Source organism: Actinoplanes teichomyceticus ATCC 31121, assembly GCF_003711105.1.
Lineage (GTDB): Bacteria > Actinomycetota > Actinomycetes > Mycobacteriales > Micromonosporaceae > Actinoplanes > Actinoplanes teichomyceticus.
Map to the genome: position 1 here is coordinate 285655 of NZ_CP023865.1, position 112572 is coordinate 398226.

General features: G+C 72.2%; 107 protein-coding genes, 1 tRNA gene and 3 pseudogenes (2 of these 111 cut by a window edge). 62 read left to right on the plus strand and 49 right to left on the minus strand.

The genetic code is table 11. From position 1 onward, the window contains the following. The 4 genes from ACTEI_RS01275 to acs all read right to left on the minus strand — a co-directional run. Window positions 1-53: the 5' end (the start) of an alpha/beta fold hydrolase gene (locus ACTEI_RS01275; protein WP_122975954.1), read on the minus strand. Its footprint begins 862 nt before the window's first position; only the first 53 of its 915 coding nucleotides appear in the window; its start codon is at window positions 51-53; the stop codon falls past the left edge of the window. Window positions 54-113: 60 nt separating this feature from the next. Further along, window positions 114-617 carry a hypothetical protein gene (locus ACTEI_RS01280; protein WP_239082529.1) on the minus strand — a complete coding sequence of 168 codons (504 nt, stop codon included), beginning with the start codon at window positions 615-617 and terminating at the stop codon, window positions 114-116. Window positions 618-749: 132 nt separating this feature from the next. Further along, window positions 750-3104, minus strand: coding sequence for an immune inhibitor A domain-containing protein (locus ACTEI_RS01285; protein WP_239082530.1), 2355 nt, complete (start codon window positions 3102-3104; stop codon window positions 750-752). A gap of 285 nt (window positions 3105-3389) precedes the next feature. Then, window positions 3390-5375, minus strand: coding sequence for an acetate--CoA ligase (acs, locus tag ACTEI_RS01290; protein ID WP_122975957.1), 1986 nt, complete (start codon window positions 5373-5375; stop codon window positions 3390-3392). A 211-nt stretch (window positions 5376-5586) separates the two neighbouring features. Here acs and ACTEI_RS01295 point away from each other — a divergent pair, with 211 nt between their 5' ends. Then, a complete protein-coding gene (locus ACTEI_RS01295; protein ID WP_239082531.1) occupies window positions 5587-6318 on the plus strand; it encodes a Fic family protein in 732 nt (243 codons plus the stop codon). Window positions 6319-6351: 33 nt separating this feature from the next. Continuing rightward, window positions 6352-6834 (plus strand): PH domain-containing protein, encoded by a 483-nt coding sequence (locus tag ACTEI_RS01300; RefSeq protein WP_122975959.1) that lies wholly within the window; start codon window positions 6352-6354, stop codon window positions 6832-6834. 616 nt (window positions 6835-7450) lie between these two features. On the opposite strand, the gene ACTEI_RS01305 is transcribed toward ACTEI_RS01300, so the two are convergent. Together ACTEI_RS01305 and ACTEI_RS01315 are read right to left on the minus strand one after the other, a co-directional pair. After that, window positions 7451-8251 (minus strand): HAD family hydrolase, encoded by an 801-nt coding sequence (locus ACTEI_RS01305; RefSeq protein WP_122975960.1) that lies wholly within the window; start codon window positions 8249-8251, stop codon window positions 7451-7453. A gap of 305 nt (window positions 8252-8556) precedes the next feature. Further along, window positions 8557-8919, minus strand: coding sequence for an STAS domain-containing protein (locus tag ACTEI_RS01315; protein WP_122975962.1), 363 nt, complete (start codon window positions 8917-8919; stop codon window positions 8557-8559). Window positions 8920-9149: 230 nt separating this feature from the next. On the opposite strand from ACTEI_RS01315, the gene ssd reads away from it, so the two are divergent. The 8 genes from ssd to ACTEI_RS01355 all read left to right on the plus strand — a co-directional run bounded on the left by ssd (window position 9150) and on the right by ACTEI_RS01355 (window position 14465). Further along, entirely contained in the window at window positions 9150-10220 is a 1071-nt protein-coding gene (gene ssd / locus ACTEI_RS01320) for a septum site-determining protein Ssd (protein ID WP_122975963.1), read from the plus strand. After that, window positions 10217-11377, plus strand: a complete 1161-nt coding sequence (locus ACTEI_RS01325) for a TadA family conjugal transfer-associated ATPase (RefSeq protein WP_122975964.1) — start codon at window positions 10217-10219, stop codon at window positions 11375-11377. Before ssd ends, ACTEI_RS01325 begins: the two co-directional genes overlap by 4 nt. Then, the gene (locus tag ACTEI_RS37965) at window positions 11374-12333 is read left to right on the plus strand and encodes a hypothetical protein (RefSeq protein ID WP_239082534.1); all 960 of its coding nucleotides are present in this window, start codon (window positions 11374-11376) and stop codon (window positions 12331-12333) included. The genes ACTEI_RS01325 and ACTEI_RS37965 overlap by 4 nt, the downstream gene beginning before the upstream one ends. Next, window positions 12333-12587: a hypothetical protein gene (locus tag ACTEI_RS01335; protein ID WP_145830792.1), complete on the plus strand. Its 255-nt coding sequence runs from the start codon at window positions 12333-12335 to the stop codon at window positions 12585-12587. The genes ACTEI_RS37965 and ACTEI_RS01335 overlap by 1 nt, the downstream gene beginning before the upstream one ends. Before the next feature lie 227 nt (window positions 12588-12814). Continuing rightward, window positions 12815-13489, plus strand: a complete 675-nt coding sequence (locus tag ACTEI_RS01340) for a type II secretion system F family protein (protein ID WP_239082535.1) — start codon at window positions 12815-12817, stop codon at window positions 13487-13489. A 77-nt stretch (window positions 13490-13566) separates the two neighbouring features. Beyond that, a complete protein-coding gene (locus tag ACTEI_RS01345) occupies window positions 13567-13722 on the plus strand; it encodes a DUF4244 domain-containing protein (protein ID WP_262384796.1) in 156 nt (51 codons plus the stop codon). 13 nt (window positions 13723-13735) lie between these two features. Then, entirely contained in the window at window positions 13736-14104 is a 369-nt protein-coding gene (locus tag ACTEI_RS01350; protein ID WP_122975967.1) for a TadE family type IV pilus minor pilin, read from the plus strand. A 10-nt stretch (window positions 14105-14114) separates the two neighbouring features. After that, window positions 14115-14465, plus strand: a complete 351-nt coding sequence (locus ACTEI_RS01355; protein ID WP_122975968.1) for an Rv3654c family TadE-like protein — start codon at window positions 14115-14117, stop codon at window positions 14463-14465. 146 nt (window positions 14466-14611) lie between these two features. On the opposite strand, the gene ACTEI_RS01365 is transcribed toward ACTEI_RS01355, so the two are convergent. Further along, a complete protein-coding gene (locus ACTEI_RS01365) occupies window positions 14612-17167 on the minus strand; it encodes a DEAD/DEAH box helicase (protein ID WP_170206125.1) in 2556 nt (851 codons plus the stop codon). Window positions 17168-17276: 109 nt separating this feature from the next. On the opposite strand from ACTEI_RS01365, the gene ACTEI_RS01370 reads away from it, so the two are divergent. The 6 genes from ACTEI_RS01370 (at window position 17277) to topA (ending at window position 25768) form a co-directional block, all read left to right on the plus strand. Continuing rightward, complete coding sequence (locus ACTEI_RS01370; protein ID WP_122975969.1) at window positions 17277-17633, plus strand: STAS domain-containing protein; 357 nt, start codon at window positions 17277-17279, stop codon at window positions 17631-17633. Then, window positions 17630-18070 (plus strand): ATP-binding protein, encoded by a 441-nt coding sequence (locus ACTEI_RS01375; protein ID WP_122975970.1) that lies wholly within the window; start codon window positions 17630-17632, stop codon window positions 18068-18070. The genes ACTEI_RS01370 and ACTEI_RS01375 overlap by 4 nt, the downstream gene beginning before the upstream one ends. Window positions 18071-18799: 729 nt before the next feature. Continuing rightward, window positions 18800-21229, plus strand: coding sequence for a sodium-translocating pyrophosphatase (locus ACTEI_RS01385; RefSeq protein WP_122975971.1), 2430 nt, complete (start codon window positions 18800-18802; stop codon window positions 21227-21229). Window positions 21230-21332: 103 nt separating this feature from the next. Further along, a complete protein-coding gene (locus ACTEI_RS01390) occupies window positions 21333-21863 on the plus strand; it encodes a hypothetical protein (protein ID WP_122975972.1) in 531 nt (176 codons plus the stop codon). Beyond that, window positions 21860-22732: a hypothetical protein gene (locus ACTEI_RS01395; protein WP_122975973.1), complete on the plus strand. Its 873-nt coding sequence runs from the start codon at window positions 21860-21862 to the stop codon at window positions 22730-22732. The genes ACTEI_RS01390 and ACTEI_RS01395 overlap by 4 nt, the downstream gene beginning before the upstream one ends. Window positions 22733-22936: 204 nt before the next feature. Next, entirely contained in the window at window positions 22937-25768 is a 2832-nt protein-coding gene (topA, locus tag ACTEI_RS01400; protein WP_122975974.1) for a type I DNA topoisomerase, read from the plus strand. A 54-nt stretch (window positions 25769-25822) separates the two neighbouring features. Here the strand turns inward: topA and ACTEI_RS01405 are convergent, their stop codons facing one another. After that, entirely contained in the window at window positions 25823-27118 is a 1296-nt protein-coding gene (locus ACTEI_RS01405) for a D-arabinono-1,4-lactone oxidase (RefSeq protein ID WP_122975975.1), read from the minus strand. 196 nt (window positions 27119-27314) lie between these two features. Here ACTEI_RS01405 and ACTEI_RS01410 point away from each other — a divergent pair, with 196 nt between their 5' ends. Then, complete coding sequence (locus tag ACTEI_RS01410) at window positions 27315-27944, plus strand: TetR/AcrR family transcriptional regulator (RefSeq protein WP_122975976.1); 630 nt, start codon at window positions 27315-27317, stop codon at window positions 27942-27944. Window positions 27945-27957: 13 nt separating this feature from the next. Here ACTEI_RS01410 and ACTEI_RS01415 read toward each other — a convergent pair whose 3' ends face one another. Further along, a complete protein-coding gene (locus tag ACTEI_RS01415; protein ID WP_122975977.1) occupies window positions 27958-29160 on the minus strand; it encodes an amino acid deaminase/aldolase in 1203 nt (400 codons plus the stop codon). 234 nt (window positions 29161-29394) lie between these two features. Between ACTEI_RS01415 and tmk the strand changes: the two are divergent. Then, window positions 29395-31518: pseudogene (gene tmk / locus ACTEI_RS01420) on the plus strand (dTMP kinase); the annotation flags it as partial. A gap of 181 nt (window positions 31519-31699) precedes the next feature. Here tmk and ACTEI_RS01425 read toward each other — a convergent pair. After that, window positions 31700-32965 (minus strand): SGNH/GDSL hydrolase family protein, encoded by a 1266-nt coding sequence (locus tag ACTEI_RS01425; RefSeq protein ID WP_122975978.1) that lies wholly within the window; start codon window positions 32963-32965, stop codon window positions 31700-31702. Window positions 32966-33162: 197 nt separating this feature from the next. On the opposite strand from ACTEI_RS01425, the gene ACTEI_RS01430 reads away from it, so the two are divergent. Further along, window positions 33163-34212 (plus strand): endo-1,4-beta-xylanase, encoded by a 1050-nt coding sequence (locus ACTEI_RS01430; RefSeq protein ID WP_122975979.1) that lies wholly within the window; start codon window positions 33163-33165, stop codon window positions 34210-34212. A 73-nt stretch (window positions 34213-34285) separates the two neighbouring features. Here ACTEI_RS01430 and ACTEI_RS01435 read toward each other — a convergent pair whose 3' ends face one another. Continuing rightward, window positions 34286-35428 carry a DNA polymerase III subunit delta' gene (locus ACTEI_RS01435; RefSeq protein ID WP_425321054.1) on the minus strand — a complete coding sequence of 381 codons (1143 nt, stop codon included), beginning with the start codon at window positions 35426-35428 and terminating at the stop codon, window positions 34286-34288. 636 nt (window positions 35429-36064) lie between these two features. Here ACTEI_RS01435 and ACTEI_RS01440 point away from each other — a divergent pair. From ACTEI_RS01440 to ACTEI_RS01450, 3 genes are read left to right on the plus strand one after another with little or no spacing between them, the layout of a single operon-like run. Beyond that, window positions 36065-36391 carry a YbaB/EbfC family DNA-binding protein gene (locus ACTEI_RS01440; protein WP_122975981.1) on the plus strand — a complete coding sequence of 109 codons (327 nt, stop codon included), beginning with the start codon at window positions 36065-36067 and terminating at the stop codon, window positions 36389-36391. A 1-nt stretch (window position 36392) separates the two neighbouring features. After that, window positions 36393-36689 (plus strand): hypothetical protein, encoded by a 297-nt coding sequence (locus tag ACTEI_RS01445; RefSeq protein ID WP_122975982.1) that lies wholly within the window; start codon window positions 36393-36395, stop codon window positions 36687-36689. Next, window positions 36689-37297, plus strand: coding sequence for a hypothetical protein (locus tag ACTEI_RS01450; RefSeq protein ID WP_122981854.1), 609 nt, complete (start codon window positions 36689-36691; stop codon window positions 37295-37297). The genes ACTEI_RS01445 and ACTEI_RS01450 overlap by 1 nt, the downstream gene beginning before the upstream one ends. Before the next feature lie 599 nt (window positions 37298-37896). On the opposite strand, the gene ACTEI_RS01460 is transcribed toward ACTEI_RS01450, so the two are convergent. Next, entirely contained in the window at window positions 37897-39774 is a 1878-nt protein-coding gene (locus tag ACTEI_RS01460) for a hypothetical protein (RefSeq protein WP_145830794.1), read from the minus strand. Window positions 39775-39930: 156 nt separating this feature from the next. Between ACTEI_RS01460 and ACTEI_RS01465 the strand changes: the two genes are divergently transcribed. Further along, complete coding sequence (locus ACTEI_RS01465) at window positions 39931-40773, plus strand: PSP1 domain-containing protein (protein WP_122975984.1); 843 nt, start codon at window positions 39931-39933, stop codon at window positions 40771-40773. 84 nt (window positions 40774-40857) lie between these two features. On the opposite strand, the gene ACTEI_RS01470 is transcribed toward ACTEI_RS01465, so the two are convergent. Next, window positions 40858-41403, minus strand: coding sequence for a TIGR03086 family metal-binding protein (locus ACTEI_RS01470; protein ID WP_122975985.1), 546 nt, complete (start codon window positions 41401-41403; stop codon window positions 40858-40860). A 38-nt stretch (window positions 41404-41441) separates the two neighbouring features. Here ACTEI_RS01470 and ACTEI_RS01475 point away from each other — a divergent pair, with 38 nt between their 5' ends. Then, a complete protein-coding gene (locus ACTEI_RS01475; RefSeq protein ID WP_122975986.1) occupies window positions 41442-42317 on the plus strand; it encodes a helix-turn-helix domain-containing protein in 876 nt (291 codons plus the stop codon). A 94-nt stretch (window positions 42318-42411) separates the two neighbouring features. Here the strand turns inward: ACTEI_RS01475 and ACTEI_RS01480 are convergent, their stop codons facing one another. Then, a complete protein-coding gene (locus ACTEI_RS01480; protein ID WP_203723740.1) occupies window positions 42412-44196 on the minus strand; it encodes a metallophosphoesterase in 1785 nt (594 codons plus the stop codon). Between the two features lie 114 nt (window positions 44197-44310). On the opposite strand from ACTEI_RS01480, the gene ACTEI_RS01485 reads away from it, so the two are divergent. Next, window positions 44311-44384 (plus strand) — tRNA-Thr (locus tag ACTEI_RS01485). Between the two features lie 17 nt (window positions 44385-44401). On the opposite strand, the gene ACTEI_RS01490 is transcribed toward ACTEI_RS01485, so the two are convergent. From ACTEI_RS01490 to ACTEI_RS01495, 4 genes and pseudogenes are all read right to left on the minus strand, one after another. Next, entirely contained in the window at window positions 44402-44896 is a 495-nt protein-coding gene (locus ACTEI_RS01490; RefSeq protein WP_239082538.1) for a site-specific integrase, read from the minus strand. An 11-nt stretch (window positions 44897-44907) separates the two neighbouring features. Further along, a pseudogene (locus ACTEI_RS37975) lies at window positions 44908-45190 on the minus strand (replication initiator); the annotation flags it as partial. A gap of 88 nt (window positions 45191-45278) precedes the next feature. Next, complete coding sequence (locus ACTEI_RS36655) at window positions 45279-46145, minus strand: DNA methylase (protein ID WP_145830795.1); 867 nt, start codon at window positions 46143-46145, stop codon at window positions 45279-45281. Further along, on the minus strand, window positions 46145-47428 hold the full coding sequence (locus ACTEI_RS01495) for a class I SAM-dependent methyltransferase (RefSeq protein WP_203723741.1): 1284 nt from the start codon (window positions 47426-47428) through the stop codon (window positions 46145-46147). The genes ACTEI_RS36655 and ACTEI_RS01495 overlap by 1 nt, the downstream gene beginning before the upstream one ends. Before the next feature lie 1066 nt (window positions 47429-48494). Between ACTEI_RS01495 and ACTEI_RS01500 the strand changes: the two genes are divergently transcribed. The 3 genes from ACTEI_RS01500 to ACTEI_RS01510 all read left to right on the plus strand — a co-directional run bounded on the left by ACTEI_RS01500 (window position 48495) and on the right by ACTEI_RS01510 (window position 52170). Continuing rightward, on the plus strand, window positions 48495-49250 hold the full coding sequence (locus ACTEI_RS01500; RefSeq protein WP_122975989.1) for a hypothetical protein: 756 nt from the start codon (window positions 48495-48497) through the stop codon (window positions 49248-49250). A gap of 569 nt (window positions 49251-49819) precedes the next feature. Beyond that, window positions 49820-51103, plus strand: coding sequence for a glycosyltransferase 87 family protein (locus tag ACTEI_RS01505; protein ID WP_122975990.1), 1284 nt, complete (start codon window positions 49820-49822; stop codon window positions 51101-51103). Between the two features lie 116 nt (window positions 51104-51219). Beyond that, window positions 51220-52170, plus strand: coding sequence for a phosphatase PAP2 family protein (locus ACTEI_RS01510; protein ID WP_239082544.1), 951 nt, complete (start codon window positions 51220-51222; stop codon window positions 52168-52170). Window positions 52171-52617: 447 nt separating this feature from the next. Here ACTEI_RS01510 and ACTEI_RS01515 read toward each other — a convergent pair whose 3' ends face one another. Then, complete coding sequence (locus tag ACTEI_RS01515) at window positions 52618-52851, minus strand: hypothetical protein (RefSeq protein ID WP_145830796.1); 234 nt, start codon at window positions 52849-52851, stop codon at window positions 52618-52620. A gap of 450 nt (window positions 52852-53301) precedes the next feature. Further along, window positions 53302-53499, minus strand: a complete 198-nt coding sequence (locus ACTEI_RS01520; protein WP_122975993.1) for a helix-turn-helix transcriptional regulator — start codon at window positions 53497-53499, stop codon at window positions 53302-53304. A 407-nt stretch (window positions 53500-53906) separates the two neighbouring features. On the opposite strand from ACTEI_RS01520, the gene ACTEI_RS01525 reads away from it, so the two are divergent. Both ACTEI_RS01525 and ACTEI_RS39260 read left to right on the plus strand, forming a co-directional pair. Continuing rightward, the gene (locus ACTEI_RS01525) at window positions 53907-54227 is read left to right on the plus strand and encodes a hypothetical protein (RefSeq protein WP_122975994.1); all 321 of its coding nucleotides are present in this window, start codon (window positions 53907-53909) and stop codon (window positions 54225-54227) included. After that, window positions 54224-54376, plus strand: a complete 153-nt coding sequence (locus ACTEI_RS39260) for a zinc finger domain-containing protein (RefSeq protein WP_425321050.1) — start codon at window positions 54224-54226, stop codon at window positions 54374-54376. Before ACTEI_RS01525 ends, ACTEI_RS39260 begins: the two co-directional genes overlap by 4 nt. A gap of 104 nt (window positions 54377-54480) precedes the next feature. Here the strand turns inward: ACTEI_RS39260 and ACTEI_RS01530 are convergent, their stop codons facing one another. After that, window positions 54481-54705 (minus strand): YcaO-like family protein, encoded by a 225-nt coding sequence (locus tag ACTEI_RS01530; protein ID WP_122975995.1) that lies wholly within the window; start codon window positions 54703-54705, stop codon window positions 54481-54483. Between the two features lie 77 nt (window positions 54706-54782). After that, window positions 54783-55421: a TetR/AcrR family transcriptional regulator gene (locus ACTEI_RS01535; RefSeq protein WP_164465808.1), complete on the minus strand. Its 639-nt coding sequence runs from the start codon at window positions 55419-55421 to the stop codon at window positions 54783-54785. 77 nt (window positions 55422-55498) lie between these two features. Here ACTEI_RS01535 and ACTEI_RS01540 point away from each other — a divergent pair, with 77 nt between their 5' ends. Together ACTEI_RS01540 and mca are read left to right on the plus strand one after the other, a co-directional pair. After that, on the plus strand, window positions 55499-56932 hold the full coding sequence (locus ACTEI_RS01540) for an MDR family MFS transporter (protein WP_122975996.1): 1434 nt from the start codon (window positions 55499-55501) through the stop codon (window positions 56930-56932). Further along, a complete protein-coding gene (gene mca / locus ACTEI_RS01545) occupies window positions 56929-57813 on the plus strand; it encodes a mycothiol conjugate amidase Mca (RefSeq protein WP_122975997.1) in 885 nt (294 codons plus the stop codon). The genes ACTEI_RS01540 and mca overlap by 4 nt, the downstream gene beginning before the upstream one ends. Before the next feature lie 419 nt (window positions 57814-58232). Here the strand turns inward: mca and ACTEI_RS01555 are convergent, their stop codons facing one another. Further along, the gene (locus ACTEI_RS01555; RefSeq protein WP_239082539.1) at window positions 58233-59423 is read right to left on the minus strand and encodes an MFS transporter; all 1191 of its coding nucleotides are present in this window, start codon (window positions 59421-59423) and stop codon (window positions 58233-58235) included. A 43-nt stretch (window positions 59424-59466) separates the two neighbouring features. Here ACTEI_RS01555 and ACTEI_RS01560 point away from each other — a divergent pair, with 43 nt between their 5' ends. Then, entirely contained in the window at window positions 59467-60663 is a 1197-nt protein-coding gene (locus tag ACTEI_RS01560; protein ID WP_122976000.1) for a geranylgeranyl reductase family protein, read from the plus strand. Here the strand turns inward: ACTEI_RS01560 and ACTEI_RS01565 are convergent. The 5 genes from ACTEI_RS01565 to ACTEI_RS01585 all read right to left on the minus strand — a co-directional run bounded on the left by ACTEI_RS01565 (window position 60660) and on the right by ACTEI_RS01585 (window position 63450). After that, window positions 60660-61178, minus strand: a complete 519-nt coding sequence (locus ACTEI_RS01565) for a DUF6226 family protein (protein ID WP_239082540.1) — start codon at window positions 61176-61178, stop codon at window positions 60660-60662. The genes ACTEI_RS01560 and ACTEI_RS01565 overlap by 4 nt on opposite strands. Before the next feature lie 56 nt (window positions 61179-61234). Further along, window positions 61235-61435 carry a DUF397 domain-containing protein gene (locus ACTEI_RS01570; RefSeq protein ID WP_122976002.1) on the minus strand — a complete coding sequence of 67 codons (201 nt, stop codon included), beginning with the start codon at window positions 61433-61435 and terminating at the stop codon, window positions 61235-61237. 200 nt (window positions 61436-61635) lie between these two features. Next, entirely contained in the window at window positions 61636-61830 is a 195-nt protein-coding gene (locus tag ACTEI_RS01575) for a DUF397 domain-containing protein (RefSeq protein ID WP_122976003.1), read from the minus strand. A gap of 66 nt (window positions 61831-61896) precedes the next feature. Then, window positions 61897-62808, minus strand: coding sequence for a helix-turn-helix domain-containing protein (locus ACTEI_RS01580; RefSeq protein ID WP_122976004.1), 912 nt, complete (start codon window positions 62806-62808; stop codon window positions 61897-61899). 195 nt (window positions 62809-63003) lie between these two features. Continuing rightward, entirely contained in the window at window positions 63004-63450 is a 447-nt protein-coding gene (locus ACTEI_RS01585; protein ID WP_122976005.1) for a DUF6232 family protein, read from the minus strand. Window positions 63451-63858: 408 nt separating this feature from the next. Here ACTEI_RS01585 and ACTEI_RS01590 point away from each other — a divergent pair, with 408 nt between their 5' ends. Continuing rightward, window positions 63859-64317 carry a DUF2231 domain-containing protein gene (locus ACTEI_RS01590; protein ID WP_122976006.1) on the plus strand — a complete coding sequence of 153 codons (459 nt, stop codon included), beginning with the start codon at window positions 63859-63861 and terminating at the stop codon, window positions 64315-64317. Here ACTEI_RS01590 and ACTEI_RS01595 read toward each other — a convergent pair. Continuing rightward, entirely contained in the window at window positions 64311-65195 is an 885-nt protein-coding gene (locus tag ACTEI_RS01595) for a helix-turn-helix domain-containing protein (protein WP_122976007.1), read from the minus strand. The genes ACTEI_RS01590 and ACTEI_RS01595 overlap by 7 nt on opposite strands. A 309-nt stretch (window positions 65196-65504) precedes the next feature. Next, window positions 65505-66428: a LysR family transcriptional regulator gene (locus ACTEI_RS01600; RefSeq protein WP_122976008.1), complete on the minus strand. Its 924-nt coding sequence runs from the start codon at window positions 66426-66428 to the stop codon at window positions 65505-65507. A 102-nt stretch (window positions 66429-66530) separates the two neighbouring features. Here ACTEI_RS01600 and ACTEI_RS01605 point away from each other — a divergent pair, with 102 nt between their 5' ends. Both ACTEI_RS01605 and ACTEI_RS01610 read left to right on the plus strand, forming a co-directional pair. After that, the gene (locus ACTEI_RS01605) at window positions 66531-67415 is read left to right on the plus strand and encodes an NAD(P)H-binding protein (protein WP_122976009.1); all 885 of its coding nucleotides are present in this window, start codon (window positions 66531-66533) and stop codon (window positions 67413-67415) included. Between the two features lie 235 nt (window positions 67416-67650). Continuing rightward, window positions 67651-68415: a hypothetical protein gene (locus tag ACTEI_RS01610; RefSeq protein ID WP_145830798.1), complete on the plus strand. Its 765-nt coding sequence runs from the start codon at window positions 67651-67653 to the stop codon at window positions 68413-68415. A gap of 49 nt (window positions 68416-68464) precedes the next feature. Here the strand turns inward: ACTEI_RS01610 and ACTEI_RS01615 are convergent, their stop codons facing one another. Genes ACTEI_RS01615 through ku form a run of 3 tightly spaced genes read right to left on the minus strand, consistent with a single transcriptional unit; the run spans window position 68465 to window position 71275 of the window. Beyond that, entirely contained in the window at window positions 68465-69763 is a 1299-nt protein-coding gene (locus ACTEI_RS01615; RefSeq protein WP_122976011.1) for an MFS transporter, read from the minus strand. 58 nt (window positions 69764-69821) lie between these two features. Further along, window positions 69822-70310 (minus strand): NUDIX domain-containing protein, encoded by a 489-nt coding sequence (locus ACTEI_RS01620; RefSeq protein WP_122976012.1) that lies wholly within the window; start codon window positions 70308-70310, stop codon window positions 69822-69824. Window positions 70311-70324: 14 nt separating this feature from the next. After that, window positions 70325-71275 (minus strand): non-homologous end joining protein Ku, encoded by a 951-nt coding sequence (gene ku, locus ACTEI_RS01625; protein ID WP_122976013.1) that lies wholly within the window; start codon window positions 71273-71275, stop codon window positions 70325-70327. 92 nt (window positions 71276-71367) lie between these two features. Between ku and ACTEI_RS01630 the strand changes: the two genes are divergently transcribed. Together ACTEI_RS01630 and ligD are read left to right on the plus strand one after the other, a co-directional pair. After that, a complete protein-coding gene (locus ACTEI_RS01630; RefSeq protein ID WP_164465809.1) occupies window positions 71368-72309 on the plus strand; it encodes an ATP-dependent DNA ligase in 942 nt (313 codons plus the stop codon). Then, complete coding sequence (gene ligD, locus ACTEI_RS01635; RefSeq protein ID WP_122981857.1) at window positions 72299-73207, plus strand: non-homologous end-joining DNA ligase; 909 nt, start codon at window positions 72299-72301, stop codon at window positions 73205-73207. The genes ACTEI_RS01630 and ligD overlap by 11 nt, the downstream gene beginning before the upstream one ends. 50 nt (window positions 73208-73257) lie before the next feature. Here the strand turns inward: ligD and ACTEI_RS01640 are convergent, their stop codons facing one another. After that, window positions 73258-73725 carry a YcxB family protein gene (locus tag ACTEI_RS01640; RefSeq protein WP_145830799.1) on the minus strand — a complete coding sequence of 156 codons (468 nt, stop codon included), beginning with the start codon at window positions 73723-73725 and terminating at the stop codon, window positions 73258-73260. A 123-nt stretch (window positions 73726-73848) separates the two neighbouring features. Here ACTEI_RS01640 and ACTEI_RS01645 point away from each other — a divergent pair, with 123 nt between their 5' ends. After that, window positions 73849-74193 carry a PadR family transcriptional regulator gene (locus ACTEI_RS01645; RefSeq protein WP_122976016.1) on the plus strand — a complete coding sequence of 115 codons (345 nt, stop codon included), beginning with the start codon at window positions 73849-73851 and terminating at the stop codon, window positions 74191-74193. Beyond that, window positions 74190-74612 (plus strand): HAAS signaling domain-containing protein, encoded by a 423-nt coding sequence (locus tag ACTEI_RS01650; RefSeq protein ID WP_122976017.1) that lies wholly within the window; start codon window positions 74190-74192, stop codon window positions 74610-74612. Before ACTEI_RS01645 ends, ACTEI_RS01650 begins: the two co-directional genes overlap by 4 nt. Here the strand turns inward: ACTEI_RS01650 and ACTEI_RS01655 are convergent. Then, complete coding sequence (locus ACTEI_RS01655; protein WP_122981858.1) at window positions 74609-76270, minus strand: DNA repair helicase XPB; 1662 nt, start codon at window positions 76268-76270, stop codon at window positions 74609-74611. The two genes, ACTEI_RS01650 and ACTEI_RS01655, sit on opposite strands and share 4 nt — an antisense overlap. Window positions 76271-76375: 105 nt before the next feature. Then, a complete protein-coding gene (locus ACTEI_RS01660; protein ID WP_122976018.1) occupies window positions 76376-78763 on the minus strand; it encodes a helicase-associated domain-containing protein in 2388 nt (795 codons plus the stop codon). Window positions 78764-78841: 78 nt separating this feature from the next. Between ACTEI_RS01660 and ACTEI_RS01665 the strand changes: the two genes are divergently transcribed. The 3 genes from ACTEI_RS01665 to ACTEI_RS01675 are packed head-to-tail and all read left to right on the plus strand — an operon-like array spanning window position 78842 to window position 80130. After that, complete coding sequence (locus ACTEI_RS01665) at window positions 78842-79042, plus strand: hypothetical protein (protein ID WP_122976019.1); 201 nt, start codon at window positions 78842-78844, stop codon at window positions 79040-79042. 28 nt (window positions 79043-79070) lie between these two features. Beyond that, on the plus strand, window positions 79071-79697 hold the full coding sequence (locus ACTEI_RS01670) for an HAD family hydrolase (RefSeq protein ID WP_122976020.1): 627 nt from the start codon (window positions 79071-79073) through the stop codon (window positions 79695-79697). A gap of 46 nt (window positions 79698-79743) precedes the next feature. Next, a complete protein-coding gene (locus tag ACTEI_RS01675; RefSeq protein WP_122976021.1) occupies window positions 79744-80130 on the plus strand; it encodes a cold-shock protein in 387 nt (128 codons plus the stop codon). A gap of 3 nt (window positions 80131-80133) precedes the next feature. Here ACTEI_RS01675 and ACTEI_RS01680 read toward each other — a convergent pair whose 3' ends face one another. Both ACTEI_RS01680 and ACTEI_RS37980 read right to left on the minus strand, forming a co-directional pair. Further along, window positions 80134-80958 carry a 1,4-dihydroxy-6-naphtoate synthase gene (locus ACTEI_RS01680; protein ID WP_122976022.1) on the minus strand — a complete coding sequence of 275 codons (825 nt, stop codon included), beginning with the start codon at window positions 80956-80958 and terminating at the stop codon, window positions 80134-80136. Window positions 80959-81281: 323 nt separating this feature from the next. After that, window positions 81282-81608 (minus strand): hypothetical protein, encoded by a 327-nt coding sequence (locus tag ACTEI_RS37980; protein ID WP_244940662.1) that lies wholly within the window; start codon window positions 81606-81608, stop codon window positions 81282-81284. Between the two features lie 290 nt (window positions 81609-81898). Between ACTEI_RS37980 and ACTEI_RS37985 the strand changes: the two genes are divergently transcribed. Genes ACTEI_RS37985 through ACTEI_RS01695 form a run of 3 tightly spaced genes read left to right on the plus strand, consistent with a single transcriptional unit; the run spans window position 81899 to window position 85729 of the window. Then, a complete protein-coding gene (locus ACTEI_RS37985; RefSeq protein WP_244940663.1) occupies window positions 81899-83158 on the plus strand; it encodes an amidohydrolase family protein in 1260 nt (419 codons plus the stop codon). Further along, the gene (locus ACTEI_RS01690; protein ID WP_239082542.1) at window positions 83155-84351 is read left to right on the plus strand and encodes an MFS transporter; all 1197 of its coding nucleotides are present in this window, start codon (window positions 83155-83157) and stop codon (window positions 84349-84351) included. Before ACTEI_RS37985 ends, ACTEI_RS01690 begins: the two co-directional genes overlap by 4 nt. A 10-nt stretch (window positions 84352-84361) precedes the next feature. Then, window positions 84362-85729, plus strand: coding sequence for a GH1 family beta-glucosidase (locus tag ACTEI_RS01695; protein ID WP_122976023.1), 1368 nt, complete (start codon window positions 84362-84364; stop codon window positions 85727-85729). A gap of 126 nt (window positions 85730-85855) precedes the next feature. Here the strand turns inward: ACTEI_RS01695 and ACTEI_RS01700 are convergent, their stop codons facing one another. The 4 genes and pseudogenes from ACTEI_RS01700 to ACTEI_RS01715 form a co-directional block, all read right to left on the minus strand. Next, window positions 85856-86467 carry a TetR/AcrR family transcriptional regulator gene (locus tag ACTEI_RS01700; protein WP_122976024.1) on the minus strand — a complete coding sequence of 204 codons (612 nt, stop codon included), beginning with the start codon at window positions 86465-86467 and terminating at the stop codon, window positions 85856-85858. A gap of 248 nt (window positions 86468-86715) precedes the next feature. Further along, the gene (locus ACTEI_RS01705; protein ID WP_239082543.1) at window positions 86716-87879 is read right to left on the minus strand and encodes an MFS transporter; all 1164 of its coding nucleotides are present in this window, start codon (window positions 87877-87879) and stop codon (window positions 86716-86718) included. Between the two features lie 296 nt (window positions 87880-88175). After that, entirely contained in the window at window positions 88176-88883 is a 708-nt protein-coding gene (locus ACTEI_RS01710; RefSeq protein ID WP_122976026.1) for a futalosine hydrolase, read from the minus strand. A gap of 842 nt (window positions 88884-89725) precedes the next feature. After that, window positions 89726-91198 (minus strand): annotated as a pseudogene (locus ACTEI_RS01715) (MFS transporter); the annotation flags it as partial. Between the two features lie 54 nt (window positions 91199-91252). Between ACTEI_RS01715 and ACTEI_RS01720 the strand changes: the two are divergent. Beyond that, window positions 91253-92122, plus strand: coding sequence for a DUF3027 domain-containing protein (locus ACTEI_RS01720; RefSeq protein ID WP_122976027.1), 870 nt, complete (start codon window positions 91253-91255; stop codon window positions 92120-92122). A 7-nt stretch (window positions 92123-92129) separates the two neighbouring features. Here ACTEI_RS01720 and ACTEI_RS01725 read toward each other — a convergent pair whose 3' ends face one another. Together ACTEI_RS01725 and ACTEI_RS37990 are read right to left on the minus strand one after the other, a co-directional pair. Further along, window positions 92130-92339: a DUF2530 domain-containing protein gene (locus ACTEI_RS01725; RefSeq protein ID WP_122981860.1), complete on the minus strand. Its 210-nt coding sequence runs from the start codon at window positions 92337-92339 to the stop codon at window positions 92130-92132. Window positions 92340-92495: 156 nt separating this feature from the next. Next, window positions 92496-92690 (minus strand): hypothetical protein, encoded by a 195-nt coding sequence (locus ACTEI_RS37990; protein ID WP_239082547.1) that lies wholly within the window; start codon window positions 92688-92690, stop codon window positions 92496-92498. Between ACTEI_RS37990 and ACTEI_RS01730 the strand changes: the two genes are divergently transcribed. From ACTEI_RS01730 to ACTEI_RS01755, 6 genes are all read left to right on the plus strand, one after another. Next, complete coding sequence (locus ACTEI_RS01730; protein WP_239082545.1) at window positions 92629-94017, plus strand: NCS2 family permease; 1389 nt, start codon at window positions 92629-92631, stop codon at window positions 94015-94017. The two genes, ACTEI_RS37990 and ACTEI_RS01730, sit on opposite strands and share 62 nt — an antisense overlap. Window positions 94018-94118: 101 nt before the next feature. Continuing rightward, the gene (locus ACTEI_RS01735) at window positions 94119-94565 is read left to right on the plus strand and encodes a MarR family winged helix-turn-helix transcriptional regulator (protein ID WP_187645969.1); all 447 of its coding nucleotides are present in this window, start codon (window positions 94119-94121) and stop codon (window positions 94563-94565) included. 67 nt (window positions 94566-94632) lie between these two features. Then, window positions 94633-96084: an MFS transporter gene (locus ACTEI_RS01740; RefSeq protein ID WP_122976029.1), complete on the plus strand. Its 1452-nt coding sequence runs from the start codon at window positions 94633-94635 to the stop codon at window positions 96082-96084. 172 nt (window positions 96085-96256) lie between these two features. After that, on the plus strand, window positions 96257-96808 hold the full coding sequence (locus ACTEI_RS01745) for a hypothetical protein (RefSeq protein ID WP_239082546.1): 552 nt from the start codon (window positions 96257-96259) through the stop codon (window positions 96806-96808). A gap of 107 nt (window positions 96809-96915) precedes the next feature. After that, window positions 96916-97935, plus strand: a complete 1020-nt coding sequence (locus tag ACTEI_RS01750) for an MDR family NADP-dependent oxidoreductase (RefSeq protein WP_122976031.1) — start codon at window positions 96916-96918, stop codon at window positions 97933-97935. Window positions 97936-97950: 15 nt separating this feature from the next. Further along, window positions 97951-98463, plus strand: a complete 513-nt coding sequence (locus ACTEI_RS01755) for a MerR family transcriptional regulator (RefSeq protein ID WP_122976032.1) — start codon at window positions 97951-97953, stop codon at window positions 98461-98463. Between the two features lie 268 nt (window positions 98464-98731). Here the strand turns inward: ACTEI_RS01755 and thpR are convergent, their stop codons facing one another. The 4 genes from thpR to ACTEI_RS01775 all read right to left on the minus strand — a co-directional run bounded on the left by thpR (window position 98732) and on the right by ACTEI_RS01775 (window position 102733). Beyond that, window positions 98732-99217 carry an RNA 2',3'-cyclic phosphodiesterase gene (gene thpR / locus ACTEI_RS01760; protein ID WP_164465810.1) on the minus strand — a complete coding sequence of 162 codons (486 nt, stop codon included), beginning with the start codon at window positions 99215-99217 and terminating at the stop codon, window positions 98732-98734. Between the two features lie 11 nt (window positions 99218-99228). Further along, a complete protein-coding gene (gene sepH / locus ACTEI_RS01765; RefSeq protein WP_122976034.1) occupies window positions 99229-100284 on the minus strand; it encodes a septation protein SepH in 1056 nt (351 codons plus the stop codon). Between the two features lie 221 nt (window positions 100285-100505). Next, window positions 100506-101624, minus strand: coding sequence for a phosphoserine transaminase (gene serC, locus ACTEI_RS01770; RefSeq protein WP_122981862.1), 1119 nt, complete (start codon window positions 101622-101624; stop codon window positions 100506-100508). 2 nt (window positions 101625-101626) lie between these two features. Then, window positions 101627-102733, minus strand: coding sequence for a citrate synthase 2 (locus ACTEI_RS01775; RefSeq protein ID WP_122976035.1), 1107 nt, complete (start codon window positions 102731-102733; stop codon window positions 101627-101629). Window positions 102734-102937: 204 nt separating this feature from the next. Between ACTEI_RS01775 and pdxH the strand changes: the two genes are divergently transcribed. The 6 genes from pdxH to ACTEI_RS01805 are packed head-to-tail and all read left to right on the plus strand — an operon-like array spanning window position 102938 to window position 107628. Further along, window positions 102938-103591, plus strand: a complete 654-nt coding sequence (gene pdxH / locus ACTEI_RS01780; protein ID WP_122976036.1) for a pyridoxamine 5'-phosphate oxidase — start codon at window positions 102938-102940, stop codon at window positions 103589-103591. 2 nt (window positions 103592-103593) lie between these two features. Then, window positions 103594-104886: an MFS transporter gene (locus tag ACTEI_RS01785; RefSeq protein ID WP_372443282.1), complete on the plus strand. Its 1293-nt coding sequence runs from the start codon at window positions 103594-103596 to the stop codon at window positions 104884-104886. Window positions 104887-104896: 10 nt separating this feature from the next. Further along, entirely contained in the window at window positions 104897-105814 is a 918-nt protein-coding gene (locus tag ACTEI_RS01790; protein ID WP_122976037.1) for an aldose 1-epimerase family protein, read from the plus strand. Then, on the plus strand, window positions 105814-106452 hold the full coding sequence (locus ACTEI_RS01795; protein ID WP_122981864.1) for a nitroreductase family protein: 639 nt from the start codon (window positions 105814-105816) through the stop codon (window positions 106450-106452). Before ACTEI_RS01790 ends, ACTEI_RS01795 begins: the two co-directional genes overlap by 1 nt. Before the next feature lie 59 nt (window positions 106453-106511). After that, window positions 106512-106808, plus strand: a complete 297-nt coding sequence (locus ACTEI_RS01800; protein ID WP_014687530.1) for a type II toxin-antitoxin system VapB family antitoxin — start codon at window positions 106512-106514, stop codon at window positions 106806-106808. Window positions 106809-106866: 58 nt separating this feature from the next. Continuing rightward, complete coding sequence (locus tag ACTEI_RS01805) at window positions 106867-107628, plus strand: DUF4230 domain-containing protein (RefSeq protein ID WP_122976038.1); 762 nt, start codon at window positions 106867-106869, stop codon at window positions 107626-107628. A 470-nt stretch (window positions 107629-108098) separates the two neighbouring features. On the opposite strand, the gene ACTEI_RS01810 is transcribed toward ACTEI_RS01805, so the two are convergent. Continuing rightward, window positions 108099-108302, minus strand: a complete 204-nt coding sequence (locus tag ACTEI_RS01810; protein WP_122976039.1) for a PspC domain-containing protein — start codon at window positions 108300-108302, stop codon at window positions 108099-108101. A gap of 206 nt (window positions 108303-108508) precedes the next feature. Here ACTEI_RS01810 and ACTEI_RS01815 point away from each other — a divergent pair, with 206 nt between their 5' ends. The 3 genes from ACTEI_RS01815 to ACTEI_RS01825 all read left to right on the plus strand — a co-directional run. Beyond that, complete coding sequence (locus tag ACTEI_RS01815) at window positions 108509-110356, plus strand: DUF5941 domain-containing protein (RefSeq protein ID WP_122976040.1); 1848 nt, start codon at window positions 108509-108511, stop codon at window positions 110354-110356. A gap of 515 nt (window positions 110357-110871) precedes the next feature. Further along, window positions 110872-112167, plus strand: coding sequence for an ABC transporter ATP-binding protein (locus tag ACTEI_RS01820; RefSeq protein WP_122976041.1), 1296 nt, complete (start codon window positions 110872-110874; stop codon window positions 112165-112167). A 100-nt stretch (window positions 112168-112267) separates the two neighbouring features. Further along, window positions 112268-112572: the 5' portion of an ATP-binding protein gene (locus ACTEI_RS01825; RefSeq protein ID WP_122976042.1), read on the plus strand. It continues 181 nt past the right edge of the window; 305 of the gene's 486 nt are visible here — the first part of the coding sequence; the start codon lies at window positions 112268-112270; its stop codon lies off the right edge, out of view.

The window sequence follows — 112572 nt, forward strand, 5'->3', positions numbered from 1 at the left end:
CCGACGAAACGGTGGGTCCACGGCCCCTCTTCCAACACCACCGACTCGTCCATGCGGCCAGCCTATGCTCCGGTGTCACGGACGGCGTCAGGCACTCGTGATCCCGGCCGGGATCATCCGATCGGTTGCGCCTCGGTCATCGCCATCAGCCGGCCCGGCCCGCAGTAGATCTTCAACAGGGTGGTCTCCACCTTCACCTTGACCCGGTCCCCGGCGGTCAGCTTGATGCCCTCGGTGGAGTAGAGGGCGTACCGGGTGCCGTCGTCGGCCGTGAGCCCGTAGCAGGGACCACTGCCACCGCGGGTGACCATGCCGGCCACCCAGCCGTTGTCGGGCAGGTTGTCGGTGGGCTCACGGGGTGGCTTGGCCGGATTCGTGAGGGTGGGCAGTGGCGCCGGGCTGGACGACTCGGGCCGCTGCGAGGCCGCGGTGGCGGCGGACGACGGGCCGGTGGCGGCGGACGACGGGCCGGTGGCGGCCGGCGAGCCGGTCGTGGAGGTCACCGGAGCCGGGGCCGAGGGGGCCGGGGACGGGGCGCCGGAGGAGGCTCCGCATCCGGCGGCGAGGGTGCCTGCGGCCATGGCGATGCCGACCCGGAACGTGTGGTGACTGCGCATCAGATCATCCTTCCCGCGCGGAGCGTCGACGGTGGGACGAATCGCGGCGCGTGACGGTTCCCGTTTCTCCGGGACGGAAAAGGGGCAGCGCCCGGGAGTAGGGTCCCGGGCGCTGCTGGTGGTGCTGGTGGATCAGTAGACCGCGACGGTCATCGAGGTGCCGAGCTGGCTCAGCACCGCGATCTTGACACCGACCGCCGGCAGCTTGACGCCGTGGTTGGGCAGCTCGTCGTAGTAGTACTTGTCCTTGTCGTTGAAGATCGGGTCACCGAGCTGCGGCTTGATGACCGACTCCGCGCCGTTGAGGTGCAGGGTCATGCCGTCGGTCGGGAACAGGCTGAACGGGGCGTCGTACACCTGGACCCGGGAACGCCACGGAACACCGGTGGGGTTGTTGACCGGCTTCGGGTGCGCGTCGATGTAGAGGTTGCGTCCCGTACCCGGGTGCTCGTTGGTGTTGTTGTCGACCTGCGAGGTGTCCCAGTACGAGATCAGCAGACCGGTCTGGTAGTTGTAGTGCTCCACCCAGTCCGGCTTGGTGTTCAGCCAGCCGAAGTTGTACGGGCCGGTCGCCAGGTACTTGTCGTACGAGGTGTAGCTGCGGTAACCGGCGATGTAGTAGTTCGGGTACTTGCTGGTGCTGGTGGCGCCGACGATCGAGAAACCGTCCGCGGTCCACGTCGAGGTGCCCTCGGCGCCCTCGGTGGAGAGGACCGCGCCGTCGGCGGTGACGGTCAGCTCGTCGCCGAAGAAACCACCCTCGGAGACGCCACCGTCGGTGACGTAGTGCAGGCGGAACTGGATGCTCTTGCCCGCGTACGCGTTCAGCGGCACCTCGATCGGCACCCAGGCGTTGCCGGTGGAGCCGGTCAGCGCCGGGCTGCCGCTGCCGTCCTTGCGGAAGGGCTCGCCGCCGACGGTGCCGTCCAGCTTGGTCCAGTTGGCCCCGCCGTCGGTGGACGCCTCGAAGTACAGGTAGTCGTAGTCCTCCTCGATCGCGTACCGGCCCTGGAGCGAGACGCTCGCGGCGCTCTTGCCGGTCAGGTCGATCGTCTTGGACAGCGAGTTGTTCAGGTCGTCCGCGTTGCCGGAGAAGAACTGCTTGCTACCGGCGAACGGGGCGCCCAGGTCGGTGGTGACCTCCTTGTCCGGGAGGTTCACCACCACGGCCTGCTTCTTGTCGGTGTTGTACTCCTCCGGGCCGAGCTTGACGACCTTCTTGTCGCCCGCCTTGACCGACGCGTAGTTGAGCCAGCCCAGCTGCAGCTTGTTCCACGCGCCGAGGTCGCCCGGGTGGGTGCCGATGCCCTGGTCGCCCTTGGCGCTGAGCCGGCTCTGCGCCATCAGGGTCCAGTGCTCGTTGCTGTTGTCGCCGAGACCGCTGGTGTCGTAGTCGTCCGGGAGGCCCAGGTCGTGGGCGTACTCGTGGACGAAGACGCTCAGGCCGCCGTTCTCCGGCTGGATGGTGTAGTCGCCGACCCAGATGCCGCTGTTGCCGATCTGGGCGCCGCCGAGCAGGTTGCCCGTCGGGCCGGTGCGGCCGGCGTCGGTCGAGTACGCGTACCAGCGGTGGCTCCAGACCGCGTCCTCACCCTGGGACGGGTCACCGTCGGCCTGGTCACCGCCGGCGTGGACGATCTGGAAGTGGTCGAGGTACCCGTCCGGCTCGTTGAAGTTGCCGTCGCCGTCGAAGTCGTACCGGTCGTACTGGTCGTACTGCTGCAGGTCCGCCTTGATCGCGGCGTCGGTCTTGCCGGCCGCCTTCTGGTCGGCGTACCACTGGGTGACCGCGTCGTTGACCAGCGCCCAGACGTTGGTGCAGTTGCTGCTGTTGCAGACCGCCGGGTCGTCACCGTTGGCGTCGGTCGGGTTGTCGTTGGACCGGCCGTACCGGGCCTCGTTGTACTTGACCTTGACCCAGTCGGACACCTCGCCGTCCACGCTGTAACGCCCGGACGACTGGGTCTCGAAGTAGGTCTTCACCGACTCGACGTCCTTGCCGGTGCCGAAGTACAGCTTCCGGAAGTACTCGGGGGAGTAGTCGGCCTGCCAGATCGTGGAGTTGTCGACCTTGCGGTCCGGCTCCGGGATCGCGTTGTGCAGCGGGCCCTCGAAGGTCGACGGTCCGGCGTACGCCTCGGTCGTGTCCTTGTCGGGGAAGCTCGGGTGCCGCTCGCTGCCGAACTCCGTGAGAATCACGAAGATCTTGTCGGTCCGCTCGCGGCCCAGCTCGACGTACTGGTTGCGGCCCGGGTGACCGAAGCCGCCGTTGCCGTATGTCCGGCCCAGGTTGACGACCTTGCTGCCGTTGCGGCTCTCCACCTTGGACTTGCCGCTGACCAGCTGGGAGACGGCTTCCTCGCGCAGCGCGCGACGCTTCTCCTCGAGGGGGTTCGGCAGATCGTCGATCGGGGCGTCGGGCGCCTCGTTCTGTGCCACCGGAGTCGGTTCTGCCGCCGGGGCCGCCGCGGCCAGGGTCGGAGTCATGGCTCCGACGCTGGTCACCATAGCGGCGCCGAGCAGTCCCGCGACTACCTTGCGCACTACGTTTACCTCCGTTTTTGCGGCCGGGCACGGTGTGCCGGACCCAGCGTCAAACGGCCCCGGGGTTCGGGACTAACGGTGAACGTATGCAAACAAGCCGATGTTCGGGGAACGGACAGGAGATTGATGACCAATGGTTACGTGATATGGCCAGGTCATATCACGGTAGTAGGCATAAAGGACAAAAAGGCTGGTGGCGCGAACGCCACCAGCCTTTATAGGTGATCGTCAGTCTTCTGACCGCGTCGACTGCATACCGGACGAGATGAGATCCATGACGGTCGAGTCCTGCAACGTCGTGACGTCACCCAGCGACCGGTTCTCCGCCACGTCCCGCAGCAACCGGCGCATGATCTTGCCGGACCTGGTCTTCGGCAGCTCGGCGACCAGCATGATCTGCCGCGGCTTGGCGATCGGGCCGAGCGTCCTGGCCACGTGGTTGCGCAGCTCCTTGATCAGTTCCTCGCCGGCGGTGCCGTCGGTCGCCACGTTGCCGCGCGGGATGGCGAACGCGACGATCGCCTGCCCGGTGGTCGGGTCGGTCGCGCCGACCACCGCCGCCTCGGCCACCGCCGGATGCGACACCAGCGCCGACTCCACCTCGGTGGTGGAGATGTTGTGGCCGGAGACCAGCATCACGTCGTCCACCCGGCCGAGCAGCCAGAGCGCGCCGTCGGAGTCCTTCTTCGCCCCGTCACCGGCGAAGTAGATCCACCGGTCCCCGTCGCCCGCGCCGGCGCCGAAGCGCGACCAGTACGTGTCGATGAACCGCTGGTCGTCGCCCCAGATCGTGCGCAGCATCGACGGCCACGGCTCGGTCAGCACCAGGAAGCCACCACCGCCGTTGGGCACCGGCTGCGCCTGGTCGTCGACGACGTCCGCGCCGACGCCGGGCAGCGGGGTCATCGCCGAACCGGGCTTGGCCGCGGTCACGCCCGGCAGCGGCGAGATCATCACAGCGCCGGTCTCGGTCTGCCACCAGGTGTCCACGACCGGGGTGCGCTCGTGGCCGACGTGCTGCCGGTACCACATCCACGCCTCGGGGTTGATCGGCTCACCGACGCTGCCGAGCACCCGCAGCGAGGACAGGTCGTACCGGGCGGGGATGTCGTCGCCCCACTTCATCATGGTGCGGATCAGCGTCGGCGCGGTGTAGAGGATCGACACCTTGTACCTGTCGACGATCTGCCAGAACCGGCCGCGGTCCGGGGTGTCCGGGGTGCCCTCGTACATCACCTGGGTGGCGCCGTTGGAGAGCGGGCCGTAGACGATGTAGGAGTGACCGGTCACCCAGCCGATGTCCGCCGTGCACCAGTAGACGTCGGTCTCCGGCTTCAAGTCGAAGACCGCGTTGTGGGTGTAGGAGGTCTGGGTCAGGTAGCCGCCGGTGGTGTGCAGGATGCCCTTCGGCTTACCGGTGGTGCCGGAGGTGTAGAGGATGAAGAGCGGGTGCTCGGCGTCGAACGCCGGCGCCTTGTGCTCCGGGCTGGCCTGCTCGACCGTCTCGTGCCACCACTTGTCCCGGTCGGTCCAGCCGACCTCCTGGCCGGTGCGGCGGACCACCAGCACGTGTTCGATGCTCGCGCACCGAGCCACCGCCTCGTCCACGGTCGGCTTCAGCGCGGACGGCTTGCCCCGGCGGTATCCGCCGTCGGCGGTGATCACCACCTTGGCGTCGGCGTCCTGGATCCGGGTGGACAGCGCGTCCACCGAGAAACCACCGAACACCACGCTGTGCGTGGCGCCGATCCGGGCGCAGGCGAGCATCGCCACCGCGGCCTCCGGGATCATCGGCAGGTAGATCGCGACCCGGTCGCCCGCGGCGACCCCGAGGTCGGTCAAGGTGTTGGCCGCCTGCGAGACGAGCTTGAGCAGTTCCGCGTACGTGATGGTGCGGGTGTCGCCGGGCTCGCCCTCCCAGTGGATGGCGACCCGGTCGCCGTTGCCGGCCTCGACGTGCCGGTCCACGCAGTTGTACGCGACGTTCAGCTCGCCGCCGACGAACCACTTGGCGAACGGCGGGTTGGACCAGTCCAGCACCTGATCCCACGGCTTGGCCCAGGTGAGCCGCTCGGCCTGGCGCGCCCAGTAGGCGAGCCGGTCGGCGGCGGCCTCCTCGTACGCGTCGGCCTTGACGTTGGCGGCGGCCGCAAGATCGGCGGGCGGCGGGAACTGCCGCGTCTCCGAGTACAGATTCTCCAGTGTCTCGCTCATGAGGGCGGCTCCTCTGCCATGACCGGGGTCTCTACGTTGCACACTAGTTCTGGCCGGGGGTCCGGCGAAGGCTTGCGCGGCGGGCGCGCGCCCGATGGCGTCGTGCGCGCGCCGAATGACGTCCGCGTGAGCGGTCCTGCGCGAATCTTGCCAGTTGCACTCGTGTTTGTGCACCCCGTGTTTCCACGGGTTTACCGGTTACCGTGTTCGAGTGGATCCACTAGCACCCCTGCTCGACCTCGCTGACGTCGCTGAAGCCCTGGCCGCGGCCCGGGACAGCGTCGACACCGCCATGCGGCACCGCGCCCTGCGCCGGCACGGCGGCCAGGTCGCCGCCGAGGCCAGCCTGCGCGCCGCGGTCGCCAGCGCCGCGCTCGAGGGCAACCGTCACGACCTGGACGACGTCCGGGCCGGCACCGTCACCGACCCGGTCCTGCAGGGCGCGCTGCGGGTCGCCGAGGGAGTCGGCGGCCTGGTCGACCTCTGGCCCCGCGCACCCCGCCAGGTCCTGGCCAAGCTGCACGTGCTGGCCGCGCGCGGCGTGGTGCCGACCGAGCACCTGGGCCGGCTCACCGGCGGCGCCGAGCGGATCGACGCGCTCGCCGCGCTGGTCGCCGGCAACGAGGAGACCCCGCCGCTGCTGCTGGCCGCGATCGTGCACGCCGAGCTCATCACGCTGCGCCCGTTCGCCGGCCCGGCCGGCGTGGTGGCCCGGGCCGCCGCCCGGCTCACCCTGATCGGCCGTGGATTCGACCCGCGCGGCCTGGTCACGGTCGAGGTGGGGCACCTCGCCCGCGAGCCGGAGTACGTCGGTTCGGCGGGCGCCTACGCGACCGGGACACCGGACGGCCTGCGCTCCTGGCTGCGTCACTACGCGGCGGCCGTCACGGCCGGCGCCGAGGAGATCACCACGATCGGCGACGGAGTGCTGGCCACCGTCTGACCCGTGATCGTCTCGCCGTCGCATAATCTCCGGGTGGCTGACAACTGGGTGCGTCCCTACGAGCCCGGCTCCGGACGGTGGCTCGTGATCGCCTGGGAGGCGTTCGCGCTGACCCTGCTGACCTGGGCATCCATCCGGCAGTTCGACCTGATGGGGCACGGCGTGCGAGTGGTCGCCGGCCTGCTCGCCGCGGTCTGGGTGGTCGGCGCGTGGCGCATCCTGCGGCTCGGCGTCTACGTCAGCGCGGAGGGTGTGCTGATCCGCGGGCTGCTGCGGTCCCGGGCGATGCGGTGGCGCGACATCGCCGGGGTGCGGCTGCACCGCGCCACCCACCGGCTCGGCCCGTGGCAGATCGAGAGCGGGAACACGGTGCTGCTGGAGCGCACGGACGGCGCGACCGTGCACACCGAGCTGTGGGAGAGGGGCATGGACTTCCACTCCCGCCCCACGGTGTTCCGCGCTGTCTACCAGGAGATCCGCAACCGGCACCGGAGCGCCGCGGCCGGGCCCCACTGAGCTGTCGCGCCCGACGGAAGAGCCGGCGTCCCGTGCGGGGGCGCCGGCTGCGCGCGTCCGGACCGGGTTATCAAGCGTGCACCTGGGTCGTTGTCGACAGTCCAGCAACCTGGTGGCGATGATCCCCGTGACGGCGGAAGCACCACCTGCGGCGCAGGTCCCGTCGCAACGTGCCTGCCGTGGCTGATCGCGCGTGGGTTCCCGGTGGCCGTGCACGGGGCTCGATCATCCGGTCAACGCCGGGTTTCTCGTTGGCCCCGCACCTCCTTTCTACGCCGCCGCGGGCATGATCACCAGCGATCAGCCGGGCAAATCCCGCGTTTCGCTATTACTCGGACCAATGCCATCCGCGCAGGTCGCTGTGTGGGCGGGTCGGGGCGGCGGACCGCCGGGCGGGGCGGCTGCCGCTTCGGGCCGCTGCCGGAAGCGGCGTCCCCTTTCCCGCCTGGCGCGCCGGTGGCGGAAGCGGCGTCCCCTTTCCCGCCTGGCGCGCCGGTGGCGGAAGCGGCGTCCCCTTCCCCGCTTCGCGCGCCGGTGGCGGAAGCGGAGACGGGGAGGCGCGCGGCGGGGCGCGTGGTCGCGGGCGGGCGGGGTGGGGCGTACCGGAAAGGAAACCTCAGGCGACCGCGGCCCGGGCGCGCCGGTGACGGCCGTAGAGGGCGACGCCGATGGCGACGCCGACGCCGACGCCGAGGGCGGCGGCGACCGGGACCGCCGGGCGGTCCCGCAGGCGTTTGCCGAGGGCGATGGGGTGCCGGAATTCCAGTACGGGCCAGGAGCGCTCGATCGCGACGCGGCGCAGCGCCCGGTCCGGGTTGACCACGCTGGGATGGCCGACCGCCTCCAGCATCGGCAGGTCGCTGCTGGAGTCGGAGTAGGCGAAGCACTGACTCAGGTCGTAACCCCGGGTGGCGGCCAACTCCCGGATGCCGATCACCTTGGCCGGACCGGCCGAGTAGAACTCCACCTCGCCGCTGTAGCGGCCGTCGACGATGGCCATCCGGGTGGCGATCACGTCGACGATGCCGAGCAGCGCACCGATCGGGCGGACCATCTCGTCACCGGACGCGGAGACCAGCACGACGTCCCGGCCGGCCGCCTGGTGCTCCGCGATCAGCGCGGCGGCCTCGGCGTAGACATACGGATTGATCAGCTCGTTGAGCGTCTCGGCGACGATCTGCTGCACCTGCTCGACCCGCCAGCCCTTGCACAGCGTGGCGAGGTAGTCGCGGGTGCGGGCCATGGCCTGCTCGTCGGTGCCGCCGCCGAGCCGGAACATCAGCTGGGCATAGGCGGATTTCACCACGTCGCGGCGGTTGATCAGGCCATCCCGATAGAACGGCCGTCCGAAGGCCAGTGCGCTGGACTTGGCGATGACGGTCTTGTCGAGGTCGAAAAAGGCGGCGCTGGGGCCCACGGGCCGAAAGTGTAGCCGCAAGGCGTGGGCGCGCGAGTACCCCTTTCATCGTGACGCCGAGTGAAATCGGGCAGAAAGGCAGGGACCTTGCATCAAGTTACATTTGGGTACTCGACTGCCGCCTCAGTCTGAGGCAGACTTGTGTTTGCGACCGGGAAGTGTGTTGTTACCGTCGCGTCCCGTAGACCCCTCCGATATGGCCCTCGGTGGCTGCGCCCCCCGCGGCCGCCGAGTTGATTCGGCTCGACCCCCCCGGAGCCGAATCCCAGGACGACCCCCGTCTCCCCCGACGGGGGTCGTTCCCGTCAGGCCCCGGTCGCGTGTGAGGGCATCTCCTCGTCCTCGCCCTGTGCACACTCCAGGCCGAAGAACTCGCTGAGCCCGGTGACCGTGAGGACGCGGCGGAACGTCGGGCTCGGGTTGCTCACCACGTAACGGATGTTGTTCTCGGTGGCGGCACGATAACCCTCGATGAGGGCGCCGAGACCGGTCGAGTCGATGAAGGACGCATTCCGCAGATCCACGTGGACGGCCGGGGGCGACCAGTCGGTGATGGCATCCCGGATGCCGTCGGCCACCTCGTCGGCGTTGGAGTAGTCGATCTCCCCGGTCACCGTGACCGTGACCGTGCCGTCGTCCGCGAGCGTGGTCCGGATCGAGTTGTCCATGCCCACTCCATCGGTGCCAGCTCCGTCGGTCCGTGTCGGCCCAACATACCCAACGCGGACCGGTCTATTCCCCTCCGGCCGCGACTGTCCGGATAGCAGACCGGGACGACGCGCGGGCGTTGTCCACAGGTCCGATGTCGTCCACAGCGCCGGGTCGTCGGCGATTGCCCGGGCCGGGGCGGGCCGGGAGGTTGGGCGGGCCCGAACGTTCCTGCCCCCTGGAGACCGCGATGCCCCTGCCGCCCCGCCCGCTCCTGGTCACCGCCGATGCCGATCTGCTCGACGACCTGCTGCGCCTGGCCGCCGCCGCGGGCACCGAGGTCGACGTGGCCGCCGACCCGGCCGCCGCCCGGCCGCGGCATCTGCCCGCCCCGGTCGTCCTGATCGGCGCCGACCAGGCGGTGCCCTGCCTGCGTGCCCGGCTGCCCCGCCGGCCCGGGATGATCGTGGTGGCCCGCGGCGCGCCCGGCGACGAGGTGTGGTCCGCGGCCGAGCCGCTCGGAGCGGAACACGTCGCGGTGCTGCCCGAGGCCGAACCCTGGCTGGTCGAGCAGCTCACCGGGCGACCACGCCCACCCGCGGTGTCCCGCACCCTGGCGGTGATCGGCGGCCGCGGCGGCGCCGGGGCCAGCATCCTCGCCGCCGGGCTCGCCGCGATGGCGGTCGACGCCGGCCACCGCACCCTGCTGATCGACGCCGACCCGCTGGGCGGCGGGCTCGACCTGGTCCTCGGCTGGGAGCGGGTGGGCGGCCTGCGCTGGCCCGGCCTGGCTGACGCCGGCGGCCGGGTGGACCCGCCCGCCCTGCTGGCGGCGCTGCCGCACCGCGGTGATCTGGTGCTGCTCTCGTTCGACCGCGACGAGCTGACCGGGGTGCCCGCCGAGGCGATGGCGGCCACCCTGGACGCCGCCCGGCGGGGCCGCGACGTGATCGTCGCCGACCTGCCGCGGCAGCTCGACGACGCCGCGGTGCTCGCCCTGCGGGCCGCCGACCGGACCCTGCTGGTGGTCCCGGCCGAGCTGCGAGCCACCGCGTCGGCCGCGCTCACCCTCGCCCGGATCCGCCCGCACTGCGACGAGATCGCGGTGGTGGTGCGTGGCCCGGCACCCGGCCGGCTGCGGCCCCGGGAGATCGCCCAGACGCTCGGGTTGCCGCTGGCCGGGAGCCTGCGGCCGGAGCCGTCGATGTGTCAGGCGCTGGAGCACGGCACCCCGCCCACCACGGGTGGCCGGGGCCCGCTCGCCGACCTCTGCCGCCGGCTGATCGACGAGCTGATGGGCACCCGGGCGGTGACGGCGTGAGCGTGGTGGACCGGGTCCGGCGGCGGTTCGCCTACGAGGGTGTGGAGGCGACCCCGGCCGCGGTGGTCAGCGCGGTCCGTCAGGAGAGCGCGGTGCTCGGTGACCGGGCGGTGCTGCGGCTCGCCGACCGGGTGCGTGACGAACTGATCGGCGCCGGGCCGCTGGCGCCGCTGCTGAGCGACGAATCGGTCACCGATGTGCTGGTCAACGGCACCCAGGTCTGGGTCGACCGGGGTGCGGGGCTGGAGCGGGCGGCGATCCGGCTGGGCGAGCCCGCGGACGTCCGGCGGTTGGCGCAGCGGCTGGTGGCGGCCTGTGGGCGGCGACTGGACGACGGCCAGCCCTACGCGGACGCCCGGCTGCCGGACGGCACCCGGCTGCACGCGGTGCTGGCGCCGGTCGCGACGCAGGGGCCGTACCTGTCGCTGCGGACCTTCCGGCAGCGGCCGTTCCGGCTGCCCGACCTGGTCTCGCACGGGACGGTGCCGGCGGCGGTGGCCCCGGTGCTGGAGGCGGTCGTGGCGGCGCGGCTGGCGTATCTGGTCACCGGCGGCACCGGCAGTGGCAAGACCACGTTGCTGGCCACGCTGCTCGGACTGGTGCCGCCGACCGAGCGGATCGTGCTGGTCGAGGACGCGGCGGAGTTGCGGCCGGTGCACCCGCACGTGGTGGCGCTGCAGGCGCGGACGGCCAATGTGGAGGGCGCCGGTGCGGTCGGGCTGACCGATCTGGTCCGGCAGGCGCTGCGGATGCGGCCGGACCGGCTGGTGATCGGGGAGTGCCGGGGCGCGGAGATCGTCGACCTGCTCGGAGCGCTGAACACCGGGCATGACGGCGGGGCGGGGACGCTGCACGCCAACGCGGCCGGCGACGTGCCGGCCCGGCTGGAGGCGCTCGGGCTGCTCGGCGGCCTGCCGCGGGCGGCGCTGCACGCGCAGGTGCTGGCGGCGCTGCAGGTGGTGGTGCAGGTCCGGCGGACCGGGCACGGCCGGGTGCTGGAGTCGATCAGCGTGCTGCTGCCGTCCGGCGCCGAGAGGCTACCCACCGTGGTGCCGGCCTGGGACCGCGCCGTGGGCGCCGGGCCGGCGGCCGGGGTGCTGGCCCGGATGCTGCGCGAGCGCGGGGCCGGAGTGCCGCCGGTGCTGGGAGCGTCATGATCGCGGTGCTGATCGCCTGCCTGGCGGGCTGCACGGTGGTGATCGCCTGGCCGGGGGCGCGGGTGCTGGCCCGGCTCTCCGCCCCGGGTGACCGGCCGGCGATCGACCTGCGCCGGATGTTCCGGGTGCCTACAAATCTCGTGGCCGCCCCCGGCCGGCGTGCGGTCGGCGCGGTGGCCGGGGTCGCCGCGCTCGCCGGGCTGCTGCTGGGTGGGCCGGTGGCGGCCCTGGTCGGGGCCGTCTACGCCGGACTGGCGACGGCCGAGTGGGCGCGCCGGGTGGCGCGGAAGCGGGTCGCGGCCGGGCGGGCGGCCTCCCTGGACGGGTTGGCCGCGCTGGTGGCGGACCTGCGGGCGGGGTTGCCGCCGGTGCTGGCCGCCTCGTCCGCGGCTCCGGCCGGATCGCTCCCGGCCGCCTCTTCGCCAAGCGCCTGGACCGACCGGGCGCTGACCGCCCTCAGCGGTCGGGAGCCGAGCGTCCGGGCCGGGTGGGAGCCGGGTGCCTGGGCCGGTCCGGAGCCGGGAGGCTGGGCCGGGCCGGAGCCGGGAGGCTGGGCCGGTCCGGAGCCGGCTGCCTCGGCCGGTTCCGCTCCGGCCGGCGCTGCCGTGGCCGGTCCCGGGGACGGGCGCATCGCCCGGTTGACCGAGGCGGTCTGGCGGCTGGCCGAGCACACCGGGGCGCCGGCGGCGGATCTGCTGGAGCGCATCGAGGCGGACGCCCGGGCCGCGGATCGCGCGGCGGCCTCGGCCGCCGCCCAGGCCGCCGGAGCGCAGGCGACAGCCTTGCTGCTGGCCGGATTGCCGGTGGGCGGAATCGGTCTGGGGTACGCGATCGGCGCCGATCCGCTGCAGATCCTGCTGCGTACGCCGGTGGGCGCGGCCTGCGCGGTCGCCGCGGTGCTGCTGCAGTGCGGTGGGCTGCGGTGGGCGCAGCGGCTCGTGGACGGACCGCGCTGATGGGGACGTCGTGCGGGGTGGCGGCGCTGTTGCGGCCGGGTGGGCCGGTGCGGGCGCCGCTGCGGGAGTGTTGCGCGGCCGCGCTGGTCGGCGCCCGCACCGAGGCCGGTGCCTGCCGGGCGGTCGACGCCGGTCCCGGCGCGGACGACGCGGGTCCGCCCGGGGCGGTGCGGGATCTCCGGCGGCCGATGGACCTCGCCGGGTTGCCGGCGCACCGGGCCGTTGCCGGGGGAGCGGCCGAGGCATGGCCGTGACCTTGGTGTTCCCGGCCGTGGCGGAGCCCTTGGCCGCCATCGGGACGCTGCTGCGGGGACTGCGGGCCGGGTGCGGTGGGGAGCGACTCGGTGCGGTGGGGTGGTTTTCGGGCGGGCGGGGGTTGGGGTGGCTCGGCATGGTGGGGTGGTTCTCGCGTGGGCGCGGGTTGCGGTGGCTCGGCATGGTGAGGTGGTTTTCGGGCGGGCGCGGGTTGGGGTGGCCCGGCATGGCGGGCCGGTCTTCGCCGGTGCGCCGGTTGGAGCGGCTCGATGTGGCGCCCGGCGACACGCCGCCGCAAGGCCGGGGCGAGCGGCGGAAACAGGTGCTGCTCGCCGTGCTGGCCGGGCTTGCGGTGGCCGGGCTGGCCGGGGCCTGGTGGGGCGTGCCGGTCGGGGTGGCCGCCGGGATCGGGACCGAGCGCTTCCTGCGCCGCCGCGAGCCCGCCGAGATCCGGCGGGAGCGCCGGGACGCGTTGACCGACCTGCCGCTCGGCGCGGATCTGCTGGCCGCCGCGCTGCGGGCGGGCGCTCCGGTGGACCGGGCGGCGGCTGCGGTGGCCGACGCGCTGGGTGGCCCGCTCGGCGCCCGGATGCAGCGGACCGCCCGGTCCTTACGGCTCGGCGCGGGACCGGCCGAGGCGTGGGCACATCTGGCCGACGTCACCGGGGCCGAGCGGCTGATCGCGGCGGCGGTGCGGTCGAGCGCGAGCGGTGGCGCGCTCGCGGGTGCGTTGGAGCGGCTCGCCGGGGACCTGCGGGCCGACCGCGCGGTGGCGGTCGAGGCCGCCGCGCAACGCGCCGGGGTGCTCATCGTGCTGCCGCTCGGCCTCTGCTTCCTGCCCGCCTTTCTGCTCGCCGGCCTGGTGCCGGTGCTGGTCGCCGTGCTCGGCGACGTGCTGTGAAACCCGTGGTGCGGCAGCGGGCCGCACCCGTGACCGAGGAGGACCACGTGCATCAACTCGTCGCAGCGTTCCGGCGCCTGCGTACCGAAGCGGCCGATGCCGGGATGAGCACCGCGGAGTACGCGGTGGGCACCCTGGCCGCGGTCGCCTTCGCCGGCGTCCTGCTCAAGATCGTGACAAGCCCGGCCGTGCAGAGCGCGCTGTCCGGCCTGATCACCAAGGCGCTCAAGTGAGCGAGGTCGTGGCGTGACGGGGCGCCGGCGGCCCGGCCGGGACCGGGGCTCCTTCACCGCCGAGCTCGCGGCCGGGCTGCCGGCGCTCATGGTGCTGCTCCTCGTCGGCATCACCGCGGTCTCGGCGGTGCTGGCCAAGACGCAGTGCCTGGACGCCGCCCGGGAAGCGGCGCTGGCCGAGGCCCGGGGCGAGTCTTCGTCGGTGGCAGCCCGGACGGCTCCGGCCGGCGCCGACATCCGCGTCGAGGGGGATCGGGAGAGCGTCACCGCGACGGTGTCCGTGCGGGTCGGGGTGCTCGGCGCGCACCTGCCGGGCATCACGGTCACCGCGGTCGCGGTCGCCGCCCGGGAGCCGCAGACACCGGTCCCGGGCACGGACTGAGGAGGGGGAGATGCCGAAGGGCGCTCAGCGGGAACGGGGCGCGGCGTCCGTCTTCGTGCTGGCGGTCGGGCTGGTGCTGGTGGCGGCGGGGCTGGCCGCGGCCACGGTCGGGTCGGCCCGGGCCGCCCGCCACACCGCGCGCAACGCCGCCGACCTGGCCGCGCTGGCCGCCGCCGGCCGGGCGGTCGAGGGCGCCGGTCCGGCCTGCGCGGCGGCCCGGCGGTATGCCGCCGCGAACGGCGCCCGGGTGACATCGTGCGAGGTGACCGGACTGGAGGTGGTGGTGCGGACGGAGGCGCCGGTCGGCTCACTGCCGACAGTGGCCACGGCTGCGGCCCGCGCCGGTCCGGCCCCTTTGTGAAGGCGCGCTCGCGTCGTCTCACGGAGACGCCGTTCCGTGGATCGGGCGGCTGTCCCGCAGGGGCCGATTTCCGTCAAGGAGGTGGGGTTACCCGCGCGGCGGTGGCTCTTCCGGCCGCGTCTGGTTGACGGCGGCGGTGGGTGGGGTCACCCGCGCGGCGGTGGCCCTTCCGGCCGCACCGGGTCGACGGCGACGGTGGAAGGGATTTCCCGCGCGGCGGTGGTTCCTTCCGCCGGGGCGGCGGTTTTCCCTGCGGTGGTTCCTTCCGCCGGGGCGGTGGCTTTGCCTGCGGTGGTTCCTTCCGCCGGGGCGGTGGCTTTGCCTGCGGTGGTTCCTTCCGCCGGGGCGGGTTTCTCCGCGGTGGCGGTCTCCTCCGGGGGGAGGGCGGCCAGGACGGTGTCCAGCACCCGTACGGCGCCCGGCTTGTCCAACGGGTTGTTGCCGTTGCCGCACTTCGGGGACTGGACGCAGGACGGGCAGCCCGCCTCGCAGGCGCACGCCGCGATCGCTTCCCGGGTGGCCCGCAGCCAGGCGGTGGCGGTGGCGAACGCCCGCTCGGCGAAACCCGCCCCACCGGGATGGCCGTCGTAGACGAAGACCGTCGGGGCACCGGTGTCCGGGTGACCGGCCGTGGACAGCCCACCGATGTCCCACCGGTCACAGGTGGCCATCAACGGGAGCAGGCCGATCCCGGCGTGTTCGGCGGCGTGCAGCGCGCCCGGCACGTCGGCCGGCTCCACCCCGGCGTCGTCCAGCGCCTGCGGCGACACGGTGAACCAGACCGCCACCGTACGCAGCTCGCGCACCGGCAGGTCCAGCGGCTTGGTGTCGATCACCTCACCGCTGCCCAGGCGTCGCCGCTGGTACGACACCACCTGGCTGGTCACGTCCACCTCGCCGAGGAACAGGCCGACCGGTCCGGCGTCCACGTACGACCGCACGTTCACCACCGAGACGTCCGTCACGTCGCGGGCGTGCGTCGTCCAGTCCGGCTCCTCCTGGCGCACCAGGGCGATGGCGTCGTCCAGGTCCAGCTCGTCCACCACGTACGTGACGCCCTGGTGCAGGTACACCGCGCCGTCGTGCAGCATCACGTGCGAGGACCCGTGATCGACCGTGCCCAGCAGCCGCCCGGTCGACGACTCCACCACCGAGACCGGCGCGCCGCCGGTACCGCGCAGGTCCACGTCCGGCCGCCCGCGATGCGTCCAGTACCAGCCGGACGGCCGCCGCCGCAGCACCCCCTGCTCGGCCAGCGCCCGCACCGTCGCCCGCGCCACGTCGCCGCCGAAGAGCGCGAGGTCGGCGTCGGTGAGCGGCGCCTCGGAGGCGGCACAGCACAGCTGGGGTCCCAGGACGTACGGGTTGGCCGGGTCCAGCACGGTCGCCTCCACCGGCCGTCCGAACAGCGCCTCCGGGTGGTGCACGAGATACGTGTCCAGCGGATCGTCCCGTGCGATCAGCACCGCGAGCGCCTCCCCACCGGCCCGTCCGGCCCGTCCCGCCTGCTGCCACAGCGACGCCCGCGTGCCCGGCCAGCCGCAGATCAGCACCGCGTCCAGCCCGGCCAGGTCGACGCCGAGCTCCAGCGCGTTCGTCGAGGCCAGTCCGAGCAGCTCCCCGGAGAGCAACGCCCGCTCGATCGCCCGCCGGTCCTCGCGCAGGTAACCGCCCCGGTACGCGGCCACCCGCTCACCCAGCCCCGGCACCGCCTCGTCCAGCGACCGCCGGGTCAGCGCGGCCACCACCTCGGCGCCCCGCCGGGAGCGGACGAACGCGAGCGTGCGGATGCCGGCCACCACCGCGTCGGTGAGCAGGTCCGCGGTCTCGCGCAACGCCGACCGCCGGACCGGTGGGGCCTCCGCCGGCTCGGCGCCGGGCTCGGGCGGCAGCAGCGGCGGTTCCCACAACGCGAAGGTGACCGCCCCGCGCGGCGACGCGTCCTCGGTCACCGCGGTCACCGGCAGCCCGGTCAGCCGGGACGCGCTGGCGGCCGGGTCGCCCGAGGTGGCCGAGGCCAGCACGAAGGTCGGGGTGGCGCCGTACCGGGCCGCCGTCCGGCGCAGCCGCCGCAGCACGTGCGCGACGTGCGAGCCGAACACGCCGCGGTACGCGTGACATTCGTCGATCACGACGTACGCGAGCCGGCGGAGCAGGGTGGCCCACCGCGCGTGCCCGGGCAGCACGCTGTGGTGCAGCATGTCCGGGTTGGTCAGCACGAACCTGGAGTGCTGCCGGATCCACTCGCGCTCCTCGCGCGGGGTGTCCCCGTCGAGCGTGGCCGGGCGTACCCCGTCGAGCCCGAGCCGGACCAGCGCGCGCAGCTGGTCGGCGGCGAGCGCCTTGGTCGGCGCGAGGTAGAGCACCGTGGCCCTGGGGTCGGTGGCCAGGGTGGTCAGCGCCGGCAGCTGATAGGCCAGGGACTTGCCGGACGCGGTGCCGGTGGCCAGCACCACGTGCGTCCCCTGCCGGGCCAGGGTGGCGGCGTCCGCCTGATGCTGCCACGGCGCGGTGATGCCCTGGCGCACGAGCGCGTCCCGTACGGCGGGGTCGGTCCACGCCGGCCAGGGCGCGGTCCGCCCGGGCCGGGCGGTGACCTGCTCGACGTGGGTGATCGGCGACTGTGCCGCGGCGCCGGTCCGGGTGCGCAGCCGGTGCAGCAGCTCAGCGGGACCGAAGGCGGTGGCAGTCACGCCCTGCACTTTGACATCGGTATGCGCCCGGCCCCAAACGGGTAGGACGGTGGGTGCCACGCGTCGCCCGATGTCGGTCGGTGGTTAGATTCGCGGGGGAGATCAGGGAGGAGGACCGATGGAGCTGTCGCTGGCGACCCGGACCGTCGCCGAGCACACGGTGCTCGAAGTCGGTGGCGAGGTCGACGTTTACACCGCTCCCCGGCTGCGTGAGCGGCTGATCGAGCTGGTCGACGCGGGTGCCCGGAACGTGGTGGTGGACCTGGAGCGGGTCGAGTTCCTCGATTCCACCGGCCTCGGGGTGCTGGTCGGCGCGCTGAAGCGGCTGCGCACGGCGCAGGGCACCTTCGGCCTGGTCTGCGCCAAGGAGCCCCTGCTCAAGATTTTCCGGATCACCGCGCTGGACCAGGTGTTCCCGATCTACCCGACGGTCGAGGCCGCCACCGAACGCGACGGCACCGGTCCCGCTTCGTGATGGCTACGGTTCGGCTGTCCTTCTCGCCGGCGCCGGTGCACGTGCGCACCGCGCGGCTGGTCGGTGTGGCGGTGGCCCGCCGGGCCGGGGTCGACGAGGCCCTGCTCGACGAGGTCCGCCTGGCGATCGGCGAGGCCTGCACCCGGGCGGTCGCCCTGCACCGCCAGTACGGCCTGACCGACCTGGTCACCGTGGAGATGTCCGACTCGGGGGCGTACACCGTCCGGGTCATCGACCACGCGCCGATCGAGGCCAGCATCGGCCTCACCAAGCTTCCCCCGGACGAGCTGGCCGCCGAGTCGCTCACCGAGGACGATCTCACCACCGGCGTGGGGTTCGCGCTGCTCGCCGGGTTCGTCGACGATCTGCAGGTGCGCCCGGTCGAGGACGGGCCGGGCACCGAGGTCCGCATGGTCTGGCCGGTCGCCCGCCGCTGACGGCGCCCCGCCCGCCGCTGACGGCGCCCCGCCCGCCGCTGACGGCGCCCCGCCCGCCGCTGACGGCGCCCCGCCCGCCGCTGACGGCGCCCCGCCCGCCGCTGACGGACCCGGCCACCCACCACTGACAGCCGTGACCGCACGGTCCGCCCCGATGACCCGCCGCGGACAGCCGCCACCGTACGGTCCGGCGGCGGTCGCCCGCCGCGGCCCGGTCCCGCCCGCCACTGTGCCCCGGCTGCCGGCGGTCACCACACCCCCCCGTACCGGAAAGGCTCGCCGCGGGCGCCCACCGACCCGCCGACGAAGATCGGACCGAGGCCCGCCGCAGGCGTCGGTCGCGTCGGGCGGCGGCCACCCTGCCGCGCCCGGGAAACGGCTCCGGCATCCCGGCGTGTACGTCAGACGATCTCCGCGCCTATCCCTATCCTCAATTCTGGCATGTCGGTCATATCCGATACCCTCTCGAGACAACTCCCTGGCCAGGCAAAAGATCAACCGTTGCCGATATATCAGCCCGGGGTGTGCTAACACAGCGGCGAACATCACCGCGACACGGCCGGGTCACCATGTGACGATCGCCACGCCGGGCCTATACAGTACGCGAGTTGTCAGCTACTGCTGGTCCCGCGTCCGCGGGTCCGGCCGGTCGTTCCCCGGCTCTGGCGGGGAATGCGTCCCGGCGGCTTCGTCCGCCGTCGGGCGCAGTCGGTGTGTAGGAGGACATTGATGTCCGGGACCTCGATAGACCTCGCCGCCGAGGGCGGTGGAGTGTCCCTGAGCGGGCAAAACGTCACATTCGTCATCGTCGCTCTGGCGTTCGCCCTGGTCGCTCTGGGCTTCGCCGCGATGTTCGTCCAGTCGGTGCTGCGCGCCGGCCGGGGTACCAAGAACATGCAGGAGATCGCCGGCGCCGTCCAGGAAGGCGCGTCGGCATACCTGTTCCGGCAGTTCAAGACGCTGGCCGTGTTCGTGGTGATCGCGGTCGTGCTGCTGTTCCTGTTGCCGGTGCACGACACCGACAACGAAACCTGGGTGAAGATCGGCCGGTCGCTCTTCTTCGTCGTCGGAGCGGTCTTCAGTTCGTTCATCGGCGGCGCCGGGATGGCCCTGGCGACCCGGGCCAACCTACGGGTCGCCGCGGCGGCCGGGCAGCCCGGCGGCCGGGAGACCGCGATGGGGATCGCCTTCCGCACCGGTGGCGTGGTGGGCTTCCTGACCGTGGGGCTGGGCCTGTTCGGCGGCGCCCTGGTGGTGCTGATCTTCAAGAACGACGCGCCGACCGTGCTGGAGGGCTTCGGCTTCGGCGCCGCGCTGCTCGCGATGTTCATGCGGGTCGGCGGCGGCATCTTCACCAAGGCCGCGGACGTCGGCGCGGACCTGGTCGGCAAGGTGGAGAAGCACATCCCGGAGGACGACCCACGCAACGCCGCGACCATCGCCGACAACGTGGGCGACAACGTCGGCGACTGTGCCGGCATGGCCGCCGACCTGTTCGAGTCGTACGCGGTCACCCTGGTCGCCGCGCTGATCCTGGGCCAGGCGGCGTTCGGCCAGGACGGGCTGATCTTCCCGCTGATCGTCTCCACGATCGGTGTGGTGATCGCCATCCTGGGTGTCTTCATCACCCGGCTGCGCCCGTCCGACCGCAACGGCCTGACCGCGATCAACCGGGCGTTCTACCTGTCCGCGCTGGTCTCGGCGGTCGCGGTCGCGGTGGTCACCTTCCTGTACCTGCCGGACAGCTTCGCCGGCTTCGCCGATGCGGGCATCGCCCGGGAGGTCGTCGACAGCGGCCGCAACCCGCAGCTGGTGGCGATCGGCGCGGTCGTGATCGGCATCGTGCTCGCCGCCGCCATCCAGGCGCTGACCGGCTACTTCACCGAGACCAACCGGCGTCCGGTGCAGGACATCGGCAAGTCGTCGCAGACCGGCCCGGCGACCGTGGTGCTGGCCGGCATCAGCGTCGGCCTGGAGTCCGCTGTGTACTCGGCGCTGCTGATCGGCGCCGGCGTCTACGGCGCCTTCCTGCTCGGCGGCTCGTCGATCACGCTGTCGCTGTTCGCCGTGGCGCTGGCCGGCACCGGCCTGCTCACCACGGTCGGCGTGATCGTCGCGATGGACACCTTCGGCCCGATCTCCGACAACGCGCAGGGCATCGCGGAGATGTCCGGGGACGTCGACGAGCGGGGCGCGCAGATCCTGACCGAGCTGGACGCGGTCGGCAACACCACCAAGGCGATCACCAAGGGCATCGCGATCGCCACCGCGGTGCTCGCCGCGACCGCGCTGTTCGGGTCGTACACCAACACCCTGGCCAGCTCGCTGGACGAGGCCGGGATCGCCGGCGACCAGGTACAGAACCAGATCCTGAACCTGCTCAACATCTCCAATCCGCGCAACCTGGTCGGGCTGCTGGTCGGCGCCGCGGTGGTGTTCCTCTTCTCCGGCCTGGCGATCAACGCGGTGTCCCGCTCGGCGGGTGCGGTGGTCATGGAGGTCCGCCGCCAGTTCCGGGACTTCCCCGGCATCATGGACCGCACCCAGCGGCCCGAGTACGGACGGGTGGTCGACATCTGCACCCGGGACGCGCAGCGCGAGCTGCTCACCCCCGGCCTGCTGGCGATCATGGCGCCGATCGCGGTGGGCTTCGGGCTGGGCGCGGGCGCGCTGGCGGCGTACCTGGCCGGCGCGATCGGCGCGGGCACGCTCATGGCGGTCTTCCTGGCCAACTCCGGTGGCGCCTGGGACAACGCCAAGAAACTGGTGGAGGACGGCGCGTTCGGCGGCAAGGGTTCCGAGGCGCACGCCGCCACGGTCATCGGGGACACCGTCGGCGACCCGTTCAAGGACACCGCGGGTCCGGCCATCAACCCGCTGATCAAGGTGATGAACCTGGTCTCGCTGCTGATCGCCCCGGCCGTGGTGGCCTGGAGCGTGGGCACCGACGCGAACACCCCGCTGCGGGTGAGCGTGTCCCTGGTCGCGCTGGCGATCGTGACCGCCGCGGTGGTCTGGAGCAAGCGCAAGCCGATCTCGATGGGCGACGACGCGGCGGCGGCCGGTCTGGCGGGGGCCGCGGACACCGCCAGGGCGGTGCAGGAGGCCCGGCACGACGACGCGGCCGCGCAGGCGCGGATCCGGGACAACGTGCGCTGATCGTGGAGCGTCCAGGACGGGCACCCGGCAGATGCCGGGTGCCCGCTCGGTTTGCCTCGATCGAGGCGTGTGGAGTGTCCGGCGGAGGCCGTACGCTGCTCCCATGCGCGCGGTCCGAACGATCTCCCTCGCTCTCGTCCTCGTGCTCGCGGTGTCTCTCGCCGGCTGCTCCTCGGCGCACGGCGCGCAGGCCTGGGTCGCCTCGGTGTGCACGGCGCTGACCCCGTGGCGCAGCGAGATCAGCACCCTGACCACCCGCACCCAGCAGCAGATGACCACCCGCACCACGCCCGGGCAGGCGAAGGAGAACCTGGCCCGGCTCTTCGACGGCGCCCGCGCCGCGAGCGAGAAGGCGCGGGCCGGGGTGGAGCGGGCCGGGGTCCCCGACGTCAGCAACGGCGAGGCCATCGCCGCCGCCTTCGTCGGCTCGCTGACCGGTATGCGGGATGCGTACGGGAGCGCCCACGACGGCATCGAGGCACTCCCCACCAGCCCGGCCGGCACCTTCTACACCGAGGTCGGCAAGGTCGTCGAGCGGCTCAACCAGGAGTACGAGAAGAGTGGGCTGGACGTCTCGAAGCTCGATTCCGTCGAGCTCAGAGAGGCCTTCGAGTCGCTGCCCGAGTGCCAATGACGGAGACCGGGTGGCCGCTGATCCCGCGTGAGGTGCTGCCTCCACCGACCCCGGTGGAGCGGCGGCCGCACCGGCGTGGCGAGCCCGGCCCGGCCGGTGGCCGGCAGCTGCCCATGTTCGGCGCGGAGACCGTCGAGCCGTCACCGGCCGATCTGGCCGGCCTGCTCGCCGGCCCGGGTCGGCTCGGCCGGATGGGGGGCACCGCCCGGGTGTCGGTGGTGGTCGACGACGCCTGGCGGGTGCACGTCCTGGTGGCCGAGCTGGTCGCCCGTGGCCTGACCGTCACATGGGCGCCGGTCGCGCAGACGCCCGGCACGCCGGCTCCGGACCGGCCCGCCGGCGAACCGCCCGCACCGGCCGTGGCGGACACGCCCGGCTCACCGGGCGGGAAGACGGCCGGGTCACCGGGCGCGGACATGCCCGGGTCACCGGGCGCGGACATGCCGGAGCCGGCCGCCGGGGAATCGCCCGGGCCGCCCGTCCCGGACGAGATCTCGGACACGCCCGAGGAGCCGTCACCTCCCCGCTTCGAGGTGCGTACCTCGTACTCCCGCCGGCTGAACACCCTGGCCCGGGCCTGGCCGGAGGCCGCCGCACAGCTCTTCCTCTCCGGGCCACGGCTGCGGCTCTGGGTGGCCGCCGCGGGCGTCGCGCGGCCCGGCGGTTACCGGCTCGGCCTGGACCCGGCCAAGGACCCGCGCGCGGTCGACGCGGCGCTGGTCCGGGCCGGTCTGGGCGGGCGCGTGTCGGATGACGGACGGGGGTACCTCATCGCCGGCCGGCGCCGGCTGGCCCGCCTCGCCGAGCTGGTCGGGGAGCGGCCGGAGGCGGCCCCGGCAGACGTCTGGCCAGGCGGCGCGGGTGCATGATCTTCCTGGATTGTGTCCGACATAACAGTGGCCCACCGGTGTACGGTGTCGCGGTCGGACGCGCGCGGTGGCCGGACCGTTACCATCCGACTGCGGGGTTCCCGGGGAATGAGGTCTCGTCCGGCGCGTTACGTTGAACGTCTGTGCTCTGCCGGGCGCGATGACGGGAACACCGAGGATCGCAACGAAACAACTGGGAGTGCCGTGCCGAGTGACGCCAGGACGACCCGTCTGGTCATCGTCGAGTCTCCGTCGAAGGCCAAGACGATCGCCGGTTATCTGGGGCCCGACTATCTGGTCGAGGCCTCCGTCGGCCATATCCGCGATCTACCGAAGAACGCCGACGAGGTCCCGGCCAAGTACAAGGGTGAGTCGTGGGCCCGGCTCGGCGTCGACGTCGACAACGGCTTCCACGCGCTCTACGTGGTGGCCGAGAACCGCAAGCAGCAGGTCGCCAAGCTGCAGAAACTTGCCAAAGAGGTGGACGAGATCTTCCTCGCCACCGATGAGGACCGCGAGGGCGAGGCCATCGCCTGGCACCTGATCGAGACGATCAAGCCCAAGGTGCCGGTCAAGCGGATGGTCTTCCACGAGATCACCAAGCCGGCCATCCAGGCGGCCGTCGCCAACCCGCGCGACATCGACCGCTCGCTGGTGGACGCCCAGGAGGCGCGCCGGATCCTGGACCGGCTGTACGGCTACGAGGTCAGCCCGGTGCTGTGGAAGAAGGTGATGCGCGGCCTGTCCGCGGGTCGCGTGCAGTCCGTGGCCACCCGGATCGTGGTCGAGCGCGAGCGCCAGCGGATGGCGTTCCGTTCCGCGGAGTACTGGGACATCCTGGCGCAGCTGGCCGTGCAGGGCCCGGTCGACGGCCCGCGTGCCTTCCAGGCCACCCTGATCGCGCTGGACGGCGACCGGATCGCCACCGGCAAGGACTTCGAGCCCACCACCGGGCAGCTCAAGCCGGGCGCGTCCGTGGTGCAGTTGGACGGCGACGGCGCCCGTGGGCTGGCCGCCCGCCTGGCGGGCCGCCCGTTCGCGGTCACCCGGGTCGAGGAGAAGCCGTACCGCCGCCGGCCGTACGCGCCGTTCATCACCTCGACGTTGCAGCAGGAAGCGTCCCGCAAGCTGCGGTACTCCTCGAAGCAGACGATGCGCACCGCGCAGAGCCTGTACGAGAAGGGCTACATCACCTACATGCGTACGGACTCGGTGAACCTCTCCGAGACCGCCATCGCCGCCGCCCGCCGGCAGATCGCCGAGCTGTACGGCGCGAACAACGTGCCGCCGCAGCCGCGCCGCTACACCACCAAGGCCAAGAACGCGCAGGAGGCGCACGAGGCGATCCGTCCGGCTGGGGACAACTTCCGTACCCCGGGCGAGGTCGCCAAGGAGCTGACCACCGACGAGTTCAAGCTCTACGAGCTGATCTGGCGCCGGACCATCGCCTCGCAGATGACCGACGCGGTGGGCAACTCGGTGAGCGTCCGGATCCGGGCGGTCTCCACGGCGAACGAGGAGGCCGACTTCGCCGCCTCCGGCAAGACGATCACCGACCCCGGGTTCCTCCGGGCGTACGTGGAGTCCTCCGACGACGAGAACGCCGGGGCCGAGGACGCCGAGCGGCGCCTGCCGACCCTGGTGAAGGACCAGCCGCTGACCGCCGACGAGCTGGCCGCGGTGGACCACCACACCTCGCCGCCGGCCCGCTACACCGAGGCCTCGCTGGTCAAGGCGCTGGAGGAGCTCGGCATCGGCCGCCCGTCGACGTACTCGTCGATCATGCAGACCATCCAGGACCGCGGTTACGTGGACAAGCGCGGCCAGGCGATGATCCCGTCGTTCCTGGCGTTCGCGGTGATCGGCCTGCTCGAAGGGCACTACCCGCGCCTGGTGGACTACAACTTCACCGCCGCGATGGAGGGCCAGCTCGACGACATCGCGGCCGGCGAGCACACCGCGCTGGACTTCCTCACCTCGTTCTACTTCGGCTCGCAGGCCAGCGGGGCGGACGAGGAGATCGCCAAGGCCGGTGGCCTGAAGAAGATGGTCACCGAGAACCTCAGCGCGATCGACGCCCGTGAGGTCAACTCGATCCCGCTGTTCACCGACGAGCAGAACCGGCAGGTCGTCGTCCGGGTCGGCAAGTTCGGGCCGTACCTGCAGCGCAAGGCGACCCAGGTGGCCGAGGGTGAGGAGCCGGTCGAGGACCGCGCGTCGATCCCGGAGGGCCTGGCCCCCGACGAGCTGACCCCGGAGAAGGTCGCGGAGCTGTTCCTCGCCGGCAACGGGGACCGGACGCTGGGCGACGACCCGGCGACCGGTGAGCCGGTCGTGGTCAAGTCCGGCCGCTACGGGGCGTACGTGCAGAGCGGTGAGCGCAGCTCGTCGCTGTTCGCCTCGCAGTCGCCGCAGACCCTCACCCTGGAGCAGGCGTTGCAGCTGTTGTCGCTGCCCCGGGTGGTCGGCAGGGACCCGGACGGCAACGAGATCATCGCGCGTAACGGGCGGTACGGCCCGTTCATCCAGCGGCTCAAGGACTCGCGTTCGCTGGACAGCGAGGAGCGGCTCTTCACGGTCACCCTGGAGGAGGCGCTGGCCCTGCTGGCGGCGCCGAAGACCCGGCAGCGGGGCACGCCCAAGCCGCCGCTGCGCGAGCTGGGCACCGACCCGGCGACGGAGAAGCCGCTGGTCGTCAAGGACGGGCGGTTCGGGCCGTACGTGACCGACGGGGAGACCAACGCGACGCTGCGGCGCGGTCAGACGCCGGAGGAGCTGACGCTCCAGGAGGCGATCGAGATGCTGGCCGAGAAACGCGCCAAGGGGCCGGTGAAGAAGACCACCCGCAAGGCGGCGGCCAAGAAGGCGCCGACCAAGGCGGCCGAGGGCGCCACCGTGGCGAAGAAGGCGACCAAGGCCACGAAGGCCACGGCGGCGAAGAAGGCGGCGCCCGCCAAGAAGGCCACGGCGGCGAAGAAGGCGGCGCCGGCCAAGAAGGCGGCCGCGGCGACGAAGGCCGCGGCCGAGCAGGCCTGAGCGGCGGTCCACCCGGTGCCCGGCGGCCTCCCGCCGGGCACCGGGCGGACCGGGTCACCCCAGGACGCGGTCCAGGTAGTCGTTGGTGAAGACGCGGGCCGGGTCGAGGCGGTCGCGTACCGCCAGGAAGTCGTCGAATCTCGGGTACGCCGGGCGCAGGTCCGCCGCGGTCCGGTAGTGCAGCTTGCCCCAGTGCGGCCGCCCGCCCAGCGGCTCGCAGAGCGCTTCCAGCGCGCGGAAGTACGGCTCGTACGGGCTGCCGTGGAACTGGTGCACGGCGATGTAGGCGGACTCCCGGCCGTACCCGTGCGACAGCCAGACGTCGTCCGGGCCGGTGAAGCGCACCTCGACCGGGAAGAGCACCCGGAACGGCAGGGCGTCGATCAACCGGGGCAGCGCGTCGATCACCTCGGGCAGGGCGGCGCGGGGGATCTCGTACTCCATCTCGGTGAAGCGGACCCGGCGCCGGGTGCAGAAGACCCGATCCGATCGGCCGGTGTAGCTGCGGGCGCTCAGCGCGCGGGCGGCGACCGCGTTCAGGGTCGGCACCACGCCCGCCCACCGTTGTCCGATTTCGCATACACCTTGAAAAACCGTGTTGGACAGGAACTCGTCGTCCATCCAGCCGCGCAGGCGCGGCAGCGGCCGGTCGTCCGCCGTCACCCGGTTGTTGATCTTCAGCTGGGCCCGGTCGGTGTACGGGTACCAGTAGAACTCCACGTGATCGTTGCCCGGGATCCAGTCGTCGAGGCCGGCCAGCACGTCGGCCAGCGCCATCGGCCGCTCGTCGGCGCGCAGCGTGAACGCCGGCACGCAGCGCAGGGTCACCTCGACGAGCACGCCGAGCGCGCCCAGCCCGGCCCGCACCGCCGGGAACTCGGGCGAGTCCGGGCCGTACGTCCGGATCTCGCCGGAGGCGGTGACCATGGTGACCGCCGCCACGCAGGAGGCCAGTGTGGAGTGCCCGATCCCGGTGCCGTGCGTGGCGGTGGAGATCGCGCCGGCCACCGTCTGCATGTCGATGTCGCCCAGGTTCGGCATGGCCAGCCCGTGCCGGGCGAGCACCGCGTTCAGAGTGGACAACGGCATCCCGGCCTGCACGGTGACCAGCGGAGCGTCGACCGAGACGAGCTGGTTCAACCGGTGCAGCACCATGCGCTGGTCGTCGGCGACCGCGATGGCGGTGAACGAGTGTCCGCTGCCGACCGTCTTGATCCGACGTCCGGCCCGGGCCGAGGCAGTGACCATGGCCGCCACCTCGTCGATGCCGCCCGGGGCGAGCACCTGGGCGACGGACTGCTGAGTGCGCGCCCAATTGGTCCACCGGCGGGCGATAACGGGTGTAGTCATTCCGGCTTTTGTCCTCCGTCCGAGCGGACACCAGCACCTGGCGTCCCGTCGATGCGCCTCGCTCGTTGATCCGAGTAACGTTCGATTTATCCCTGAGATCTGTCGCGACCTACCTGGAACCCGGCGGCTGCCGGTCCTGTGCAGGAGGTCTCCACCGTCGCGAACAGATCTCACTGTTGAGAGGGAGTGGCGACGCGTGTCGACACCAACCGTCACCACCGGCCCGCTGCGGCGGGTTCCGGTGCAGGGCAGAAGCGTTGCCCGGGTACAACGCATGCTCGACGCCTGTGCCGAGCTGGTGGACGAGGTCGGCTATGAGGGCCTGACCACCACCCTGCTGGCGGAGCGCGCCGAGGTTGCCATCGGCTCGGTCTACCAGTTCTTCCCGGACAAGCGGGCCATCGTCCAGGCCCTGGCACTGCGCAACATGGACGCCTATCTGCAGAGCCTCTCCGACCGGTTCGCGGCGGAGACGTTCACCCACTGGTGGGACGCGGTGGATGCGGCGATAGACGGTTACATCCACATGCACCGCAGCGTCCCCGGTTTCCGTACGCTGCACTTCGGCGACGTCGTCGACCTGCACCTGCTGGACTCCGACCGGGACAACAACGCGGTGATCGCCGAGCGGCTGGCCGAGTTGCTGATGCAGCAGTTCCAGCTGATGGACCGGGCCCGGCTGCGGTTCGCGCTGCAGATCTCGGTGGAGGCCGCCGACGCGCTGATCAAGCTGGCGTTCCGGCGCGACCCGAGCGGGGACGAGTCGGTGCTGACCGAGGTCAAGGCGCTGATCCGGGAGTACCTGCACCGGCACGTCTCGGCCTGAAGCGTGCCGGGGGTCAGCCCAGGAAGGCATGGCCCTCTCCCCGGTACGTCGGGGCCGGCGCCGCTGTCTCGCCGTCGATCAGCTGCAACTCGTTGACGTGCTCGCACAGCTCGCCGGCCTTGGCGTGACGGAACCACACCCGGTCGCCCGGGCGCAGCCGGTCGGCGGCCGCGCCCCGCAGCGGTGTCTGCACCTCACCGGGACCCTCGTCGCCCTTGAACGAGAGCCCCTCGGGCAGGTACGGCGTGGGCAGCCGGGACGCCTCCGCCGGCCCCGAGGCGATCCAGCCGCCGCCCAGCACGGTGGCGATCCGCGGCGCCGGGCGACGGACCACGGAGAGCGCGAAGAACGCCGCCGGGGTGGGCCGCCAGCTGCGGTACGCGTCGAACAGGGTCGGGCCGTACAGGCCGGAGCCGGCGGTGACCTCGGTGACCGACGGGTCGGCGCCGGTGGCGGCGACGCTGCCGGTCCCGCCGCCGTTGACGTACTCCAGCTCGGCGTGCTCGCGGACCGCCCGGACCGCCGCGGCGCGCCGCTCCAGCAGCTCCGCCCACGCGCGGCTCTGCATCAGCCGGATGGCGCGGGCGCGCAGGGCCCGGCCCGGCGGGGCGTCGCCCACGCCGGCGATGTGTGCCTCGTACGACATCATCGCGACCAGCCGGAACCCCGGCCGCGCGGCGATCCGGCGGGCCAGCGACCCGGCCTGGGCGGCGGAGTGCACCGGGGAGCGGCGGACCCCGACGTGCAGCGCTCCGGCGGGCCTCCACGACGCGTCGAGATCGAGACAGAGCCGGACGTCCGGCCGGGCGCCCGGCGCCGATCGGTCGACCAGATCCAGCTGGGACGGGTGGTCCACCATGATCGAGATGGCGGCGGCCAGCCGCTGGTCGCCGGTCAGCTCGCGCAGCGCGGCGCGGTCCGCGGTCGGGTACGCCACCAGCACGTCGTCGGTCACCCCGCGGCGCACCAGCCAGATCGCCTCGGCCAGGGTGTACGCCATCACGCCGCGCCATCCCGGCCGGGCCAGCACCCGCTCCAGCAGGGCCCGGCAGCGCACCGATTTGCTGGCCACCCGGATCGGTTTCCCGGCCGCCAGGGCGGTCAGCCGGTCCGCGTTGTCGTCGAACGCGGCCAGATCGACCACCGCGATCGGAGTCTCCAGGTGACCGGTGGCCTTCTCGAGTCGCCGGCGTAGCGCGTCGCGGTCGGTGAGCACACGCGCACGCTATCCCGAACCCGACCAACCCGAAAGACGCTCATCTCTGCTCCACCCGAAGGTGCGCACCCCCGATGACCTGGGGCGGCCGGATACAGTGCTGGCGAGCAGTGACCACGGGGAGGTAGGGCCATCAACACCGAAAGCCGCCAGGAGACCGCGCCGGTAGACCTATCGGGTGCGGCCGCGCTGCGCTCGGTCCTGCGCATCCGTCCGTTCCGCCGGCTCTGGCTGGTGCTCGGGCTCGCGTCCTTCGGCGACTGGATCGGCCTGCTGGCCACCGGTCTCTTCGCCTCCGCCCAGTTCGACAACTCGGCGGCGCAGGGCGCCGCGTTCGGCGGCACGATCGCCGTGCGCCTGCTGCCGGCGCTGCTGCTCGGGCCGATCGCGGGTGTCTTCGCCGACCGGTTCGACCGGCGTTACACAATGGTGATCACCGACCTGATCCGGTTCGTGTTCTACGGCTCGATCCCGCTGGTCCCGTTGTTCGGCGGGTCCGCCGGGCTCACCGTCACCTGGGCCACCATCGCCACCTTCGTCGGCGAGACGATCACTCTGATCTGGATCCCGGCCAAGGAGGCCGCGGTACCGAACCTCATCCCGAAATCCCGGATCGAGATCTCCAACCAGCTCACCCTGGTCACGACGTACGGCATCACGCCGATCCTGGCCGCCCTCGGCCTGTCCGCGCTGACCGCGGGCGTGCAGCACTCCGGGGTCACCCTGCCGGACTGGGCGCAGCCGGTGCAGCTGGCGCTCTACCTGAACGCGCTGTCCCGGCTGGCCACCGCGCTGGTCGTGTTCTTCGGCATCCGGGAGATCGGCGGCAAGAGCGCGGCCCGGGAGCAGGCCGCCGAGCAGAGCATGACCCGGCAGTTCCTGGACGGGTGGAAGTACATCGGGCGTACCCCGCTGGTCCGCGGCCTGGTGCTGGGTATCTTCGGCGCCTTCGCGGCCGGCGGCGTGGTGATCGGCGCGGCCCGGACGTACGCCACCTCGCTGGGCGCCGGTGAGGCGGCCTTCTCGCTGCTCTTCGGCGTCATCTTCCTGGGGCTGGCGGTCGGTATCGGGCTCGGCCCGATGATCGTCAAGGAGCTGTCCCGGCGCCGCTGGTTCGGCATGAGCATCGTGCTGTCCAGCGGCTCGGTGATGTTCCTGGGCCTGGCCTTCCACCTGTCCATGGCCCTGCTCGGGGCGCTGCTGGTGGGCGCCGGCGCGGGCATGGCGTTCCTGGCCGGTCTCACCCTGCTCTACGGCGAGGTGGAGGACGCGGTCCGCGGCCGGGTCTTCGCCGTGGTGCAGATCGGCGTCCGGATGGTGCTGCTGCTGGCCATCACCCTGGCCGGCCTGCTCGTCGGCCTGGGCAGCTCCCGGCAGCTCGACCTGGGCGCGGTCAGCGTCGACGTATCGTCCACCCGGGTGCTGCTGCTGGTGGCCGGCGCGATCGGGATCTGGGTCGGGGTCGGCGCGTTCCGGCAGATGGACGACAAGAAGGGCGTGCCGGTCCTGGGCGACCTGTTCGGCTCGGTCCGGGGCCGCCCGCTCGCCCCGCCGGAGGAGTTCGTCCGGACCGGGGTCTTCGTGGTCTTCGAGGGCGGCGAGGGGGCCGGTAAGTCCACCCAGGTGAACCGGCTGGCCGACGCGCTGCGCGCGGAGGGCCGGGACGTGGTCGTCACCCGGGAGCCGGGCGCCACCGACATCGGCTCCCGCATCCGCGCCCTGGTGCTGGACAAGGAGCACGGCGCGGGGCCCTCGCCCCGGGCCGAGGCCCTGCTGTACGCCGCCGACCGCGCGCACCACGTCGCCACCGTGGTCCGCCCGGCGCTGGCCCGCGGCGCGGTGGTGATCAGCGACCGGTACGTCGACTCGTCGCTGGCGTACCAGGGAGCCGGGCGTACCCTGCCGGTCCAGGAGATCTCCTGGCTCTCCTCCTGGGCGACCGGCGGCCTCAAGCCCGACCTGGTGGTCCTGCTCGATGTGGACCCGGGCGTGGGCCTGAGCCGGGTCAGCGCCCGGGGCGCGGGCGCCGACCGGCTGGAGAGCGAATCCCGCGGCTTCCACGAGCGGGTCCGGTACGCGTTCCTCGACCTGGCCGCCGCCGACCCCAAGCGCTACCTGGTGCTGGACGCGGCGCGGCCGGCCGAGCAGATCGCGGCCGCGGTGTCGGAGCGCCTGACCCCGCTGCTGGTCGCGGCCACTCCGGCGGAGTCCGCGGCTACCCCGGCGGAGTCCGCGGCTACCCCGGCGGAGTCCGCGGCTACCCCGGCGGAGTCCGCGGCTACCCCGGCGGAGTCCGCGGCTACCCCGGCGGAGTCCGCGGCTACTCCGCCGCAGTCCGCCGCTACTCCGGCGCAGTCCGCGGCCACTTCGGGGCGATCCGGGGCTGCTTCGGCGGAGTCCGCGGCCACTCCGGTGGATCCGGCCGGCGAGGGGCCGGTGGCGCCCAGCGGGGCCGAGAAGCCCCCGGTGGACGGCCGCCCCTGACGGCGGGCGCCGCGGTTGCCGGTCCCGGGCCGTCGGCGGCGGCCCGGGGCGGCTCCTAATCGCGGAACAACCGCAGCGGCACGGCGGCCGCCATCGCGGCCATCCCGGCGTCGTTCGGGTGCAGGTGGTCGCCGCTGTCGTAGGCGGGGTTCAGCCGGAGCGGATCGGCCGGATCCCGCACCGCCGCGTCGAAGTCGATCACCCCGTCGTACTCGCCGGAGGCGCGGATCCACCGGTTCAGCGCGGTCCGCTTGCGCTCGTTCTCCGGGCTGTAGAAGCCGAGCGTGTCGTCCTTGAACGGCAGCACGGTCGCGCCGTACGCCCGCAGCCCGGCCTGATGCGCCCGCGCGATCAACTGGCGGTGAGCCCAGATCAGGTCGTCCGCCGAGACCACCTCGTCCGGCGGCGCGGACGTCCCCGGATGCCCGAGATCATTCACGCCGAGCAGGACCACCAGGAACGCCGCGCCGGGCTGGGCGAGCACGTCCCGGTCGAAGCGGCGCAGCGCGCTCTGCCCGAAGTACGCCGCATACCCGACAGCCGGGCTGCCGACCGGTGGGTTCGGGTCGTGCAGCAGCCGGTTGCCGGAGACGCCGACGTTGGCCACCCCGCGGCGCAGGCGCACCCCGCGCAGCCGCGCGGCGAGCAGGTCGGGCCAGCGGTGGTCGGCGTTCGCGGCGGTGTTCGCGCCGTTGGTGATCGAGTCGCCGAGCGTGACGATCGCGCTGCCGGCGGCCTGCACGCTCACTCCGGACAGGAACAGGTACTGCTGGATCGTGCTGCTCGGCGTCACGTGCCGAGCCGCCGTCACGTTGCCGGCGGCGATCACGTTGTCCTGGAACGCGAACGCGGCCAGCGTGGTGACCGGGGTCCGCTCCGGCAGGTGGATGCTGATCACCAGGTGGGCGCCGCCGGGGACGCGCAGCGCGACCGGGTCGCTGACGATCGGCGCGCCGGCCGGGACGGTGACCGACCCGCGCCCGCCGAAGGTGACCCGGCGGTCCGTGCCGGGCACGGCGTCGGTGCTCGCGCCGCTGCCGGCGCGCAGCGCCACCCGTACCTCGCCGATCCGCAGCGGGGTGTCGCCGAACTCGTTGGTGAGCCGGATCCGCAGCCGGTCGCCGCCGAGGCTGAGGCGGACCACCTGGCGCACCGTCTGATCGGTCAGGACCAGGGGCGCGGTGGGCGGGATCGTGGTCGCGACGGCCGCCCAGCTGGCGACCTCCCCGGGCGCGCCGGCCGCGGCGGCGGGGCTGCCGGGCAGCGTGCCGACGGCCGCGGCGGCACCGGTGAGTGCGAGGACCCGGCGTCTGGTAGTCATGTCACTCTCCGAAAGTTTCGGAAATCTTCGGGACAGATCTTCGTAACGTAGAGCCGCTCATCTATGGCGTCAAGAGCGGAATATCCGCTGCTGCGCGATGCGAACGCTCGCTCGATCATCGATGGACAATCTTGACGGCTCCCACTCATTGTGCATAACGTTTCGCCACGTCCTCGAAACTTTCGGAGGCTTTTCAGATGAGACTTGGTCGCATCGCCGCGGTCCTCGCGGTCGGTATCGCCATGGCCGGTTCCACGCCGGCCGGCGCCCACCCACGGGCGGACGACGATTCGCTACGGGCCGCCGCGCGCGGCTCCGGTGTACGGATCGGCACCGCCGTCGACATGTCCGCGCTCGCCGCCGACACGCCGTACCGGGAGGGCGTGGCCCGTGAGTTCGACACGGTCACCCCGGAGAACGTGATGAAGTGGGAGGCCGTCGAGCCGCAGCCCGGCGTGTACGACTGGGCCGCCGCCGACCGGCTGGTCGACTTCGCCCGCCAGAACGGGCAGCTGGTCCGCGGGCACACCCTGGTCTGGCACAGCCAGAACCCGGCCTGGCTGACCGAGGCCACGTACACCCCGGCGCAGCTGCGCACCATCCTGCGCAACCACATCTTCGCCGAGATGGGCCACTTCAAGGGCCGGATCTGGGCCTGGGACGTGGCCAACGAGGTCTTCAACGAGGACGGCACCCTGCGCGACACCATCTGGCTGCGGGCGCTCGGCCCCGGCTACATCGCCGACGCGTTCCGCTGGGCCCACCAGGCCGACCCGAAGGCGCTGCTGTTCCTCAACGACTACAACAACGAGGGCATCAACGCCAAGAGCGACGCGTACTTCGCCCTGGTCAAGCAGCTGCGGGCGCAGGGCGTGCCGGTGCACGGGTACGGGATGCAGGGCCACCTGGCCGTGCACTACGGCTTCCCCGACACCGTCCTGGAGAACGTGCGGCGCTTCGACAAGCTCGGGCTGAAGACCGCGTTCACCGAGGTCGACGTGCGGATGCAGCTGCCCACCGACAGTGCGAAGGTGCAGGCGCAGGCCGAGGGATTCGGGTCGCTGCTGCGCGCCTGTCTGCTGGTGAAGCACTGTGTGTCGTACACGGTGTGGGGATTCACCGACAAGTACTCGTGGGTGCCCGGCGTCTTCGAGGGGGAGGGGTCGGCCACCCCGGCTGACGAGAACTTCCAGGTCAAGCCGGCGTGGAACACGCTGCGGGACACGTTCCTGCTGGTCCGCCGCTGAGGCCAGCACGCCGCATCGGAGACCAGGCTGCGCCGGCACCGTCCGTCGGCGCAGCCGCTCCCGGCGCGGACGCTCAGCCCTTCCAGAGGTTGAGCATCATCGTCTCGACGGCGATCTCCGGTTTGACGTTCTGATTGATCGACTCCCGGCAGGCCAGCACCGCCTCCAAGCGGCGCAGCGTGCTCTCCGGCGACCACTTGCGCGCCGCCGCCTCGGACTGCGGCGCCGCGTCCCCGTGCACCACCGCCACCGGCGCGCGCAGCGCGGTGACCAGCACATCCCGGTAGAACCCGGCCAGGTCCACCAGCGCCCGGTCGAGCGCGTCGCGCTGCGCCCGGGTGGCCCGCGACTTCTGCCTCTTCTCCAGCTCCCTGATCTGCCCGGCCGCCCCGCGCATCGCGCCGGCCGCGCCCCGGCCGGTGCCGCCCGCGCCGAGCGCCTGCTCCAGCGCCGAACGCTCCGCGGCGTCGGTCTCCGTCACACTCGCCGCGGCCTCCGCCTTCGCCGCTGTGACCAGGGTCGCCGCCACGTCGAAGCAGGCACCCACCCCGGTCAGCCGTTTCGGCACCGCCAGCACCGCCTCCCGCCGGGCGCGGGCGTCCGCATCCGCCGCCAGCAGCCGGGCCCGGGTGATGTCGCCCTGCGCCGCCGCGGCCGCCCAGGCCGCCGTCTCCGCGGCGAGGCCGTCCCGCTCCACCAGCGCCGCGGCCAGCGCGTCGGCGGGCGGCTGGCGCAGCGCCACCACCCGGCACCGGGACCGGATCGTCACCGAGATGTCGTCCGGATGCGTGGACGGGGTGCAGAGCAGGAACACCGTCCGCGGAGGCGGCTCCTCGATCGCCTTGAGCAGCGCGTTGCCGGCCGCCTCGGTGAGGCGGTCGGCGTCCTCGATCACCACGACCTGCCAGCGCCCCCCGGACGGCGCACTGGCCGCACGCAACACCAGGGCGCGCATCTCCCCGACGCCGATGGAAAGCCCTTCCGGTACGACGAAGCGCACATCCGCGTGCGTGCGGCCGAGCACGGTGTGGCAGCCGTGACACTCGCCGCAGCCGCTCCCCTCCCGCTGACACTGCAGCGCCGCGGCGAACGCGCGCGCGGCCAGTGACCGCCCCGAGCCGGGCGGCCCGGTGAAGATCCACGCGTGGGTCATCGCCCCGCTGCCGACCGGCTCGCCGGCCACCACTCGGGCGGCGGCCGCGGCGGCCAGGCGCAGGGTCTCGACCGGCTCGTCCTGGCCCACCAGGTCGGAGAAGACATCGTGCGAGGTCACCCGACGATGGTATTGCGAAGCTCCGACATCGTCCGGACCGGTTGTCCCCCGTCCGGGTCGCGCAACGCGCCCTCCAGCGGGCGGGCGGTCTTCGGGGTGGGGCCTGCTCGCGCGGCTGCCCCCGTCCGTCGGGTGTCCGGTCTCCGTGGCGCGGTCCTGTCGTCGTCCGTCGGGTGTCCGGTCCCTGCGGCGCGGTCCTGTCGTCGTCCGTCGGATGTCCGGTCCCTGCGGCGCGGTCCTGTCGTCGTCCGTCGGGTGTCCGGTCCCCGCGGCGCGGTCCTGTCGTCGTCCGTCGGGTGTCCGGTCCCCGCGGCGCGGTCCTGTCGTCGTCCGCCGGATGCCCCGTCCCCGCGGCGTGATCCTGTCGCCGCCCCCGTGTTCGTTCCGTGCCGCCCGGTCCTGCCGCCCGCGTCCGCTTCGGGCTGTCGCCGGCCGCCCGGCCGCCGTCCCGCCACCGGTGTATCCGGGCGTGACGCCGTACGGAAGTTATCCACAGAGGACACCACGGCCCCTCCGGGGCCGGTAGATTCTGCTTCCGGAACGCGACGGCGACATGACGCGTGGTGAGGAGCTCGGTGCATGGCCCGGGAGATCGATGAGGCGTGGATCGATGAGGCGATCGACCGGTACAAGCGCATCGACGGCCTGCGCGCCGAGTTCGACCAGGCCGTGGCGGCGCACCAGGTCTCGGTGCACTCGCCGGACCAGTCGATCGAGGTCGTGGTGACCGCGGCCGGCGACATCGTCGACGTCCGGGTGCACGGTGGCCTGCGGCAGCGCGACACCGTCGAGTTCTCGCGGCAGCTGAAGGCCGTCGTCACCAGCGCCACCGAGGCGGCCCGCTGGGCACGGGAGAAGCTGCACGCCGAAATCTTCGGCTCGTTGCACTCCTTGGAGGGCCACTGACATGGACCGACTCGCTGACCGGATCGACCGGGCCGCCGCCGCGCTGGCCACGATCGACCGGCGTGTCCCCGAGCTGCAGCCGGGCGGCGCGGTGTTCGGCGCCGACGACGCCGGGCGTCCCGGCCGGGTGGGCCGGCGACTGCACGAGAGCTGGACCGCGGTGTTGCAGGCCCGAGCCGGTGAGGCGGCCAAGCTCGCCGAGCGGCTGTCCGATCTGGCCCAGTCGGTGCGGGACGGATCGCGCGACTACGCCGAGACCGACGAGGCCGTCCAGCGCCGTCTCCTGCGGGGGCTGTGATGGACCCGCTCGATCGATTGATGGCCGCCGCCGGACCTTTGCTGAGCCGGGTCGACCAGGTGCTGTCCACGGCCGGCGCGCCGCAGGGGCACCGGGTCTGGCCCGAGCTGCGCCGGGTGCGGCTGCTTCCCGGCGACGCGGCCCGGGCGGTCGCCGCGTTGCGCCCGGCCGCGGTCGCCGAGGCGGCGCCGCAGCTGCGCGCGCAGGCCCGGGCCTGCGCCGACACGGCGGACGCGCTGCCCGTGGCCACGAGCTGGACCGGCGACGCCGCCGAGGCGTACGAAGCGGCCCGCCGCCGCGCCGCCGAGCAACTCAACGCCGGCCCGGACAGCCTCTCCCGCCGGATGACCGCGACCGCCGACCTGGCCGACGCGCTCACCGACTGGATGACCAGCTCCCGTCACGAGCTGGCCGGCGCCCTGGCCGAGGCTCTCACCTCCGCCGAGGCGATGGCCCTGGCCACCGGCGGTGGCTTCCCCGATTCCGGCGAGGCCCGCGCCGCCGCTGACGTCGCGGCGTTGCTGCTCCGCACGGTCGGTGACAGCTACGACCGCGCCGAGCATCTCCTGGCGGACGCCGCTCCGCTGAGATCCCCGCAGCCGGTCTGACCGCCGGCAACGGGTCGCGCGATGTTCACCGCCTCGCCGAGATCGCCGAAGATGCGCAACATCGCCGGTGACCCGCGGGTCTCGGTCGGTCTCTGCGCGCCGCTGGCCGGGCCGGCCAGCAGCCGCGGCGCGACTCCTCGGCCGCGCCCGGGTGCCCGGCCGGACGACCCGGCGCGGCTGCCCTGCCGGGAGGGGTTCCGCCGGGAGAGCGAACACGCCCGACGCGGCCGCCCGCTCACCGAACCACCCGCGGAGACCCTGGTCGTCATCGAGCCGGACCGCATCGTCTGCACCGAACACTGGATCCGCCGCGACGGTTTCGCCCCACGCCCGATCCGGCGGCGGCCCGCCCCTGACCGCGGAACCCGTGTGCCCGCACGATCGACAGGTCGTGCAGGTGCCGCTGGTTGGTGGCCGCCTACCGAACCGGCCCGATCCGGCCGGTAGGCGACCACCAAGTCACTGTCGTGACGCGGAGCCGGGCATGTCGCTCATCCCGACGTCCGCAGTCTCCCCCGGCGCCTGCTGAGCGGGCGATCCGGAACATCATGAGTCCTGGCGGCGCTGCCGGCCGCCCGATGAGCGGGCGATCCGGAACATCATGAGTCCCGGCGGCGCTGCCGGCCGCCCAGCAGGAATGCGCACAGCCCGCCGGCCAGCAGCCCCGCCCCGGTGATGAAGAGCTGCCCGATCGGCGGACCGGTGATCGGCAGCGTCTCGCGCGTCGCCCGCGTTCCGGCCCCGGCGGACCGCTCGCCGGGCTCCGGCGTCACGGCGGCCGCCTCCAGCATCCCGATGCCGAGGTCGGCGACCACCGTGGACGGTTTCCGCCCGTCCCCGGCCGCACCGGCGGTACGCAGCACCGACACTTTGATCGCGGTGGCCCGGGCCACGAGCGCGCGCCCCTTCGTGGCCTGCCGGGCCTCGCCGAGCGACACCCGGACGATCACCCCGCCGGTGCCGTCCGCCGCCGGTGCCCCGGCTCCCGGCGGGCCGGACTTCGCCGTGGACGGCGCCGGCAGCCCGGGAATCGACGGTAGCGGCGAGGCCCCGGCGGGCAGCACCGGTACGAGCTCGGACTCGGTCACCGGCCCGAGGTCGCGCAGGGTGACGTCGACGTGGTCACCGGGCGCGTCGAGACGCGTACCGGAAAGGCCCGAGCCGGACACCTCGACGACCGCGGGCCGATAGCGGACCTCGCCACCGTCCACGGCCGACATGCCGACCCGCAGGGTCGGCGCCCGCAGCACCCGGACCCGCACCCGGCCACCGGCGAGGTCGATCCGGCCGGCGTTCACGGTCGCCGAGGCGACCGATTCCGCGCGTCCGCCGCGCCGGTTCAGCGCGGTGCTGCTCAGGCTCGACATCCTTTCCGGTACGCGCACCAGCTCCCCGTTCCCGCCGGTCAGCGTGACGCTGTCCAGCCTCGTCGCGGACCGTGAGATCTCCCCGCCGGCCGCCCCGCAGCCCATCGCCGTTTCCCAGCGCGCGTACGCGGACACGGTTCCGCCACCCACCTGGAGCGGTCCGAACCGCCCCGGCCCGGTGTGCTGCTCGGTCGGCTCCGGGTGCGACGGTGGCGCCTGCTGCAACACCTGCTCCGCGGCGGGCGCGCCGGGTGCCCGACCGTTCAGCACCAGCCCGGCCGCCGCGGACTTCACCGGCGCGTTCGCGATCATGACGGTACGGGCGTCGCCGACCCCGACACCGCGGATCAGCGGTGCACGGTCCCCCGGGCGGCGGCCGAGCGTGGCGGGAACGAGCCTGCCAGCCGGTGGCGCCACCGGGGCGGACACGTTCGATCCGGTGCCGTCGCGGGCACCGGCCGGGTCCGGCGGCCCGTCGGCCGGCCTGCCGTTCACGCTCGGCGGCCCGTCGGCCGGACCGCCGTTCGCGCCTCCTGGGCCGTCGGGGCGGGCCGGACCGCCGGAGCCGCCCGGACTCTGCGGGGACGGCGGGGCGCTGTCCGTCGTACCCGAGCCGGCCGGAGGCCGCCCGCCACCCGGCGCCGGAGTGCCCGCGCCGGGCTCCTCCGGCGCCGGCCCGGTGCTCTCCGGTGGCGTCGTCGACGGCCGCTCCCGGCCCTCGCCCTCCGGGATCCCTCCCTCGTGCTCGCGTTGCGGGACACCGCGCAGGTCCAGCCGCTGCACCCGGAGCAGCTCCGCCTCGGCCTGCGCCGCATACCGCTCGGCCCGCGCACACCGCGCCGGAGCGATGCGCCCGGCGGCGGATCCGGCGCGCCCGGCGGCGGATCCGGCGCGCCCGGCCCCCGCCGCCACCGGCCCGCCGATCGCCGCGGCGAGCCGGGACGGCGAGACTCCGGGGCCGGGTGCCGCCACCCCGGGTGGGGGCATCGACGCGGCCCGCGCCGCGGCGCTCACCTCGGGCGATGCGGCGAGCGCGGGCAGCGGCGCGGCGAGCGCGCCCGCGAAGCCGAGCGCGGCGACGCTGGCGGCCATCGACCTGGCGGGTGTCATGGCGGTTCCTTTCGACGCGAGCCGCCGGGGCGGCGTCTACGGGACTGGCCAACGAAGGTCGATGGGGGTGGTTGCGCGGTATCTATGCGACAACCCTCGCGGGTAGTTCAAAACCGGCATTTGGTGCGGCTTGCTCGGGGCCGTAGGGTTGGTCGCATGGGCATGCTGTGCGCGGTCAGCTTCAACCGGTATGGCCGCCTCTACTACCTCGACCCGGGTGAGTTCACGCCCTCGGTCGGCGACCGCGTGCTGGTGCCGACCGACGACGGCCCCGAGGTGGCGGAGTGCGTCTGGGCGCCGCAATGGGTCACCGAGGACACCGACGGCTTTCCCAAGATCATGGGGCTCGCCGCCGACGACGACCTGCGCCGCGACGAGCTGCTCCGCAAGCGCAAGGCCGAGGCCAAGGTCGCCGCCAAGAAACTGATCAAGGCGCACGAGCTGCCGATGAAGGTTGTCGCCGTCGATCACGTGCTGGACCAGGGCGGCGCCAACGGCCCGCGTACGACGATCTACTTCACCGCCCCGCACCGGGTCGATTTCCGCTCACTGGTCCGGGACCTCGGCGCCACCCTGCACTGCCGGGTCGAGCTGCGCCAGCTCTCCGCCCGCGACTCGGCCCGGGTGCAGGGCGGCATCGGCTCGTGCGGCCGGGACCTGTGCTGTGCCACCTTCCTCACCGACTTCGAGCCGGTCACCATCCGGATGGCGAAGGACCAGGACCTGCCGCTCAATCCGCTGCGCATCTCCGGCGCCTGCGGACGCCTGATGTGCTGCCTGAAGTATGAACATCCGCTGTACGCCCGTTTTGCGGAGTCCGCCCCCTCCATCGGCTCGCGAGTGACGACGCCTGAAGGCGACGGTCGGGTGGTCGCACACAGCGTCCCCAAAGACTCCGTGATCGTGCGGATGGATGCGGACGGCTCCCGATGCTCGTGCTCACGAGCTTCCGTCTGCGGGCCGAGACAGGCACATGAGGAGCGATACAGCGAAGGCTGAGCTCCACGGGACCGGGTGGATGACCAGGTCACCCACCGAGCAGGTCGGCCCCGGGGACCATCTGGTCCGCACCGTCGCCGAGGGTCAGGCAACCCGGCCGAGACGTGCGAGAACCCGGGTGGTGCGATCGCCGTCGGTGGTGGTGATCGCTGGTCGGCACATGCCGTCCATGTGCAGAGCCTCGCCGAGGCGGTCGGCGCCCTGCTCGATCCGGTCGAGCTCGGCGTCGGTGAGGCCGGCGTCAAGCCCGGCGGCGCGGGCCAGGTCCCACCGGTGGATGTACATGTCCCACACGTAGAACTGCTCGAAAGTCGCCCCGATCGTCGTCGGGCCGAAGAACCAGTCGATGGTCCGGCCGACGTGGTCGTCATCCGCCAGGGCGTCGAGCACACGCCGGGTGTGCTGGTGCCACGCGGCGACCGGGTCGGTGTCGAAGTCCGGCGCACTGCCGAGATTCACGCCGTTGGTGGTCAGCGTCTCATGCTGGGTCTCGGCGAGATGCCTGACGACGTCCCGCGCGCTCCAGCCCGCGCAGGGGGAGGGCGCGTCCCATGCCTGCGGCGGCACCGCCTCGACGACGGCGGTCAACGGGCGGAGGGCGGTCTGGTACTGCGTCGCGGTGTCGGTCATGCGTGGGACCCTATGAGCATGGCTCCAGGTGGGACTTGATGAAACCCGACACCGCCGGCGGCATCGACGTCGACGCTGAGGCCGGCGTCGTCGTGAGCACGGTGCGCCGTAACCCGGCGGAGCTGGCGCATCTGACCGGCCCGCCCGACGCCTGTCACCGGACCTACCGGCACGCCGCGAGCGCGGACCTCGCCGGGCTGCTGCGTCGGTTCTGGATTCCGGTCTGGTCCGTGCCGCCGGGGGAGGAGGCGCCGCAGCGGATCCTGCAGGATCCCGCCTGCCTCGTCGTGATCGGCGGCGACTACGCGCGCTTCTACGGCGTCGCGCCCGAGCTGTCGACGACGACGCTCAGCGGTGACGGATGGGCCGTCGGGTTGGTGCTGGCGCCGGCTGCGGGTCACAGGATCGCCGGCCCGGTCGGCGACCTCAATGACCGCTACGTCGACCTGGAGGAGGTGCTCGGCGACGACGGGCGAGCCGTCGCCGACCGGGTACGGAGCCTTATGGCGCCGAATCCGCACGACCCGGCGGCCCACCGAGCCGTCATGGGCGCGTGCGAGGACACCTTGCGACGCTTCCTGCCGCTCGACGCGGACGGCGAACTCGTCAACGCTCTGGTCGCCGCCGTCGAGAACGATCGGGAACTGCTGCAGGTCGCGCAGATCTGCGAGCGGTTCGACATCGGCGAGCGAGCCCTGCAGCGCCTCCTGCGCCGCCGCCTCGGGCTCACCCCCAAGTGCCTCATCCAGCGCCGGCGGCTGCAGGCGGCCGCTGAGCGGCTGCGTCGGGAGAGCACCACTCAGGCCGATCTGGCCGCCGCCGTAGGCTACGCCGATCAGGCGCACATGATCCGGGACTTCGTGCACGTCACCGGGACGACCCCCGGGCAGTTCCCCGCGGCGCAGCGATCATGACACCTGCCCAACGGCGCGACCAGGCGCGGACCGACCCGATGCTGAAAGTGGTCGTTCGGAGCCCGGGTGAGCAGCCCGCGCGCGGGGCAGCGGCCTACTCCCGGCCGCCGCGCGCGGTCGGGATCGTGGCGTGGCCGGGGTGGGGCGTGCCCGGCCCGGCGATGACGATCGGTGGCTCGATGCGGTGCACGGTGAGGGGTTGCTCGGGGCGCAGCCACGGCGCGTGCGGCTCACCGTCCGGGTCGGCCGCCCACCTGTGGCAGACCCGGTGCACGCCGAGCGGGTGGATGGTCAGCGTGCCGGTCGCGTCGATGTGCAGGCGCAGGAAGCTCTTCGCGTCCTCGATGCCCTGCCCGGCGTACAGCTCGTTGAGATTGACGTCGAACGCTCCGGCGACCAGCAGGTAGAGCGCCAGCAGCTGGGTCGCCGCGACGGCGATCACCGGGCCGTACAGGATCGCCGCGATGGCGAACGGTCCCGGCCACGCCCAGTCCTGGAACGGCAGCCGCAGCCACACCCACGTGCCCCCGGCGGCGAGCGCGATCTGTGCCAGGCCGTGGGTGACGCCGAGGATCCAGTGCCGCGCGTGTTTCGACGAGGCCGCGCCCGGCGGTTTCGCGAACAGCACCGTACCGGCCAGGATCAGCACGAGCATCAGCACCAGCGGGATGCTGAACAGCCGCTGGATGCTGCCGCCCTGCCGGGCCGCGCCGGCCATCGGCAGCATGGTCAGGGTGTGGATGATGCCGAGCATCGTGGCGAAGCCGGCGTTGCGTCGCGGCACCCGGTGGAACACGCCCCAGCTCAGCCGCCGGGACGTCCGTACGTCCGGGAAGCGGGCCACCAGGTCGTACTCCCGGCTGCGGCTGCGGTTGCGGGTCATGCTCTCGCGCGGCGGCACGACGAGCCGCTGCGGCAGCTTGTGGGTGCCCAGAAGGTACGCCCCGCCGCCCCCGCAGGTGATCAGTTCCCGGTCCTCGCCGGTGTAGCGCGCGTAGTGGTGCAGGTCCCCGGAGACGAGCACGCGCACCTGGGCACCGGTGGGCGCGAGGATGGTGCGGATGAAGTAGTCGACCGCGTCGTACGCCTCGGGGTGGACCTCGGCCTTCACCCACGTGGGCGACGGCGTCATCAGGATGACCCGGTCGTCCGGCTCGACCTGCCGGGCGGCCCGCTCGAAGTAGAGCAGCTGCGGATCGTCGATGTACGCCCCGAACTGCTCGTCGACCGCGAACAGCCACCAGTTGCCCGGCAGCTTCACGGCGAAGTACGACCGGCGCTGCTCGGTGCGCCACCCGCCGATGTGGCCGTCCTTGCGGCGGGCGAACAGGCGCAGGAAGGCGGTCAGCCCGTCGTACCAGTCATGGTTTCCCGGCAGCGCGAACAGCGTGGGGCGCGGCTCCCCGGGCGGCGCCTCCGGCAACGCCGCGCGGTACGGCCCCTTCATCCGGTTCTCGTAGCCGTCGCCGCTGGCCAGCGGGTAGACCTGGTCGCCGCCCATCAGCAGCAGCCGCCCGCGCGGCAGCACGGCGCCGTCCACGGCGAGCTCGCGCTGGGCGAGCAGCCAGGCGATCGAATACGTCGCGTCGAAGCCGTCCCCGAGGTCGGCGACGTAGTCCAGCCAGATCTCGCCGTCGGCGGTCGCCGAGTGATCGAAGAAGTCGTCATCCAGCGCGTTCTGCAGCTCCCGCTTGTCCATGTACGCGCCGAACAGGATGGCGAGCAGCGCCCGCAGGCCGGTGCTGAGCAGCAGCAGCGGCGCGAGCCAGCCGATCGGCTTCCGGGGCGTGAACCCGAGCTGCTGCGGATCGAGACTGCTCGGCCGCGACGGCACGGCCCGCTCCGCCTCGGCCGGACGCGGCTGCGGAACGACAGGCATCGACTGATCGTTCGTCACGACAGGCACACTAGTCGCGGGGTACGACAACCGCCCGCGCGGAAGAGCAACCCGGGTGAGCGGCGGTCGGTCGATGCCGTACACTGAGTCACTGTTGCCGCCTTAGCTCAGTCGGCTAGAGCGACGCACTCGTAATGCGTAGGTCGTCGGTTCGATTCCGACAGGCGGCTCGGGGAGAAAGCCCAGGTCAGTGACCTGGGCTTCTTCTTTTGAAGAGATCGACGACGGCGTCCGGTAAGCCCGCAGTCCGCAGATGGTCCGCGCCCCGTGTGGCGGTCTGGTCGAGGCGGTCCGCTACGTGGTCGAGGTCGCCCTCGAAGAGGTCCGCGTACACGTCGAGGGTCATGGCCGCGGAGGCGTGGCCGAGCATCCGCTGGACCGCCTTGACGTTGGCGCCGGCCGCCACAGCGAGAGACGCCGCAGTGTGCCGCAGGTCGTGCGGAGTCAGGCCGGTCAGGCCCACCGATTCCGCCGCCGGAGTGAAGAACCGGGGCCGGAAGTTCGTGTTCCGCAGCGGCCCTCCGTTCGGCGAAGTGAACACGAGCGCGTCTCTGGACTTGCCGGCAACGTGAGCGGCCAGTTCCTCGACGAGGAAACGCGGGATCGGCACGGAGCGCCGCTGGTGGTTCTTCGGAGTGCCCTCGATCAGCTCCCCACGTACTTCGCTGAATACCACCGCCACGTTGACCCGGCGCCTGCGTACTGGACGTTCCAACCCACGGCGCGGCGCAGGTTCTGCCAATACCTGTCGAGCAGCCGTGGGAAATGGACGGCGTCCCAGGCCGCGCCGATAGTCGTACCGGGCCGGGTCGATGGGTGTGCCGAGCAGCGGGTCATCGTCGGTGTGCCGGCGACGGCAGGCACACGGCCGCCCGGCGTGGATCGAGTGGACCGGGCCGTAACTGTCCAGGGTCGGAGTCAGCCACATCGAGGGCCGGTGCTCGAGCGCAGGGATGCGTTGGAAATACTCACCGACCTAACGTGCGACCACACCCCTGCTCTATGCCATGAAGGCTGGATGGGATGGCGGAAGGGCGGCAGCTGCCTTCGAGTGGCCGACCTAACTAAGCAAAGGTTCGAAGGAACGCAATCGCATCAATGGCGCCGGCAAAACTAGCCTCAATGTGATCGCCGTTGGTGTAGACCAGCCTAACTTCGAACCGAATAAATCGCGCAGTCGCGGGACCGATTGAGTAAGAGTCGATAGCCAAGATGGCTTGCTCTAGTTCGGTGAACTGTTGCGGATTGCCATGCAGAGGAACTACAGTGACGTAGTCGACCTTGCGAATAATGCGCCCCTCTAGCTCCGCAACAAAGACTTCAAGATCTTTTTTCATGGTCTCGCGCAGATCGGCAGCTAGCTCTTGGCGCTTCGGTAGAGATTTGCCATTAAAAGCGTCGCATTGCTTCTGCCAAAAGTGATCTGGGGTGCCCTCACCGAGTCCGTTGATGTCAATCCCGTGTCGCGAGAATACCGCCACTGTCCGGACGAAGTCAAAATGAAGCACAACGTATCCATTGGTCGTAAGCTGGGTGAGAGCTGGCTTGGTCCACTCGCCAGCTACGACGGCGGCCCCGGTTGGCTTCACTTTAGCCCATGCCATAAGGACCGGGTCCAAAGCACCAGAAATTTCCTGGGCTTTAGCTTTGCTGTGTTTTGTATATCGACGCCATGCCGACTCGATGAATGCAGCTGGATTCCCCTGCTTACTCCTGGTGCCGCCGCGTTCAAGCACGAAATCGAGATCGTGCCCATTACCCTTACCGTCCCGCCATGTCACCTTCTTCCCTGAGCGGACCCCCGGCCTATCCCCGAAGCTGTCAAGGTAAAGGTCGTGCTTTCGGGCAAGATCCTGCAAAACAGGCTTGAGTGCTGCTTCCAACACACCGCCGATGATCTGCCCTAACAAGTGACCAGGTGCTTCTGCCATCAGTCGACCACCCAAAGCCGTCCCTCGTGGAGCGGCACTCGATGCTTCCGATTTTCCCACTTATCGTTACGAGTGCGAACCTTCTCAAATCTCCAGTCACGGAAGCCTGCTGCGATAGCAAGCGTGCCAAGCCACTTTTCGACGGGAACATGAACTCCGTAGGGTGCGGAGTCGCCGACAACGAAACATACTTGGCCACCAGTGGCAGTGGACCGTCGAATCTGTTGCCAAGCGGTGGCCATGTCATCGAAGTACGCCACAATCATCGAGTGATAAGCTTTCTTACCTCCTTTCGTCTGTCGAACCTCCGCTAGTTCAGCGTAAACCTCGGCGAGTTCCGCGCGTATGGGATCAAGGCCCGGCGAACTTTCCAGAACAGCATGGCCGTCATACCGGGCCATCTGCTGCGTACATGACCGTACAAGTTTTTGCCGGAGCGGCTTAAGGTCGCCCCAGGATGCGATATCGCCAAGAAAGGTCATTTCCAATCTGGCGCTATCGGCATAATCATAGTTGTTGGCGTATGGCGGCGATGTGATCACTAGGTCCGCCCAACCTTCGCCAATTTCGAAGGGTTGCCTTACGTCAGCCTCAGAAAGCAGTGCCTGTGGCGCGGAAGGTAGCTCAGACTGGCGCAATGCCATGTCGCGGCCCATAATCTCTACTTGCTCTTGGAACGCATCGAAAGCCAGAGCCACCTTGGCTTTAGACTTGCCAGGGAGGACATACTGCCATTGTGCCGTACCCACGGGTGAACACTTACGAAGGATGGCAACCAAAGCTAACCACAGCAGGTCATCGATGTCATCCCCCTGCTTGTACTCGTCGAGGGCGTTACGAAGAGCGAGCAAGGGACCAAGCGACTCCGGGGGGAAGCACTTGACGGTAAGATCGCTAGCCTCCGACAAGTCAGGTTGCAGATCATCGGCAGCAGCAATGACCTTCTTGGCGCGGACTCGAAACTCGTCTACGTTGGCGCTCCAGAGGAGCTTAGCTTGAGCTACGCGAGCGACAAAGGGGTGGAGCTCGACCCCTGCGCTCTCGGCTCCCACTGCTTGGGCTGCGAGTAGCGTCGTGCCAGAGCCCGCGAACGGATCTAGGACGCGTCTTGCGGCATGCTTCTCAACCTCGGTTGCTACCCAGTCCGCGGAGAAGCCAGCTGAGTAGCGGAACCATCGGTGAACTGGCAGGGACATGTTGTTCGCAAAGGTCGTGCTGTTCGTCGACCTCCGCGTTACCGCCGCGGGCTCGGCGAAGAGGGTCGATTGAATCGGCTGTGGCATGGGGCGATGCTACGGCACAGATGACATAGACGGCGTTTGCAGTGCCGCTAGGAACAGGGGTAGGGACCGGCAGCGGGCGGCGAACGGAAGCACGGGACACGGGCGGCCAAGCTGTGTCGAGGGTCAGGGAGCGTTTGCCCGCGTTCGAACACGTGTGTCCTAGTCTCGCACGCATCGCGCGAACCCAAACCACAGACAGGAGTCTTGCGCCGGTTAGTCAATCTTGGCGTTTTCATCCATCCGCAACGCTGGGCGCCTTGTCGAAGACATCTGGACGTGTACGGTGAGGGCATGGTTGATCAGGCGGCTCACCTTTTCGTGATCGGGGAACGCCGAGCGCTCGCATGGGTCCTCACACAATCAAAGATGGGTTTCACCAAGCCTGGCGATGCACGGTCCCTATCGGCAGGGGATATTGCTTACATATACACGACCAGATCATGCTTTGGTAATCCAAAAGTCCATCGAAGCCGCGTCATTGGTAAAGCCCGAGTGCTTTCCAAAATTCGCTACTTGAGCCGACGGCAGATAGTTGGCGGACATATCATTTCAGCCGACTGCGAGATTGAACTGATGAACCTATGTCCGTACGGAGATGGTGTTGACTTTGCGGCCCTCGTTCCCAGACTTTCTGGTTTTACAGACTCTGGGTGGGCCACCCAAGTCCGGCGCAGCGCTCGACCGCTGGCCCAAGGGGATGCGAGCATATTGAGTGCCGAACTGCATAAACTGGCTGCCGCACCCGCCCTCGTTATCCAAGATTATCTGACCCGGGAAGATAGTGGGGCGGCAAGCCATGACGCCGGTCGTGCGTAACGAATCGCAATGAATATGCTGGCGTTGACAGCTAAAGCTGACACCTACCTGCTCGCTCGTGCTTGACGAATTGCTCGACGGTCGCGCCCGCCCAATGCTGCGGCATGAACAGACTGCCGAATTAGTCTTTTCTGGATCAAGGCGCCGCGCAAGCGCGGCGCGGGCCGGTCGCGCTCGGCCTGCTGGCGGGCTCCGCCGGCATCGGCCGGCACGCCGGCCAGGACTTGATCGACGCGGACACAATGACGCCATGGGTGAGGTTCAAAGCTGGGTGGTGCCGATCAGTGCGAAGACCGCTGGCGCGTTGGTGGGCGGCGGCGTTGGAAGCTTGATCGTGCTGGCCGGCTTGGCGACAAGCAATCCGCTGCTGGTGATCGGGGGGCCGGCGTTGGCCGCTGCGGCCACTGAGCGCATGACCGAATTTGCTGTGAAGCAGTGGACCGATCGAGCGGAGCGCGTCGAGCGATTCGGGACTACTGCTGCTGAGCAGTCGGGTACCTCGCTGGAGACGCTGCTCGATGATGCGGTAGCGGATCCACAGAAGCTGGAGGTTCTCAGCCGGGCGGCTGAGGCCGCATCACGGGCTCTCGATCAGGAGAAGATCGATCTGCTGGCCCGCGTCTACGCATCAGGCGTTTACGACCAGGCGTTGATCGATGAGAGCAACATCCTGATCGACAATATTCGACAGATCGAGGGGCCGCACATCCGAGTCATGCAGGTCTTGGCCTCGCCAGGTCCGCGCACCTTGAAGATCGGCGAGAAGGACGCAGGGCAAACGATCGAGGCTTGGCCAGAACCGGAACTTGCCGTCGCGGCCAAGGCTGGAGATGCGTTGTCGGCGCTCATCGCGAAGCTGGTCAGCCTAGGGTTCGTCTACGACGAGGGACAGGGGCGTTGGGACTACCAGCCGTTCTGGCAGCTCACTCCTCTCGGTAGGAACTGCCTCACCTACCTGGCACAGAGGGTGCCGTCGGACCACGATGGTGTCGGGTCGGCGTCGTAGATGCTGCCGCGCCGCTTCGCGGCTTGCCCTCGAATATCGGGGTGCGGCGGTGGCGATGGTCGCTGAGGGCTCGTGCGGTTGTGCGCGGTAGCGCCGACCACGAGAGACGACCGGCCAAGATCGAGTAGTCCGCATCTGGTCCGCGCGAAGTCCGCAGAGGCAGTGAAGTGCTGTCAGATCTTGACAAGCGTTTCCGCAGTTCAGCGACGTTCGCGCAGCTAGATCAACGATTTTGTTTGGTCTCGTAATGCTTAGGTCGTCGGTTCGATTCCGACAGGCGGCTCAGAAAGAAACCCCAGGTCACCGACCTGGGGTTTCTTCTTTTGATGAATTCCACGACGGTCCGGTCCGTCGATGGTTCGCATCCTGCCGTGCGACCCGGTCGAGCGGTCCGCCACCCGGTCGAGGGGCGGCTCCTTGATCCAAGGGCGGCGCGGGTGATCCACAGGTCAGGGGCCCGGTGGGCCAGGCCCGGTCGATCCGGTGGCGCCGGCCGCCCGGCTCAGGGGAGGGCGACCCGACATGGCGCCCCGTATACTTTGCCCTCCACAAATCGGACAGGATAGTTGATGCCCTCACCCTCGGCTGCACTCACACCTACCAAGCGCAATCTGATCGTGGCCGCCTGGATCGTGGCCGGCATCGTGGCGGGATTGCAGGCTTGGGGCGGGCTGAGCCGGCCGTTGCCGGACCGGCTCTCCGACATGCAGGTCTACCTCGGCGCGGTGGGCGATCTGTGGGGCGGCGGCAGCCTCTACGACTTCGCGGCGCAGAACGGCGCGGCGCCGTTCACCTATCCGCCGTTCGCCGGCCTGGTGTTCGCTGTGCTGCACTGGGTGCCGTTCACGCCGATGGCCGTCATCTGGGAGATCTGCACGTTCGCCGTCGTGGTCGGCATCGCGGTGGTGGTGGCCCGGCGGGCCGAGATCACCTTCCTGGACCGGCGTGTGCTCGCCCCGCTCCTGGCCCTCGTGCTGTTCGCGTCCGCGCCGATCTCTAGCAATTTCCGGTTCGGGCAGATCAGCGTCTTCCTGGTGGCCGCGGTCCTGGTGGACGCCCTCCAGCTCGCGTCGCCGCGCTGGCGGGGGATAGCGACCGGCATCGCCGGGGCGATCAAGCTGACTCCGATGGTCTTCGTGCCCTACTACTGGTTCTCCGGTCAGCGTCGTACCGCGATCGTCTCCACCATCACGTTCGTGGTGTGCAGCGGACTCGGCTGGCTCGTTCTGCCGGGCGACTCGGTGCGGTTCTGGTTCACCGAGATCTGGGACGTCAACCGGGTGGGCAACATCGCCACCGGCGGCAACCAGTCGCTCAACGGCGCGATGCTGCGCTGGGGTCTGCCCGAGGGCGCCCGGACCGCCGCCGCCGTCATCGGCCTGATCGTCGTTGCCGTGGCGCTGTACCGGGCTTCGCTCGCGTACCGGCAGAATCGCCTGCTGCTCGCGGCCGTGACCGTCGGTGCCGCTGGGTTGGTGCTCTCCCCGGTGTCCTGGACACATCACCAGGTGTGGTTGGTGCTCGGCGCGCTGCTGGTGGTCGGCGCCAGCCGGGCGCTCATGATCGGCTGGTCGGTTCTGGTCCTGCTGGTGATGATCGTGCCGGTGACGTCCCTGGGGTCCGCGCTGGGCGACGAGGTCGTGCTCGGCAACGCCCGGCTCTGGCTGGCCGTGGCCCTGGCGGCTGTCGTCCCGGCCATTCTCCGGCCGGCCGGGAACGGGACGGCGCCACCGGCGGGCCGGAGCGGCGGATCGGGCCACCCATCAGCCGTCCAGGAAGGCGCTAGTACCCTTCCGCAACGCAGGACTGGGGCCGGTCCGGCTCGCACCCGTGATCGAGGAGTTCTCCCATGACCGACCATGTCGTCGCCGATGCCGCCGAACCACCGGCGCGGGTCGACCAGGAGCACGAGCGAACCGCGCCTGAGCTGGACCGGAAGGCCCCGGCGGGCCGGCGCAGGACGCTCGCGATGGGGTGCTGGGTGGCGCTGTTCGTCGCCGCGGTGCTGTCGTGGGGTCTGCCGACGGACCCGGTCTACGCGTTCCTGTGGCTGTGGGCGCTCGCTGTCGCCTGGCGTTTCGGCCGTCCCTGGCGCGAGCACCTGGCCTTCGCCAGGGACTGGGTTCCCGTCGTCCTGCTGCTGACCCTCTACAACCTGTCCCGCGGCTTCGCCGACAACATCCGTACGCCGCACGTGACCGAGATGATCGACGCCGACAGGTGGATGTTCGGTTGGATGACCGGCGGCGAGGTGCCGACCGTCTGGCTCCAGCAGCGCCTCTACGTACCGGACGACGTGCAGTGGTGGGAAGCGCTCGTCAGCATGGTCTACCTCTCGCACTTCGTCGCCTCGCTCGGCACCGCGATCGTTCTCTGGCTGGTCGCCCGTCACCGCTGGGCCCAGTTCATGCGTCGCTGGTTCGTCCTCGGCCTGGCCGGCCTGGCCACGTACTTCGTCTACCCGGCGGCACCCCCCTGGTGGGCCGCGGTCAACGGCTACCTGGACCACAGCGTGCCTCGGTTGAGCCTCCGCGGCGGCCAGGAACTGGGTATGCACGGCGCCTTCAGCATCGTCAAGCTGGGCCAGGCGGCCGCCAACCCGGTAGCCGCCATGCCGTCGCTGCACACCGCCTACGCGTTGATGGTCGTGCTCTTCTTCGCGCTGATGGTCCGCAAGCGTTGGTGGCCGCTGCTGGCCCTCTACCCGCTGGCGATGACATTCACGCTGGTCTACTCCGGGGAGCACTACGTCATCGACGTGCTGGTCGGCTGGGCCTACGTGGTCTTCGCCTTCACCGTCGTGTGGCTCGGCGAACGCTGGTGGCGCGAGCGCCGCGCGCGAACCGCGGCCGACGGCACACCTGTACGCGCCGAGCAGCGGGAACCCAGCGCCGACGGGTCGGTGAGGACCTCGGTGTAACCGCATCGACCGAGTCGCTTGCGGCTCGCGGACAGTTCGCCTTCGAAGTGAATTCGAAGGCGTTTCTGTTTGTTGGGAAATCGTCCGCGAGCGGTGCGGCCCGATTCGATTCGACCGCGTTCTTCGGGCGGACCGTCTTGTGGATGTCGGCGTCGGAGGCCGGGGGTGGTGCGAATCCGGACGCTGATTCGTGAATGCGTAACGGAATGGGTTACGCGATGAACGGGTCCGGTGCGATCCTGTTTCTTTCCGGACTTATCCGTATGGTCGGCGGGATGGATGGTCCGCCCTGACTGACGCGGAACTCCGAGTGACGTATCTCGTGCGAGGTCGTCACTCGGAGTTCCGCGAATTCATGCCTGGCCGGGGTGGGATACGGCATTTCCCGTACGTCCGTCACCGTCCTGGACGGTCACCGGGCGTACGCCGCGTCTCCCCCGTGACGGGTCAGACCCGGACCGCGCCACCCTCGTAGGTGGAGCCGCTCACGCTGTTCCACGCGCTCCGGTAGGTGCCGCTGCCGTGCGACTTGGTGATGGAGCAGGTGTCGCCGGAGTAGTACTTGCCGCTGCAGCTGCTGTAGGAGCCGCTGGGCGTGACGATGACCAGCTTGCCGCTGATGTAGGTGCTGTTGCTGGCCACCGTGACGTAAGCCTTGGCGGCGGTCGAGCTGGTCTGCACCACGCAAACCTTGAAAGAGCCCTGGCTCAGGGAGTAGGTGAGGCAGCTGGGGGTGTATGCGAACGCCGGCGAAGCCGGGAGAACGGCGAGCGATGCGACCGCGGCCGCGCCCGATGCGATAGCCGTCAGGACGCCACGCTTCAACTTGCTATTCATGCTGATTTTCACTGAGCCTTTCCCCGTTGTGGAACACGCGTTGAACGCCGAGGAGACGAACCGGAATTCCTCGGTGCGCCCGAACTCTATATCAACGTGGGGGAACCTTTCAATGGATCTTCTTTATGGGCGCCGTACGGTAGATGGGCCCCGGTCCCGTGGGTGACGGTGAGTGACGCGGGTGGGGGCGCGACGGCGCTCGGCGTGGCCGGCGGCGCCGAGCGTGGTGACGGTCCCGCGCCGGAGAGCCGTGCCAGGGTGCTCACCCCGCCGGGCGGTCGCCCGGCTGTCGGCTCAGGACTCCGGGTCCTCGGCGATCTCGGGCCGGTGCTCGCGGATCCACGCCTCGACGTCCTCCACCCGCCACACCGAGCCCATCACGAGCTCGTCGTACGGCTCCGGGAAGCCCTTCTGCCGGGTGATGACGTGGGCGCGCTGGCGTGTGACGCCGAGCCGGTCGGCGATCTCGCTGGTGTCGTAGAGGCGTCCCATACCCACATGATCACGCTATGTACTCTCGCACTTGATGGTGAGAAACGGTCGAGTGCGGCGACATCTGTCAACGACAGGTGTAATGTCCGCGACGGCGGCGGTGGGCACGTCCAGCGTCGAGAGCGGTTGCGCTCGCCGCCGTCCCCAGGTGACGGCGGGGCCGGTTCCCGTCTAGACAAAGCGTGGAAAATGCACCGGCCTCGCCGTCGCCGACCCCCCGGAGCGACTCGGCGTGGAGGCGATGGCATGCGCGCACGACGAACCGTCCGCTGGTGGATCCGCCCCCGGCGAAGCCCGCGGAACCACTGCCGGTGCGGCATCCAGAGCTGCCCGTACGCCCCGTACCCCGATGATGTCGAGCGGACCGGAGGCGACACCGTGATCACCACGCTGAGGGAGGCAGACTGATGGAGCGACACGAGTACCCGCCGGCGGGCGTGGTGCACACCGCCGACTGCGAGGACGCCCCACCCGGACTGCTGACCCTGCCGGCGCAGGCGCTCAGGGGGTCGCACGACCGGCCGCACCGCTGCGTCAACTCCGCGGCCGTCGCGGCGAACCGGCCGCTGGTGATCGAGCGCGTCGCCTACGAGCCCCACCCGTACGAGGAGTCCACCATCCACCCGGTCGACGCCACCAAGCCCCTGTGCCGGACCTGCCGGGGCACCCACGGCGTGGATCCGGCGGCGTACCGGCCGCAGCAGCCGACCCTGCTGCTGCCCCGATGAGCGGGCCCGCGACGCCGGCCCGCCACCTCGCGGTGAGCTGCGACAGGTGCGGGGCCGCATCGGGTGAGCCCTGCATCAACTGGCGCACCGGCAAACCGCTGACGGCGTTCTCCGCGCACGAGACCCGGCGCCGGAAGGCCGCTCGATGACCGGCCCGGACGGCGCCGGCTGCCGCGGCATCGTGGCGGGGTCCCCGGGAAGGTTGATCGCGCGCCGCTGTCACCGCCACCGAGTCGCCGATCCCGGAGGGTGGTCAGAGCGGCAGCGGTATCGGGTTCACATCCTCGTACCGGGTGGCGGTGACGAGCCGCCCCTGAGCCACCGGGGCGTCATAGAGTCGCCCGGGCCCGAACCTGGCGGCCACCGGCCGCAGACCCGGAACCAGCACCTTGACCGTGGGTAATGGGAGGTCGGGGCGGGTCTGGTCGCGGACCATCATCTCCATGCCGTGGCGGCGGCCGATCGTCTCGGCGGCCATGACGTCGTCGCGCAGGCCCTTCCCGCCGAGGTGGTCCGGCCCGGGCTCACCGCGTTCGCCGCTCCGGTCCGCGACGGTCAGGCGGTCTGGACGAGATAGTCGCCCAGGGCCGGCTCGAGCAGCCCGAAGCTGACCGCGGCCGCGGCGGCGGCCCGGCGGTCGGTCTGGTCCTGCGGCATGCCGTCGCGCACCAGGGAGCGGACCAGCCGGAACAGCACCCGGTGTGCGGCGGCGAGCTGGGCCGCGGCGGCACGGGTGTGGTCGGCGTCCCCGGCCCCGTCCTCGGCGGCGAGCGCGGCGGCGAGTGCCTCCTCCCGCCGCTCGTCGATCTCGCGTTCCCGGGCGCGCAACCGTGGGCTCTCGTGCACCAGGCGGGCGAAGCCCGCGGAGGAGTGCCCGGTGAGCACCGGGTACGTCCCGCCCAGCGCGGCCAGGTACTGCCGGTGCAGCCCGTGCAGCACCGACTCGCCGGGGCGGCGGGCGCGCACCGCGGCGGCCAGGCTGTCCTCGACGAGGGCGTACGCGTCGAAGACGAGATCCTCCTTGAGCGGGAAGTAGTTGGTGACCGTCATCTTCGACACGCCGGCCGCCGCGGCCACATCAGCGATGGTGACGTTGTCGAACCCGTGCTCGATGAACAGCACGGTGGCCTGGTGGGCGAGCCGTTCCCTGGTTGCCTGCTTCTTCAGTTCGCGCAGCCCCGTCACGTCGCTCATGCCGGTCATGGTAGCCGCATTGTGCTCAACATAAAATTATGCTTGACATAAATATTTACTCGACCTAAGTTCGTCGCATGTCCGATCGCCTCGACCCCGCACTGCTCCGCGTGGCCGCCGTGCTCGTCCCGGGCGCCGTGCTGGCCCAACTGGACACCACGATCGTCAGCGTCGGCATCGGCTCCGTGGCCGAGGGCGTGCACGCCGACCTGCTCACCGTGCAGTGGGTGACCACCGGCTACCTGCTCGCCGTCGCGCTCGTGGCGCCGCTCTCCGGCTGGTTGGTCCACCGCTTCGGCGGCAAGCGCGTCTGGCTGCTGGCCGTCGCGGTGTTCGTCCTCGGCTCGGCGCTCAGCGGGCTCGCCACGACGGCCGGCGCCCTGATCGCGTTCCGGGCGCTGCAGGGCCTCGGCGGCGGGCTCATGCAGCCGGTCGGGCAGGCGCTGATCGCCCGGATCGCCGGACCGGCTCGCATCGGCCGGCTCGTCGGGCTCATCACCACGCCGGTCTCGCTCGCGCCGATCGCCGGACCGGTCCTGGGCGGCCTGCTCACCACCGGCCCCGGCTGGCGCTGGATGTTCTTCGTCAACCTGCCGATCGGCCTGGCCGCGCTCGTGCTGGCCGCCCGGCTGGTCCCGCCCGACGACGCCGAGCGGGATCGCACGCTGCGCCTCGACGCGCCCGGTCTGCTGCTGCTCCCACCCGGCCTGGTCGCCCTGGTCTACGGACTCTCACTGAGTGGCCCGGACGCCGACCCGGCGGCCCGCGCCGCCCTGCTGGGGTACGGGGCCATCGCGCTGATCGCCTACGTGGCGCACGCTCTGCGGACCACCCGGACGCCCCTGCTCGACCTGAGCCTGTTCGCCGGCCGCGGCTTCACCCTCGCCGCGGTCAACACCTTCCTGATCGGCGCCGCGCTGTACGGATCGATGCTGCTGATCCCCCTGTACCTCGTGCAGGCGTACGCGTTGAGCCCGCTCGCCGCCGGCCTCGCCCTGGCCCCGCAGGCACTGGGCATGGCCGTGGTGGCCCCGTTGGCGGGTCGCTGGACCGACCGGCACGGCCCCCGCGCGGTGTCCCTGCTCGGCATCGCGGCCATCGTCGCCGGCACCGTCCCGTTCCTGCTCACCGGCTCCCGACCGCCACTGTTCCTGCTGGTGGGGGCGCTGTTCGTCCGGGGCTTGGGGCTCGGCGCGGTGGTGCCGCCGAACGCGGCCGCCACGTACACGTCGGTCACCCGCGCGCAGGTTCCGGCCGCCACCGGGGTGCGTACCGTGCTGAACCGCATCGGCGGCTCGATCGGTACGGCCGTGCTGGCCATCATCCTGCAGACGGCGCTGGGCGACTCCACCGCGGATGCCGCGTTCGGCCACACCTTCGGCTGGGTGGTCGCGTTCGCCGTACTGACCCTGATCCCCGCCGCGATGTATCCGCGGCACGCCCCCGGCAGGCCCGCGGCCGGTCCCGCGCCCGGGAAGACCGGGACGCTCGTCGAAGGAGGTACCCGATGACCCCGCCCACCCGCACCGACCTGTCCGGGCTGCGACTGCTCAGCGTGCACGCCCATCCGGACGACGAGTCCAGCAAGGGCGCCGCCACGCTGGTGAAGTACTCCCGGGCCGGCGCGGACGTCCTGGTCTGCACCATGACCGGCGGTGAGCGCGGCAGCGTGCTCAACCCGGCGCTGGACCGCCCGGAGGTCCGGGCCGAGCTGCCCGCCCGGCGCCGGGCCGAGATGGCCCGCGCCCGCGAGATCCTCGGGGTGCGGCAGCGGTTCCTCGGCTTCGTCGACTCCGGCCTGGTCGCCAACGGTGACGTGCCGCCGGACAGCTTCGCGGCGCAACCCGTCGACGTCGCGACCCGGCCGCTGGTCGAGGCGGTCCGCGAGTTCCGGCCGCACGTCATGATCGCGTACGACGAGAACGGCGGGTACCCGCACCCGGATCACATCAAGGCCAACCAGGTCGCGGTGGCCGCCTTCCTGGCCGCCGGCGACCCGTCGCGATATCAGGACTGCGGTCCGGTGTGGAGCCCGCAGAAGCTCTACTACACCTGCGCCTTCAACCGGGACTACTTCGAGGCCATCCACCGGGCGATGCTCGACGCCGGCCTGGACTCCCCGGCCGGTGAGGTGCTGGCCGGCTGGCCCGAGGACTGGCCGGCCTGGGAGGTGACCACCCGCATCGAGTGCGCCGAGTACTTCCCGATCCGGCGGGCCGCGCTGCTGGCCCACGAGACGCAGGTGAACCCGGACGGCCCGGAACTGTCCTGCCCGCTGGACCTGGAGATGAAGGTCTGGCCCACCGAGGACTACCACCTCGTCTCCTCGTCGGTGCCGACCCACCTGCCGGAGACCGACCTGTTCGCCGGGGTGGTGCCGGACCGGCCCTGAACGCGTCCACCGCTGTTCGAGGCCGGCGCGAGCCGGCCCGGACACGCTGGCCCGGTCCGACATCACCGGCATCGGACAGAGGCCAGCATGCGCGCGGTGGGCGCAGCCGTAACCGGCGGTGAAACCCCGGCAGCCCGGGCCGTGGCAGCCGCGGTGGACGCTTTGCCGATCGCTGGCCCGCGGCTCGAAGCGGACCGCTCTCACCCTGACCCCGCCGGCCGTGGCGGCGTTCCTCACCGCCTCCGCGCTCGCCCCGGTCGCCGCCGCGCTCGTGCTCCCCCCGGCCGCGGCCGTCGCCGCGGTCGTCGCCCAGCTCGGCGGCATGGGCACCAACTATCTCGCGGACGTGGTCGCCGAGGCGGGCCGCCGGGTCCGTGTCCCGGACGGCGGCCGCCGACGGGCTGGCCCCCGCCCACCGCCTACCGTTCGAGCGGGGCGGGCGGCAGCGGCTTGAGCGCCGAGGACAGCGTGATCGAGACGACCAGCAGCGCGGCGACGGCGAGCAGGCCGCGGGACACGGTCATGTGGTCGCCGAGGAAGCCGATCAGTGGCGGGCCGCCGAGAAAGGCGATGTAGCCGATCGAGGCCACCACGCCGACCCGGGGCGCGGCCTTGGCCGGGTCGTCGGCGGCCGCGCTCATCCCGACCGGGAAGCCGAGTGACGCCCCGATGCCCCACAGCAGCGCGCCGGCGAAGGCGACCACCGGATGTGAGCCGAAGGCGAACAGCAGCAGGCCGGCCAGGCCGATCACGGCGAGCGCGCGCAGCACCATGACCCGGCCGTACCGGTCCAGCAGGCCGGGGCCGTACCAGCGGCCGATGGTCATGGCGGCCAGGAACACCGCGAAGGCGAGCGTGCCGGTGCCGGCCGAGGTGCCGTAGTCGTCGATCATGGCGACGCTGATCCAGTCGATGCCGGCGCCCTCGGTGAACGCGAAGGCGAGCACGAACACCCCGATCAGCAGGGTGCGCGGCTCCCGCCAGAAGGTGAGGGCGGACGGGCGTTCGCCGGCCGGCGAGTCGTCCTGGGCGGCCTGGTCCGGCCCGAACTTCTGGACCGCCACCGTGACGATCGCGGCCGATGCCACGATCATGATCACCATGTGCCAGGTGACCGAGATGCCGGCGGCCACCGCGCCCGCTCCCAGGAGCGCGCCGGCCACCGTGCCGATGCTGTAGCCGGCATGGAACCGCGGCATGATCGCCCGGCCGAGCCGCTGCTCCACCGCCGCGCCCTGCACGTTCATCGCCACGTCCCACGCGCCGGTGGCGAAGCCGTACACGTAGAGGCCGGTGACCACCGGGACCACCCCGAACCGGTAGCCGACCGCCACCGCGCTCAGCGACAGCCCGAGCACCACGGCCATCACGGCCACCGTGTGCCGCGAGCCGAACCGGCCGACGATGTGCCCGGCCAGCGGCAGCGAGGTGATCGACCCGATCGCGGCGGCCAGCAGCACCAGCCCCAGCCGGGACGGGGTCAGGTCCAGCTCGTCGCGGATCTGCGGAATCCGGGCGGCAAAGCTGGCCATCGCGACGCCCAGGAAGATGAAAGCGAGGTAGACCGCACGGGTGGTCGCCCGCAGGTCCGGCACGGCGGTAGTGGTCACCGCGTGACGGTAGTCGCTCGCGCTGCGGGCCGCACCGCCGCGCATGTCTAGACTCGGATCCGTGCTGGTGGAGCCGGTCTGGGACGTCGCAGTGATCGGAGCGGGCCCGGCCGGGCTGGCGGCCGCGCACGCCGCCGCGTCCCAGGGGGCGCGGGTCGTGGTGCTGGAGCGCGCCGCGCACCCGCGGTACAAGACCTGCGGCGGGGGCCTGCTGGGCAGTTCGCTGCGGTTGAGCTCGGAGCGGCTCGCGGTTCCGGTGCGGGACACCATCACCGACATCACGTTCACACTGGACGGGCGGCGCGCGTTCACCCGTACCTCGGCCGGTGAGCCGCTGCTCGCGCTGGTCCGACGGGACGACTTCGACCAGGCCTGGTGCGAGGCCGCGGTGCGGGCGGGCGCGACGGTACGCCAGCACGCCCAGGTCCGCGCCCTCACGCAGGACGAGCACGGGGTCACCGTGACGCTCGACGGCGGCGCCACGGTCACCGCCCGGGTGGCGATCGGCGCCGACGGCTCGGCCGGGATCACCAGCCGGCACGTCGGGGTCGTCTTCGAGCAGCAGGACCTCGGCCTGGAGGTGGAGCTGGCGGCCACGCGTGCGGACCGGGAGCGCTGGCGCGGCCGGGTGCTGCTCGACTGGGGACCGGTCCCGGGTTCGTACGGCTGGGTGTTTCCCAAGGACGACGAGCTGACCGTCGGCGTGATCATGGAGAAGGGCCGCGGCGCGGACACCAAGCGCTACCTGCGTGACTTCGTCGAGCGGCTGGGCCTGGCGGGCCGGGCGGTGCTGCGCGACTCCGGGCACCTGACCCGGTGCCGGGCCGCGGCCTCGCCGGTGCGCCACGGCCGGGTGCTGGTCGCCGGCGACGCCGCCGGCCTGCTCGAACCGTGGACCAGGGAGGGCATCAGCTACGCGCTGCGGTCCGGGACGTGGGCGGGGCGGATCGCCGCCGGATCCGAGGACCTTTCCGCGTACGACCGGATCGTCGCCGAGCGGCTGCAGCCCGAGATGATCGCCGGCCGTCGCCTGCTCGGGGTCTTCGGCCGGTATCCGTCCATGCTGCACACCGCGATGTCGAGCGCGCTGGGCTGGCGGGCGTTCACCGGCTTCTGCCGGGGGGAGTTCTCGATGGCCGGGGCGTTGCGCCGCCCGGCGGTCCAGGCCGCGCTGCGCCTGCTGGGCAGCCGGCCGGCACAGGTCCGACGGGCTGCCGATCAGCGCGACGGCTCCGGCTAGGCGCGTACCGGCCAGGGCGCCCACCGCACCGGGGCGGCGAATCCGCCCCGCCGGGCGTCCCGGGCCGCGGCCGCGGAGAGCGGCCCCTCCCGGTCGGCTTCGATTCCGGCGCCGATCAGCCGGGCCTCGTACCAGGAGCCGCTCATGCCGCGGCGGACCCGCTCCCACAGACCGCCGTCGACCATGGCGAGGGCGTGGCGGCGCAGCTGGCGGCTGAGCAGTTGCGGGTCCGCGTCGCAGGTGTCGCACCCACAGACCGGCAGCACCTCCAGCCACCACCAGCCCATCCGCAGGTGCAGGCCGGGATCGGTGAACTGGATCGCCAGTGGCGCCGCCGCCGGCGTGCGTGGGATGAGCCGGACGGTCCGCACGAGCGCCTCGTCGGGCCCGAGCGGTTCCTTGGTCTCCCGGCGCTCCACCTGGTAGCGCTCGGTGAGCTCGTCCAGCAGGGTGTCGGCCGCCTCGTGCAGCGTGGTGAAGCGGTCTCGATCGGTGGCGTACTGATTGCCGTCCACCAGTGCAGTATGGCGCGCCCGGCCCGCGACACTCAGCCGCTCCGGTGGGTTCGGATTCATGCGGTGCCGAACTCGCCGGCCTTGATCCCGGCCAGGAAGGCCTCCCAGACCTCCCGGGTGAAGGTCAGTGGAGGGCTGTCAGGGTTCTTGGAGTCGCGGATCAGGAACAATTCCCCGACTCGCGCGACCTCGACGCACGCGCCGGTGGCACACCGTTTACTCCGCCGCCAGCACATTCCCCTGGTGGTTCCGATCATTCTTGCACCTCCGTGGTGGTCCGAAATCCACGGTATGCGAACCCGGCGGAGGTGGAAGGGGTGCGACATGAGTGAAAACGAAAGGACGCCGCTTATCTCACAAATTGCGAGTTATGCGGCGCTCGTTGTGACGGGAATATGTATTTTGTGAGTATTTTTGAACGGCCCGCACCTGGTCGGAGCGGGCCGCCCGTGACCCTTCAGAAACGGAACTCGCCCGCGGTGACGCCCTCGATGAATGCATCCCATTCGGCCTTGGTGAAGGTCAGGGCGGCGGCTTCGGGGTTCTTCGAATCGCGGATCAGGTAGTTATCGTCGACCTTGGCCACCTCGACGCAGGTCGACGTGCCGCATCGGCTGCTCTTGCGCCATGCGGGCCCGTTGGTGTCTTTCATCGGGAATCTCTCCACAGGTTCTGTGCCGGGCCCGGAGTGGGCGCGGCCTCGGTTATTCATGTGTATTCATGTGTGCGCCCGGGCCGAGCGGTTCTGGTGGCCGTGTTCCAGGGCTGCGATCTGCTGCCGGATGAAGGCGATCGTGTCGTCCTCGTCCGCGGCTTCCTGCCAAACCTTGTCGAAACGCGCGCGATGTTTCGCGGTGGCTTCCCGGTCCTCGATCATCTCGTCGCCGAGGCCGGTCTCCCGGTAGAGCACCTCGCCCTCGCCGAAGGCGAGCAGGTCGAAACTGGCGTTGTTGGTGACCGACGCGTCCAGGCGGAACGGGACCATCCGCATCCGGATGGCGCCGTTGGCGGCGAGGCCGGCCAGCTCGCCGAGCTGCTCGGCGAAGACCGCCGGGCCACCGATGGTGCGCCGCAGCACCGACTCGTCCACCATCACCAGGATCTCCACCTGTCCGGACGCGGCGCGCTGGAGCAGCGACTCGCGGCGCAGCCGGCGCGCCTCGATGCGGCGGGCGGTCTGATGGTCGCTGAGCTCGTCCTCGAAACGGGTCATCAGGGCCCGGGCGTAGCGTGGGGTCTGCAGGTGCCCGGGCACGTAGTAGATCGAGTACGACCGGATCCCGGTCGACTCGTTCTCGTACTCCACGAGCTTGCGGGTGGCGTCGGTGAGGTTCTCCCGGAAATCCGGGGTGTGGTACCACGCCTGGCGCTGCCTGGTCCGGGCGATCCGGGTGTCCGCGACCAGCGAGCCGACCAGTGCCCGGTCCCGGATGCCGAGGTAGCTCAGCAGGGCCCGGAGGTCGTTCGGCGAGATGGACACGTCACCGTTCTCGATCCGGATCACCTTGCTGAGCGACCACTCCATCTCCTCGGCGACCTGCAGCTGGGTCAGGTCGGCCCGCTCCCGCGCCTCACGGAGCGCGAGCCGTACGCGCCGGCGTGCGACGGTGGGTGAGTCACCCTCAGTCATGTGACCTTCATCGTTGAAGTGGTCGAGACGGGTCTGCGGTGCAGCGGTGTCAGTCTGCTACCTCGCTGGTTGCTCAGTGGCTTTCAGCGAGGTTGCGAACATCCTAGTTACTGTCCTATCAGAACGAGACGTGCGGGGCGGGGTTTTGCTGCGATAGGCCGCTGTCACCCGTTAGGAAGGGGCCGTCCGCCCTGGTCAGGCGGGAGTCAGCGGAAAATCGCCGGGGGTGTGCCGGCCGTTTTCCAGGGCGCGGCACAGGGCCCGGCGGACCTGGTTGAAGGTCCGTGCATCACTCGACGAGTAGAGCAGCACCGGGGTGCCGTGGTACTGCGCGTGCAGCTCCCAGCGGCGCGGCCGGCGCCAGAGAAGGGCGAGCAGTGGGCCGGTGAGCGCGAGCAGGCCGATCACGTACAGTTTCGGGTTCGCCAGCAGGGTCCACCCGGCGGCGACGGCCAGCAGGGTGCCGGCGGCCAGATGCGGCGCATAGGGACGGATGCGTGCCGGGGCCCGCACCGATCCGGCGTGGCGCAGATCGGCAATGGCGAAGGTCAATGACCGCGGTGTGGTGTGCCAGACGAAATGCGCCTCGGTGACCTCGGCGTCCGATCCGCTGTAGTAGGTGCGGGTGCCGCGTGTGCTCATGGCGCACTCCTTCTCGCCGTACCTTGCGAGGCGGAGAGGGCCGGAGCCACCATTGGCGAAAGACGTATCCCCGCCTCGCTCGTGCAGCACTGGAACAGTCGCGATGGGACGTCGCGCAAGAACAAAGTGCGGTAGAGGTGGGACAACGGCACCCGTTTGCCGCCGGGTGCCGTTGTTCGTCTCTCCCTCCAACTCCGCCCTTGTTGCTCTGCCTTGAGTGAAGCACGCCAGGTATCGGCTCGCCACTGCGCTAACTGCCATATTGCAGATTGCGGAGAAGCGGGTGACGCGCAGGATATTCGGCGACCGGCACGCACGGTGGCGTTTCGCCGCCCTAGGTACCGGGAATGCCAACCGAGGATGCCGCGACGAACCTGTATTTTCGCAGGTAGGGGAGGGCGAAGCCGGATGGAGAGCCGACTGAGGATCGCGGGACAGGCAGTACAACCCGTACTGGTGATGTTCCCGCTCGGCCTGTTCGCAATGGCCGTTTTGTTCGATCTCGCCGACTTGCTCGGCGGGCCTACCATCATGGGCGCGCTGGCCTACTGGAACCTCGTCGCCGGCCTGGTCGTCGGCGTGCCGGCGATGCTGGCCGGGGCGGTCGACGTGATGCTGCTGCGCCGGCCCCAGGCGCGCCGGCTGGGGGCGCTGCGCACCCTGATCAACATCGGCGTGCTGGTCGCCTTCGCGGTGATCCTGATGGTGCGGATCCGGGCGCAGGACCGGGTGGCCGGCGGCGGACTGCTCTTCGTCGAGATCCTCGCCCTCGGCCTGGCCGGGTTCGGCGCATGGTTCGCCGGCGAGCTCGCCAACGGCCGCGCCCCGGCCTTCGCCCGCGCCGCCGCGGGCCCGCGCGACTACTGAGCCTGCTCCATGCTGTGGATCTGACTCTTGACGAAGGTGATGGTGGCCGCCTCGTCCGCCACCTCGTGCCAGACCTTGTCGTACCGGGCGCGGTGCTTGGCCGTGGTGTCCCGGTCCTCGATCATCTCGTCGCCGAGGCCGGTCTCCCGGTAGAGCACCTCCCCCTCGCCGAGGGTGAGCAGGTCGAAGCTGGCGTTGTTGGTGACCGACGCATCCAGTGAGAACGGCACCATCCGGATCGTGATGGCATCGGTCTCGGCGAGGCGGAGCAGCTCCCGCAGCTGCTCGGCGAAGACCGCCGGGCCGCCGATGGTGCGCCGCAGCACCGACTCGTCCACCATCACCAGGATCCGTACGTCGCCGGAGGCGGCCCGGGCCAGCAGCGACTCCCGGCGCAGCCGGCGCGCCTCGATGCGACGCTCCCGCTGGCTCTCGGACAGCTCGTCCTCGAAGCGGGTCATCAGTGCCGCCGCGTAGGCCGGGGTCTGCAACGGGCCGGGCACGTAATACACCGAGTACGACCGCATCTGGGCGGCCTCGTTCTCGTACTCGATCAGCTTGCGGGTGGCGTCGGTCAGGTTCTCCCGGAACTCCGGCTTCTGGTACCAGACCTGACGCTGCCGGGTGCGGGCGATCCGGGCGTCCGCGACCAGCGCCGCGACCGTGGGCTTGTCCTTGATGCCCAGGTACGCCAGCAGCGGCCGCAGATCGTTCGGCGAGATCGACACGTCGCCGTTCTCGATCCGGATGACCTTGCTGAGCGACCACTCCATCTCGTCGGCGACCTGGAGCTGGGTCAGGTCGGCCCGTTCCCGGGCCTCGCGGAGCGCGAGCCGGACGCGCCGGCGTGCGACGGTGGGCGAGTCACCCTCAGGCATGGGTCCTTCATCGTCTGGTCGTGGGCGCCCCGACGGGCGATCACCCGGCGGGGGCCGGGATCCCCCGTGGGCTCCCGGACAATTTCTATTACTGTCCTATCAGAACAGCGGCCGCAAGCGTTCGGTAGTGACAACCGCACGCCGGGTGCGCGCCCACAAGGAAACGGCACCCGGTTGCCGCCGGGTGCCGAACTGCTCCCCCGCTACGCATCCGCCCGCGTAGCTCTGGAAATCCAGTCAAGCACGCCATCCGGCCGTTCGCCAGCAGACGAAGTGCCATGCTGCAGACTGCCAAGCGGCTTTTCGCCGTCAGGCTGCCGGGATGACCGATTCGCGATCGTCAACGGGGGCGATGCGTTCGGCCGGACCGGTCACCACCGAGGCGTCGGCCGCCACCGCGGCGCAGACCCGGACGAACGCCGCGACCGCGGGGGAGTGGCTGTCCTGCGGCCAGGCCACGGTCAGCGTGGTCGGCGCGAGATCGCGCACCGGGCGGTACGCGATCGTCGGGCGCGGGTGCCGGCGGGCCACCGACAGCGGCGCGAACAGGACCATGCTGCCGAGCTCGATCAGATTGAAGATCTGCGCGAGGTCCAGCTGCCGGGCCGGCGGCGCGAAGTCCCGCGACTCCCGGTCGGCCGGCTCGCCGTTCGGCAGGGTGTGGCCGGCCAGGTCGGCCAGGCACAGCTCGGTACGCGCGGCGAGCGGGTCGCCGGCCGGTAACGCGACCAGGCGCGGCTCGGTCAGCAGCGGCTCGCGGTCCAGTCCGCGCTCGTCGAACGGGGTGGGCAGCAGCGCCACGTCGGCCCGGCCGTCGTGCAGCGCCGGCACCTGCTCACCGCGGCCGCCGAGCAGCACCTCGACCGGCAGCGCGGCCGGCTCGCGCCGGTACTCGTCGAGGATGCGGGGCAGCAGGCCGGCGTCGAAGTCGGCCTTCAGCGCGACCCGCAGCGCCGGCTCGGGGCGTCCGGCGTTGCGCGCCCGCCGGACGGCCGCCTGTACCGCGTCCAGCGCGATCCGGGCGTCGTGCAGCAGGGCCGCGCCGGCCGGGGTGAGCGCGACCTGACGGGTGGTGCGCTCCAGCAGTCGTACGCCCAGCTGCCGTTCCAGCTCGCGGATCGCCCGGGAGAGTGGGGGCTGGGCCATGCCGAGGCGCTCGGCTGCCCGACCGAAGTGCAGTTCCTCGGCGACGGCGACGAAGTAGCGGAGCTGGCGTACCTCCACGTCATTCATACCGCCACGGTATCAATGGGGGCCGGATCGGTCCTTCACGGTGGCTCCGGGCCCCGGTTGACTGGCAGGAGAACGTTCGTACCGGAAAAAGGGGTGAAAAGCATGATTGTGGTGACCGCGCCCACCAGTCGGATCGGCTCCCAGCTGCTCGGCGACCTGCTCGCCGCCGGCGCCGAGGTGCGGGTGATCGCCCGCGACCCGGCCCGGCTCCGGCCGGACGTCCGGGACCGGGTCGACGTCGTAACCGGATCGCACGGCGACGCGGAGGTCGTCGACGCGGCCTTCGCCGGCGCGGAGTCGGTGTTCTTCCTCCCGCCGCCGGACCCGCACGCCGCCGAGCTGCGCAGCGTCTACCTGGACTTCGTGGCGCCGGCCCGGGAGGCGTTCGGCAAGCGGGGCGTCGCCCGGGTGGTCGGCGTCTCGGCGCTGGGCCGCGGCACGCCGATGGCCGCGAACGCCGGGCACGTCACGCTGTCGCTGGAGATGGACGACGTGATCGCCGGCAGCGGCGTGGCCTACCGGGCGCTGGCCATGCCGTCCTTCATGGACAACCTGCTCCACCAGGTCGAGGCGATCCGGCAGGGCCGCTTCTTCGGGCCGCTGCCGGCCGAGCTGGCGGCGCCCACCTGCGCCACCCGGGACATCGCCGCGACCGCGGCCCGGCTCCTGCTCGACGGGAGCTGGGCCGGCACCGGCTTCGCCGAGGTCCCGGTGCTCGGCCCGGCCGATCTGTCGGCCGCCGACCAGGCCCGGATCATGTCCGAGGTGCTGGGCCGGCCGATCCGGTACGAGCACGTGCCGCTCGACGCGTTCCGCGCCGGCCTGCTCGCGACCGGGATGTCCGCGTCGGTGGCACAGGGCATGGTGGACATGATGGCCGCCAAGGCGGCCGGCCTGGACAACGCGCAGCGGCGCACGCCGGACAACACCACGCCCACCACGTTCCGCCAGTGGTGCGAGCAGGTTCTGGCGCCGGCCCTCGGCTGAGGCCCGCCGCCACTCCCGTGCGGCGGCCACCGGCCGGGCACGGCCGGTGGCCGCCGCGCCGGGGCGTAAGTGGCAAAAGCGGTTCGGTTCTTTCTGGCCGACCGTTCGGCCGGGGCCTTCGGCCCGTAGGTCCAGAACTTCCCGCGCAGGCTGGAAAGGCTTACCGGGGACATCGACACTTCCTCGGTACGACGGTTCCGACCCGTCGTGCCGGCGTATCGAGGAAAGGAAACCCATGCGCAAGTCTCTTGTCCGCCGCGGCGGATCGGCGCTTCTGGCCACCCTCGCGGCGATGACCACGGTCGGATTGGCCGCCTCCCCGGCGCGGGCCGACATCTCGGTCGCCGCGGTCGGTCTCTCCACCACCGCGGTCGTCCTCGACGGCGATGCCGGCTGCGGCAACCGCACCCGGGTCACCGTCAAGGTCTACGACCCCCGGCCCAGCGAGGACGAGATCTTCGGCGTCAACGCGCACGTGGTCGCGCCCGACGGCGACGACGCCGACTTCCTGCTGATGAAGTACAGCTCCCGCAGCGGAAACTACGCCTACTACACCGACAACGTGTTCCTCTGCGGCTTCCACGACCCCGGGACCTACCGGGTACGGGTCGAGGTGACCTGGTGGGACCAGAGCGTGGCCGACAGCCGGGTCGCGGAGCGGGCGGCCACCTTCGCGGTGCGGCGGCCCACGGCGCTGACCTACAACGCGACGCCGGAGCCGGTGCGCAAGGGCAGCAAGCTGACCCATACCGGGCGGCTCACCTTCGACCCGTACGGCTACGGCGCGAAGTACGGCGCCAAGGGGGTGGCGATCCGGTTCTACTTCCGGGCCACCGGCACGAAGAGCTACGTCTACCAGGGGCAGACGGTCACCGGCAAGAACGGCACGTACACCAGGAAGCTGACCGCGACGAAGTCCGGCACCTGGAAGGCCGTCTACCCGGGCAGCTCGACGCGCCAGGCACAGGTGCGCTACGACGCCGTCAAGGTGAAGAGCTAGGCGCGACGCGCCCGGGGCCGGACCGGTCCCGGGCGGGCCCCGGCGCTCGTCAGCCGGCCGCGCGAGCCTCGGCGCCGGCGGCCCACTCCTCGTCGGCGGCCTGCTTCAACGCCAGGCCGTCCGCGCCGTCGTAGCCGACGAACCTGGGCAGCATCGCGGCCAGCGCCAGGCTGCCGGCCACGCACAGCGCGCCGCCGACCCAGATCGAGCCGCTGATGCCGAGCGAGGTACGGGCCATCATGCCGGAGCGGAGCTGGCCCAGCAGCGGGCCGGTGGTGTACGAGAGCATCTCGATGCCGGCCAGCCGGCCCCGCAGGTGATCCGGGACGGTCTGATTCCAGATGATCATGCGGAACAGGCCGGAGATCATGTCCGCGGCACCCGCGAAGGCCAGGCAGAACAGGGTCAGCCAGAGCCAGTGGGACAGGCCGACGCCGACGATGCCGACGCCCCAGAACGTGGCTGCGATGATCACCATCAGGCCGTGCCGGTGCACCCGCTGGGTCCAGCCCGAGCCGACCGTGGCCAGCAGCGAGCCGACCGCGGGCGCGGCGTAGAGCAGGCCGAGCACCTGCGGGCCGCCCAGCCGGTCGGCCAGGAACGGGTAGAGCGCCGACGGCATGCCGAAGAACATGGCGTTGATGTCGACCAGGTACGTGCCGAGCAGCTCGGGCCGGGACCTGGCGTACTTCAGGCCGGTGAGCACGCTGTTCAGCGACGGCCGGTCGGCGGCCGGGGGCGGCGGGACCGACTTGACCATGGTCAGGCAGACCAGCGAGACCGCGAAGGTGAGCAGGTCGAACGTGTAGACCCAGGCCAGGTCGAGCGAGGCGATCAGGATGCCGGCCAGGGACGGGCCGACCAGCTGGGAGAACTGCATGCTCAGCGACTGCAGGGCCATCGCGGCCGGCAGCTGGTCGGCCTTGACCAGCCGGGGCAGCATCGCCCCCATGGCGGGGCGTTGCAGACCGGCCACCGCGGCGGTGAGGAACGCGCAGACGTAGAGCAGCCACAGGTGCGGCTCGTCGGAGAGCGAGTTGATCAGCAGCAGGCCGCAGATCAGGGCGAGCGCCGCCTCGCTGCCCCGGACCAGCAGCCGCCGGTCCAGGTAGTCGGCGAGCGCGCCGCCCACGAACGCCATGATCAGGATCGGGGCCAGCTCGCAGACACCGATCAGGCCGACCATCAGCGGGTCGTCGGTCAGCTTCGCCACCTGGTACGGGATGGTGACGTAGCTGATGAACGACCCGAAACTGGTCACCGCGCCGCTGATGAAGACGAGCCGGAAATCCCGGGAGGTGCGTAACGGGGTGGGGTCCACGCTCAGCCGGCGTTTACGGTCGGTCACGAGGGGCCATCCTGCCCGGGAAAGCCCGCTCACGCACCGCGATTTACGCCATATCCAGCTACTTCATCACCAGCCGGCCGGTCGCCTCGAACGTCGCCAGGTCGGCCATCGCCTCGTCGATCACCATCGAGTGCGGCCCGGGCAGCGCGTCCAGCGCGAAGAAGCCGGCGTCCACGCTCTCCTCGGTCTGCCGGAGCAGCTCGCCCTCCCAGGTGTGCACCCGGAACGCCATCAGCACCTGCTGGTACGTGTGCCCGTAGTCGTTGGTGTAGGTGTGTGCGGTGTAGAACGCGTACGGCGTGAGCGAGGTGGCCCGCAGGCCGGTCTCCTCCCACAGCTCGCGGACCGCGCACTGCTCCATGCTCTCGCCCAGCTCCATCGCCCCGGCCGGGATGGCCCAGCGGTGGTTGTCCGAGCGCTGGATCAACAGCAGCCGGTTCTGCTCGTCCAGCAGCACGGTCCGTGCGCCGACGAAGAAGATCGTGTCGGTGTCGCCGATGCTCGCGCGCACCCTACCCAGGTAAGACTCTGCCCACGTCAATGCCACGGATCCGAGCCTACTTACGCGGACTTCTTCGTGGCCTTCGCAGCGCTGGTCGATTTCCGCGCAGCGGTGGTCTTCTTGGTGGCTGCCGTGCTTTTCGTGGCCTTTTTCGCGGGAGTGGCCTTCTTCACGGCCTTCTTGGTCGACTTCTCCGCGTCGGCCGCCGGCGTACCGGACGGGGCCTGCTCGCCACGTGCCTTGCGGGCCCGTTCCACCGAGGCCTTGAGCGCGGCCATCAGGTCGATCGCCGCCGGCGCCGCCTCCTGTGCCTCCTCCGGCTGGACCACCTCGCGGCCCTCCACCTTGGCGTCGATGACCTCCTGCAGCGCGGCCCGGTAGTTGTCGGTGAACTCGTCGGGCTGGAAGTCGGCGGCCATCGAGTCGATCAGGGAACTGGCCATGGCCAGCTCGGCCGGCCGGGTCTCGATGTCATCGTCGAGGAAACCGAACTCCGGGGCGCGCACCTCGTCCGGCCAGAGCATGGTGTTGAGCACCAGCACGTCGTCGCGGACCCGCAGGGTGGCGAGCTGCTCCCGCTGCCGCAGGGCGATCTTCACGACGGCCACCCGGTCGGCGTCCCGCAGCGCGTCGCGCAGCAGCACGTACGGTTTCGCCGCCTGTCCCTCCGGTTCCAGGTAGTACGCCTTGGCGAACAGGATCGGGTCGATCTGCTCGGCCGGCACGAATTCGAGCACGTCAATGGCGCGGGACGTGCTCAGCGGCAGGTCGGCGAAGTCCTCGTCGGTCAGGATGACCATCTCGCCGCCGCCGATGTCATACCCTTTCGCGATGTCGTCGTAGGGGACCACCTCGCCGTCGACCGAGCAGGTGCGCTGGTACTTGATCCGGCCCCCGTCGGTGCGGTGCACCTGGTGGAAGCGGATGTCCTTCTCCTCGGTCGCCGAGTAGAGCCGGACGGCGATCGACACCAGACCGAACGAGACCGCGCCTTTCCAGATCGCCCGCATGAAGTCTCCCACCCCTTGGGTTTCGGCACCTGATCAGGATGGCATCACTGAGACGACTGCGTAAGGTGAACGCTTTTGCCTATGGTGATCGGGTGACGGGATCACCGCTGTCCCCGATGCTCGCGACCGCGGGCCGGCTCCCGGTGGGCGCCGGCTGGAGTTACGAGTTCAAGTGGGACGGCGTCCGGGTGCTGACCGCGTTCGGTGGCGGGGCGCCGCGGCTGTTCGCCCGCTCCGGCGCGGAGGTGACCGCGGCGTACCCGGAGATCGCCGGACTGCGCCTGCCGGAGGGCACCGTGCTCGACGGCGAGATGGTCTGCTTCGACGCCGCCGGGCGGCCGTCGTTCCCCGCGCTCGCCGAGCGGATGCACGTACGCGAGCGCAACCGCGCCGCCCGGCTGGCCGCCACCCTCCCGGTCACCTACCTGATCTTCGACCTGTTGCGGCTCGGCGGCACCGACTGCACCGGCCTGCCCTACCTGGCCCGGCGCGAGCGCCTGGAGCGGCTGGACCCGGCCGGTCCGAGCTGGATGGTGCCGCCCGCGTTCGGCGACGGCCCGGCCACCGCGGCCGCCGCCCGGGAGAACCGTCTGGAGGGCGTGCTCGCCAAGCGTTGCGATTCGCTCTACCTGCCCGGCCAGCGCTCGCCGGACTGGATCAAGGTCAAGTTCGACCGGACCGGCGACTACGTGATCGGCGGCTGGCGTCCGGGCGTCCGCAGGCTCGGCGGCCTGCTGATCGGCGTGCCGACCGCGGACGGCCTGGCCTTCCGCGGCCGGGTGGGCGGCGGGATCGGCGCGACGGTGGAGACCGAGCTGCTGTCCCGGCTGGCGCCGCTGGCCGCCGGCCGGTCGCCGTTCGCGCCCGGCGCGGTGCCGCGCGCGGACGCCCGAGGAGCCCATTGGGTACGCCCGGAGCTGGTCGCCGAGGTGCGCTACGGCGACCAGACCCCGGACCGCCGGCTGCGCTTCCCGCGTTTCCTGCGGTTGCGCGACGACAAGCAGCCCGGGGAGTGTGCCGACGATGCCCCGTGACCGGCTGGTCGTACGGATCGAGGGGCGCGAGGTCGAGCTCTCCAACCTCGACAAGGTGCTGTACCCGGCGGCCGGCTTCACCAAGGGCGAGGTGATCGACTACTACACCCGGATCGCGCCGGTGATGCTGCCGCACCTGCGCGACCGCGCGGCCACCCGGATCCGTTACCCGAACGGGGTGGGGGGCGCGCACTTCTTCGAGAAGAACAAGCCCGCGGGCACGCCGGACTGGGTGCGCCTGGAACGGCTGCCCGTTCCCGGCTCCACGAAGAGCCGCGAGACCATCGACTTCGTGGTCGTCGACGACCTGCCCACCCTGGTCTGGCTGGCCAACCTCGCGGCGATCGAGTTGCACACTCCGCAGTGGCGGGTCCGGGCCGAGCCGGACCTGCTGGTGGTCGATCTGGACCCGGGGGCGCCGGCCGGGCTCCGGGAGTGCTGCGCGGTGGCGGTGCTGATGCGCGACCGGCTGGCCCAGGACCTGATCGCGGCGTACCCGAAGACGTCCGGGAAGAAGGGTATGCAGCTGTGCTGCCCGATCTCCGGGACACAGGGCTCGGACGTGGTCTCCGGTTACGCCCGGCGGGTGGCCGAGGAGCTGGCGAGGCTGGTGCCCGGGTCGATCACCGCGAAGATGGCCAGGCAGCTACGCCCCGGGAAGATCTTCATCGACTGGAGCCAGAACAACGCGGCCAAGACGACGGTCACGCCGTACTCGTTGCGGGCCGGCGCCGTACCGACCGCTTCGACGCCGCTGACCTGGGCGGAGACCGAGGCGATGGCGACCGGGGCGGCCCCGGCGCGGCAGTTCGGGGCGGCGGAGGCGCTGGACCGCGCGGAACGGCACGGGGACCTGCTCGCCGACCTGCTGCGACCGGGTCCCGCGCTGCCCGGGTGAGGTCCCGGTCCGACGACCCCTCCCGGACGTGCGGCGATCGGCGGCCCGGCTCAGCCGGCCTTGACGCCGGCGACCACGCCGTCGATGGCGGCCTGGTCCTCGGGGCGGAAGGCGGCGCGCGGAATCGCGATCGTGACGGCGCCGTGCCGGAGCAGCCACATGTCCGGAAGGGTGCGCACCCAGGACAGCCCGGACCACTCCACCCGGGACGAACTGGACGGCATCCGGGTCTCGACGCCGGTCCACGTGACGGTGTAGCGGACCGGGGTGGTCAGCATGTGCCGCTGTTGCAGCCAGCCGATCAGTGCCATCCACTCCGGGGCGAGGCCGACGAACAGCCCGAGTCCGGTCATGAGCGCAAAAACGGCCTCCTGCCTACGGGCGAAGAGCAGGGCGCCCAGGACGGTGACGATCAGGGACAGCACCCGCTGGCGGCGCGGATGGCGGCGGTAGAGCGTCACCGTGATCGTGCGGCGGAGCCAGGCATAGGTGTATCGAAATTCCCCGTGTACCTCCACGGCGGAGAGTATGGCACGACGTGATCTCGCGGGACGCCGACCGGATCGAGCGCCGCCCGGCGCGCGCTTCGCCTCCGGTGGCGGCGGTAGCTATACCTTGCGACGCAAGGTACTGTGTCGAACATGGCAGAGGGAGCGCAGTTGGCCTCCGGGCTCCGGCGCGGCACATTGGAGTTCTGCGTGCTCGCGATGGTGGAGTTCGAGGATCGGTACGGCACCGAGATCGTCCGGCGGCTCGCCGAGGAGCGGACCCTCGCCGCGACCGAGGGCACCATCTACCCGCTGCTGTCCCGGTTGCGCCGCGGTGGCCTGCTGGACAGCAAGTGGGCCGAGTCGCCGAGCGGCCCGCCCCGGCGCTACTACAGCCTCACCCCGTCCGGGCGGTCCGCGCTCGAGCATTTCCGCACCGAGTGGGTGTCGTTCCGTCAGACCGTCGACCGTCTCGTGGGAACCGGTGGAATCGCATGAAGCCTGACCAGACCGACGTGGTCGGTGAGTACCTGCACGAGGTGGACCTGCGCCTGAGCGGCCTGCCGCTGCTGCAACGGCGGGAACTGCTGGCCGACCTGGCGGCGCACATCGCCACCGAGCGCACCGAGCGCAACGTGCGCAGCGAGGGCGAGCTGCTGGAGATCCTGGAACGGCTCGGCAGCCCCGAGGTGGTCGCCGCCGCGGCGTACGAGGAGGCCGGCGCCGCGCGCACGCCCACGGCCACCGCACCGGTCGCCCCGCGCCCGGCCCCGACGTCGCAGCGCCACCGCTGGATCATCGGAGCCGTGGCGGTCGTGGGCCTGGTGATCGTGCTGTGCCTGGGCGCCGCGCTCACCATGAGCCGCGGCGAGTCCGGCCCGGCGCCGGCGCCCGTCGCCCCGGCGCAGGCGCCCTAATCCACCTGCGGCAGCGGCGGGCCGAGCACGTCGTCCGCGTCCACGATGGTGTACGCGTACCCCTGCTCGGCCAGGAAGCGCTGCCGGTGCGCGGCGTACTCGGTGTCGATCGTGTCCCGGGACACCACGGTGTAGAAGTGCGCCTGCCGCCCGTCGCCCTTGGGTCGCAGCACCCGGCCCAGGCGCTGCGCCTCCTCCTGGCGGGAGCCGAACGTGCCGGAGACCTGGACGGCCACCGCCGCCTCGGGCAGGTCGATGGAGAAGTTGCCCACCTTCGACAGCACGAGCGTGCGCAGCTCGCCGGAGCGGAACGCGTCGAACAACCGCTCCCGTTCCCGGTTCGTGGTCGAACCCTCCACGATCGGGGCGTCGAGATATTCGCCCAGCTCGTGCAGTTGGTCGAGGAAACCGCCGATGACCAGCACCTGCTCCTGCGGATGCCGGCCCACCAGCGCGCGTACCACCGGCAGTTTGGTGCGGGCGGTGGCGGCTACCCGGTAGCGCTCCTCGGCGTCGGTCACCGCGTACGCCATCCGCTCCGCCTCGGTGAGCGTGACCCGGACCTCGACGCACTCCGCCGGGGCGATCCAGCCCTGCGCCTCGATGTCCTTCCACGGCGCGTCGTACCGCTTCGGGCCGATCAGCGAGAAGACGTCGCCCTCCCGGCCGTCCTCGCGCACCAGCGTCGCGGTCAGGCCCAGCCGCCGGCGCGCCTGCAGGTCCGCGGTGAACCGGAAGATCGGCGCGGGCAGCAGGTGCACCTCGTCGTAGATGACCAGTCCCCAGTCCCGGGCGCCGAACAGGTCCAGGTGGGTGAAGGCGCCGCCGCGGCGGGAGGTGAGCACCTGGTAGGTCGCGATGGTGACCGGCCGGATCTCCTTGCGCTCGCCGCTGTACTCGCCGATCTCCTCCTCGGTCAGCGAGGTACGCGCGATCAGCTCCCGCTTCCACTGCCGGCCGGCCACCGTGTTGGTCACCAGGATCAGCGTGGTCGCCCTGGCGGTCGCCATCGCCGCCGCGCCGACCAGGGTCTTGCCGGCGCCGCAGGGCAGCACCACCACGCCGGAGCCGCCGGCCCAGAAACCGTCCACCGCCTCCCGCTGGTACGACCGCAGCGTCCAGCCGTCCTGCGCCAGCTCGATCGGGTGCGCCTCGCCGTCGACGTAACCGGCCAGGTCCTCGGCCGGCCAGCCCAGCTTGAGCAGCGCCTGCTTGAGCCGCCCGCGCTCGGACGGGTGCACCGCGATGGTCTCGTCGTCGATCCGCGCGCCGAGCATCCCGGCCAGCTTCTTCGACTTCGACACCTCCAGCAGCACGAACTTGTCGAGCCCGCGCAGGACCAGCCCGTGCACCGGGTCGTTGGCCAGTTGCAGCCGGCCGTAGCGGTCCATCGTCTCGGCGACGTCGACCAGCAGGGCGTGCGGTACCGGGTACCGGGAGAACTTGATCAGCGCGTCGACCACGCTCTCCGCGTCGTGGCCGGCGGCCCGCGAGTTCCACAACCCCAGCGGGGTCAGCCGGTAGGTGTGCACGTGCTCCGGCGAGCGCTCCAGCTCGGCGAACGGCGCGATGGCCATCCGGCACGCCTGCGCGTCCGGGTGATCGACTTCCAGAAGCAGGGTCTTGTCCGACTGCACGATCAGTGGTCCGTTGGTCACCCGTCTGCCCTTCACCGAGCCCACGTCCGGCTCAGCCGTACCCGGGGCTCTTTCCATCGAGCCGAAAAGCCAACCAACCAGTCTGCCACGCCGATCTCCGGCGTCCTACTCCTCGGTGACCGCCGCGGTGATCCGGTGCAGGGCGAAGGTGTGCAGGCTCTCGCCCCGCTCGTCCTCGGCGCGCAGGTATCCGGCGCTCAGCGAGACCGGCCGGACCAGGCGGGACAGGGTGGCGCCGTGCGAGTCGACGTACCCCACCCAGACCTTGGCCCGGTCCCGGACCGCCTGCTGCAGCACCGCCATCGCCTGGCTGTGCTGCTGCACCGCGGTCAGGCCGGGCCCGGCCTGACCGTGCGCGGCCCGCACGGTGACCGGCGCGCGCCGCGCCGCCCGGGTCGCGATGTCGCCGCGCCGCAACTGCTCCACCACGCCGGCCAGGCGCGGGCCGGACAGCATCGGCGGCCCGGCCGGCTCGGCGATCCGCGGCGTGCGGGTCGGCGCCCGCCGGGCCTTCGGCCGGGTCAGCACCGCCGCGCCGCCGGCGTCCTCGGCCACCGGCGCGAAACCGGCCTCGCGCAGCGCGCCCAGCAGCCGGGCCACCGGGCGCGGGCTGACCAGCACGGTCGGCGCGATCCGCCGCAGGTCCAGCCCGGCCACCCGCTTGTCCGAGAGCACCTCGGCGAGCAGCGCCTCGTCGTCGCTGCGCAGGTAGGAGCCGGCCGAGCCGCTGCGCAGCCCACCGTGCCGCCGGGCGGCGTCGTCGATCAGGTACTCCAGGGTCTGCGGCACCGGGGTGCGCGACCGCCGGCGGAACACGGCGTGCAGATCGTCGGCGGTGTAGCCGACGTCCAGGGCGCGCCGCACGCTGGCCGGGGTGACCCGGAAGACGCTGGCCCCGCCGGCCGACTCGGGCTCGGCCAGCACGTCCAGCTCGGCGGCCAGCTCCGGCTCCGGCGGCCCGGGCACCACCACGGTCAGGTCGGCCTGCACCAGGACGTGGTCGACCGGGGCGGGCAGCAGGTGGTCCAGGGCGCGGACGGCGTCCGCCGGGGCCTCCTCCGGGTGCAGGCCCAGCGGATCGCTCTCGGCCGGCTCCGGGTCGCTGAGCAGGAGCCTGGCGTACGACGTGAGCGCGCCCAGCCCGGTGATCCCGAGCAGCGCGGCCCCGGTGAAGCCGTCGCGGTGCCCGAGCTCGCGCCCCCGCGCCCGGCGCGGCGCCTGCCAGGCCAGCAGCGCGAGCAGGTCGTCGACGGCGGGCGCCGCGCCCGGCTCCAGATCGGCGAGCGCGTCCAGCGCCTCCCGCCGGGCCTGTGGCGCGCCGGCCCGTTCGGCGTCCGGGGCGAGCGCGTTGATCGGCCGGTCCCGCTCGTCGCGCCGGCCGACCAGGCCGGGCTGGCGTGTCATGGCCAGCCAGGCCCGGGCCAGCGCCGCCCAGCGCTGCGCCATCCCGGCCGCGCGCCACATGTCGTACGCCCCGGTGGGCAGGAAGAGGTCCGGCGCCGTGCCGGGCGACCGGTGCCCGCCGGCCTCCGCCTCGCCGAGCAGGCCGGCCGCGTACGCCACCTCGACCAGCAGGGCCGCGCCCGCTTCGTCCACGCCGGCCGCGCGGGCCAGCCGCTTGAGGTCGCGCACGCCCAGCCCGCCGGTCTTGAGCACCGCGGCCGGCTCGGCCGCCAGCGCCTCCAGCACCGCCTCGGTGGCGCGCACCGCCTCCATGGTCTGCCCGGCGCCGGCCGAGTCCACCGACTTCGGGTCGCGCACCGGCGCGTCCGGCAGCGGCGGGAACGGCCGCAGCGCGCCCAGCGGCCCGGTGTCCCGGCGCAGCAGCAGCCCCACCTCGCGGGGCAGCTCGACCAGCTCGCCGTCCGGCCGGGGCGCCCTTCCGGCCTCCGAGATCGGCACCAGGATGTGCTGGTCGACCAGCCACCGGATGGGTTCGGCCTTGGACTCGCGGCCCAGCGCGCCGACCGGCGGCCCGGCGGCGAGCCGGTCCAGCACGGCACGGGCGCCCGGCGGCGCGGCCAGCACGGTGCGGCGCAGCTTGGCCCGGTCGGCGACGAGCGCGGCCGCGTGCGCGTCCAGGTAGTCGGCGGGCCGGCCGAGCCCGGCCGGGTACGGCGAGGTGACCTCGTCGACCGCGCCCACCACCTGGAGCGCGTCGAGCGGGCCGTGCAGCAGGAAACGCACCCGGAGGCGGTCGATCGCCACCCGCACGTCGTCGGCGGCCACCCCGGTGGCCAGCTCCAGGATGGCGTCCACCGAGGTGAGGGCGGTGTCCGCGGCGCGGGTGACCCGCGCCGCGTCGAGGATCGTCAGGGTGAACTCGTCCAGCGCGTCCAGGCAGCGGGCGACCGATCCGCGCGACTGCGCGCGCACGGCCAGCGCCGAGATGTCGGCGGGCACCGGAACGACCAGGTCAGGGCGCAGTTGAAGGAGCGCGCCCAGCGCCTCGTCGGGCAGCGACCGGAGTTGATCCGCAAATGTGGTGGCCATCGTCTTCAACGCTAACGTTCATGGGACGATGGTGACGGGTCCGGGCGTGGCCGGACCTCGATCAGAGGAGGACCGAACGTGGCGTCAGAGGGCAAGCTGCCGGGCACCCAGGTGTCGAAGACTAGGGGCGGCCAGGGGCGTGGCGTCGACATGAAGGGTCAGCTGCACGTCTCCGAGCTGGTCTCCGACCGTGCGGCCGCGCCGTCGCCGTTCGGCGACGACCAGACCTTCCCGCTGCCGGTGGAGAGCCTGCGCTACCACGAGTCCCACGGCCAGTGACCCGGTCCGGCCCGCGGGGCCGCCGGGCATGACCGCGGCGGTCGGCTTCGACCTGGACATGACCCTGATCGACTCCCGGCCGGGGATCCGGGCCGCGTACCACGCGCTCACCGCCGAGACCGGCGTCTTCGTCGACGCCGACCTGGCGGTGAGCCGGCTGGGTCCGCCGTTGCGGACCGAGTTGCGCCACTGGTTCCCGCCCGAGGACGTGGAGGCCGCGGTCACCACCTACCGGGCGCTCTACCCGGCGTACGCGATCGAGCCGTCCGTGCCGACCCCGGGCGCCGTGGCGGCGCTCGCCGCGGTCCGCTCGGCCGGGTTGCGGGTGGTCGTGGTCACCTCGAAACTGGGCCGGCTGGCCCGGTTGCATCTCGACCATCTGGGCATGCGGGTCGACGAGCTGGCCGGTGACCTGTTCGCCGAGGGCAAGGCGGCCGCGCTGGTGCAGCACGGGGTGCGGTGGTTCGTCGGGGATCACCGGGCGGACATGGTGGCCGCGCGCACGGCCGGGGTGCCGGGGATCGGCGTGGTCACCGGGCCGTGCCCGGCGGACGAGCTCCGGGCGGCCGGAGCGTCGTACGTGTTGCCCGATCTGACCGAATTCCCGGCACTTCTGGAGCAGATTGCAGTTGGGTCCGGGCCTGGAGCTGGATAGGCTCCCCGTGAGCAGTTGTGTCCATTGAGTGAAGTTGAGGTCAGCGGTGCCCACGGGTCGAGTGAAGTGGTACGACGCGACGAAGGGATTCGGATTCGTCACCAGTGATGAGGGCGGAGACGTGTTCCTGCCCAAGGGTGCGCTGCCGGCGGGGGTCACCGACCTGAAGACGGGCCAGCGGATCGAGTTCGGCGTGGTGGACAGCCGCAAGGGCGCCCAAGCCCTCGGTGTGAAGCTGCTGGACGCCCCGCCGTCGCTGGCCGAGCTGCGCCGGCGCCCGCCGGAGGAGATGGCCAGCATGATCGAAGACATGATCAAGGTGCTGGAGAACACCGTGCAGCCGGCCCTGCAGCGCGGCCGCTACCCGGACAAGAAGACCTCGCTGAAGATCGCGCAGCTGGTGCACGCGGTCGCCCGCGAGTTCGAGATCTAGGCTTCACCCTTTCGCGCCGGCGAAGGCCGGCACGGCAGGCGTCAGACCCGCCGCCGCCGCACGCCCGAGCAGGGCGTCGGCGGCGGCGAGCCCGTCTTCGCCCAGGTCCAGGGTGAATTCGTTGACGTAGAGCTCGATGTGCTGCTTGACCACGGCCGGTTCCATCTCCTGCGCGTTGGCGAGGATGAACTCCTGGCTGGCGGCCGGGTCCAGCCAGCCGTGGCGCAGCGACCCGCGGATCCACCCGGTCGCCTCGGCCGGGTCGACGGCGCCCTTCTTCGCCAGGATCGCGCCGAGCGGGATCGGCAGGCCGGTGTCCGCCTCCCACCACTCGCCCAGGTCGGCCAGGGCGGTCAGGCCGTAGCGCTGGTAGGTGAAGCGGGCCTCGTGGATGACCAGGCCGGCGTCGTACCGCCCGGCGGCCACCCCGGGCATGATCTGGTGGAACGGCACCACCTCGATCCGGGCCGGCGGGTGCCCGGCCGACCAGAGCCGCATCAGCAGGTACGCCGTCGTGCGGTCGCCGGGCACCGCCACGGTGGCGCCGGTCAGGTCGGCGCGCTGCCCCCGGGTCAGCACCAGCGGTCCGCAGCCGCGGCCCAGCGCGCCGCCGCAGGGCAGCAGATCGTAGGAGTCCAGCAGCCACGGCAGCGCCGCGTAACTCACCTTGACCAGGTCGAACTGGCCGCGTTCGGCGGCCGTGTTGGTCACGTCCACGTCCGCGAAGGTCAGGTCGATGCCGGGCGCGCCGGGGACCAGGCCGTGAATCAGGGCATGGAAGACGAACGTGTCGTTCGGGCAGGGGGAGACCGCGAGGGAGAGCGCCACGGGTCAACGCTAGTCCGGCCCCGTGCGGGACGCCCCGGGGGTTGCTTGTCCAGTGCGCCACACCGCATGTTGCCGCAGAGAAGAATATTCACATTCATCTCTGGCATTAACGGCATGTGAATTTCTACACTCCGCCTTGACGGATCATCTGATCTACCAAGGGGGTGTGCCGTGGTTCGTAAGCTGCTCGCCGGCGTCCTGGTACTGGGCCTCGTCGGCGGACTGTCCGCGCCCGCCGAGGCGGCGGCGACCTGGACGCCCGCCTACGACCTGGAGGGCGCGTGCGTCACCCTGCAGGCCTTCAACGGATCCAGCTCGCTCGGCTACGTCGTCAAGGACACCGTCGGGTACGGCTTCACCGGCACGGCGTCGAAGGCCGAGCCGTTCCGGTTCGAGGCCACCCAGCTCGGCCGGTACACACTGCGTGACCACACCGGCGCGCCGCCGTACCAGAGCATGCTCGGCTGGGTGTGGGCCGGCGACGCGTACGGGGAGCGCTCGGACTGGACGGTGACCTCCTCCGCCGGCAGGTACCGGCTGGTCAGCACGGCCACCGGGCAGCAGATGGGGTCGTACCTGGGCGGGCTCGGCGCGGGCAGCGCGACCATGGTGCTGACCCCGGCGAGCGGCTGCGCGGCGATCCCGGACATCGCCACCGGGGTGAGCGGCGCCCCCGGCCCCGCGGTGGACTCCGCGGGCCGGCTGGTCGGCTGGATCGACGCGCACGCGCACGTCACCGCCGCCGCGGCGTTCGGCGGATCGATGCACTGCGGGGACGCGTACGCGGCCGGCGGCGCCCCCGGTCGCGCTGGCCGGCTGCCCCTCGCACGCCACCCTGGGCTGGGGCGCGCTGCTGGAGGCGATCATCGCCGGCACCGATCCGATCAACTCGTCCGAGCGCGGCTGGCCGTCGTTCACCGACTGGCCGCAGCCGGACACGATGCTCCACGAGGCGTCGTACTTCCGCAGCCTGGAACGCGCCTGGCAGTCCGGCCAGCGGGTGCTCAACGTGCTGCTGGTGGCCAACCGGGTGATCTGCGGGCTGACCGCGCAGCACACCTCCTGCGACGAGATGGACCAGATCCGGGCGCAGGCGGCGTACCTGCGCGGGATGCAGGACTACATCGACGCCCGCAGCGGCGGCCCGGGCCGCGGGTGGTTCCGGCTGGCCACCACGCCGGCCGAGGTACGGGCCATCGCCGCGCAGGGCAAACTGGCGGTCACCATCGGCGTGGAGAACTCGGAGATCTTCGGCTGCCGCGAGATCGGCGACGTGCCGCAGTGCACCACCGCCGACATCGACGCCGGGCTGGCCGAGCTGCAGGGCATCGGGGTCAGCGGCCTCTACCCGGTGCACAAGTTCGACAACGCGTTCGGCGGCACCCGGTTCGACTCCGGCGTCAACGGGGCCGCGGTGAACGCCGGCAACCTGCTGTCCACCGGGCACTGGTGGCAGGCGACCAGCTGCACCGGCCCGTCCGACAACGAGCAGCCGCTGGTCAGCGACGACCTGGCCAAGCTCCTCGAACTCGGCGTCGAGCTGCCGGCCGGGACGATCCTGCCGGTCTACCCGAGCGGGAAGATCTGCAACGTCCGCGGGCTGACCACGCTCGGGCGGTACCTGATCCAGAAGATGATGGACCGGGGCATGATCATCCATGTCGACCACATGAGCGTGCGGACCGCGACCGCGGTGCTCGACATGGCCGAGCGGGCCGGGTACGCCGGGGTCGCCTCGGTGCACACCTGGAGCGACCGGGCCCTGGTGAACCGGCTGCTCGGGGTCGGCGGGTTCGTCGCGTCGTACGCGTTCGCCGCCACCGACGACGGCACCGGCACCCCGACGTTCCTCGACGAGTGGCGGGCCAACCGGGCGCTCGCCAACGGCGGCCGGATCACCGGGTACGGCGTCGGCTCCGACGTCAACGGGCTGGGCCCGCAGGCCGAACCCCGCCGCAGCGCCGGAAGCAGCCCGCTCGCCTACCCGTTCACCGCGCTGAACGGGACGACGGTCGCCAAGCAGGTCTGGGGCACCCGCACCTTCGACCTGAACACCGACGGCGTCGCCCAGTACGGGCTGTACGCCGACTGGATCACCGACCTGGTGGACCAGGCCGGAGCGGACCGGGCGCTGCTCGCCCGGCAGTTGATGAGCGGGGCCGAGGCGTACGTCGCGATGTGGGAGCGGGCCCGCGCGTGACCGATACCGTCACCGGCGCGCCGGTGCGCACCCGGTGGATGGTCGCGTACGCGCTGGCCATGACCGGGGTGGCGGCGGGCTGGTTCGGGCCGATCCAGATCCTGCTGCCCGAGCAGGCCGAGCGGCTCGCCGGTGCGGACGGCAAGGAGGCGCTGCTCGCGCTGGTGACCGCGACCGGCGCGGCCGCCTCCCTGGTCGCCAACCCGGTCTGGGGCGCCCTGTCCGACCGGATGGGCGCCCGGCGCCGGCCGATCCTCGTGGCCGGCGCCGGGCTCGGCGTCGCCGGGCTGCTGGTGCTGGCCGGGGCCGGGTCCACCGGCGTCATGGTCACCGGCTGGGTGCTGGTCCAGGCCGGGCTGAACGGCCCACTCGCCGCGCTGGCCGCGATGATCGGCGACCGGGTGCCGGAGCGGCAGCGCGGCACGGTCGGCGCCCTGTTCGGCGTCGCGCAGATCGCCGGGGTGCTGCTCGGCACCGCCCTGGCGGTCGTGACCGGCCAGGGCGCGCCCGGCTACCTCGCGGTGGCCGTGGCGGTGCCCGCGCTCGGACTCGCGCTGCTGCTGACGCACCGCTCCCCGGGCGCCGCGCCGGTCGCCCGGGCGCCGGTCCGGTGGGCGGTCCTGCTCCGGCCCGGCGCCCGGTTCGCCTGGGCCTGGCTGATCCGGTTCCTGCTCAACCTGGTCAACGCGCTGATGTTGGTCTATCTCTTCTACTTCCTGTCCGACCGGGTCCGGGTGGCCGACGCGGCGCTCTGGGTGCTCGTGCTGACCGTGGTCAACGTGCTGTTCGCCGGGCTGGTCGGGTTCGCCGGCGGGGTGCTGTCGGACCGCTGGGCACGCCGCCGGGTGTTCGTCGCGGCAGGCGCGGTCACCCTGGCCGCCGGGGCCGTGCTGCTCGCCCTGGTCCCGGTGGCGCCGGTGGTGATCGTGGCATCGGTGCTCGTCGGGGCCGGATGGGGCGCCTACGTCGCGGTCGACATGGCGGTGCTCACGCACGTGCTGCCGGACTCCGGGACCCGGGCCACCATGCTCGGGGTCGCCAACATCGCCGGAACCCTGCCGCAGCTGCTCGCCCCGGTGCTCGCCGCGCCGCTGGTCACCTCGCCCGGCGGCTATCGCAGCCTCTACCTGCTCACCGCCGTTCTCGCGCTGCTCGCCCTGGCACTCCTGCCGCGGCTGCGCGCACTGCCCTGAAAGGACCCGCATGGCCCCCGACTTCCCGCAGTTCCCGCCGGGCTTCCGGTTCGGCATGGCCACCTCGGCGTACCAGATCGAGGGCGCCTGGGACGCCGACGGCAAGGGCCCGAGCATCTGGGACACCTTCACGGCGCGGCCCGGCACGGTCCGGCACGGCGAGGACGGCCGGGTGGCCATCGACCACTACCACCGGTACGCCGAGGACGTCGGCCACATCGCCGCGGCCGGGGTGCGCGACTACCGCTTCTCCGTCTCCTGGCCCCGGGCGCTGGCCGGCGGCCGGGCCCTCGACTTCTACGATCGGCTCGTCGACGCGCTGCTGGCCGCCGGGGTCCGCCCGGTCCCCACCCTCTACCACTGGGACCTGCCGCAGGAGCTGGAGGACCGCGGCGGCTGGCTGAACCGGGACACCGCGCACCGGCTCGCCGACCACGCCGGTGTCCTGGCCCGGCGGCTCGGCGACCGGGTCCGGGACTGGATCACCATGAACGAGATGAACGTGCACACCCTCTACGGGTACGCGCTCACCGACCACGCCCCGGCCCGCGGGCTCGGCCTCGCCGCGCTGCCCGCCGCACATCACCAGCTGCTCGCCCACGGACTCGCCGTGCGGGTGCTGCGGGCCCACGGCGCGGACGCGGTCGGCGTCGCCAACCAGCACTTCCCGGTGAGCGCGGCGAGCGAGGACCCGGCCGACCTGCGCGCCGCGGAGACGTTCCGCACCCTGACGAACTGGACGTTCTCCGATCCGATCCTGCTCGGCGGTTACCCGGACGAGACGATCCGGGCCGGGGTGGGCGTGCCGGACGCCCGGCTGGACCGGGACCTGGAGCTGATCGGGGCCCCGCTGGACTTCTACGGCGTCAACTTCTACGAGCCGACCACGATCGAGGCGCCCCGGGCCGGAAAGGACTACACCGGGGTGCTGGAGGTGGACATCCCCGACGGTATGCCGTTCTCACCGGTGCCGGTGAAGAGCGACGAACGTACCGATTTCGGCTGGGCGATCGTGCCCGGCGCGCTCACCGAGATCCTGCTCGCCCTCCGCGGTCGCTATCCGGCGCTGCCCCCGGTCATCGTCACCGAGAACGGCGCGTCGTTCCACGACGCTCCACCCGGCCCGGACGGCCGGGTACCCGATCCGCGCCGGATCTCCTATCTGGACGCACACCTGCGCGCGGTCGCCGCCGCGATCGACTCCGGGGTACGGGTGGACGGGTTCTACGTGTGGTCGGCGTTCGACAACTTCGAGTGGGCCGCCGGTTACGACGAGCGGTTCGGTCTGGTCCATGTGGACCGGCACACCCTCTCCCGGACGCGGAAAGACTCCTGGCACTGGTACCGCGACCTGATCGCCGCCCAGCGCCGCCCGTGACGGCGGTTCACCGGTCGCCGCCCGTGACGCCTATGCGCCGGAGCCGATCGCGGCGCCGGTTCAGCGGTCGCCGTTCGTGACGCCGGCACCGGTCCAGCGGTCGCCGTTCGTGACGCCGGCGCCGGTTCAGCGGTCGCCGGCGGGCCGGCGCAGCTGGCTGACGAAATCGTCGGCGAGACGGGTCAGGCGCTCCGCCCGGCCCTCCTCGGCCCACCCGTCCACCAGGCTGAGCAGGGTGCTGCCCTCGACCAGGATGATGAAGTCGTCGATCACCGCCTCGTCGGTGACGCCGGTCCGCAACTCGTCCCGCTCGCGGGCCTCCCGCAGGCAGTTGTGCAGGTGCCCGCGGATCGCCCGGTGCGACCGGCGCCGCGACTCGGCCAGCCGCGGGTGGGACAGCGCCGCCCCGGCGAACGCCACGTTGACGTGCGCGTCCGCGGCCCGCTCCGGGTCCAGCGGCAGCACCGCGTCCAGCGCGGCGCGCAGCGCGGCCAGGCCGTAGCGGTCGCCGCCGAGCCGGAAGGCACGCTCCACGATCCGTTCGTAGACCGCCTGCTGCGCGGCGACGAGGATGTCATCCTTGCCGCCGAGGAAATGCGCGAGCACGCTGAGCGAGCAACCCGCCTCGTCGGCGATCGCCCGGGTCGTGGTCCCCTCGACGCCGCGCGCCCGGACCACCCGCCAGGTGGCCGCGAGCAGCTCCGCCCGGCGCGCCTCGCGATCGACCAGCCTGGGCACCCGCCCAGCTTAGCCAGCCACCGCCGACACCAGGTGCGCCGAGGCTTTCGCGCCGGGCGCGCTGGCATCTCCGGTGGGCGCGGCCGGCATCTCCGGTGGGCCTCGGGTTTGCGCCGGGCGCGGCATCCCCGGTGGGCCTCGGGTTTTGCGCCGGGCGCGGCCGGCATCCCCGGTGGGTCTCGGCCTTTGCGCCGGGCGCGGCCTGCATCCCCGGTGGGCTGAGGCTTCGCGCCGGGCGCGGATTGGCCTCAGGCGGGGTGGGCCGGCTCCTGGACGGCGAGGTGGCGCAGGGCGCGGGCCGCCGGAACGGCCAGGATCACGCCGGCCACCGGGATGAGGAACGCGACACGCAGGCCGACCGGTTCGGACAGCGCGCCGAGCAGGACCGCGCCCAGCAGCGCCCCGCCATAGTTGAACAGGTTCACCCGGGCGATCACCTCGTCGCTGCTTCGCGCCGCCGCCTCACCGGCCGCGCTGAACGCCAACGGGACGAGCACCCCCACGCCGAACCCGGCAATCGCGAACCCGGTCACCGCCGCGCCCACCGACGGCAGCAGCACGACCAGCCCGCAGCCGGCCGCGCACACCGCGAGCGCGCCCAGCGCCATCGCCAGCCGACCGGCGCGGGGTACCAGGTGGTCCGCGATCAGGCGGCTGACCAGCACGGCCGCCTGGTAGGCGGCGTATCCCAGCGGCGCGACCGAGGCCGCGGCGGACAGCGAATCCGCCAGGTAGACCGAGCTCCAAGTGCTCACCGCCGAATCGACCAGGAACGCGGTGAAGACCAGCAGGCCGCAGACCCGGACCACCCGTCGCACCACGCGGCCACCGCTGTCGTGCGCCACCCGGGAACGCTCGGTACGGCCCGGCTCGAACCGCCGCCACCCGGCCAGCCCGACCAGCACCGCGAACCCGGCCGCCGCGCCCACCGCGACCGACGCCCCACCACCGCCGGCCACCGATCCCGACATGAGCAGGGCCGCGGCGATGGCGGCCGCGGTGTACGCGGCGAACAGGCGGCTCATCACGCTGCGGCGCAGGCGCGCCTGGACCAGCACGCCCTGCATGCTCAGCGAGGCGTCGACGGCGCCCAGGCCGACGCCGTAGAGCAGCAGCACGGTCACGAAGACGGCGTTCGGGGCGCTCACGGTCGTCCCGGCCAGCCCCGCGCCGACCAGGAACAGACCGGTGGCCAGCGCGTACCGGCTGCCCCGGCGGCCGGCGACCCGGTCGGCCACCACCGAGCCGCCGGCCGCGGCCACACAGACCAGCAGCAGGATCGCCGACACGAAGGCGTCGCTGAGGTCCTGCCGCTCCTTGAAGGCGGGCAGGGCGGTGACGACGGCCGCGTACCCGAGCCCCTGAGCGGCGTAGCCGGCGCCGATCAGGCGGGCCCGAGCCCCGGCGCTCATGTCGGTCATCCCGCCTCGCCCATCGTTGGAGCGACGAAAATCACACGCTCATTCAGCGCAGCATGCCGGGCGTGATCGTCCACGGCAACAGATTCGTGTAAAGGAATGCGCCTTCCTCGTGGTGCGGGCGCTCTGTGCCGGCCCGGTCCCTGGCCGCACCGGCTGCTCGCGCGGCCGGCCTCGTCGCGTCTCGGGGGGCTGGTCGCCGTGCGGGCTCGCTCGGTTCGGGTTGCCGGCCTATCGCGGTTCGCGGAGCCCGCCGGGCCTGATCGGCCGCTTCGTCCAGCGGCCGGCTGTCAGGGCAGGGTGTGCAGGGCGGGGGCGGCGGCCCGCAGGGCCGCGAAAGCGTCGGCCAGGCGCCAGGTGGCGCGGTCCCGGGGGCCGACCGGGTTGGAGATGCTGCGCAGCTCGGCGAACGGGACACCGGCGTCGGCGGCGGCGACCGCCACGCCGTAGCCCTCCATCGCCTCCGCGACGGCCCGGGGGAAACGGGCGGCCAGGCGAGCGGCGGTCTCCTCGGTGCCGGTCACCGTGCTGAGCGTGAGGATGTCGCCGACGGCCGCGTGCGGCAGGGCCGCGCGCAGGGCCTCCAGCAGGGCCGGGTCGGTCGCCAGGATGCTGCTGCCGAAGCCCAGCTCCTCGACCGGGAGGAACCCGTCGGGCGACTCGGCGCCCAGGTCGGCGGCGATCGTACGGCCGGCGAGCACGGTGCCGCCCACGTCGGCGCGGCCGGGGAAGCCACCGGCGATGCCGGCGCTGATCACGGCACGGTACCGGCGGCGGGCGAGCAGGCGTGCTGTTCCCGCGGCGGCGGCCGCCGGTCCCACCCCCACCGCCTCGATCACGAGGCTGGCCGTGGGTTCCGGTGGCGTGGCGACCCGTCTCGATCCGGGGTGGTCCGAGCCGGTGCCCGGCGCGGGGCCCGGCTCCTGATCGAGGGCGGCACGAAGCGCGTCGGCCTCGGCGGGGACGGCGGTCACCACCAGGATCGGGTGCCGGCTCACGCTTGCTCACCGGTCGGGCCGGTTTCCCCGGACGGCGTGGCCGGGGCGGCGGAGGAGGGCCGGTAGACGTGGAAGCCGGGCGGCGCCGCGGCACGGTCGGTGGCCGGGGCGCCGGCGCCGGACTGCGCGGCATCTCCGGTGGCGGAGGCGCCCCCGCCGCGGCCGGCATCACCGGGGAAGCGGTGGGTGGTGGCATCGTCGGCGCCGGGCCCGGTCCCGCTGGCGGGCCGGCGGGGGCCCGCGCCGAAGGTGCGGCCGGTGGCGGCACCGCCGGAGCCGCTGCCGGGGGCGCCGTCCGGGCGGCCTGCCGGCTCGCCGGTCGGGCGGCCTGCCGGCTCGCCAGCGGCCGGGAACTGCCGGGTCGGTGTGGTGGCCGCCGGGCCGGAGCTCGCGGTGGCGGACGGGCGGTCGGTGGCCCGGGTGCGGCGGCGTGGCCACCAGCCGCGGCGGCGTGGTGGCTCCACCAGCGTCGGATCGGTGCGGCGGCCGGTGGCGGCGCCGGCCGCCGGGCCGCCGGAGGAGTCGAAGTCGCGGGCGCCGCGGTCGCCGGGCGTGCTCAGGCCGCGGGCGCCGGGGTCGCCGGGCGTGCTGAGGTCACGGGTGCGGGGGTCGCCGGGCGTGCTGAGGTCACGGGCGCCGGGCGTGCCGAGGCCACGGGCTCCCGGACCGCCGGGTGTGCCGAGGTCACGGGTGCGGGGAAGGGCCGGATCGGCGGGGTCGCCGAACGGCTCGAAGTCGCGCGTGCCGGCGCGGGGGCGGTCGGCGGCGCGGCGCGGGGCGGGTGGGTGGTGGCCGGCGCGCTCGGGGACCGTCGGGGCTTCCGGCCACGGGTCGGCGGCCTCGTGGAGCGCGGGGGGCTCGTCGGGGTGCGGGGCCGTCGGCGTACCGGAAGGGTGGTCCGGAGCGTCGGCGGCCGGGCCGGGCGCGGCAGGGTCTCCGGCGGCGCCGGAGGGGGTTTCCGGGCGGCCGGCGAGGCGCTCGTTGTGCAGGCGGGCCGCGGACCAGGCGGCCCGCCCGGCGGTCACTGCCGCGAGGGCGGCGGCCAGGCCGATGCCGAGGCGGCCGGCGAGCGGGATCAGGCCGATGCCGCCGCCGGTCACCCAGGCCAGCATCAGGACGGTCTCGGAGTGGGCGAAGGCGGTGGCCCGCAGCCGCTCCGGGACGCGCTCCTGGATGCTGGCGTCGACGGCGAGCTTGGCGATGCCGCTGAAGGTGGCGGTGAGCAGGGCCAGCAGGGTGATCGTGGCGAGGTTGTAGAAGACCGTCGCGAGGATCGCCACGCCGGCGGTCACCACCAGTCCGCTGGCCTGCAGGGCGAGCGGCCGGCGGATGCGCAGCCCGGTGCCGGCGGCCGTGGACAGGAACGTGCCGAGCGCCAGCGCGCCGCCGACCAGGCCGACCGCGGCGTTCCGGTTCAGCTCCAGGCCGAGCACGGTGCTGTCCAGGTCACCCGCCATGATCGCGAAGGTGAGGTAGAGCAGCAGGAAGCCGTAGAGCAGGCGCAGTCCGGCGCTGCCGACCAGGGTGGCCAGCACCAGGCGGCCGGAGAGCGGACGGTCGGAGCCGCGGTTGAGGCCGAGCACGGTGCGCCAGGCGCGCGGCATCGCCTCGGGCGGGTCGGAGTCGGCGCGCGGGGGGAGGCGCAGTGCGACCACCATGCCGGCGAGGAAGATCAGGGTGGCCACCCGCATCGGCCACTGTGGGCCGAACCGGAAGGCGAGCAGGCCGATCGGGGCGACCACGGCGCCCGCGAAGGTGCCGTAGACGCTGGCCCGGGCGCCCACCTGGGACAGCCCGACCCCGGCCGGCAGCAGGCGGGGGACGGCCGCGGAGCGGGCCACGCCGTAGGCCCGAGAGAGGGCCAGCACGCCGAAGGCGGCCGGATAGAGCCCCCAGCCGAGCAGGTTGTCGCTCATCACGTAGGCCAGGAAGGCGCGGCCCAGCATGGTCACCGCCAGCGCGTAGCGCCGGCCGTGCCGGAAGTGGTCCAACAGCGGGCCGACCACCGGCGCCAGCAGCGCGAACGGCACCATCGTGATGAGCAGGTAGAGCCCGACCTTGCCGCGGGCCTCGCCGAGCGGGACGCTGAAAATCGTGCCGGCCAGGCCGATCGCGATGAGCGCGTCGCCCGCGCAGGAGACCGCGTGCAGGTCGAACAGCCGGATCATGCCGACCTCGTTGGCGGCGCCGCGGGCCCGGGCCGTGCCGACCCGGCGGGTCGCCCAGGCCCCGCCGCGCAGCGATCCACGCACCACCATGCGCACCGCTTTGACACCGGTGCCGACGGTGCGTCCGAGAGTGGGAAGCAGCGGCATGGGAACCATCCTGACTGATCCGGGCGACGTTCGTCCCGTTCCGTCCACAGGTATCTGGGGAGTCGTTGCGGCGCGTGCGGTTCGGTAGGCAACAATGGGCGGGTGACCTCCAGGACCACCTCTCGCGCCGTCCGACTCGACCAGGTCTGTGCCGATGCTGTCGGAGTGGCCCGGGGTGCGATCACCGATGTGGACCCCGCTGACATCGGTGAGCACCTCGACGTCGTTGCCGAGGGCGACCGGGTGGTGACGCACTTCTTCGAGTCGCACCTGGCCGGCTACCGCGGCTGGCGCTGGGCGGTGACGGTGACCCGGGTGCCGCGCAGCCGGCATGTCACGATCTGCGAGACGGTCCTGCTGCCCGGTCCGGACGCGCTGCTCGCCCCCGGCTGGGTGCCGTGGAACGAGCGGGTCCAGCCCGGCGACCTGGGGGTCGGCGACCTGATGCCGACCGCGCCGGACGACGACCGGCTCGCCCCGGGCTACGTGCTCAGCGACGACGCCGCGGTCGAGGAGGTGTCCTGGGAGCTCGGCCTGGGCCGGTCCCGGGTGATGTCCAAGGACGGCCGGATGGAGACCGCCCAGCGGTGGTATGACGGCGACGCCGGCCCGGAGGCGCCGATCTCGACCGCCGCGCCGCGCAACGCGCGCTGTGGCACCTGCGGCTTCTACCTGCCGCTGGCCGGGTCGCTGCGGCAGATGTTCGGCGTCTGCGGGAATCTGTACGCACCGGACGACGGCCGTGCGGTGAGCGCCGACCACGGCTGCGGGGCGCACTCGGAGGCGCTGCTGGCCACCGCCGAGCAGCCGGTCGAGGAGCTGCCCACGGTGTATGACGACAGCGAGGTGGAGACCATGGCGGTCAGCCGTGGCCACGGCTCGGTGGAGTCCGGCGAGCCGGCCGAGGACTACGGCCACAGCTAGGGCGGCCCTAGGCTCCTTCGACGCGGAACTCCGGGTGCGACAGCGCCCGGCGCCGCCTCCGGTGCCGGTCGTGCACGATCATCGTGGTCAGGCCGGGGGCGCCCAGCAGCAGCCCGGCCACGCTGGTGTGGAGCCAGTCCTCCGGCGCGCCGGCCAGCCAGCAGACGATCGAGGCCACGGCGAACGCGGCGATGCCGGCGAGCGCGAACGGAACCATCGGCGGGTCGAGTGGCTCGGGGCGCGGCCTGGTGCCGGTCACGACGGTGAGACCGGCCGGCGGATCGTCAGCCCGGGTCGCGGGAGACAGGTCACTCACTCCGACAGGGTAAGGCCATTACGGAACGTCCCGACGCGGGACGTGAGAGTTGTAACATCACTGCGCTTTGCCGAGGTCATCCGCGTCTGACACCATGCGCGCGTCGTTCACTGTGCCGTCCGGAAGGACCAGCATGTCCACAGCCGCAGGGACCGCCACCGCGCGGAACGGTTTTGACCGCTTCTTCCAGATATCTGCTCGGGGCTCAACGCTGAGCCGTGAGATCCGTGGCGGCTTCGTCACGTTCTTCACGATGGCCTACATCGTCGTGCTCAACCCGCTGATCCTGGCCGGTGGGGCGGACCAGAAGGGCGCGCATCTGCCCCTGGCCGCGCTCGCCGCCGGTACCGCGCTGGTGGCCGGCGTGATGACCATCCTGATGGGCGTGGTGGCCCGCTTCCCGCTCGCCCTGGCCGCCGGTCTGGGCGTGAACGCGCTGGTGGCGTACGAGATCGCGCCCCAGATGACCTGGGCCGACGCGATGGGCCTGGTGGTGATCGAGGGCGTGCTGATCGCGCTCCTGGTGCTCACCGGTCTGCGTACCGCGGTCTTCAAGGCGGTGCCGACCCAGCTCAAGACCGCGATCGGGGTGGGCATCGGCCTGTTCCTGATGATCATCGGGCTGGTCGACTCCGGTTTCGTACGCCGGGTGCCGGATGCCGCGAACACCACCGTCCCGGTCGAGCTCGGCCTCGGCGGCAAGCTGCTCACCTGGCCGACCCTGGTCTTCGCGATCGGCCTGCTGCTGACCCTCGTGCTGTTCGTGCGCAAGGTGAAGGGCGCCATCCTGATCGGCATCCTCGGCACCACGGTGCTGGCGATCGTGGTGGAGGCGGTCGCCGGGGTGGGCTCGGTGGTCACCAATCCGCACGGCTGGTCGCTGAACGTCCCGACGATGCCCGAGAAGGTCGTCAGCGCGCCGGACCTGTCCCTGCTCGGACACTTCAACGTGCTCGGCTCGTGGCAGCACGCCGGCTGGCTGGTCGCGCTGATGTTCGTCTTCACGCTGCTGGTGGCGGACTTCTTCGACACCATGGGCACGATGGTGGCGGTGGGCCAGGAGGGCGAGATGCTCGACGCCGAGGGTATGCCGCCGAAGACCAGGGAGATCCTGCTGGTCGACTCGATCGCGGCGGCCGCCGGCGGCGCGGCCAGCGTCTCCAGCAACACGTCGTTCGTGGAGAGCGCCTCCGGCGTCGGCGAGGGCGCCCGCACCGGTGCGGCGAACCTGGTCACCGGCGCCCTGTTCCTGCTCGCCATGTTCTTCGCGCCGCTGGTGCAGGTGGTGCCGTTCGAGGCGGCGTCGACCGCGCTGGTGGTGGTCGGTTTCCTGATGATGACCGCGGTCCGGCAGATCGACTGGTCGGACTGGACCATCGCGGTGCCGGCGTTCCTGACCGTCACGCTGATGCCGTTCACCTACTCGATCTCGAACGGCATCGGCGCCGGGATCATCTCGTACGTGGTGCTGAAGGCCACGACCGGCCGGGCCCGGGAGATCCACCCCATCCTGTACGGGGTCGCCGTCCTCTTCATGTTGTACTTCGCCCGGGGCCCGCTGGAGTCCTGGATCCTCTGAGCGGTCGGTAGCCGTCACCGGGCGCACCGGCGTGCCCGGTGACGGCTCTCATAGGGTTGATGGCGTGTCGTTAGCCATGCTCATTAGCTAGGCTAAAGATCGTGACGGAGCGGGTGATGACGACGGAGCGCACAGCGGAATCGCTGGCCAAGACGCTGCGAGAAGCGATCATCCGGTTCGGCCGGCGCGTCCGGCAGGCCCGCCCGGTCGGCGATCTGACGTTCAGTCAGCTCTCCGCGCTCACCAGCCTCCAGCTGGCCGGCGCGCTGACTCCGCGTGAGCTCGCCGACATGGAACGGGTGCAACCCCCGACGATGACGAAGATCGTCGGGAAGCTGGAGGAGCGCGGGCTGGTGGCACGTACGCCGCACCCCACCGACGGGCGCCAGGTGATCCTGGCCGCCACCGACGAGGGGCGGGCGGTCTACGCGCTGCACGAGCGGGCCCGTAACGAGTGGCTGGCCGTGCAACTGGAGCGGCTCACCCCGGAGGAACGCGACACCCTGGCCCGCGCGGCGGAGATCCTGCAGCGCGTCGCCCGCGGCTGAACCGGCTGGTCGTTCCGTTTCGTCACGTGACGATGACGCGTACGACCGAGCGAGGGGGCACGACCGCATGCGGGCAGTGCTGGACACCACCTTCCGATCCCTGCGAGTCCGCAACTACCGTCTCTTCGCCGGTGGCCAGCTGATCAAGCTGATCGGCGTGTGGATGATGTTCACCGCCCAGGACTGGCTGGTGCTGGAGCTGTCGGACGACTCGCCCGGCGCGCTCGGGGTGGTCACCGCCCTGCAGTTCGTCCCGGTGATGCTGCTGACCCTCTACAGCGGGCGGCTGGCCGACCGGTACGACAAGCGCAAACTCCTGATCGTGGCGAACGCCGTGTTCGCGGTCACCGCCATCGCCTTCGCGGTGCTCGTGGCCGCCGGCGTCGTCCAGCTCTGGCACGTCTTCCTGTTCGCCCTCCTGCTGGGCATCGCGAACGCGGTGGAGACCCCGGTCCGGCAGGCCTTCGTCTCCGAGCTGGTGGAGCTGCCCCTGCTGCCGAACGCGCTGGCGCTCTCCGCGGCCACCTTCAACTCCGCCCGGATCGGCGGGCCGGCGCTGGCCGGCGTGCTGCTGTCGGTGCTCTCCACCCGCGGCGTGTTCCTGATCGCCACCGTGCTGGCCGTCGCCCCGGTCTTCACCTACCTGCGGATGAACACCGCCGAGCTGTACGGCATCGAGCGCAAGGATCGCGGCGAGGCCCGGGTGCTGGACGGGCTCCGGTACGTCGGCAGGCGCGCCGACCTGCTGCTGCCGATCTGCCTGATGGCCGCGATCGGCATGATCGGGTTCAACTTCCCGGTCACCCTGGCCGCCCTCGCGAAGATCAATTTTCACGCCGGCGCCTCGTCGTTCGGCCTGCTCACCACGGCGCTCGCGGTCGGTGCGCTGGGCGGGGCGCTGGCCGGCAGCGGGCGGCGTACCCGGCCCGGCGCGTACCGGGTGATCGGCGCGGCGCTGGCCTTCGGGGTGCTGGAGTTCGCGGTCGGGTTCGCGCCCAACTTCGTGGTCGCCATGCTGCTGCTGGTGCCGACCGGCTTCTTCTCGATCTACCTGGCGCAGGCGGCGAACCACCGCGTGCAGATGGGTGTGGACGCGGATTACCGCGGGCGGGTGATGGCGCTGTACGTGCTGGTCTTCCTCGGCACCACGCCGATCGGAGCCACCCTGGCCGGGTGGTGGGGTGAGCACTTCGGGGTGCCGTCGAGCATCTGGATGGGCGGCCTGATCTCCTTCGTCGCCTCGGCGGCGGCGCTGGCCTGGCAGCTGCGCAGCAGCGGTGACCGGCTGGAGTTGCGGATGCGGCCGCACCCGCGGATCCGCCTGGTGGCGGCGGCCCGGACCGAGCCGGAAGCGGAGACGCCCCGGTCGGGGGTCCGGGGGGCCGGGCCGGAGGCGGAGACGCCTCGATCGGCGGCCCGGGCGGCCGGGACGGGGCGGGCCGGGAGGGCGGAGGCGACGCCGGCCCGGGGGCGCGTCGAGCCGCCGGCCCCGACCCGCGAGCCGGTGGCCAGAGTCTGACTCACCCGATCGCGTGATGACGCCCGTCAACCCTCGACGGTATTGTCCGTTGTGTGCCGGGAAAGAGTGCCCGATGTCGGTAAGAAACCTGGCATTGAGGTAGTTGGCAGATCAGGTCCGCCGAATGGGTGTTCCGACTCGGCCCGGGCAGGCATAACGTCGATTCGTGGCAATGGCGCAACTGGTCATGGTGTCGGCGGCGTGGATGACGCTGCTGGCTCTTCCGTGTGCCGGGATCCTCTTCCGGCGCCCCGCGCCGCGCCGGCCCGCCACTCCGGTCCACCGGCCGCGCCGGAGCGCGTCGTTCCGCCGGCTCCCCGCCCCGGCCCGCCTGCCGCGCAGGGGCTCGGCTCCGGCTCCCTGGGCCCGCCGGCCCCGCCCGCAGAACCGCGAGCTGCGCCGGTTCGACCGCGACATGCAGGGCGTCGACGTGACCGGCCGGATGGACGCGCTGCCTCCCGTGCCGATCGAGCAGCTCGCCCACGACCTGCGCCGCCTCGACCGGCAGCGCCGCGGCGGCCCGATGCAGTCGTCGGAGGCCACCCGCGCCGCGGTGCTGCAGGCCTACGACGCGCGGCTGCGGCTGGCCTGCCGCTGCCTCGGGGTGCCCGAGCACCTGCAGCCGCTGCAGGGTGTCGACCGGGAGATCGAGCGGCTCCGGGTGGAGGAGCGACTGGCGGCCGCCGGGCTGGCCCTGCGCGGATACCAGGAGGACAGCGCCTGACGCCCGCCCCGCGGCGAGCACAGCGCCCGGGCCGGTCGTTCCGCTTGCCTTTGACGTACGGGTCAGGGTCTACGGTCTGCCGTCCACTCTTCGTGAAGGAGCGTGCAGTGCCCTCGACCCCTCGAACGCACCGTGAAGTCCGGCTCGCCGCCGTCCCGGACGGCCTGCCCCGCCCCGAGCACTTCACCGTCGTGCAAGCCCCGGTCCCGCAGCCCGGCCCCGGCGAGGTCCTCGTCCGCAACCGGGCCTTCCTGGTCTTCGCCGCCCTGCTGCGCACCATGATCGGGGCGGCCGCCGCGGGACTGCCCGGCCCCCGGCCCGGTGACCCGCTGCCCGGACCGGCCATCGGCGAGGTGATCACCGCCCCCGAGGCCGGTGGGCTGCGTCCCGGCGACCTGGTCCGGCACGACTTCGGCTGGCGCGAGTACGCGACGGTGCCCGCCGGCATGTGCAGCCCGCTCGGCGACACCCTCCCGGACCCCGTCGCGCACCTGTCGCAGGGCTGGACGGCGTACGCGGCACTGACCCGAGCGGCCGAGGTGCGCCCCGGCGACACCGTTCTGGTCACCGGCGCGGCCGGCGCGGTCGGGTCACTCGCCGGTCAGACCGCCCGGCTCCTGGGCGCCGGGCGGGTGATCGGCACCACCGGGTCGGCCGCGAAAGCGTACCGGCTGACCACCGAGCTGGGGTACGACGCCGCCGTCGTGCGCGGCCCGGAACCGGTCACCCGGCAACTGGCCCACAGCGCGCCCGAGGGCATCGACGTGCTGCTCGACACGGTCGGCGGTGAACAGCTGCGAGCGGCCGTGGAGGTGGCCCGGCCGCACGCCCGGTTCGCCCTCGTCGGGGCGCTCTCCGCGCAGCTGGCCGCCGAAGGTCGGGGGATCAGCGCCCCGGTGGAGCTGGACCTGGCGCCGATCGTCGTCAAGCGGATCAGTCTGCGCGGCCTCAACGCCGCCGACCATCCGGACGCCCTCGACGAGTGGACGCAGCGGTTCGGCGGCTGGCTGCGGGCCGGTGACATCCGCTTCCCGCACGTACGCCTGCCCGGAATTGACCAGGCCCCCGAGGCGTTCCGGCAGGTCGCCGAGGGGCGGCATGTCGGAGCCGTCATCGTCGAGCTCTAGCGGTCAGGAGACGGGATGCGGATCGGCGACGCGGCGGCAGCGGCCGGAACCACGCCACGGGCACTGCGCTTCTACGAGCAGCGCGGCCTGCTCCCGCCCCCGATCCGCACCCGCACCGGGCAGCGGACGTACGGCCCGGCCGAGGTCGCCCGCGTGCGGATCATCCGGGAGCTGCTGTCGCTCGGCCTCACCGTCGACGACATCGCCACGCTCACCGACCGCCTCCACCTGCTCGACGGTGACACGCTGCCGACGCACACCCTCCCGGCGCACGTCCGGCTGCCCGAGGCGGCCGCGACCTTCGGTCGCCGGCTCCAGGTGATCGATGAACAGATCGCCCGGCTGGTCCAGCTCCGCCAGTTGCTGGCGGCCTGTCACGCCGAGCTGACGGACGTGCCCGCCGGCGAGCCGACCACCCCGGCGCCGGGAGCCGAACCGCCCGGCCCGGCCGTCCCGGGCGACGACCCGCGTCGACCGGCTCCGGACCGGCCGGGCGCGCGGGGGCTCGGGCCGGCTCCGGGCCGATGACCGACGGTGGCTGCGAGCCGGCGGCGTGGATCGGCGATGCGGCGGTGGCTGATTGCGGCGGGCGGAAGGGTCGGCGATGCGGCGGTGGCTGATTGCGGCGGGCGGAAGGGTCGGCGATTCGGGGGTGGCTGATTGCGGCGGGCGGAAGGGCCGGCGATTCGGGGGTGGCTGATTGCGGCGGGCGGAAGGGCCGGCGATCCGGCGGTGGCTGATCGCGGCCGGCGGGCGGATCGACGATGCGGCGCAGCCCGGACCCCGACCGGCGTGGTCAGTCCGCCGCGGGCAGCGGCCACTCCTGGACGGTCCGATAGTGGCCGTGCTCGCTTTCCATCAGGGCGAAACCGGACACCGGCCAGTCCATCCCGGCGTACCCCTCGAGCGCCCGCAGCAGCCTGCGGTCCATCCGGTAGGAGATGGTCAGATGCGGCCGGAACGGCCGCCGATCGATCGGGAAGCCGGCGCCGTCCAACGCCGCCCGGATCGCCTCGCGCAGCTCGTCGAGCGCCGTGAGCGCACCGGCCAACCCCACCCACATGACTGATCCGAACCGGCCACCTCCGTCGAGCCGGAGCCGGAAGGGCGGCGGCCCGGACACGGTGGCCAGGGCATCGACGACCTCGGGCGTACGGTGATCGTCGACCTCGCCGAGGAAGGCCAGCGTGACGTGCCATTTCTCGGGACGGGTGAGGTGCGCGCCGGGCGGCAGCCGGCGGCGCAGGTCCTCGCGGGCCGTCGACGGTGGGAAGACGGCCACGAAGAGTCGGCTCAGGAGGACTCCCGGGCCGCCGGGCCACCGCCGAAGAGCACGTCATCCCAGCTCGGGAGCCGCTTGCGGGGCTTGCTCTCCTCGGTTTCGCTGCTCGCCTGCGCGGTCTGGCCGACCGTGCGGCGCGGGCGCAGCACCGCCAGCGACGGCACCGCCGGAACCTCCTTGGGCAGGTCCGCGTCGTCGTCGAAGGCCGAACCGGAACCGCCGCCGAGCAGCGCCGCGGCGCCCCCGGCGACCGGGCGGCGGGCGGCCGGGGAGACCGGCTCCAGGCCGCGGCCGGACGAGCCCTCCAGCGGCCGGTCGAGCGAGGCCAGCAGGGCGTCGCGGCCGGCCCGGATCGGGTCGCGGGTGGGCCGCGCCGGGGAGTCCGCCGCGGGCAGGCCGTGACCGCCGCGGGACGGCTCGCCGCCGCGGGCCGGGCCGGGCAGGCCGTGGCCGCCGCGCTCCGGGGCCGGCTCCTGACCGAGGATCTGGGTGGGGCGCTCGGCGCACAGGTACTGCGCCATGTCGTCGTGCGGGGAGACCACCTGGCGGCCCTTGTCCAGGTCCCAGATGGCCTGCGCGGTGGCCTTGCCGGACGGCCACGTGGCGACGATCCGCCAGGTGCCGTCGTCGCGCCGGAACGCGTCCCAGGAGATCTTCTCGGTGTCGATGCCGTGCTGCGCCAGGCGGCTGTCCACCACCTCGGCCAGTGGCTGACCGGAATCGGACGTCTTCAGCCGGGTGCGGCGCGCGTGCTGGGCCAGCATGGCGCGCTCCTGCAGCACCGGACCGGCGTAGCGCAGCACCCGGTCGACCGGGACGCCGGCGATGCGCGCGACGTCCTCGGCGGACTCACCGGAGCGGATCCGCGCCTGGATGTCGCGCGGGGACAGGGAGGAGGCGGTGTCCGGCGCGATCACCGCGACCGCGGTGCCCGGGGCCGCGGGGCCCTCGGTGAGCACCCCGGTCACCCGGTCGTCGAGGGGGAGCGCCAGCAGGCGGCCCACCTCGTCGGCGAGCACGAGGGCCTGTCCGTCCTCGGAGAGGGCGACGAAGCGTACCGGCCGCATGCGTTGCCTCCGTCCCGTCGCGTTGGCCTGTGCTCCCGAGAGTCAGCCACCCGGGCGCGTTTCGGAACACGGTACGCGCCCTGGTCACCCAATGGGGGTAAGCCACGCCGTCAAAGTAGCTGACCAGCAGAGATGATCTTCGACTTCGGAAGATCCCCTCCTTCGTACGAACTATGCCCCGCTGATCGCAATGAGCCAAGTCACCGGGCGGATATCCGTCCTCAGAGCCGCTCCACCACGTAGTCGATGCAGGCGGTGAGGGCGGTCACGTCGGTCGGGTCGACGGTCGGGTAGAGCGCGACGCGCAGCTGGTTGCGGCCCAGCTTGCGGTACGGCTCGGTGTCCACGATGTCGTTGGCGCGCAGCACCGTGGCGATCGTCGCGGCGTCCACCCCGTCGGCGAAGTCGATGGTGGCCACCGCGGCCGAGCGCAGCGCCGGGTCGGTGACGAACGGCTCCGCGTACGGCGACCGGTCGGCCCAGCCGTAGATCGCCGCCGCGCTCTCCGCGCTGCGCTTGACCGCCCAGGCCAGACCGCCCTGCGCGTTCATCCAGTCCAGCTGCTCGGCGGCGAGGAAGACGGTGGCCAGCGCCGGCGTGTTGTACGTCTGCTCCAGCCGGGACTGCTCGATGGCGGTCACCAGGTCGAGGAACTGCGGGATGTACCGCTTCGACGCCTTGATCTCGAAGGCCCGCTCGATCGCGGCCGGCGACATCAGGGCCAGCCAGATCCCGCCGTCCGAGCCGAGCGCCTTCTGCGGGGCGAGGTAGTAGACGTCGGTCTCGCGCAGGTCGACGTCGAGGCTGCCGCCGCCCGAGGTGGCGTCGGTGAGCAGCAGGGCGCCCGGGTCGGCGCCCGGCACCCGGCGGACCGGCACCGCGACACCGGTCGAGGTCTCGTTGTGCACGCTGGCGTAGACGTCCACGCCGGCCTCGGCGGTCAGGTAGGCCGCCTGGCCACCGGGCGCCCGGTGCACGGTCGGCTCGGCCAGGAACGGCGCGTCGGTGACCGCCTTGACGAACTTGGCGCCGAACTCGCCGAACTCGGCGAACTGCGCGCGGTCGCGGACCAGGCCGAACGTGGCGACCTCCCAGAACGCGCTGGTGCCGCCGTTGGCCAGGACGACCTCGTAGCCGTCCGGCATCGAGAAGAACTCGGCCAGCCCGCGGCGCAGCCGGGCCACCTGGTCGCGCACCGTCCGCTGCCGGTGCGACGTGCCCATGAAGGTCCGGGAGACCACGGACAGGGCCTCGACACCCTCCGGCCGGACCTTGCTCGGCCCGGAGCCGAAGCGGCCGTCCACGGGTTTGATGGTGTCAGGGATCCGGATGTCAGCCACGGTCACACATTATGCGTGAGTTGCGACCAGCCCTCGACCTCCGAGGGCTGGCGCGGGTCGGGGCCGACGTAGCGCAGGCTGGGCCGCAGGATCCGGCCGAGCCGCTTCTGCTCCAGGATGTGCGCGCTCCAGCCGGCCACCCGGGCGCAGGTGAACATCGAGGTGAACATGTGCGCCGGCACCTCGGCGAAGTCGAGCACCACCGCGGACCAGAACTCCACGTTCGTCCACAGCTCGCGGTCCGGCTTGCGCTCGCGCAGCTCGGCCAGCGCGGCGGTCTCCAGGGCCGAGGCCACCTCGTAGCGCGGGGCGCCCAGGTCCTTGGCGATCCGGCGCAGCACGCGGGCGCGCGGGTCCTCGGCGCGGTAGACCCGGTGGCCGAAGCCCATCAGCCGCTCGCCGCGGTCCAGGACCTCCTTCACGTACCCGGTGGCGTCGCCGCTGCGCTCCACCGCCTCGATCATGTGCAGCACGCGGGTGGGCGCCCCGCCGTGCAGCGGGCCGGAGAGCGCGCCGATCCCGGAGGAGATGCAGGCGGCCGCGTCCGCGCCGGTGGAGGCCACGATCCGGGTGGTGAAGGTGGAGGCGTTCAGGCCGTGCTCGGCGGCCGAGATGAAGTACGCGTCGACGGCCTGGACGTGCCGCGGATCCGGCTCACCGCGCCACCGGCGCATGAACCGCTCCACGATGGTCTGCGCCTTGTCGATGTCCTTCTGCGGCACCGCCGGCAGGCCCAGCCCGCGGGCCGCCTGGGCGACGAACGACAGCGCGGTCACCGAGACCCGGGCCAGGTCCTTGCGGGCCTGCTCGTCGGTGATGTCCAGCAGCTGGGAGAGCCCCCAGTACGGCGCCAGCATGGCGACCGCGGACTGCACGTCCACCCGGATGTCGCCGGAGTGCACCGGCACCGGGAACGGCTCGGCGGGCGGCAGCCCGGGCCCGAACCGGCCGTCCACCAGCAGGCCCCAGACGTTGCCGAAGGAGACCTGGCCGATCAGATCCTCGATGTCGACACCGCGGTACCGCAGCGCGCCACCGTCCCGGTCGGGCTCGGCGATCTCGGTCTCGAACGCGATGACGCCCTCGAGTCCCGGCTTGAAGTCGGACACGGCACTCCCTGGGGAACGTGAGCTGCGGTGAGTGATTCATCTTGCCCGCGGGTAACCGCACGGTCGACCCGTGGCGATTGTGCTCTCGATGACACCCATCCTCGTGCAACTGACACCGGGTGGCTGCGGACTTACGGTCGTTTTCGTCAAAGGGGCTGCCGGCTTTCCCGTCGTGCGGCGGCCCGGGACGAAAGGAAGTACCGGATGTCCGCCGATCCGCCGTCCCCCGCCGGGATGCGCCGTGACTACACCGAGCACGCGCCGCTGCTGGAGAGCTCGCTGGCCGCCGACTGGCCGGGGCAGTTCGCCGCCTGGTTCGCCGAGGCGACCGCGTTCGGGCTGCCCGAGCCGAACGCGATGATCGTGGCGACCGCGGACCCGGCCGGCCGGCCCTCGGCGCGGACCGTGCTGCTCAAGGGGTTCGACGCGGCCGGTTTCGTGTTCTTCACCAACTACGCGTCCCGCAAGGGCGCCGAGGCGGCGGCGAATCCGTACGCGAGTCTTGTCTTCCCCTGGTTCCCGATGCAGCGCCAGGTGATCGTCGCGGGGGCGGTGGAGCGGGTCTCCCGCGCCGAGACCGAGGCCTATTTCGCGTCCCGCCCGCGCGGCTCGCAGCTCGGCGCCTGGGCCAGCCCGCAGTCGCGGGTGGTGCCCGGCCGGGACACGGTCGACGCCGGCCTGGCCGAGGCGGTGGCGCGGTTCGGCGACGGGCCGGTGCCGGCCCCGCCGCACTGGGGCGGGCTCCGGGTCGTCCCGGAGACCGTCGAGTTCTGGCAGGGGCGCAGCAACCGGCTGCACGACCGGCTGCGGTTCCGCCGCGACGGCGGGGCCTGGGTCGTGGAGAGGCTCGCCCCGTGAGCGTGACCGGGGCGCAGAGCGCGGAGAAGAGCAAGAAGTCCTGGATGATCGACACCACCCCGCTGCGGGTGGTGGCGTTCCGCCGGATGTGGATCGGCAACGGCGCCTCGTTCTTCGGCTTCCAGTTCACGTCGGTGGCCGTACCGGTGCAGATGTTCGCCGTCACGCACTCGCCGTTCTGGGTCGGCCTGCTCGGCGTGGCCGGCCTGGTCCCGTTGCTGATCTTCGGGCTCTGGGGCGGCGCGGTGGCCGACGTGGTTGACCGGCGCCGCCTGCTGCTGGCCAGCTCCGCGCTCACCTGGGTGGTCACTCTGGGCCTGCTGGCGCAGGCCGCTCTCGGCGTACGGAGTCCGCACCTGCTCCTGGCCCTGACCGCGATCCAGTCGGTCGGCTTCGCGATCAGCTCCCCGGCCCGGCAGTCGATCGTCCCGCGGCTGGTGCCGGCCGACATGGTCCCGGCGGCGAACACGCTGAACTACACCACGACCACGGCCGGTGGCGTGCTCGGCCCGCTCGCCGCCGGACTGATCATGGGTGTGTGGTCCACCGACACCGGTGTGACCGCGGCGTACGCGGTCGACGCGCTGCTGTTCACGGTCACCTTCTGGGCCACCTGGCGGCTGCCGGCCATCCCGCCGGTCGAGCTGGACGGCGCCGACGAGAAGCCCACGGCCGGGCTGCGCGGCATCGTGACCGGCCTGCGGTTCCTGGTCACCCAGCCGGTGCTGCTGCTGTCCTTCGGCATCGACCTGATCGCCATGGTGTTCGCGATGCCGCGGGCGCTGTTCCCGGCGGTGGCGCAGGAGCGGTTCGGCGGGGGCGCCGCGGTCGGCTGGCTGTTCAGCGCGATCGCGATCGGCTCGGTGCTGGGCGGCCTCACCTCCGGCTGGATCGGCCGGGTCCGCCGGCAGGGTGTCGCGCTGGTGGCCGCGGTGGTCGGCTGGGGGGTGGCGATCAGCCTCTCCGGGCTGGCCCACCAGCTGTGGCTGATGGTCCTGCTGCTGGCCGTGGCCGGCGCGGCCGACCTGGTCAGCGCGGTCTACCGGCAGTCGATCATGCAGACCTTCGCGCCGGACCGGTTGCGCGGCCGGCTGCAGGGCGTCTTCACCGTCGTGGTGGCTGGCGGCCCCCGACTGGGTGATCTCCGGGCCGGCGCCACGGCCGACCTGACCGGGGTGGGCGCCTCCTGGGTGGGCGGCGGGTTCGTGGCGGCGGCGCTGGCGCTGGTACTGGCGTCGGCGTTCCCGGCGTTGATCCGATACCAGCCCGCTCGGGGCGCGACGGAGAACCACTAGTGTCGCGGGTATGACGGAGACAGCCGCGAAATCCGGGGTCCAGTGGTCGATCGAGGCGGACGGCCGCCGGGCCGTGCTCGCCGAGGTCGGTGGCACGCTGCGCAGTTTCTCGTCCGGCGGGGTGGAGCTGCTCGACGGCTTCGGCCCGGACGAGATCTCCCCGGGTTCCGCCGGCCAGATCCTCGCCCCGTGGCCGAACCGGATCCGCGACGGGCAGTACACCTTCGAGGACCGGGCGTACCAGCTCCCGCTCACCGAGCCGGCCCGGCACAACGCCATCCACGGCCTGGTCAACTGGTCGCGCTGGCGGGCCACCGAGCACACCGCGTCCGCGGTCACCCTGGAGTACGACCTGCCGCCCCAGGTCGGCTACCCGTTCTCGCTGACCCTGCGGACCCGCTGGTCGGTCTCCGCGGAAGGCCTCCGCGGCGTGCAGGAGGTGGTCAACACCGGCGACGCGAACGCCCCGTGGGGCTACTCGGTGCACCCGTACCTGCGGCTGCCCGGCGTCCCGGTGGAGAACACCGTGCTGCAGGTGCCGGCCAAGACCCGGATCCTGGCCGACGCCCGGCTCCTGCCGATCGGCGCGGTCAAGGTCGCCGGCACCGAGTACGACTTCGCCGAACCCCGCCGGATCGGCACCATGATCCTGGACACCACGTTCGGTGACATCGACTTCGGCCCGGACGGGCTCACCGAGGTCGTCCTCGCCGACCCGGACTCGGACACCAGGATCACCGTCTGGGCCGACGACAAGTTCAAGTACTGGCAGGTGTTCACCGGCGACACGCTGCACGGCGAGCGGCACCGCCGGTCCGTCGCGGTCGAGCCGATGACCTGTCCGCCGGACGCGTTCCGCTCCGGACGGGACCTGATCACGCTGGCGCCCGGCGAGACCTGGACCACCGCGTGGGGGATCCGCGCCTGATGGAGTTCGACGAGGTGGTCCGCCGGCGCCGGATGATCCGCGGGTACGACCCGGAGCGCCCGGTGCCGCCGGAACTGATCGACAAGATCGTCCGGCACGGCCTGCGCGCCCCCTCGGCCGGCTTCTCGCAGGGCTGGGGCTTCCTGGTGCTCACCTCGCCCGCGGACCGGGACCGGTTCTGGTCGAGCACGGCGTACGGAGCCGGCGACCCCGGCGGCTGGCTCGACCGGATGCGTACCGCGCCGCTGATCATCGTGGCCCTGTCCAACAAGTCGGTCTACCTGGATCGGTACGCCGAGAGCGACAAGGGCTGGACGGATCGGGACGAGGCGCGCTGGCCGGTGCCGTACTGGGACATCGACACCGGATTCGCCGCGCTGCTGATGCACCTGACCGCGGTCAGCGAGGAGCTCGGCTCGTGCTTCTTCGGGGTTCCGGCCGACCGGGTGCGCGACTTCCGGGCGGCGTTCGGGGTGCCGGAGGAGTTCACCCCGGTCGGCGCGCTCACCGTCGGCTATCCGGGAACCGACAAGAGGTCTCCGTCACTCAAACGCGGCCACCGGCCGGTGGACGATGTGGTGCATCATGGCCGGTGGGCTCCGGCCGGGCCGGCCCCGTCGGCGTCCGGCGAGGCCTGACCGGCCCGCGGCTACGCTGGCATACCGAAGGACGTTTCGCAGGGAGAGGGGCAGCCGCCGTGATCTTCAAAGCGGTCCGGGACGGAGCCCCGTACCCCGATCACCACACCACGTTGAAGGCGTGGGCGGAGATCCCGCCGCGGCCCATCCGGCTGGCCGACCTGATCACCACGAAACGCGAGCTGGCGCTGGACAAGCTGCTCGCCGAGGACTCGACGTTCTACGGCGACCTCTTCCCCCACGTGGTGGAGTATCAGGGCGCCCTCTACCTGGAGGACGGCCTGCACCGGGCGCTGCGGGCCGCCCTGCAGCAGCGCAATCAGATCCACGCGCGGGTGCTGGTCGTCGAGGGGTGAATGTCCGGCCGGGTGCTTCCGGTCGCGGATTGTCGTACCCGCTCCGTACCGTTAGGACATGGCCAACTCACCGGATGTCGAAGAGCCGACGACGGAATATCCGGCCGTGCCCGGCGGGGCCGAGCCGGTCCCCCCGGCGGAGCCGGGCGCGCCGGCCGAGTCGCCGGAGCGCCGGCCGAGCTTCTTCGCCCGCCTGCTGATCTTCGTCGGCGTCGTTTTCGCCCTGATCGTCGCGTCCTGCTTCGGGCTGCGCGCGCTCAACGTGCTGCCCTCCTTCGACAACCCGTTCTCCGACCGGACCGTCGACCGCAGCCAGCCCGTGCTGCTGCAGTCCATGCGCGATCTGCATCGGTACGTCGCCGCCGACGGCACCTTCCAGGTCATCGTCGACCTGCAGCAGAACCGCGAGAACATCCCCGACTTCCTGGTGAACCGGCGGATCCTGTTCGTCGGCTCGGGCACCGTGGAGGCCTATGTCGACTTCGGCGCCCTCACCGGCGACGCGCTCAAGGTCGACAACGAGAAGAAGACGATCGAGCTGACCCTGCCGCCGCCGCAGCAGTCGACGGCCGCGCTCGACATGGCCAAGAGCTACGTGGTCGAGGAGGACCGCGGGCTGCTGACCAGCATCGGCGACGCCTTCCGCAGCGACACGGACAAGCAGCAGCGGGTCTATCAGATGGCCCAGGAGAAGATCACCGAGGCGGCCCGGGGGAGCGGCCTGGATCAGCGGGCTCAGCAGAACACCCAGCTGATGCTGGAGAGCCTGTTCACCCGATTGGGGTACACCTCGGTGAAGGTGACCTTCACCACCCCGTGACGGGCGGGTTGGCCGGTCGAGCGACGCCCTTGCCGGGGTTGCCCGCTCCGGCCGGGCGCCCGGCCGGCCGGTGGGCCGAGCGACGCCGTCGCCGGGGTCATCCGCTCCGGCCCGCGTGGCGTCCGGCCGGCCGGTGGGTGGGGCGACGCCGCCGTCCCCGGGGGGCCAGGACGGCGGCGTCCATGAATCGCCGCCCGGTGGTGGCCGGGCTGCGATCCAGCTCTTCCGCGCGGTGGCCGCCGACGCTCGCGGGACCCCGTGTTTGCGGGGCCTTGCGCTTGCCGGGGCCTTCGTGCTTGCGGGCGCCTTGTGCTTGCGGGGCCCTCGTGTCTGCGGGGATCCCGGGCTTGTGGGTCCTCGTGTCTGCGGGGATCCCGGGCTTGTGGGGCCCCTCGTGCTTGCGGGGACGCCGGGCTAGCGGCCTGGCGTGCTTGCACGGGGGCCCGCGTCGCGGAACGCCGGGAGGGCGATCACTCGTTGGGCATCAGGGCCCAGAGGACCAGGTAGGCGATGAACTGCGGGCCCGGCAGCAGGCAGGACACCAGGAACAGCAGCCGGACCGTACCGGCCGACATCCCGTAGCGGCGGGCCAGACCGGCGCAGACACCGGCGATCCAGCGGTTGTGACGGGGGCGGGTCAGGGCGCGTGACTTGACGGGGCTGGTCACGATCATCGACTCCTTCAGCGTGGCCGGAGCGCTCTGCCCCGGACCACTTCGACGGTAGGTACGGCAGCCGCGCCGTCCCTCATCCCGCAGATGGAGAGCAGCGGCCGGACTCCCGTAAGGGGGACCCGTACCCGAATGACGCCCGCTGTTAACCTTTAGCCGCCTCGCACGCCCCCTAGCTGCGGGCTCGTGTTCATCCATGGAGGCGAACGGTGGCGCTGGCCGTCCTGCACGCGAGTCCCGGGACCGCCCTCACCGGCAGCGAGGCGAGCCGCCTCGCCGACGACCTCACCGCCGCCCTGCACGCCGCCGGCGCGCCGCAGGTCGACCGGGTCGCGGCCGGCGCCGACCTGCCGGAACACCTGCGTGCGGCGGCCCGCCGCGCCCGGGATGCCGGCACCTCGCTGCTGATCTGCGCCGACGACCTGGTCACCCATCACAGCCTGCTGCGGATGCTGGCCACCGACCCGGCCGGCCGCAGCACCGTGCTGGTCGCCACCGACCCGGAGGGCGAACTGCGGGAGGAGCGGGGCCGCGCGGTCCCGGCCGAGCCGGGCGCCGGCACGGTGCGCCACCTGGGCGCGATGTGCCTGGCCCCGGCCGACCTGCCGCTGCTGGAAGGGGTCGCCGACCGCGCGGACCTGCTGCCCGCGTTGCTGGAGGCGGGGCTGGTCCCGGCCGCCGTCCGGGTGCGCCTGCTGCACGCCGAGCGGGCCGGCACGGACGAGCAGCTCGCCGCCGCGCGGCGGCGGCTCGCCGCGATCGACGAGGACCGGGCGCGCTTGCGGCTCGCGGTCAAGGAGCAGGACGACTTCTTCACGACGTACGCGGTGAGCAGCTGGTCCCCGCTGGTCACCCGGACCGCCGCGCGGCTGCGCCTGAGCCCGACGGCGGTGACCGTGCTGTCGGTGCTGTTCGCCGGCGCCGCGGCGCTGGCCTTCTGGCAGGCGTCGCGGGTCGCCATGATCCTCGGCGGCCTGCTGCTCTACCTGGGTTTCGTGCTGGACTGCGTGGACGGCCAGCTGGCCCGGTACACCCGGCGGTTCGACGCGTTCGGCGGCTGGCTGGACACCATGGCGGACCGGGCCAAGGAGTACGCGGTGTACGCCGGTCTGGCGGCCGGCGCGGACCGGCTCGGTCTGCCGTACGCCTGGCCCCTGGCGATCACCGCCATCGCCCTGCAGACCGTCCGGCACATGACCGACACGTGGTACGGCGCGCTGCACGACGAGGCGGCGGCCCGGCCCCGCCCGCAGGCCGCCGGTGGGGTCGGCGCGCGGCTGAGCGCGGCCTCGCAGGCGGCGCAGAACAGCCGTGGCTCGCTGATCTACTGGGCCAAACGGATCGTGGTCTTCCCGATCGGCGAGCGGTGGGCGCTGATCGCGCTGCTCGCGGCGGTCACGAACGGCCGGATCGCGCTCGCGGCGGTCGTCGGCCTCGGGGTGCTGGCGTTCCTCTACACGCTGTCGCTGCGGTCGCTGCGCGCGCTGTCGATGCGGGTGGCCGTGCTGGACCGGGTCGACACCGCCCGGCACCGGGACGACGGCTGGGTGGCGCGCAGCGTGCTCGGGCGGGCCCGGATGGACTTCCCCCTGCTGGTGGCGGCGGTTCTCCCGGCGTACGCGATGGTCGGGGTCCTCTGCGGCGAACCGCTGCGGACCGGCATCCTGGCCGGCGGGATCCCGGCGGTGCTGGCCGCCGGGATGACCGCCCGGGCCCGGCACGACCGCCCGCTGGACTGGCTGGTCCCGGCCGCGCTGCGCGCCGCGGAGTACGTGTTCGTGGTGCTCGCCGGGCTGACCGGCCAGGTGCCGTGGCCGCTGGTGTTCCTGCTGCTGTTCGCGCTGGCGCTGCGGCACTACGACCTGACCGCGCGGATGGAGAAGGGCGCGCCGGGTACCCGGGCCGGCGCGGCGGTGCTCGGCTGGGAGGGGCGGACGGTCCTGCTGGCGGCAGCGACGCTGGCGGGTTTCGCGGCCGGCGGCGTGGCGCTGCTGGCGGCCCTGGTCGGCGGCGCCTTCCTGACGACCGCGGTCCGCGACTGGCGCGCCTCTCGCTGAGCCGCGGGATCTCGGAACGGGCGGCCGGCGCGAGCGCCGACGCGCGCCGGGTCGTCACGGGTTGCCGCGGAGTGCCGAGGCCGGCCGGGGTCGTCACGGTTGCCGGCGGAGTGCCGAGGCCGCGGGGGTCGTCACGGTTGCCGGCGGAGTGCCGAGGCCGCGGGGGTCGTCACGGTTGCCGGCGGAGTGCCGAGGCCGCGGGGGTCGTCACGGTTGCCGGCGGAGTGCCGAGGCCGCGGGGGTCGTCACGGTTGCCGGCGGAGCGCCGAGGCCGCGGCGGCCGTCACGGGCGGCCGGCGGAAGCGCCGCGGCTGACCGGCCCGGTGGCCGAATGTCGCTCGCTGCTGGGAACGTGCACATCAGGCGGGCCCCGTTCAATTCCGCGTAATCGAATGATCACAATCTGCGAATGGCACGTTCGCCCGATGGCAAAGCATCGACACCCCTCGCAAAGTCATTATCCGATCGCCGACCGTCGTGGGTTCGGGATCGAACTTTCGATGGGGAGGTTGGCGGTGTCCACCGTCGCGCTCAAGGACGTCACCAAGATCTGGCCGGACGGCACGGTTGCCGTGAACCGGGTGTCCCTCGACGTGCGGGACGGCGAGTTCATGGTGCTGCTCGGCCCGTCCGGCTGTGGCAAGTCGACCGTGCTCCGGATGATCGCCGGCCTGGAGGACCCCACCGAAGGCGACATCCTGCTGAACGGCGAGCCGGTGCTCGACCTGCCGCCGCGTGACCGCAGCATCGCCATGGTGTTCCAGGACTTCGCGCTCTATCCGCACATGACCGTCGCGGACAACATCGGCTTCCCGCTCAAGCTGTCCGGCGTGGAGCCGGGGCCCCGGCAGGACCGGGTCGGCACGGTGGCCGGCGCGCTCGGCATCGGCGAGGTGCTCGGCCGCCGGCCCAGTCAGCTCTCCGGCGGGCAGCGGCAGCGGGTCGCGATGGGCCGGGCGATGGTCCGCCGCCCGGGGCTCTTCCTGATGGACGAGCCGCTGTCGAACCTGGACAGCGGCCTGCGCGCGGAGCTGCGGGCGGAGATCACCAGCATGACCCGCGAGCTCGGGGTCACCACCATGTACGTCACGCACGACCAGGCCGAGGCGCTGACGATGGCGGACCGGGTGGCGATCATGCGGCGCGGCGTGCTGCAGGACCTGGGTACGCCCACCGAGGTCTACCGCCGCCCGGCCACCCTCTACGTCGCGGCCTTCCTCGGCTCCCCGCGGATGAACCTGCTGGAGGCGTCGGTCTACGTCCACCTGGACCGGTACGTCGCGCTCAACTTCGGCGAGCAGAGCCTCTACCTGGCCTGGTCCGACCCCCGGTCGCGGGCGGTGGCCCGCTACCACGGCGAGCGGATCGTGGTCGGGGTGCGGGCCGAGGCGCTCACCCCGGTCACCCCGGACACGGCGGGCGCGGTCCTGCACGGGCGGATCCGCTATCTCGAGCACCACGGCCACGAGTCGCTGGCCTACCTGGACATCGGTGCGACCGCGATCGTGGTCGACGAGATCGGCGGCCCGGTCCGCGATCAGGGGCCCACCGGCGGCGCGCTGAAGCGGCTGGGCGGGGCGTTGCAGCGGCTGACCCGGGCGGCTCCGGCCCCGGCGCCGGAGGACGGGGGCGCTCCGGTCAGCCTGCTCAACGACCCCGGCCGCCATCATCGGAGAGCGGCCGAGCTGTCGGTGCGGCTGGCTCCGTACCCGGCGGTCACCTCGGGGCATCCGCTCACCGTGGCGGTGCAGATGGACGCCGTGCACTTCTTCGACGAGCGCGGCGACCGGATCGACGTGGGATGGCGCTAGTGAACGTGGTCGGCGGCGGAAACGTGGTGACCGCCACTTCCGGGGCGGATCGCGGATGCCTGCTGCCACCGACCGGCCACAGCGCGTAGGCTGCACGACGGTGGAGGACAGGATGGGCCAGACGGTGCGCTCGGCTCCCGGCGTGGAGCCGATGAGTGACGCCGCCCCGGCGCCGTCCGGGTCTCCGGTCCTGCTGGACCGGACTTTCGGGCACGCCGACATCACCGTGCTGCGGCACGAGGTGTCCCGGCTGCTGTCCCCGATCGCCGGGAACGGGGACCGGTTGTCCGGTTATGTGCTGGCCGTCAACGAGGTCCTCACCAACGTCGTGCTGCACGCCGGCGGGCACGGCCGGATCCAGCTGCGGCGGGAGGCCGGCGCCGTGTGGTGCGTGATCACCGACTC

Excerpts from the sequence above, each read along its gene's own strand:
- ACTEI_RS01280 (WP_239082529.1), bottom strand. The coding sequence starts at position 617 with ATGCGCAGTCACCACACGTTCCGGGTCGGCATCGCCATGGCCGCAGGC.
- ACTEI_RS01285 (WP_239082530.1), bottom strand. The coding sequence starts at position 3,104 with ATGACTCCGACCCTGGCCGCGGCGGCCCCGGCGGCAGAACCGACTCCG.
- acs (WP_122975957.1), bottom strand. The coding sequence starts at position 5,375 with ATGAGCGAGACACTGGAGAATCTGTACTCGGAGACGCGGCAGTTCCCG.
- ACTEI_RS01315 (WP_122975962.1), bottom strand. The coding sequence starts at position 8,919 with ATGGACAACTCGATCCGGACCACGCTCGCGGACGACGGCACGGTCACG.
- ssd (WP_122975963.1), top strand. The coding sequence starts at position 9,150 with ATGCCCCTGCCGCCCCGCCCGCTCCTGGTCACCGCCGATGCCGATCTG.
- ACTEI_RS37965 (WP_239082534.1), top strand. The coding sequence starts at position 11,374 with ATGATCGCGGTGCTGATCGCCTGCCTGGCGGGCTGCACGGTGGTGATC.
- ACTEI_RS01335 (WP_145830792.1), top strand. The coding sequence starts at position 12,333 with ATGGGGACGTCGTGCGGGGTGGCGGCGCTGTTGCGGCCGGGTGGGCCG.
- ACTEI_RS01340 (WP_239082535.1), top strand. The coding sequence starts at position 12,815 with ATGGCGGGCCGGTCTTCGCCGGTGCGCCGGTTGGAGCGGCTCGATGTG.
- ACTEI_RS01355 (WP_122975968.1), top strand. The coding sequence starts at position 14,115 with ATGCCGAAGGGCGCTCAGCGGGAACGGGGCGCGGCGTCCGTCTTCGTG.
- ACTEI_RS01370 (WP_122975969.1), top strand. The coding sequence starts at position 17,277 with ATGGAGCTGTCGCTGGCGACCCGGACCGTCGCCGAGCACACGGTGCTC.
- ACTEI_RS01385 (WP_122975971.1), top strand. The coding sequence starts at position 18,800 with ATGTCCGGGACCTCGATAGACCTCGCCGCCGAGGGCGGTGGAGTGTCC.
- ACTEI_RS01390 (WP_122975972.1), top strand. The coding sequence starts at position 21,333 with ATGCGCGCGGTCCGAACGATCTCCCTCGCTCTCGTCCTCGTGCTCGCG.
- ACTEI_RS01395 (WP_122975973.1), top strand. The coding sequence starts at position 21,860 with ATGACGGAGACCGGGTGGCCGCTGATCCCGCGTGAGGTGCTGCCTCCA.
- ACTEI_RS01405 (WP_122975975.1), bottom strand. The coding sequence starts at position 27,118 with ATGACTACACCCGTTATCGCCCGCCGGTGGACCAATTGGGCGCGCACT.
- ACTEI_RS01425 (WP_122975978.1), bottom strand. The coding sequence starts at position 32,965 with ATGACTACCAGACGCCGGGTCCTCGCACTCACCGGTGCCGCCGCGGCC.
- ACTEI_RS01430 (WP_122975979.1), top strand. The coding sequence starts at position 33,163 with ATGAGACTTGGTCGCATCGCCGCGGTCCTCGCGGTCGGTATCGCCATG.
- ACTEI_RS01440 (WP_122975981.1), top strand. The coding sequence starts at position 36,065 with ATGGCCCGGGAGATCGATGAGGCGTGGATCGATGAGGCGATCGACCGG.
- ACTEI_RS01445 (WP_122975982.1), top strand. The coding sequence starts at position 36,393 with ATGGACCGACTCGCTGACCGGATCGACCGGGCCGCCGCCGCGCTGGCC.
- ACTEI_RS01450 (WP_122981854.1), top strand. The coding sequence starts at position 36,689 with ATGGACCCGCTCGATCGATTGATGGCCGCCGCCGGACCTTTGCTGAGC.
- ACTEI_RS01460 (WP_145830794.1), bottom strand. The coding sequence starts at position 39,774 with ATGACACCCGCCAGGTCGATGGCCGCCAGCGTCGCCGCGCTCGGCTTC.
- ACTEI_RS01465 (WP_122975984.1), top strand. The coding sequence starts at position 39,931 with ATGGGCATGCTGTGCGCGGTCAGCTTCAACCGGTATGGCCGCCTCTAC.
- ACTEI_RS01470 (WP_122975985.1), bottom strand. The coding sequence starts at position 41,403 with ATGACCGACACCGCGACGCAGTACCAGACCGCCCTCCGCCCGTTGACC.
- ACTEI_RS01475 (WP_122975986.1), top strand. The coding sequence starts at position 41,442 with ATGAAACCCGACACCGCCGGCGGCATCGACGTCGACGCTGAGGCCGGC.
- ACTEI_RS01480 (WP_203723740.1), bottom strand. The coding sequence starts at position 44,196 with ATGCCTGTCGTTCCGCAGCCGCGTCCGGCCGAGGCGGAGCGGGCCGTG.
- ACTEI_RS36655 (WP_145830795.1), bottom strand. The coding sequence starts at position 46,145 with ATGGCAGAAGCACCTGGTCACTTGTTAGGGCAGATCATCGGCGGTGTG.
- ACTEI_RS01495 (WP_203723741.1), bottom strand. The coding sequence starts at position 47,428 with ATGCCACAGCCGATTCAATCGACCCTCTTCGCCGAGCCCGCGGCGGTA.
- ACTEI_RS01500 (WP_122975989.1), top strand. The coding sequence starts at position 48,495 with ATGGGTGAGGTTCAAAGCTGGGTGGTGCCGATCAGTGCGAAGACCGCT.
- ACTEI_RS01505 (WP_122975990.1), top strand. The coding sequence starts at position 49,820 with ATGCCCTCACCCTCGGCTGCACTCACACCTACCAAGCGCAATCTGATC.
- ACTEI_RS01510 (WP_239082544.1), top strand. The coding sequence starts at position 51,220 with ATGGGGTGCTGGGTGGCGCTGTTCGTCGCCGCGGTGCTGTCGTGGGGT.
- ACTEI_RS01520 (WP_122975993.1), bottom strand. The coding sequence starts at position 53,499 with ATGGGACGCCTCTACGACACCAGCGAGATCGCCGACCGGCTCGGCGTC.
- ACTEI_RS01525 (WP_122975994.1), top strand. The coding sequence starts at position 53,907 with ATGGAGCGACACGAGTACCCGCCGGCGGGCGTGGTGCACACCGCCGAC.
- ACTEI_RS39260 (WP_425321050.1), top strand. The coding sequence starts at position 54,224 with ATGAGCGGGCCCGCGACGCCGGCCCGCCACCTCGCGGTGAGCTGCGAC.
- ACTEI_RS01530 (WP_122975995.1), bottom strand. The coding sequence starts at position 54,705 with ATGGCCGCCGAGACGATCGGCCGCCGCCACGGCATGGAGATGATGGTC.
- ACTEI_RS01535 (WP_164465808.1), bottom strand. The coding sequence starts at position 55,421 with ATGAGCGACGTGACGGGGCTGCGCGAACTGAAGAAGCAGGCAACCAGG.
- ACTEI_RS01540 (WP_122975996.1), top strand. The coding sequence starts at position 55,499 with ATGTCCGATCGCCTCGACCCCGCACTGCTCCGCGTGGCCGCCGTGCTC.
- mca (WP_122975997.1), top strand. The coding sequence starts at position 56,929 with ATGACCCCGCCCACCCGCACCGACCTGTCCGGGCTGCGACTGCTCAGC.
- ACTEI_RS01560 (WP_122976000.1), top strand. The coding sequence starts at position 59,467 with ATGTCTAGACTCGGATCCGTGCTGGTGGAGCCGGTCTGGGACGTCGCA.
- ACTEI_RS01570 (WP_122976002.1), bottom strand. The coding sequence starts at position 61,435 with ATGATCGGAACCACCAGGGGAATGTGCTGGCGGCGGAGTAAACGGTGT.
- ACTEI_RS01575 (WP_122976003.1), bottom strand. The coding sequence starts at position 61,830 with ATGAAAGACACCAACGGGCCCGCATGGCGCAAGAGCAGCCGATGCGGC.
- ACTEI_RS01580 (WP_122976004.1), bottom strand. The coding sequence starts at position 62,808 with ATGACTGAGGGTGACTCACCCACCGTCGCACGCCGGCGCGTACGGCTC.
- ACTEI_RS01585 (WP_122976005.1), bottom strand. The coding sequence starts at position 63,450 with ATGAGCACACGCGGCACCCGCACCTACTACAGCGGATCGGACGCCGAG.
- ACTEI_RS01590 (WP_122976006.1), top strand. The coding sequence starts at position 63,859 with ATGGAGAGCCGACTGAGGATCGCGGGACAGGCAGTACAACCCGTACTG.
- ACTEI_RS01595 (WP_122976007.1), bottom strand. The coding sequence starts at position 65,195 with ATGCCTGAGGGTGACTCGCCCACCGTCGCACGCCGGCGCGTCCGGCTC.
- ACTEI_RS01600 (WP_122976008.1), bottom strand. The coding sequence starts at position 66,428 with ATGAATGACGTGGAGGTACGCCAGCTCCGCTACTTCGTCGCCGTCGCC.
- ACTEI_RS01605 (WP_122976009.1), top strand. The coding sequence starts at position 66,531 with ATGATTGTGGTGACCGCGCCCACCAGTCGGATCGGCTCCCAGCTGCTC.
- ACTEI_RS01610 (WP_145830798.1), top strand. The coding sequence starts at position 67,651 with ATGCGCAAGTCTCTTGTCCGCCGCGGCGGATCGGCGCTTCTGGCCACC.
- ku (WP_122976013.1), bottom strand. The coding sequence starts at position 71,275 with ATGCGGGCGATCTGGAAAGGCGCGGTCTCGTTCGGTCTGGTGTCGATC.
- ligD (WP_122981857.1), top strand. The coding sequence starts at position 72,299 with ATGCCCCGTGACCGGCTGGTCGTACGGATCGAGGGGCGCGAGGTCGAG.
- ACTEI_RS01645 (WP_122976016.1), top strand. The coding sequence starts at position 73,849 with ATGGCAGAGGGAGCGCAGTTGGCCTCCGGGCTCCGGCGCGGCACATTG.
- ACTEI_RS01650 (WP_122976017.1), top strand. The coding sequence starts at position 74,190 with ATGAAGCCTGACCAGACCGACGTGGTCGGTGAGTACCTGCACGAGGTG.
- ACTEI_RS01660 (WP_122976018.1), bottom strand. The coding sequence starts at position 78,763 with ATGGCCACCACATTTGCGGATCAACTCCGGTCGCTGCCCGACGAGGCG.
- ACTEI_RS01670 (WP_122976020.1), top strand. The coding sequence starts at position 79,071 with ATGACCGCGGCGGTCGGCTTCGACCTGGACATGACCCTGATCGACTCC.
- ACTEI_RS37980 (WP_244940662.1), bottom strand. The coding sequence starts at position 81,608 with ATGTCCGGGATCGCCGCGCAGCCGCTCGCCGGGGTCAGCACCATGGTC.
- ACTEI_RS37985 (WP_244940663.1), top strand. The coding sequence starts at position 81,899 with ATGCTCCACGAGGCGTCGTACTTCCGCAGCCTGGAACGCGCCTGGCAG.
- ACTEI_RS01695 (WP_122976023.1), top strand. The coding sequence starts at position 84,362 with ATGGCCCCCGACTTCCCGCAGTTCCCGCCGGGCTTCCGGTTCGGCATG.
- ACTEI_RS01705 (WP_239082543.1), bottom strand. The coding sequence starts at position 87,879 with ATGAGCGCCGGGGCTCGGGCCCGCCTGATCGGCGCCGGCTACGCCGCT.
- ACTEI_RS01725 (WP_122981860.1), bottom strand. The coding sequence starts at position 92,339 with ATGGTTCCGTTCGCGCTCGCCGGCATCGCCGCGTTCGCCGTGGCCTCG.
- ACTEI_RS01740 (WP_122976029.1), top strand. The coding sequence starts at position 94,633 with ATGCGGGCAGTGCTGGACACCACCTTCCGATCCCTGCGAGTCCGCAAC.
- ACTEI_RS01745 (WP_239082546.1), top strand. The coding sequence starts at position 96,257 with ATGGCGCAACTGGTCATGGTGTCGGCGGCGTGGATGACGCTGCTGGCT.
- ACTEI_RS01755 (WP_122976032.1), top strand. The coding sequence starts at position 97,951 with ATGCGGATCGGCGACGCGGCGGCAGCGGCCGGAACCACGCCACGGGCA.
- sepH (WP_122976034.1), bottom strand. The coding sequence starts at position 100,284 with ATGCGGCCGGTACGCTTCGTCGCCCTCTCCGAGGACGGACAGGCCCTC.
- pdxH (WP_122976036.1), top strand. The coding sequence starts at position 102,938 with ATGTCCGCCGATCCGCCGTCCCCCGCCGGGATGCGCCGTGACTACACC.
- ACTEI_RS01790 (WP_122976037.1), top strand. The coding sequence starts at position 104,897 with ATGACGGAGACAGCCGCGAAATCCGGGGTCCAGTGGTCGATCGAGGCG.
- ACTEI_RS01795 (WP_122981864.1), top strand. The coding sequence starts at position 105,814 with ATGGAGTTCGACGAGGTGGTCCGCCGGCGCCGGATGATCCGCGGGTAC.
- ACTEI_RS01805 (WP_122976038.1), top strand. The coding sequence starts at position 106,867 with ATGGCCAACTCACCGGATGTCGAAGAGCCGACGACGGAATATCCGGCC.
- ACTEI_RS01810 (WP_122976039.1), bottom strand. The coding sequence starts at position 108,302 with ATGATCGTGACCAGCCCCGTCAAGTCACGCGCCCTGACCCGCCCCCGT.